97 protein-coding genes, 1 tRNA gene and 1 riboswitch (1 of these 99 running past the window's edge) are annotated in these 115343 nt (G+C 45.2%); of the genes, 22 read left to right on the forward strand and 76 right to left on the reverse strand.

What is annotated here, in order from left to right; all coding sequences use genetic code 11:
- From B3F51_RS11595 to B3F51_RS11670, 16 genes are all read right to left on the reverse strand, one after another.
- On the reverse strand, positions 1 to 979 hold a 979-nt coding region (locus tag B3F51_RS11595), incomplete at its 3' end, for a heavy metal translocating P-type ATPase (protein ID WP_286947216.1).
- Positions 980 to 1015: 36 nt separating this feature from the next.
- Positions 1016 to 1522 carry a hypothetical protein gene (locus B3F51_RS11600; RefSeq protein WP_286947217.1) on the reverse strand — a complete coding sequence of 169 codons (507 nt, stop codon included), beginning with the start codon at positions 1520 to 1522 and terminating at the stop codon, positions 1016 to 1018.
- A 232-nt stretch (positions 1523 to 1754) separates the two neighbouring features.
- A complete protein-coding gene (locus B3F51_RS11605) occupies positions 1755 to 3119 on the reverse strand; it encodes a sulfite exporter TauE/SafE family protein (protein WP_286947219.1) in 1365 nt (454 codons plus the stop codon).
- Between the two features lie 266 nt (positions 3120 to 3385).
- Positions 3386 to 4459 carry an XdhC family protein gene (locus tag B3F51_RS11610; RefSeq protein ID WP_286947222.1) on the reverse strand — a complete coding sequence of 358 codons (1074 nt, stop codon included), beginning with the start codon at positions 4457 to 4459 and terminating at the stop codon, positions 3386 to 3388.
- The gene (locus B3F51_RS11615; RefSeq protein ID WP_286947224.1) at positions 4452 to 6446 is read right to left on the reverse strand and encodes a sigma-54-dependent Fis family transcriptional regulator; all 1995 of its coding nucleotides are present in this window, start codon (positions 6444 to 6446) and stop codon (positions 4452 to 4454) included. Before B3F51_RS11615 ends, B3F51_RS11610 begins: the two co-directional genes overlap by 8 nt.
- A gap of 16 nt (positions 6447 to 6462) precedes the next feature.
- Positions 6463 to 7056 (reverse strand): histidine phosphatase family protein, encoded by a 594-nt coding sequence (locus tag B3F51_RS11620; RefSeq protein WP_286947226.1) that lies wholly within the window; start codon positions 7054 to 7056, stop codon positions 6463 to 6465.
- Positions 7057 to 7126: 70 nt separating this feature from the next.
- Positions 7127 to 8215: a DVU_1551 family NTP transferase gene (locus tag B3F51_RS11625; RefSeq protein ID WP_286947228.1), complete on the reverse strand. Its 1089-nt coding sequence runs from the start codon at positions 8213 to 8215 to the stop codon at positions 7127 to 7129.
- Complete coding sequence (locus tag B3F51_RS11630) at positions 8212 to 9258, reverse strand: XdhC family aldehyde oxidoreductase maturation factor (RefSeq protein ID WP_148636329.1); 1047 nt, start codon at positions 9256 to 9258, stop codon at positions 8212 to 8214. The genes B3F51_RS11625 and B3F51_RS11630 overlap by 4 nt, the downstream gene beginning before the upstream one ends.
- Positions 9251 to 10567, reverse strand: a complete 1317-nt coding sequence (locus B3F51_RS11635; RefSeq protein WP_286947230.1) for a DVU_1553 family AMP-dependent CoA ligase — start codon at positions 10565 to 10567, stop codon at positions 9251 to 9253. Before B3F51_RS11635 ends, B3F51_RS11630 begins: the two co-directional genes overlap by 8 nt.
- A 7-nt stretch (positions 10568 to 10574) precedes the next feature.
- Entirely contained in the window at positions 10575 to 11930 is a 1356-nt protein-coding gene (gene trsS / locus B3F51_RS11640) for a radical SAM (seleno)protein TrsS (protein WP_286808573.1), read from the reverse strand.
- 5 nt (positions 11931 to 11935) lie between these two features.
- On the reverse strand, positions 11936 to 12388 hold the full coding sequence (locus B3F51_RS11645; protein WP_070372326.1) for a DVU_1555 family C-GCAxxG-C-C protein: 453 nt from the start codon (positions 12386 to 12388) through the stop codon (positions 11936 to 11938).
- A 2-nt stretch (positions 12389 to 12390) separates the two neighbouring features.
- Complete coding sequence (trsM, locus tag B3F51_RS11650) at positions 12391 to 13107, reverse strand: DVU_1556 family methyltransferase (RefSeq protein ID WP_286947232.1); 717 nt, start codon at positions 13105 to 13107, stop codon at positions 12391 to 12393.
- Positions 13108 to 13314: a DVU_1557 family redox protein gene (locus B3F51_RS11655; protein WP_286947234.1), complete on the reverse strand. Its 207-nt coding sequence runs from the start codon at positions 13312 to 13314 to the stop codon at positions 13108 to 13110.
- A 1-nt stretch (position 13315) separates the two neighbouring features.
- Complete coding sequence (locus tag B3F51_RS11660; protein WP_286947236.1) at positions 13316 to 15664, reverse strand: pyridine nucleotide-disulfide oxidoreductase/dicluster-binding protein; 2349 nt, start codon at positions 15662 to 15664, stop codon at positions 13316 to 13318.
- Between the two features lie 431 nt (positions 15665 to 16095).
- On the reverse strand, positions 16096 to 18822 hold the full coding sequence (locus B3F51_RS11665; protein ID WP_286947239.1) for a molybdopterin-dependent aldehyde oxidoreductase: 2727 nt from the start codon (positions 18820 to 18822) through the stop codon (positions 16096 to 16098).
- Positions 18823 to 18873: 51 nt separating this feature from the next.
- The gene (locus B3F51_RS11670; RefSeq protein WP_286947241.1) at positions 18874 to 19896 is read right to left on the reverse strand and encodes a molybdopterin-binding protein; all 1023 of its coding nucleotides are present in this window, start codon (positions 19894 to 19896) and stop codon (positions 18874 to 18876) included.
- A gap of 427 nt (positions 19897 to 20323) precedes the next feature.
- Here B3F51_RS11670 and B3F51_RS11675 point away from each other — a divergent pair, with 427 nt between their 5' ends.
- Entirely contained in the window at positions 20324 to 22408 is a 2085-nt protein-coding gene (locus B3F51_RS11675; protein ID WP_286947244.1) for a carbohydrate-binding domain-containing protein, read from the forward strand.
- A 62-nt stretch (positions 22409 to 22470) separates the two neighbouring features.
- Here the strand turns inward: B3F51_RS11675 and B3F51_RS11680 are convergent, their stop codons facing one another.
- The 4 genes from B3F51_RS11680 to B3F51_RS11695 form a co-directional block, all read right to left on the reverse strand.
- Entirely contained in the window at positions 22471 to 22878 is a 408-nt protein-coding gene (locus B3F51_RS11680) for a zinc ribbon domain-containing protein (protein WP_175440960.1), read from the reverse strand.
- 12 nt (positions 22879 to 22890) lie between these two features.
- The gene (locus B3F51_RS11685) at positions 22891 to 23928 is read right to left on the reverse strand and encodes a DUF4349 domain-containing protein (RefSeq protein ID WP_070372332.1); all 1038 of its coding nucleotides are present in this window, start codon (positions 23926 to 23928) and stop codon (positions 22891 to 22893) included.
- 87 nt (positions 23929 to 24015) lie between these two features.
- On the reverse strand, positions 24016 to 24717 hold the full coding sequence (locus tag B3F51_RS11690) for a hypothetical protein (RefSeq protein WP_286947246.1): 702 nt from the start codon (positions 24715 to 24717) through the stop codon (positions 24016 to 24018).
- A complete protein-coding gene (locus B3F51_RS11695) occupies positions 24714 to 25265 on the reverse strand; it encodes a flavodoxin family protein (protein WP_084633746.1) in 552 nt (183 codons plus the stop codon). Before B3F51_RS11695 ends, B3F51_RS11690 begins: the two co-directional genes overlap by 4 nt.
- A gap of 247 nt (positions 25266 to 25512) precedes the next feature.
- On the opposite strand from B3F51_RS11695, the gene B3F51_RS11700 reads away from it, so the two are divergent.
- The 3 genes from B3F51_RS11700 to B3F51_RS11710 all read left to right on the forward strand — a co-directional run bounded on the left by B3F51_RS11700 (position 25513) and on the right by B3F51_RS11710 (position 29034).
- Positions 25513 to 26163 (forward strand): TetR/AcrR family transcriptional regulator, encoded by a 651-nt coding sequence (locus B3F51_RS11700; protein WP_070372335.1) that lies wholly within the window; start codon positions 25513 to 25515, stop codon positions 26161 to 26163.
- Positions 26164 to 26410: 247 nt separating this feature from the next.
- Positions 26411 to 26680, forward strand: coding sequence for a zinc ribbon domain-containing protein (locus B3F51_RS11705; protein WP_242871631.1), 270 nt, complete (start codon positions 26411 to 26413; stop codon positions 26678 to 26680).
- A 200-nt stretch (positions 26681 to 26880) separates the two neighbouring features.
- Positions 26881 to 29034 (forward strand): HD domain-containing phosphohydrolase, encoded by a 2154-nt coding sequence (locus tag B3F51_RS11710; RefSeq protein ID WP_286947255.1) that lies wholly within the window; start codon positions 26881 to 26883, stop codon positions 29032 to 29034.
- Positions 29035 to 29072: 38 nt separating this feature from the next.
- Here B3F51_RS11710 and B3F51_RS11715 read toward each other — a convergent pair whose 3' ends face one another.
- From B3F51_RS11715 to B3F51_RS11760, 10 genes are all read right to left on the reverse strand, one after another.
- Positions 29073 to 29594 carry a PadR family transcriptional regulator gene (locus B3F51_RS11715; RefSeq protein WP_070372336.1) on the reverse strand — a complete coding sequence of 174 codons (522 nt, stop codon included), beginning with the start codon at positions 29592 to 29594 and terminating at the stop codon, positions 29073 to 29075.
- 166 nt (positions 29595 to 29760) lie between these two features.
- Positions 29761 to 30597, reverse strand: a complete 837-nt coding sequence (locus B3F51_RS11720; RefSeq protein WP_228883067.1) for an HD-GYP domain-containing protein — start codon at positions 30595 to 30597, stop codon at positions 29761 to 29763.
- Positions 30598 to 30615: 18 nt separating this feature from the next.
- Positions 30616 to 31020: a response regulator gene (locus tag B3F51_RS11725; protein WP_070372338.1), complete on the reverse strand. Its 405-nt coding sequence runs from the start codon at positions 31018 to 31020 to the stop codon at positions 30616 to 30618.
- A gap of 57 nt (positions 31021 to 31077) precedes the next feature.
- Positions 31078 to 34134 (reverse strand): PAS domain-containing hybrid sensor histidine kinase/response regulator, encoded by a 3057-nt coding sequence (locus B3F51_RS11730; protein WP_250933052.1) that lies wholly within the window; start codon positions 34132 to 34134, stop codon positions 31078 to 31080.
- A 56-nt stretch (positions 34135 to 34190) separates the two neighbouring features.
- Complete coding sequence (locus B3F51_RS11735) at positions 34191 to 34661, reverse strand: chemotaxis protein CheD (RefSeq protein ID WP_286947256.1); 471 nt, start codon at positions 34659 to 34661, stop codon at positions 34191 to 34193.
- A 9-nt stretch (positions 34662 to 34670) separates the two neighbouring features.
- Complete coding sequence (locus B3F51_RS11740) at positions 34671 to 35711, reverse strand: protein-glutamate methylesterase/protein-glutamine glutaminase (RefSeq protein ID WP_228883063.1); 1041 nt, start codon at positions 35709 to 35711, stop codon at positions 34671 to 34673.
- Positions 35712 to 35876: 165 nt separating this feature from the next.
- A complete protein-coding gene (locus B3F51_RS11745) occupies positions 35877 to 37556 on the reverse strand; it encodes a methyl-accepting chemotaxis protein (protein WP_286947257.1) in 1680 nt (559 codons plus the stop codon).
- Positions 37557 to 37597: 41 nt separating this feature from the next.
- Positions 37598 to 38110, reverse strand: coding sequence for a chemotaxis protein CheW (locus B3F51_RS11750; protein ID WP_070372342.1), 513 nt, complete (start codon positions 38108 to 38110; stop codon positions 37598 to 37600).
- Positions 38111 to 38137: 27 nt separating this feature from the next.
- The gene (locus B3F51_RS11755) at positions 38138 to 40216 is read right to left on the reverse strand and encodes a chemotaxis protein CheA (RefSeq protein ID WP_286805199.1); all 2079 of its coding nucleotides are present in this window, start codon (positions 40214 to 40216) and stop codon (positions 38138 to 38140) included.
- A 12-nt stretch (positions 40217 to 40228) separates the two neighbouring features.
- On the reverse strand, positions 40229 to 40825 hold the full coding sequence (locus tag B3F51_RS11760; RefSeq protein WP_070372344.1) for a TetR/AcrR family transcriptional regulator: 597 nt from the start codon (positions 40823 to 40825) through the stop codon (positions 40229 to 40231).
- Positions 40826 to 41079: 254 nt separating this feature from the next.
- Between B3F51_RS11760 and B3F51_RS11765 the strand changes: the two genes are divergently transcribed.
- Complete coding sequence (locus B3F51_RS11765) at positions 41080 to 42702, forward strand: NAD(P)/FAD-dependent oxidoreductase (RefSeq protein WP_286947261.1); 1623 nt, start codon at positions 41080 to 41082, stop codon at positions 42700 to 42702.
- A 114-nt stretch (positions 42703 to 42816) separates the two neighbouring features.
- Here B3F51_RS11765 and B3F51_RS11770 read toward each other — a convergent pair whose 3' ends face one another.
- The 8 genes from B3F51_RS11770 to B3F51_RS11805 form a co-directional block, all read right to left on the reverse strand.
- A complete protein-coding gene (locus B3F51_RS11770) occupies positions 42817 to 43284 on the reverse strand; it encodes a flavodoxin family protein (protein WP_148636305.1) in 468 nt (155 codons plus the stop codon).
- Positions 43285 to 43544: 260 nt separating this feature from the next.
- Positions 43545 to 45683, reverse strand: coding sequence for a clostripain-related cysteine peptidase (locus B3F51_RS11775; RefSeq protein ID WP_286947263.1), 2139 nt, complete (start codon positions 45681 to 45683; stop codon positions 43545 to 43547).
- A gap of 315 nt (positions 45684 to 45998) precedes the next feature.
- Entirely contained in the window at positions 45999 to 47669 is a 1671-nt protein-coding gene (locus tag B3F51_RS11780) for a formate--tetrahydrofolate ligase (RefSeq protein WP_070372348.1), read from the reverse strand.
- A 558-nt stretch (positions 47670 to 48227) separates the two neighbouring features.
- Positions 48228 to 49622 (reverse strand): SLC13 family permease, encoded by a 1395-nt coding sequence (locus B3F51_RS11785; RefSeq protein WP_228883048.1) that lies wholly within the window; start codon positions 49620 to 49622, stop codon positions 48228 to 48230.
- Positions 49623 to 49758: 136 nt separating this feature from the next.
- Entirely contained in the window at positions 49759 to 50739 is a 981-nt protein-coding gene (locus B3F51_RS11790) for a uroporphyrinogen decarboxylase family protein (RefSeq protein WP_228883046.1), read from the reverse strand.
- 14 nt (positions 50740 to 50753) lie between these two features.
- On the reverse strand, positions 50754 to 51383 hold the full coding sequence (locus B3F51_RS11795; RefSeq protein ID WP_070372351.1) for a corrinoid protein: 630 nt from the start codon (positions 51381 to 51383) through the stop codon (positions 50754 to 50756).
- Positions 51384 to 51469: 86 nt separating this feature from the next.
- Positions 51470 to 52837 carry an MFS transporter gene (locus B3F51_RS11800; RefSeq protein WP_148636303.1) on the reverse strand — a complete coding sequence of 456 codons (1368 nt, stop codon included), beginning with the start codon at positions 52835 to 52837 and terminating at the stop codon, positions 51470 to 51472.
- 758 nt (positions 52838 to 53595) lie between these two features.
- The gene (locus B3F51_RS11805) at positions 53596 to 54099 is read right to left on the reverse strand and encodes a GNAT family N-acetyltransferase (RefSeq protein WP_070372353.1); all 504 of its coding nucleotides are present in this window, start codon (positions 54097 to 54099) and stop codon (positions 53596 to 53598) included.
- Positions 54100 to 54864: 765 nt separating this feature from the next.
- On the opposite strand from B3F51_RS11805, the gene B3F51_RS11810 reads away from it, so the two are divergent.
- Positions 54865 to 57237, forward strand: a complete 2373-nt coding sequence (locus B3F51_RS11810; RefSeq protein WP_286947268.1) for an ATP-dependent DNA helicase — start codon at positions 54865 to 54867, stop codon at positions 57235 to 57237.
- A gap of 22 nt (positions 57238 to 57259) precedes the next feature.
- Here B3F51_RS11810 and B3F51_RS11815 read toward each other — a convergent pair whose 3' ends face one another.
- The 9 genes from B3F51_RS11815 to B3F51_RS11855 all read right to left on the reverse strand — a co-directional run bounded on the left by B3F51_RS11815 (position 57260) and on the right by B3F51_RS11855 (position 65676).
- The gene (locus tag B3F51_RS11815) at positions 57260 to 57550 is read right to left on the reverse strand and encodes a nitrous oxide-stimulated promoter family protein (RefSeq protein WP_286947269.1); all 291 of its coding nucleotides are present in this window, start codon (positions 57548 to 57550) and stop codon (positions 57260 to 57262) included.
- Positions 57551 to 57563: 13 nt separating this feature from the next.
- Positions 57564 to 57806, reverse strand: coding sequence for a hypothetical protein (locus B3F51_RS11820; RefSeq protein WP_175440961.1), 243 nt, complete (start codon positions 57804 to 57806; stop codon positions 57564 to 57566).
- A gap of 15 nt (positions 57807 to 57821) precedes the next feature.
- The gene (dinB, locus tag B3F51_RS11825; protein ID WP_286947270.1) at positions 57822 to 59075 is read right to left on the reverse strand and encodes a DNA polymerase IV; all 1254 of its coding nucleotides are present in this window, start codon (positions 59073 to 59075) and stop codon (positions 57822 to 57824) included.
- 368 nt (positions 59076 to 59443) lie between these two features.
- Positions 59444 to 59947 (reverse strand): hypothetical protein, encoded by a 504-nt coding sequence (locus B3F51_RS11830; protein WP_286947273.1) that lies wholly within the window; start codon positions 59945 to 59947, stop codon positions 59444 to 59446.
- A gap of 43 nt (positions 59948 to 59990) precedes the next feature.
- A complete protein-coding gene (locus B3F51_RS11835; protein WP_148636301.1) occupies positions 59991 to 60695 on the reverse strand; it encodes a sulfite exporter TauE/SafE family protein in 705 nt (234 codons plus the stop codon).
- A 2-nt stretch (positions 60696 to 60697) separates the two neighbouring features.
- Positions 60698 to 61486, reverse strand: a complete 789-nt coding sequence (locus B3F51_RS11840; RefSeq protein ID WP_148636300.1) for an acyl-CoA dehydratase activase — start codon at positions 61484 to 61486, stop codon at positions 60698 to 60700.
- Between the two features lie 340 nt (positions 61487 to 61826).
- Positions 61827 to 63227: a 2-hydroxyacyl-CoA dehydratase subunit D gene (locus B3F51_RS11845; RefSeq protein WP_228883036.1), complete on the reverse strand. Its 1401-nt coding sequence runs from the start codon at positions 63225 to 63227 to the stop codon at positions 61827 to 61829.
- Positions 63224 to 64414: a 4Fe-4S binding protein gene (locus B3F51_RS11850; RefSeq protein WP_286947275.1), complete on the reverse strand. Its 1191-nt coding sequence runs from the start codon at positions 64412 to 64414 to the stop codon at positions 63224 to 63226. Before B3F51_RS11850 ends, B3F51_RS11845 begins: the two co-directional genes overlap by 4 nt.
- Positions 64411 to 65676, reverse strand: coding sequence for a 2-hydroxyacyl-CoA dehydratase subunit D (locus tag B3F51_RS11855; protein ID WP_148636297.1), 1266 nt, complete (start codon positions 65674 to 65676; stop codon positions 64411 to 64413). Before B3F51_RS11855 ends, B3F51_RS11850 begins: the two co-directional genes overlap by 4 nt.
- Positions 65677 to 65972: 296 nt before the next feature.
- On the opposite strand from B3F51_RS11855, the gene B3F51_RS11860 reads away from it, so the two are divergent.
- Complete coding sequence (locus tag B3F51_RS11860) at positions 65973 to 67292, forward strand: hypothetical protein (protein ID WP_070372362.1); 1320 nt, start codon at positions 65973 to 65975, stop codon at positions 67290 to 67292.
- A gap of 273 nt (positions 67293 to 67565) precedes the next feature.
- On the opposite strand, the gene B3F51_RS11865 is transcribed toward B3F51_RS11860, so the two are convergent.
- From B3F51_RS11865 to B3F51_RS11905, 9 genes are all read right to left on the reverse strand, one after another.
- Complete coding sequence (locus B3F51_RS11865; RefSeq protein ID WP_286947277.1) at positions 67566 to 68495, reverse strand: DUF1848 domain-containing protein; 930 nt, start codon at positions 68493 to 68495, stop codon at positions 67566 to 67568.
- A gap of 18 nt (positions 68496 to 68513) precedes the next feature.
- Positions 68514 to 69314 (reverse strand): epoxyqueuosine reductase, encoded by an 801-nt coding sequence (locus tag B3F51_RS11870; RefSeq protein WP_243134705.1) that lies wholly within the window; start codon positions 69312 to 69314, stop codon positions 68514 to 68516.
- A gap of 150 nt (positions 69315 to 69464) precedes the next feature.
- A complete protein-coding gene (locus tag B3F51_RS11875; RefSeq protein ID WP_070372364.1) occupies positions 69465 to 70472 on the reverse strand; it encodes a uroporphyrinogen decarboxylase family protein in 1008 nt (335 codons plus the stop codon).
- 279 nt (positions 70473 to 70751) lie between these two features.
- Entirely contained in the window at positions 70752 to 71372 is a 621-nt protein-coding gene (locus tag B3F51_RS11880) for an HD-GYP domain-containing protein (protein WP_286947279.1), read from the reverse strand.
- Positions 71373 to 71579: 207 nt separating this feature from the next.
- Entirely contained in the window at positions 71580 to 72386 is an 807-nt protein-coding gene (locus B3F51_RS11885) for an MBL fold metallo-hydrolase (protein WP_148636294.1), read from the reverse strand.
- Positions 72387 to 72528: 142 nt separating this feature from the next.
- The gene (locus B3F51_RS11890; protein WP_148636293.1) at positions 72529 to 73347 is read right to left on the reverse strand and encodes a hypothetical protein; all 819 of its coding nucleotides are present in this window, start codon (positions 73345 to 73347) and stop codon (positions 72529 to 72531) included.
- Positions 73348 to 73524: 177 nt separating this feature from the next.
- The gene (locus tag B3F51_RS11895; RefSeq protein ID WP_207707138.1) at positions 73525 to 73722 is read right to left on the reverse strand and encodes a hypothetical protein; all 198 of its coding nucleotides are present in this window, start codon (positions 73720 to 73722) and stop codon (positions 73525 to 73527) included.
- A gap of 633 nt (positions 73723 to 74355) precedes the next feature.
- A tRNA-Arg gene (locus B3F51_RS11900) sits at positions 74356 to 74432 on the reverse strand.
- Between the two features lie 99 nt (positions 74433 to 74531).
- The gene (locus B3F51_RS11905) at positions 74532 to 75398 is read right to left on the reverse strand and encodes a hypothetical protein (RefSeq protein WP_228883012.1); all 867 of its coding nucleotides are present in this window, start codon (positions 75396 to 75398) and stop codon (positions 74532 to 74534) included.
- 123 nt (positions 75399 to 75521) lie between these two features.
- Between B3F51_RS11905 and B3F51_RS11910 the strand changes: the two genes are divergently transcribed.
- The 6 genes from B3F51_RS11910 to B3F51_RS11935 are packed head-to-tail and all read left to right on the forward strand — an operon-like array spanning position 75522 to position 80092.
- Positions 75522 to 76274 carry a hypothetical protein gene (locus tag B3F51_RS11910; RefSeq protein ID WP_286806834.1) on the forward strand — a complete coding sequence of 251 codons (753 nt, stop codon included), beginning with the start codon at positions 75522 to 75524 and terminating at the stop codon, positions 76272 to 76274.
- Complete coding sequence (locus tag B3F51_RS11915; protein ID WP_148636290.1) at positions 76267 to 76458, forward strand: hypothetical protein; 192 nt, start codon at positions 76267 to 76269, stop codon at positions 76456 to 76458. The genes B3F51_RS11910 and B3F51_RS11915 overlap by 8 nt, the downstream gene beginning before the upstream one ends.
- Positions 76459 to 76467: 9 nt before the next feature.
- Positions 76468 to 77151 (forward strand): Ig-like domain-containing protein, encoded by a 684-nt coding sequence (locus B3F51_RS11920; protein WP_286947284.1) that lies wholly within the window; start codon positions 76468 to 76470, stop codon positions 77149 to 77151.
- On the forward strand, positions 77152 to 78165 hold the full coding sequence (locus tag B3F51_RS11925; protein WP_286947286.1) for a FecCD family ABC transporter permease: 1014 nt from the start codon (positions 77152 to 77154) through the stop codon (positions 78163 to 78165).
- 5 nt (positions 78166 to 78170) lie between these two features.
- Complete coding sequence (locus B3F51_RS11930) at positions 78171 to 78974, forward strand: ABC transporter ATP-binding protein (RefSeq protein WP_207648663.1); 804 nt, start codon at positions 78171 to 78173, stop codon at positions 78972 to 78974.
- A 35-nt stretch (positions 78975 to 79009) separates the two neighbouring features.
- Positions 79010 to 80092 carry an ABC transporter substrate-binding protein gene (locus B3F51_RS11935; RefSeq protein WP_286947288.1) on the forward strand — a complete coding sequence of 361 codons (1083 nt, stop codon included), beginning with the start codon at positions 79010 to 79012 and terminating at the stop codon, positions 80090 to 80092.
- A gap of 62 nt (positions 80093 to 80154) precedes the next feature.
- On the opposite strand, the gene B3F51_RS11940 is transcribed toward B3F51_RS11935, so the two are convergent.
- Positions 80155 to 80877, reverse strand: a complete 723-nt coding sequence (locus tag B3F51_RS11940; RefSeq protein WP_148636286.1) for a gamma-glutamyl-gamma-aminobutyrate hydrolase family protein — start codon at positions 80875 to 80877, stop codon at positions 80155 to 80157.
- Between the two features lie 214 nt (positions 80878 to 81091).
- Here B3F51_RS11940 and B3F51_RS11945 point away from each other — a divergent pair, with 214 nt between their 5' ends.
- On the forward strand, positions 81092 to 81805 hold the full coding sequence (locus B3F51_RS11945) for a hypothetical protein (protein WP_070372738.1): 714 nt from the start codon (positions 81092 to 81094) through the stop codon (positions 81803 to 81805).
- 51 nt (positions 81806 to 81856) lie between these two features.
- On the opposite strand, the gene B3F51_RS11950 is transcribed toward B3F51_RS11945, so the two are convergent.
- Complete coding sequence (locus B3F51_RS11950) at positions 81857 to 82474, reverse strand: NUDIX hydrolase (RefSeq protein WP_070372739.1); 618 nt, start codon at positions 82472 to 82474, stop codon at positions 81857 to 81859.
- Between the two features lie 165 nt (positions 82475 to 82639).
- Between B3F51_RS11950 and B3F51_RS11955 the strand changes: the two genes are divergently transcribed.
- On the forward strand, positions 82640 to 83026 hold the full coding sequence (locus B3F51_RS11955; protein WP_070372740.1) for a desulfoferrodoxin family protein: 387 nt from the start codon (positions 82640 to 82642) through the stop codon (positions 83024 to 83026).
- Between the two features lie 69 nt (positions 83027 to 83095).
- Here B3F51_RS11955 and B3F51_RS11960 read toward each other — a convergent pair whose 3' ends face one another.
- Positions 83096 to 83830, reverse strand: a complete 735-nt coding sequence (locus B3F51_RS11960) for a glycoside hydrolase family 25 protein (protein ID WP_070372741.1) — start codon at positions 83828 to 83830, stop codon at positions 83096 to 83098.
- Positions 83831 to 84063: 233 nt separating this feature from the next.
- Here B3F51_RS11960 and larE point away from each other — a divergent pair, with 233 nt between their 5' ends.
- The gene (gene larE, locus B3F51_RS11965; RefSeq protein WP_070372742.1) at positions 84064 to 84879 is read left to right on the forward strand and encodes an ATP-dependent sacrificial sulfur transferase LarE; all 816 of its coding nucleotides are present in this window, start codon (positions 84064 to 84066) and stop codon (positions 84877 to 84879) included.
- Here larE and B3F51_RS11970 read toward each other — a convergent pair.
- The 3 genes from B3F51_RS11970 to B3F51_RS11980 all read right to left on the reverse strand — a co-directional run bounded on the left by B3F51_RS11970 (position 84876) and on the right by B3F51_RS11980 (position 88157).
- A complete protein-coding gene (locus B3F51_RS11970; protein WP_070372822.1) occupies positions 84876 to 86639 on the reverse strand; it encodes an ABC transporter ATP-binding protein in 1764 nt (587 codons plus the stop codon). The genes larE and B3F51_RS11970 overlap by 4 nt on opposite strands.
- Positions 86640 to 86732: 93 nt before the next feature.
- Positions 86733 to 87686: an SPFH domain-containing protein gene (locus tag B3F51_RS11975; protein ID WP_286947293.1), complete on the reverse strand. Its 954-nt coding sequence runs from the start codon at positions 87684 to 87686 to the stop codon at positions 86733 to 86735.
- 15 nt (positions 87687 to 87701) lie between these two features.
- On the reverse strand, positions 87702 to 88157 hold the full coding sequence (locus B3F51_RS11980; RefSeq protein ID WP_286947296.1) for an NfeD family protein: 456 nt from the start codon (positions 88155 to 88157) through the stop codon (positions 87702 to 87704).
- A 133-nt stretch (positions 88158 to 88290) separates the two neighbouring features.
- Positions 88291 to 88470, forward strand: a riboswitch (cobalamin riboswitch).
- A 94-nt stretch (positions 88471 to 88564) separates the two neighbouring features.
- On the opposite strand from B3F51_RS11980, the gene thiC reads away from it, so the two are divergent.
- The 5 genes from thiC (at position 88565) to bzaD (ending at position 94849) form a co-directional block, all read left to right on the forward strand.
- Positions 88565 to 89872 (forward strand): phosphomethylpyrimidine synthase ThiC, encoded by a 1308-nt coding sequence (gene thiC / locus B3F51_RS11985; protein WP_286947299.1) that lies wholly within the window; start codon positions 88565 to 88567, stop codon positions 89870 to 89872.
- The gene (gene bzaB, locus B3F51_RS11990) at positions 89869 to 91152 is read left to right on the forward strand and encodes a B12 lower ligand biosynthesis ThiC-like protein BzaB (protein ID WP_286947301.1); all 1284 of its coding nucleotides are present in this window, start codon (positions 89869 to 89871) and stop codon (positions 91150 to 91152) included. Before thiC ends, bzaB begins: the two co-directional genes overlap by 4 nt.
- A gap of 209 nt (positions 91153 to 91361) precedes the next feature.
- Positions 91362 to 92450, forward strand: coding sequence for a nicotinate-nucleotide--dimethylbenzimidazole phosphoribosyltransferase (gene cobT / locus B3F51_RS11995; RefSeq protein WP_250933103.1), 1089 nt, complete (start codon positions 91362 to 91364; stop codon positions 92448 to 92450).
- Positions 92431 to 93495: a class I SAM-dependent methyltransferase gene (locus B3F51_RS12000; RefSeq protein ID WP_286947304.1), complete on the forward strand. Its 1065-nt coding sequence runs from the start codon at positions 92431 to 92433 to the stop codon at positions 93493 to 93495. The genes cobT and B3F51_RS12000 overlap by 20 nt, the downstream gene beginning before the upstream one ends.
- Positions 93496 to 93520: 25 nt before the next feature.
- A complete protein-coding gene (gene bzaD, locus B3F51_RS12005; RefSeq protein WP_286947305.1) occupies positions 93521 to 94849 on the forward strand; it encodes a B12 lower ligand biosynthesis radical SAM protein BzaD in 1329 nt (442 codons plus the stop codon).
- A 126-nt stretch (positions 94850 to 94975) separates the two neighbouring features.
- Here the strand turns inward: bzaD and ltrA are convergent, their stop codons facing one another.
- The gene (gene ltrA, locus B3F51_RS12010) at positions 94976 to 96241 is read right to left on the reverse strand and encodes a group II intron reverse transcriptase/maturase (protein ID WP_148636887.1); all 1266 of its coding nucleotides are present in this window, start codon (positions 96239 to 96241) and stop codon (positions 94976 to 94978) included.
- A gap of 503 nt (positions 96242 to 96744) precedes the next feature.
- Here ltrA and B3F51_RS12015 point away from each other — a divergent pair.
- Positions 96745 to 98229, forward strand: coding sequence for a B12-binding domain-containing radical SAM protein (locus tag B3F51_RS12015; RefSeq protein ID WP_286947306.1), 1485 nt, complete (start codon positions 96745 to 96747; stop codon positions 98227 to 98229).
- Between the two features lie 62 nt (positions 98230 to 98291).
- Here the strand turns inward: B3F51_RS12015 and B3F51_RS12020 are convergent, their stop codons facing one another.
- The 13 genes from B3F51_RS12020 to B3F51_RS12080 form a co-directional block, all read right to left on the reverse strand.
- A complete protein-coding gene (locus B3F51_RS12020; RefSeq protein ID WP_286947308.1) occupies positions 98292 to 99548 on the reverse strand; it encodes an HlyC/CorC family transporter in 1257 nt (418 codons plus the stop codon).
- A gap of 209 nt (positions 99549 to 99757) precedes the next feature.
- Complete coding sequence (locus B3F51_RS12025) at positions 99758 to 100939, reverse strand: CdaR family transcriptional regulator (protein ID WP_286947310.1); 1182 nt, start codon at positions 100937 to 100939, stop codon at positions 99758 to 99760.
- Positions 100940 to 102109 carry a glycerate kinase gene (locus B3F51_RS12030; RefSeq protein ID WP_286947311.1) on the reverse strand — a complete coding sequence of 390 codons (1170 nt, stop codon included), beginning with the start codon at positions 102107 to 102109 and terminating at the stop codon, positions 100940 to 100942.
- Positions 102110 to 102198: 89 nt separating this feature from the next.
- Positions 102199 to 103008 (reverse strand): alpha/beta fold hydrolase, encoded by an 810-nt coding sequence (locus B3F51_RS12035; protein WP_286947312.1) that lies wholly within the window; start codon positions 103006 to 103008, stop codon positions 102199 to 102201.
- A gap of 369 nt (positions 103009 to 103377) precedes the next feature.
- The gene (locus B3F51_RS12040; protein ID WP_148636275.1) at positions 103378 to 104529 is read right to left on the reverse strand and encodes a toxic anion resistance protein; all 1152 of its coding nucleotides are present in this window, start codon (positions 104527 to 104529) and stop codon (positions 103378 to 103380) included.
- Between the two features lie 82 nt (positions 104530 to 104611).
- Positions 104612 to 105892, reverse strand: a complete 1281-nt coding sequence (locus B3F51_RS12045) for a 5-bromo-4-chloroindolyl phosphate hydrolysis family protein (RefSeq protein ID WP_187389143.1) — start codon at positions 105890 to 105892, stop codon at positions 104612 to 104614.
- Positions 105893 to 106064: 172 nt separating this feature from the next.
- Positions 106065 to 106796 carry an energy-coupling factor ABC transporter ATP-binding protein gene (locus B3F51_RS12050; protein ID WP_070372756.1) on the reverse strand — a complete coding sequence of 244 codons (732 nt, stop codon included), beginning with the start codon at positions 106794 to 106796 and terminating at the stop codon, positions 106065 to 106067.
- A 12-nt stretch (positions 106797 to 106808) separates the two neighbouring features.
- A complete protein-coding gene (cbiQ, locus tag B3F51_RS12055) occupies positions 106809 to 107606 on the reverse strand; it encodes a cobalt ECF transporter T component CbiQ (protein WP_070372757.1) in 798 nt (265 codons plus the stop codon).
- Positions 107607 to 107722: 116 nt separating this feature from the next.
- Positions 107723 to 108736 carry an energy-coupling factor ABC transporter permease gene (locus tag B3F51_RS12060; protein WP_286947314.1) on the reverse strand — a complete coding sequence of 338 codons (1014 nt, stop codon included), beginning with the start codon at positions 108734 to 108736 and terminating at the stop codon, positions 107723 to 107725.
- A 231-nt stretch (positions 108737 to 108967) separates the two neighbouring features.
- Positions 108968 to 110383 (reverse strand): D-alanyl-D-alanine carboxypeptidase family protein, encoded by a 1416-nt coding sequence (locus B3F51_RS12065; RefSeq protein WP_286947316.1) that lies wholly within the window; start codon positions 110381 to 110383, stop codon positions 108968 to 108970.
- Between the two features lie 22 nt (positions 110384 to 110405).
- On the reverse strand, positions 110406 to 113360 hold the full coding sequence (locus B3F51_RS12070; RefSeq protein ID WP_286947318.1) for an insulinase family protein: 2955 nt from the start codon (positions 113358 to 113360) through the stop codon (positions 110406 to 110408).
- Between the two features lie 25 nt (positions 113361 to 113385).
- Positions 113386 to 114714, reverse strand: a complete 1329-nt coding sequence (locus tag B3F51_RS12075) for a replication-associated recombination protein A (protein ID WP_070372760.1) — start codon at positions 114712 to 114714, stop codon at positions 113386 to 113388.
- Positions 114715 to 114773: 59 nt separating this feature from the next.
- Positions 114774 to 115343: the 3' portion of an Eco57I restriction-modification methylase domain-containing protein gene (locus B3F51_RS12080; RefSeq protein WP_286947321.1), read on the reverse strand. It continues 1494 nt past the right edge of the window; the window shows 570 of its 2064 coding nt (coding positions 1495-2064); the start codon falls outside the window, past its right edge; it ends in the stop codon at positions 114774 to 114776.

Consider the following 115343-nt stretch of genomic DNA (forward strand, 5'->3'; position numbering starts at 1 on the left):
CATCAATGGGTGTTTCAATTTCGACACCATCCCGGATGACAAGCGCCGTTTTAGGTGCCAGACCCATCAGTTTTTTTATCGCTTCGGAAGTTTTCCCTTTGGATACCGCTTCCAGATATTTTCCTAACAGGATCAGGGTAATGATAACTCCAGCGGTTTCAAAGTACAAATCTTCAACTGCCCCGAAATTACCAATGCTGATCTGATAAACCGAATAGAGACTATAGAGAATCGCCGCCGAGGTTCCCATCGCAATCAATGAATCCATATTGGGACTGCGTTGGATGATGGCTTTGAAACCGACACTATAAAAACGGTGGCCAGCGATTATAATTGGAATCACCAGAATAATTTGCACGATGGCGTAGGTCAGCGGATATTGCATCGGCTCCAGAAAGCTGGGAATCGGTAGTCGCAGCCACCAGATCATCGCCCCCATGGCCAGATAAAGCAGCGGAATCCCGAAAGTTGCCGACACGATTAATTTAGTCTTGAGGGTTCGGATTTCTTTTTCCTTCCGCAGTTTGTCTTCATCAATGGCCGTTTTTTTCTCAATTTCCAGCGCCTGATACCCGGCTTTTTCAATGGCCTGGCGAATGGTAGAAAGTTTTATCTGCTGGGTGTCGTAGTGAACGGTGGCTTTTTCCGTTGCCAGATTAACAGTAGCACTGGTGATTCCTTCAAGCTTCCCTAAAACCTTTTCGACCCGAGCCGAACAAGAGGCACAGGTCATCCCGCCAATCGGGATTGTCACTTCACTGATTGTACTGATTTCGACCGTACCGTATCCGGCTTTTTCAATGACTTCATTGATTTTTTGCCGGGAAGCCACGCCCTCATCATATTCTACCGACAGGCTTTCGGTGGCAAAATTCACTGATGCACTGGTTATCCCTGCCATCTTACTGACAACTTTTTCAACTCTGGCGGCACAGGCCGCACAGGTCATGCCTGTTATTTTGATTGTTTCTTTTTTCATAAAATTGCCTCCTTGACTTTCATATATGACTCTTTTTTATTGGCTAATATCATCAACAACGGTAATGGTACTTCCTACCATTCCCATCCAGCAGGAATAATTGATGGTACCGGCCTTGGTCGGTGTAAATTCGACGACATTTTCTCCGGTAATCAGTTTTTGTTCAACACCATAGCTTCGGATCAGCATTTTATTATTGCAGCTATTTAAATCGCCGTCGTTGGCTGTGATGATCCATTTAACCGGTATCCCCGTTTGAACAACAATAGGTTTATAAATGCCCCGATCCAGGGTCGTTGCTACCGTTTGAACCCCATCACTCACTGTGGCTTTAGTTCCGGCATTTGATTTGGCAACGGAACTACTGACACTCTGCTGTTCTGTCGTTTTTTGAGACTCACTGCTTGATTGAGTTTGTGATGAATTAGAATTAACCGCTGTTTCGCCTGCGTTTCCTGAACTTCTGGTACAGCCAGAAAATATAACAATCCCCGTCAGGACGATGGCCAACACGATTCCCCATAAATAATATGATTTTTTCATTTAAATTCTCCTTTTTATACTACCCTTTTAGATAATTACGAAACTACCGTGAGCTTTGCGCCCAGTTTCGCACGAAACAATTTTTACACTGTACGGCGGACAGTTCTCTGAACTGTTCGCCTACACGTTACAAAATTGTTTGTGGAAAATGCACTCAAAGCAACCATTGTTCGGTGCTTTTTCATTTCGCAATTACCTAATACTACCCTTTTTTAGTCTTTACTACCTGTGCTTAATTGACAATTGTGATGGTGCTTTTTATCATCCCCATCCAACAACTATAGGGTACCGTCCCTGTATCCGCTGGCGTGAATTCAATGATATTATCACCGGCCACTAATTTCTTTTCAATATTGTATTTGGGGATCAGAACTTGATTGTTGCAGCCATTAATGTCATTTTCATCCGCCACGATGGTCCATTTGACGGGTACTCCCACTTGGACGGTAATCGGTTCATAACGGTTCGGCGAAAGCTTTGTTGTAATTGTCTGAACCCCCTGGTCGATGGATGTCGTATTACTTTGCTGCACTTCATTCAACGCTGTCACACTACTGGTTAAGGTAGGAAGTGCAATACCCGATAAACTCACGCCATTGCTAAACATAAATACGCCCAATATCAAAACGAGCACGGCGCTGGCCGTCATCATTTTGCTGGTGAATTTTTTACTGAGCAATGAACTGATCGTTCCCAGTCCAAACATCAGCGGCACCGTTCCTAAACTAAATGCCAGCATCGATAAGGCACCCTGGACCGGATCACCGGTGGAAAGTGCATAGAGTTGCATGGCCTGGAGTGGTCCGCAGGGCATTAAGCCGTTTAACAGTCCGACATAGAGCGGGCTGTTGCTTTTTTTCTGTTCATTGATCTTCCTGGCAAAAATCTTGGGCATTCTGGGATTAAACTTACGCAGCCAGGGAAAAAGATTCAGCATATTCAAGCCCATAATCACCATGAACACCCCTGCCATAACAGCGACAATTCCTTTAGCTGTACCGGAAAAGCTGACGACTGATCCCAATGCTCCGACGATCCCGCCCACGATGGTATAGGAAATCACCCGACCGGTATTGTATAAAATGCCGGGCCTGAGATTTGCCGTTTTCTTTTCACTTTTTATACTTACATTGGGAACACATTGAGATAGGTTGATCCCCCCACACATGGCAACGCAGTGAATGGAAGTGAGTAAACCGATTAATAATAGTGCGCCATAACCGACACCCTGTTTTGCCTCTGGAAATGAGTTAAAGATGTTAAAACCGCCAAAGTAATTGATAATCACAAATACAGCAATAATGATGATGCCGATTCCTAAAACTTCATTAATTTTATTTTTCTTTTCAACGGTTTTGTTTTTTTGTTTTTCACCTGCTCGTTTTACATAATAATCCATGCTTTCAATGGTCTGTACAATGGTTGACAGCTTCACACAATCCGGGTCGTATGTAAAACTGACCCGTGAGCGTGTATAACTGGCAGTGACATTTGTTACCCCATCAAGCTTTTTTAGTTTATTCTCAATTCGATTTTCACAATTAACACAGGTCATCCCGCTAACTGAAAATGTCTTTGTCATTGCTTTTTCTTCCATTGGTCATTCTCCTTGTCACTTCTTGTCTGATCCTATCATAACAACAACTTTTGTAGATCTTATGGAGAAGCGAAACGTTAGTCAATGCCTTTTAACCTCTAATTATGAATTAATTTTTAAATCAACTTTCCTTCTTCAAAGCAGAAATATACCAGAGGCTTCTGGAAACACAACCCTTACTGAAGCTTTTTGATTACGACAATCTGGACATAAAAAAAGGCTCTCGATGTTTTTCATCAAGAACCAATGATCAAAAATTATTATTTTTACGGATACACCTCAATCAGCACATCCATAATGCCACCGCAGGCCATCCCCTCGTCTTCGGCCACTTCCCCGGTCATATCAACATGCATGGTTAGAAAGCCGGCCTCTTCACGCAGAAGATCCCGGGCGGCGACGATCACTTCGCCTTCGCTGCAGCCGCCGCCAATGCTACCGAGGCTACGGCCATCGGGCCAGATAATCATTTTAGCCCCAGCCCCCCGGGGAACAGAACCTTTTTTTGAAATGACCGTCACAATCGCCCGTTTGTCAGAGTCATTTTCTGCTAAATTCTTAACCACTTCAAAATCGAAATCGGAATGATTGGTCTTATTGTTCCGATCCGCTTTTTCCGGTTGATGAGCCATTCGCTTCACCTGAATGATCTCAGCAATAATCGAAATGGCAATTTCTTCCGGGGTTACTGCCCCAATTCGTAGCCCGATCGGTGAATAAACCCGGGCGAGTTGTTCATCCGTAAAACCGTCTTCCCGAAACTGAGCCATCAAGCCCTTAACCCGGCGCTTGGACCCGATCATCCCCAGATACTCGGGATTTTTGGTAATCACCTGGCGCAGGCACACTGCATCATGGCGATGCCCCCGGGTGACTACAACGACGTAGTCGGTGTTTTTGACCTGCAGGCGGTCAAAACAGCTATCAAAGCTTTCGCATAATACCCGACTTGCTTCGGGAAAGCGTTGCGCATTGGCAAAAGACGGTCGATCATCGACAACGGTGACCTTAAAGCCGATATCCGCCCCATAACGGGCCAGCGGCTTGGCAATATGACCGCCTCCCAAAATAATCAGCCGACCTTCAGAATAAAAGGGTTCATATAAGACGAAAGCCCCCTCTTCGGTGGTATTAAATTTCGGCAATCCCTGATCAATAACGGCTGTGATCGTTTTTCTGGTTTTTTCATCAAATTGTTCTGTTTGTAAATCGCCATTTCGCAAAACTGATTTTGTAATCGTACGTTTCGTTGTTTCCGGATTTGTTACTCCCCTGGTGCACATAATCACCTGTTTTTCATTTTCCAATTCATTAAGTAGTTTTTGATACGGATTAACCACGTTCTTGTCCCTTTCTGAAACGATCGTCCAACCAGATCTCCCGGGGACGATGACCGATTTCAAGTTGAATTTCATATTTGCTGATTTTGCTGTACAAGGTATTTCTTTGAATACCCAGAGCTGAGGCCGTCTGGCTGATATTGCCCTTATAGAGTTTTAAGACCCGTTTGATATGCTCTTTTTCCATATAGGATAAATCGAGCTGTGCCGGATCAAGATCTTCGAGTCGCTCTTCCCGCAGTTCAATCGGCAGATTTCCGGCAATTGCCGCAAATTGCGCCATTGGACTGGGCTGATCGATATTTTCCGAAAAATACTTATGCGGAAAATCCTCGGTGTTAATGATCAGTTCCACCACATTTTCCAGTTCCCGCACATTACCCGGCCAACTATAGCTTTCCAATATGCGCATGTTTTCATCGGTGATTTCAAATTCTTTCTTTTCATATTTCGCTGACAGATTTTTCATGAAATATTGAAACAAAATGGCAATATCGTGGGTGCGATCGCGAAGTGGTGGCAGATACAGGGGGAGGACGTTGAGACGGTAAAACAGATCCTTCCGGAAACGACCCAGCTCAACTTCTTTTTTGAGATCCTTATTGGTCGCGGCAATAATGCGCACGTCAATGGGAATCGAACGCTGGCTACCAATCCGGGTAATGACGTTTTCCTGCAACACCCGCAGCAATCGGGTCTGCATATCAAGCGGCATCTCGCCGATTTCGTCAAGCATGATCGTACCATTATTGGCCTGTTCAAACTTACCAATGTTGCCGCCTTTCTTAGCCCCGGTATAGGCGCCTTCCTCATAACCAAACAGCTCCGATTCAATCAATTGATTGGGAATTGCCCCACAATTTATGGCCACAAAGGGCTCATCAACCCGTTTGCTGAAATTATGAATGGCCTGGGCAAAGACTTCTTTTCCACAGCCGCTCTCCCCCAAAATCAGAATGGTCGAACGATTGTTGGCGATTTTTTTGGCATACTCTATGGTGCTGACAAAATGGCTGTCAGCACCCATAATTTTGTCAAAAGTGTAATAGGGCTGTTCGGATTTGACGATTTTTTTTGTTTGATCTTCTTTTAAAACAAAGACAATCTCAATACTGTCATCCTGAGGGTTATAAATCGGACTGGCCGTCATCTGGCAATAGAAATGATTCCGCAAGGCTTTAATATTGATAATTCGGTTAACGTGTTTTTCCAAATGAATCGCTTCTTTGATGTTATCCCACTCTTCAATGATTTCGGCGACATTAGTCGCCGACAGTTGTTTGTATTTATTGCCGAATAAATCCATCGCCCGCTGATTATATATTTTAATCCGACCATCCAGATCTGAGGTCAGGATTGCAACCGGCATCGAATTGAAAATCGTTTTGATGTGTTTATTGGTCATATTCTGGAGTCGATTATACTCTTTGACCCGGAGCATTTCTTCGATGGCGTTGGAAGCCGCAATGACCATTCCCAGGGTATGGGGGTGAACCGAATCGGAGTAACCAGTCAGATCGAGGGCACCAATCAGATTGCCGTTGGCGTCTTTAATCGGAGCGCCTGAACAGGTCCAGCGGTGATAGGCCTTGATAAAATGGTCTTTGCCAGACAATTGCACCGGTTCACCCGATTTTATCACCAGCGACATGGCGTTGGTGCCAATACACTCCTCATTCATATAGGCACCGGCAACCATTTTCAGTTCAAAGGCTTCGGTCAGAATTTTTTCGTCACCGATGGCGTTCAAAATACAGCCTTCTTTATCAGTCAGCAAGACAAAAAAATTATTTCCCCTGACAATGCTCATCAGATGCTCCATATAGGGCGAAGCGGTCAGAATCAGATCCCTGTTTTCCGAAAACTTGGCCTGTAACTCTGAATGATCAATCATTTTTTTACTGAAGACCTGATCTTCGGTGATCCCATAGTCGGCACAGCGTTCCTTCGATTGCTTGATAAGGTTTTGATAAATATTCTTATTCATGGTTAATTGTCTCTTTTCATTGATTTTGGCAAATCCATTTTCCACTTTTCTGATTATAGCATAGTTTAAAGCTAGCAGCGTAAGGGATCTTCCATTTGAATACTTCTTTAATTGTTAACCCAAACAGGTTTGCCAGAATAACCCGGATGACTCCGGCATGGGCGAGGATCACGATCGACCTCGTATCGTTTTCTTTTACCATTTCGGCAAATGCCGGTAGCACCCGTTTCTGTAAAGCTACAAAACTTTCGCCAGCTGGCGGTGCAAAAACATCCAACTCCCGACCCCGCTGTTCATAACTCCCGGGATAATGCTCTTCAATCTCTGCGAAGGACTTTCCGTCCCAATCGCCCATATTGATCTCTTGTAACGCTTCGATTGTAAACCGGGGGATCGAGCGTTCGCCCAAGAGAATGTCCAAAGTTGCGACACAGCGGCAAAGCGGGCTGGTATAGGCGCAATCCAGGGAAATTTGCTTAAACTGTTCCTGAAGTGTTTGCGCCTGCTTCATACCTTCCGGTGATAGGGGCAGATCCAATTGGCCAATATAGGTTTTTTCGTTTTTTAGTTCAATCTGACCATGCCGAACTAAATATATCTGGGTTTCCATTTAACAGCCCTTTCTGAATGCTTTCATCTGACTTGCGTATTACCACGTTAGTTCTTTCGATTAGATTATTTTATCCGATCATCCTTTGGATTTTCTGCAAAATAATCTCGGCATTGTGATAGCGCCGAGTTATTTTTTCAAGCGCCTGCGGATTATCGTGATAAGCCTGAAAGACCATGTTTTTTCGTGTCGTCAGATCGATCAACTGATCATCTTTAACCAGCTTATCGGCCAGATAAAGGATTTCGCTTTCCGTAATGGCGGTATCCGCTTCGACTAAAATATCCATATGATCAGCAATGATTGCCCCCACTTTTGGATAACCCAAATCTCTTAAGATCTCGCCGCCTTTTACCGCGTGGTTTTTTTCGCTTTTGGCAAGATCATGAAGCAGGGCGGCAGCCTGAAGTACCGGTCGATTAAGGGTTTCCCCTTTATCAATTAATTGATCCACCAAATCAGTGGCTGTCTGTTTGACTTTTTGACAATGCCGACGAATATTCTCAGGCAATTTATGCTTCTCCCATATGGCATAGCATTCGCATAAATTAGGGGCTTTCAGGGCGTCGTAGATTAACAACGCCTCATAATCCGCCCGGGTATCCATATCCATTAAAATCGCTTCATCGATCAGAGGGAGTTCCGCTGCATCGGCTTCATATAAGGCCAGCAGCCTTTTAAGCCCACCGCCTTGTTTATTATCCAGAATCGCGCTCCGGTACTTTATATTAATCAGTGGCGGATGCCCCCGCTCACCTAAAAAGCTGGGATAGATAATGCCTTTGCCGAGCCGCGGTGATGCTGCCATCAGATCCTTGACCGATTCCCGCTTGATCAACGGAATGTCTACTGGATGAATAAAAAAGGCCTCAATTTCGTCGTTCAGTTGAGTGACGCCAGTAACAATGGAGGTATACATCCCCTCAGCAAAGTTCTCATTGACCACGACATCCAGTGGCTGATTGTCAAAATAGGGGCGGATTTCATCCGCCCGGTGGCCCAGAACCAGAATGATCTGATCGATACCGGCCTGCTGATAAAGGTCCACCACCCGTTCCACTGCCGTTTGCCGGCCGAATTTTAGCAGCGGCTTGAATCCGTCCATCCGTGAAGAATAGCCTGCCGCAATAATAATAACGCCATACTTTTGCTTTTTCAATTTGGGTACCGCCTGACTTGAATCATTTCCGCCACAATACTAACGGCAATCTCCTCCGGGGTATCGGCATAAATGTTCAAACCAATGGGATTGTGCACCCGTTCCAGATCGCTGTATGAAAAGCCCATCTCCAGCAGCCCCTGATAGATATGATTGCGTTTGTTTTTGCTGCCGAGCATCCCGATGTATTTAGCCTCGGTTTGCAACATCTGGGCTAACACATCTTTGTCATCCGAATGGCCTCTGGTTACAATTACCACATAGGAATATTGGTTGATGCTGATCTGGTTTTCGATATTTTCAAAACCCGGGATCACTAGTACCTCATCAACCGTGTTAAATCGCTGGCGATTGGCAAACTCTTCCCGGTCATCAAGCACCGTGACATAAAAACCAACAACTTTACATAATTCAGCCAGAACCTTACCAATGTGACCACCGCCGATAATGCAGACATTCTCATGGTTAAAATAAGGTTCGACATAAAAACCTGCGGCTTGTAAAAAAGCCTGCTGATATTTCAATTGATAAAAATTCAGGCGGATCTCTTTAACCAGGTTGTGGACTTCATCACTTTCCGATCCCCAAAAACCAGTTTCAGTGCAGACCCATTTTTCCAGTCGTCCATTTTCATGGCTCATCTGCGGTATCTTGATAATTGTCACAAAGTCTGTCTTGGTATCAATCAATTTGATCAGTTCATCATAAAATACCTGCGTTTGCGCATCCCACCAATCAATGTACTCCAGGAGGATTTTTAAATCACCACCGCAAACCAGTCCCGGTGAAGCTTTATCCTTACTGTTAAGCCGAAACGTTTCAATCTGATAATAGTTATCCTTGAGAACCCTGGCGGCGGTGCGAATCACCATTGCTTCCACCAGACCACCGCCGATTGAGCCTTCGGTTGACAGATCCTCTCTGATCATCATTTTTGCACCTTCATTACGGGGAGCTGATCCCGATTTTTCGAGAATGGTCGCCAGCACAAAATTCTCTTTCTGGTCTTTTGCTTCTTTTATTTGCCTGATCAGATTATTCACTGCTGCTCTCCTTTCGCCAGTCCCTGATTTTTCGCTTGACCATGCTGTTCACCAGTTGATCCGGTTTCTGCAACGGACTTCTTTCGACTTCAATACGTATCGCTGAATCGTAGTTTTTTAGAAGATGTGCTTGCACGCACTTTTGCAGTTGCGCTTCTTTTACTTTGGCGGTTTCGTTTTGATAAAACGAAACCTCAATCAGGAGGGTCTGATCGTCTTTAATGGTGACCTGATAATCAATCAGGTCTTCATCGGCCAAGAGTATTTCCTCCAGCTCTTTGAGATCAAAAGTGACATCGCCAGCCAATTGGATTCGATTCCTTAGCCGTCCGCTAACTTTTTTCATGGTTCTTAAAAAGCTGCCGCATTGACAGGCGTCGACTGAAAACGCCCCAATATCGCCAGTGCGATAGCGAATCAAGGGCATCGCCTGGCGATTAAAGGTCGTAAAGACAATCTCACCTTCGCTGCCATCGGCCACCGCCTTTCCGGAAACCGGATCGATAATTTCAAAATATAAATCGCCCTCCCGGAGATGATAGCCATTTAGCGCCTGACACTCGACCCCACCGCCGTAACCCATTTCAGTCATCCCATAATGGTTAAAAACCTGGCAGCCAAACTTCCGGTTAAGCTCAATAACCAGTGCCTGCGGGACGTAGTCAGTACTGAGCAGAACTTTTTCGATGTGCTTAAAGCTCGCCGCTTTGCTGCGACTGAGATATAAAACCTGAATCGGAATGCCGACGATGCAATTAATCTCATTTTCGATCATCGTCTTTTCGACCGCCTCCAGATCGTTGAGTAGTCCATAAACAACACAGTATGTCCCGGTGCGATCAAGGGCTTTTTTTAACAAATCACCAATGGTCCCGTAGGCTTGTCCCGGCAGTAAAACCATTACCCGATCGGTGTTGTCTATTAACGAACGCATCCCGTAATCGAAAAAATCCACCGTTTTTTGGAGATCGGCCTCTGTAAAAAAAATCCGCTTCTTCGGGCCACTGGTTCCCGAGGTATTTAAAGTAACTATCCGGGCAATTTGCGATTGGGGCACACATAAAAAATCAAAGGGATTATTTTTGATATCCTCGGCTCTTGTTAACGGAAGTTGCTCAAACTGCTCCCAGGATTTAATTTTCCGGGGATCGATGCTTTCCAGCTGCTTTTGATAAAACCGGCTGTTATCCTTGGCATAGCTAAGCGTTTCAAGCACTTTTTCCAGCTGATAGCTCTTGAGCGCATCAGGATTTTCCGGGGAGATGCCGGTTCGTTTGATGATCCAGTTTTCCAATGGTGTCTTTTTCATAAAATCCTCACTGTTGGCGATAGATGGCATGCCCGTTTTTATCGGTCAGGTTATACATGCAAAAAGGGATCAGCTGGCCCTGCGGGTTAACAACATGAATGCAGCAGTCCTTAACCCGATTAAGATCGAGATTCCAGACATCCTGAAAAGCCATCGCTGACAGGCTGAACGAATGGCGGTTAATCTGCTCGAGAATCGCATCCCAGCCATCTTTTGCTGGTACTGCAATGCTTTTTTTAATGCCATCGTCCTGTGGTTCTGACCCGGCGCCGGACCACTTCCGAACCACATGGGCTTTTGCCTTTCGGGCACCCTCTTCGGCTTTTTCTCCCCCACAGCATTTTGCGCCACCGCCCTGGGCGATCAGCTCCCCGTTTTCCGAAACCGTATAATTCCCATGAAACGAACACCGGGCATTTTCGCAGCCGGGCGGACTGAAACTGTCTTTACGGATCCGCCGCTGGGTTTGGACTTCGATTTTATCGATCAAGTCGCCTAGAGTCAATCTTTTCTGTTCATCCGGCAGGTTTGGAATCCGACCAAAATAACTGGCGGGCTGCATATGCACGCCTTTAACCGTTGGCGCCCATTCCAATCCAAAATTGATAATGTTCCCGAGATCGGAATCGTTGACTTCCCTAACCAGGGTCGGCACCAACACGACTCCAATATTATATCGCTGACAATTTTTTATTGCCTTGATCTTGGTTGCCAATAATGGTTTGCCTCGGAGTTTTTTATAAATCTCATCATTGGTGCCATCAAATTGCAGAAACACCGAGTTGAGTCCGGCATTTTTTAAGGCACTGACATACGCTTCATCCTCACCCATGCGGATGCCATTGGTATTGATTTGAATAAAGGAAAAGCCGATCTCATGCCCAATTCTGATAATTTCTGGTAGATCATCCCTTAAAGTGGGCTCGCCGCCGGAGAGCTGGATATTGCAATTGCCCGAGGTGTCCATCGCACTCTGATACATCCGTCTGATCGTTTCAAGATCAAGATCCACCTCGGTATTGCCATTGGCGTTGGCAAAACAAAAGGAACAATTGAGATTACAGCGCTGGGTGACCTCAATCAGTGCCGTGCAGGTATGCTGGCGATGGTCGGCACAAAGGCCGCAATCGAAGGGACAGCCATTTTCGACCACTGTATTCGGTTTTTTGATGGTGGCCGGGATTTTATTGCGCACCCACTTTTCAATCGGAATACTGCCCCGCCACAGCAGCGCTTTGAAGCGACCATGTTCCGGACAGGATTTCTCCATCCAGGTTTCATTATTTTCAGACCAGATGAGCGCATTTATTTTCTTAAGGCAAACCGGGCAAAGGCTTTCAGTCATCGAAATGATTCGCTTCATTTTTTCTACATCTCTCGATTCCCAAATGTATAGCCATTCTCCTGAAGGATCTCGACCACCTTTTCAAAGCTTTCCAGCAGCGTATCGCCACATTTCACCGGATAAGCCTGGTTGTTTTCATCGGTAAAGCGATAAACACCGATCAGATCGAGACATTCGGTGCTTTCAAAGCGCTCTTCAAACCAGTCCATGTAGGCTTTAACCATTGTGCCAAAATTATCCTGGGTATATTCCCGGGCTTTGCCCTTACCGGCATACAAGCCAATCACACCAATGCCGCCGGTTAAAACGCCACAGGTTTTCTGATTGCCGCCAATACCATTACACAAACCATTCATCACCCGGATCAGGTCGTCATTTTCGATCTCTTCCATATCCAGTGCCAGCTTCATCATAATCTGACTGCAACAATAACCTTCCGTCCCCAGTCGATACAGTTCAAATTTCAGTTCATCCATTTTTACTCCACCTTTCTTGCGATCATCATAAAGTAACCCGGTTTGCACATTTTTAGGGCGTCCTGGAAGCCAGCCGCACAGGCCCCTCCGGTTTTTAACCAGAATGCCTGCATCGAACCGAATTCAAAGATCGTTTTGACCAGCAACTGCCTGAGCAATTCACTGTGATCTTCCAGCAAGACAGTCTCAAAACCGGCGTCAGTGAGATCCATCTGCAATTGTTTTAAATCGTATAATCCCCGCATGCAGCTCGTAAACTGATGGGTCTTGATCCCTTCAAGCGCTTCCGGATTTCTAGCATAAACATCGGTAATAAAAAACACTCCTTGGGGTTTCATCACCCGATAGACCTCCTTCAGTACTACCGGAAGATCGGTCATCAACGACAGCGTACATTCGGATAACACCCCTTGGAAGCTCTCGTCCGGGCAGGGAATCGCTTCCCCGCTGCCGAGGAGAAATTCTTTATCCGGATTATTTTTCCGGGCTGTTGCCAGCAGTTTTTGGGAGGGATCAAGCCCCACCACTGTCAGCCCATATTTCTGTTCCAGATAACTGACGGTCGCACCCGTTCCACAGCCGAGATCCAGCAATAAATCAGCGGCACTCCAGCGACAACCGGCCACACCCCTGTCGGTTAAAGCAAAGCCCCCCGGCCGCAGCGTTCCACCCAAAAGTTCCGACATTTCCGGACTTTCATAGGCACAGTTCCCTGACACCTATTTATCCTCCAGTCCTTCTTCGACTTCCTTCATTTTGCCCAGCGCCAGCGCTTCATCAATGAATACCTGGTGACAGCTGGGACATTTGGGCAGATCCACTTCAAAGTTTCCTTCCATATACCTTACCTTGACCTTGGTTAATTCCAGTTCCTGCTGGCATTTATCACAACGCCATGCTGTTTGGTCAGTACTCTCATGTTTCATCTTATTCCTCCACTATTTCCATGCGATGACTGTAGACGCTTTTTAAGATATAGTCATTTTCTTCTTTTTCGTATTTCACCCAAAAGGTAACGTTGTCACGTCGCAGCCTGGCCAGATATTCTCCGGTTTCGGGATTGCAGAAACGTTCGTTATTTTCTTCGGCATTTTTAAGCACCGCCTGGATATCTTCTGATAAGATATAACGGTCTTCGATTTTCTGTTTAACATCATCGGGGATAATCAGTTTAAATTGGTCTTCCATCATGGTTTCCTCAGGTTCCTCTCGCCAGATTTCTTTTAATAAGATTTGCTTAACCCGACTGCGGTTGTCATGGCGTTCTGACAGGGTTGGCATCTTGCGAGTAGCCGCTTCGCCATCAGCTTTGGGATAGATCAGATCCAGCAAATGGTAGGTGCGTTTGCCGCCGGATACAAACAGATCCTTGCACATGGCACAGTAAACCAGCAGATCATTCTCGCTTTCGCCGATGCGTTCAGAAACAAAGGCGTTGGATTGTTCACGGTTGGCGTAATAAACCAGTCCGCCGTAGCCGCAGCATTTTGTTTTTTCTTTGGTGTATTCCAATTCCTCAATGCCATAACCGAGTTTGGCAACAATTTTTCGGACACTCTCATGGAGGTCACTGTTTTCCCGGGTTCCACAGGCATCATGAATACTGAGTGTCTGGGGGGTTTTAATGTGATCTTTGTTCGGCAAACCTTCTCTGACATAAATATCCCAGAGTGATTCCACTTTAATTTCCGGCAAATATTTTTCAAAAATCCGCATACAGCTGGAACAGGCCAGAATAAAGGTGGGGTGTTCCATTTCTGCCCAAACCTTTTTGATGGCTTGGATATTTTCGTTCATCAGGTCTTTTTGTCCGCCCCAATCAGCCGGTGCCCCGCAACAGCCCAGATAAATACCGACATCGCCCTGCACATGGCCAACCAGGTATTCATAGATACTCTTAATATCATCCGGATAGGAGGCTGGTAACTGACAGCCGGGATAGAAGAGATATGCGGTTTTTCCGGTTCCCTTGTATAAGCCTTTGACATAATCTGAAAAAGAAATCAGCGGATAATAAAACAGATCTTTGGATTCCTCTTTGCTGGGTTGTTTGCGCACCAGCGAAAACCGGGAACTGTTGGAAAAAGCCATATCTTTCAAGGCAAAGTCGTGGGCCGAGGCTGGCATTTTACCACGTTCCACCATACTTTCACGGGTTTCATGGATAACATCACTCATGCTGATATCGAGAAAACATTCTTCCTTACAGAGGCCGCATTCAGCGCAGGAATTAATCATCTTATTGGCATAGTGCGTGCCTAAAATAATCCGTTCGCTGTGATTGATCTGACGGATATAGGCATCTGGGGACATTTCGAATTTCCGCAGGTGGACACAGCCCTCAATGCATTTGCGACACTGACATTTGACGCAGCGTTTGGCCTCGGCCATGGCTTCATCCTGGCTATAAATGGCGGCTGATTTTAAAATCGGAGCTAACGGTTCTTTGCCGCAGATATCAAAGTGCAACGGTGTTTCAAAAGCCCCTTCTCGTTCCCGGGAATCCGTCAGGGATACCTTTGACAAAAAGCGTTCGATGGAAATAGCCGCCCGTCGTCCCGAGCTGGCTGAGAAAATCACCGATTCGCTTTGATTAACGAGACTCCCGCCAACAAACAGAGCCGACTCATCCGCCTGGAAGGTGAGCGGATTCCATTTAATTTCTTCTTCCCAGGCCGCGGTTCCCAGATAAACCGCATCATAGGTAGCCAGCAATTCACTTAATTTATTTTTATCGACGATTGTTTCAAAATGAATGGGTATTTTTTTATCAGCAATCGTCTTTAATTCTTGTTGCAGTACTTCTTCGGTCAGGGAGTCGCCCACAAAATCCCACAGCCGTCCCCCTAATCGATTGGTTTTTTCATAGATTGTTACGACATAACCCTTTTTGTCCAGATCCACAGCGGCGGTTAAACCACTTAATCCCCCACCAACGACGGCCACCTTGCCTTTATTCTTTGGTAGCGGCCAGACTTTCTTCGGCTTGTAGGTACCATACTCCAGTACCGCTTTTTCAAGATCAGAGATCCGGATCGAACCGCCAGCTTTACTCCGTTCACAGGGCGCTTCACAGGGATGATCGCAGATTCGCCCAAGAATTTTGTGAAAGGGCATTTTCTTTTCCATCAGTTTATAGGCATTCTGGAAATTTCCTTGTTCTATTTCTGCTAAAAAATCAATAATTTCCAGATGAACCGGACAATTTGCCGTACAGGTTGGGGGTTCCTTGTGAATACACCGATCTCCGGTTGCTAATAATTTATCCAAATTCATAGTTGCTCTCCTAACTCTCTTCAATACAATCGCTCATCCACAGACAAATAAACATCAGTCACTTTGATGTCTGTTCCTATGAATAATTGGTGACACAATTCATTCATAGAAACAAACACCGAAGTCCATTTTAACATATTTTTAAATATAAAATAGGAATTGAAAGCTTAGAAGCTTTCAATTCCTGAGATTGTCGATAACTACCGTACCGATCAATTGTTAATCTGTTGTTCGCTGCGCCATGCGAAATTCGCTTTGCTCCTTTCGCATTGGTCGTGGGCAGTCGCCAACTACAAGCAAGCTTGTGATTGGCTCGTTGCCTGCGCGAAAATCGGACAGGCTACGCCGTGTCCGCTCCGATGCGTACAACATGATGTAACAATTGTCGGTCCTAGTTTATCTTTTTTGACAGTCCGATAGACTTGGCTTGCTTATTTTAAGGCTTCTAAACCTTCAAGTACTTTTTCTGGATAAGCTGGTAAATGTTTGATACGAACGCCACAGGCATTGAAAATCGCATTAGCGATGGAAGCATGTGGTGCTGACAATGGCATTTCACCAGAACCTGCAGCGCCATATGGTCCTAATGGTCGTGGTGTTTCCTGATGAATCAGAACGATTTCGTCGGGAACATCCTTGACTTGCGGAATACCACAACCGGTTAAGGTTGTGTGTTTTTTCAGATCTTCAAAGTCTTCGCTTAAAGCTAAACCGATCCCCTGGGTTAAACCGCCCCATAACTGTCCTTCAAGAACTGTTTTATTAGTAATGGTTCCACAGTCAGATACCAGCGTTAATTTATCCACATGGGTTTTACCGGTGGTGGTATCAACCGATACTTCTGACAATAATACCCCATACATATAAACTGGGAATGGATTTCCCTGGCTGGTTTCAACTGATGGTGCTGTACATGGTGCGGTCCAAACGCCTTCATAACGTAATGGCAAGCCTTCGGCGACCATTTCATCATAGGTTCTATAAGTACCATCGGCCTTTTTCATAGCGGCCAGTAAGTTTTCACAACCGACTTTGATGGCATTACCAGTCATAACATTGGAACGACTTCCGCCAGCTGGTCCACTGTTTGGTGTCAGCTTCATGTTATTCATAACCAGTTTGATTTGTTCTGGTTTGATTCCTAACGGTCTTAATGTTTCGTGAGCAAAGGTCAATGTACCCATATCAGCACCCTGGCCATGGTCTTCCCATGAATCGCCGACAATAACACCGTCTTTGGTTAATTCAATCCACATTTCTGAGGAGTCTGGGCCGTCAAGACCACAACCGTAAATATTTAATGAGATCCCAACACCATGTTTAATGTCTCCGCCTTCAGCATTTAATGCTTCTGCTTTGGCTTTGGCTGCCTGATAAATTGGTCGAATGGTGTCAATTGCCTGTGGTAAAGCAATAACATCTGGCTCACAACCATTTGGTGTTGTGTCGCCTTCTCGGTAGACATTCTTATAACGGAGTTCCAGTGGATCTTCGCCCATTTGATATGCCAGCATATCAATCAGAGTTTCAGAAGCAAATAAACTCTGTGGTGAGCCGTAGCCTCTAAAAGCGGAACCCCAGGCATGGTTGGTGGCAACAGTTCGGCCTTCACCACGGATATTAGGAATATTGTAACCAGCACCAATAAACTGCGAACCACGGGTGGTTACCAGATCGCCAAATTCACAGTAGGGACCATGATCAACTGACCAATCAGTTTCCATTGCTTTTAAGATACCATTTTCATCAGCTCCCATTTTTACATTCATAAAGAATGGTGAACGTTTTCCGGTGTAGGTGATTTGTTGGTACATATTAAATTCCAGGTATACCGGTCGTTTGGTAACCAGAGCGGCTACACCCAATAAACCTTCGATGGTGGGGCTGAATTTATAACCAAATGTTCCCCCTGTCGGGTTCTGAACGATGAAGTATTTAGTCGGATCAACGCCAATGGCTTCAGCAGTCATTAACTGGTGAAAGTGGAGAGCGATACTCTTAGAATGAACCATCAGGTTATCTTCTTCATCAAAGTAGGCAAATCCGACGTCTGGCTCGAGTGGTAAATGGGGTTGACGGCCAACATAGAAGTCATCTTCAATAACATTTGGTAGTTTTTCCATTAATGGAGCTGTTTCATCACCCTTGACAACATTAGTTGTAAAATAAATGTTTGGTGTACCCGGATGAATTTCAATGGCATCTTCAGCCATAGCAGCTGGTGCACTCATGTAAGGTAGCAATTCTTCAATTTCGACCACTACTTTGGCGGCTGCTGCTTCAGCCTGTTCGGGTGTATCGGCCAATACCATTGCAATGGCATCGCCAAACTGGAAGATTTTCTTGTCATTTAAGATTGGTCGTTCCAGCCCATCGCCTAAGTTCTGTGGGAAGGCCAAACCGTTAATGCGGTTGGTTCCGGGCACATCTTTAGCGGTGATAACTTTGAAGACACCTTCCATTTTTTCTGCTTCTGAGGTATCAACAGAAATAATGTTAGCATGGGAAACCTGAGCCTGAACCAATTTGATGTGTAAGGTGTTTTCAGGCAGTTTTAAGCCTAAATCGGCACCAAAGTCCCAGGTACCGGTAACTTTTGCCAGTGCTGAAGGACGAGCCATGGTTGAACCCATGATGGAAGCACCTTCTTTTAACTGGAACCACAGATCTTCTTTGGTGATTTCACCACGCATCAATTTAGCAGCATCCATAACCGCATCAACGATGGGGATATAGCCGGTACAACGACAAACATTTCGATGTTTCTGGAACCACGCTCTGACTTCTTCTCGGGTTGGGCTGGCGTTTTCTTCTAATAACGCTTTAGCTGACACGATAAAGCCAGGTGTACAGAAACCACACTGAGCCGCGCCATTAACCATCCATGCCAACTGCAATGGATGCAGGTTATCGTGGGTTCCAACGCCTTCGATGGTGATGATTTCAGACTCATCGTCAACTTTTTTCATCTTGGTTACGCAAGACCTTACCACCTTGCCATTTAAAATAACTGAACAGGCACCGCATTCCGCTTTGCCGCAGCCAACCTTTGCTCCGGTTAAGCCCTGTTGTTTTCTGATTAAATTTGCTAGGGTTGTTTCCGGATCAACAATGACCGTCCTTTGAATCCCGTTAATGAACAATGTCTTTTTTTCCACGTGAAATCCTCCTTAAATTATAAAAACTAAACCTATATATGGATGCTAAAATCAGCCCTTACCAAATCCACAATTGGGATAATGACAGTCCGGACAAGCGGAACATAATCCGCCGTGTCCCAATTTTGATATGTCTTTGGGGGTTAATTTTTCGCCGACCATCAACTTTGGTACCACCAAATCAAAAACCGTACGGTGGCTGTACATAATGCAACCGGGTAAACCTAAAACCGGAATCTCTCCCAGATATGAAAGTAAGAACATCGCACCCGGTAAGGTCGGGGCCCCATAGGAGACAAATTCGGCTCCGGTTTTTCTAATTCCATCCGGGGTGACGTCATCCGGGTCCACCGACATACCGCCCGTTACGGTAACAATATCAGCTCCTTCTTCGATTAATCCCAGAATACACTGGGCAATCATGTCCGAATCGTCCCTAGAAAAAACCTGTTTAAAAACTTCCGAATCAAGTTCTGCAAATTTTTCTCTGATCACATCACCAAACTTGTCTTCAATCCGGCCATAAAAAATCTCATTGCCGGTGGTAACCACCCCGACCTTGAATTTTTTTAGTGGCAGCACTTCGACAATCGGTTTACTTTTTGCACACAATTCTTCCATTTTGATCAATTTTTCATTTTCAATCGATAGCGGGATGATCCGGGTCGATCCGACCAGCGTCCCTTTGGTTACCATGGTATCGGTATGCAGGGTGGCCATCATCATTTCACCCAATTCGTTGATTTCCTGAAGAACAGGTACATTAATTTTAAGCAAACCGGATTGCGTCGCCGTCATTGTTACTTTTCCTTCAGAAGTCCCGACATATTCAACGCCGATTCCTGCTGCCGCTTTCCCAAGTCGCAATGCCGCATCATCTTCGTGGATGGTTCCATCATTGAATTCAATAATGGCAATGTGTTCTTTTCCCATGTTCAACAATCGGGGAATGTCTTCTTCATGCACAATATGCCCCTTCTTGAATGCTGCTCCTTTAAACTCCCCAGGGATGATCTGGGTCATATCATGTGCCAGGAACATACCCACTGATTCACGAACAGGTACTACCTTCATATTGTTTCCTCCATTAGCTTGGTCTGTATCATTTTCACTGAGCTACTTATGATGGTTGTAATATATAGCAATAAACGTGCCAAAATAAAAAAAGCCTGTTTTAAGGGCTTTTTAGAACACGATCTCAATGAATAGTATTTTTTTGAGCATTAATCATTTTATTAACGTTCATTTTTTATACATATGTTCGCATTTTAATCATTCTATATCAAATTTTCATCGTTTTACCTAACATTGTCAGGCTATTCTCATTTATAAGTGTTCAATTTTTAACGAATGCTTATTCCTGCCAATCAGATCTTAACTTATTTCATCCATTTCTCACGGTATGTTCACTTAAAAAACACCTAAGGCAATTATCCTTAATGAAATAAGTATGATTTGGCAGGGTCTATCCGATTCTAGCTATTGATAATGGAGGAATATTATGAAAAATACAACAATCAGGGTACTATCGGCACTCACCGTGATGTCAATGGCCTTTTCAGGTAGCGTTTTTGCGGCATCCGACCAAACAACTGATACCAATATCTCAACGCTGACAACGGTCGCTTCAAATATGGGCGTGGCCTATCGTGGCCATATTCAAAATACCGGTGACTATCCCCTGGACAACGCCTGGATTCAGGGCCCTACCGAATTGGGAACCGAAGGCCAAGGGCTGCGTCTGGAGGGCTTCTGGATTGAATTAACCGGAACTGTTCCAGAAAATGCCCACATTCAATATCAGGTCCATGTTCAAAACGAAGGCTGGATGGACTGGGTATCTGACGGTGAGTTTGCCGGAACCAGAGATAAAAGCCAACGCATCGAAGCGATCCGAATTCGCCTGGTGGATGATGACGGCAATGCCTTGTCCGGATATTCGGTTCAGTACTGCGGTCATATTCAGGATCAGGGCGACACCGAATGGGTTGCTGACGGTGCCGAATTGGGAACGACCGGTTTGAGTCGACGGCTGGAAGCGCTGGAAGTACAGATTATCCAAACTAATGCAGACAACAGTGATTCGAACAACGCTGATTCTGATGACGAAAGCAGCAATGACAATGCGACTGTCAAACCGACCAGCCCCGGATCGGCCATTGTCTCCCCAACTTCAACCATTGTCATCGATAAAGAATTCTCAAATCGTGAGCAAAACGCCAGTTATGACGAAAGTTTGGCTACCCACGCAGTTTTTAACGGCACTGACATCGAGCTAACTGGTGCCGGTGCCACGGCTGAAAATGGGATTCTCACAATCACCGCCGAAGGCACCTATGTCGTGAGCGGAAATCTTACCGAAGGCCAGATTCGGGTCGAAACGACCGATACCGAAAAGGTTCAACTGGTCTTAAACGGCGTCACCATCCACAACAGCAACAGTGCCCCGATTTATTTAAAGAGTGCCGACAAGGTCTTTATCACCCTGGCTGAGGGTACCACCAATACCCTGACAGATGGCAGCGACTATATCCAGACCGATGACAACACCGTTGATGCGGTTATATTCAGCAAAGCCGATTTAGCAATTAATGGAACCGGTACCTTGAACATTACTGCCAATTATAAACATGGGATTGTCTCCAAGGATGATCTGATCATAACCGGCGGTACCTTTAATATTTCCTCGGTAAAAGCTGCATTAAACGGTAAGGATGCCTTAAAAATAAAAGATGGCGTCTTTAACATCTCATCCTCAGATGGCAAAGGCCTCACCTCAAAACACGACAGTGACACCACCAAAGGTTATGTCTATATTGCCGGTGGTACCTTTAAGATCAGCAACTGCACCGAAGGGATCGAAGGCACTGCCATTGTCATTGAGGGCGGCGACATCGACGTTACCGCCACTGACGACGGTTTAAACGCTGCTAGCGAAACAACCACCGATAATGCAACGACCGAAACAACCGAAACCGCACAGATACCCGGTGGTGGTCAAACACCTGGCGGCGGTGGAATGATGGCCGCAGATACCAATGCCTATATCGCCATTGCTGGCGGCACCATCAAACTCAATACGACGGGTGATGGCATTGACTCCAACGGAAACCTTTACGTGTCCGGCGGCACCATCTTTGTCAGCGGCCCCACCAGCGACGGTGAAGGCGCTTTGGATTACGACGGCACAGCTGATGTCAGCGGCGGCACCATCGTGATTGCCGGTAGCTCGGGGATGGCCCAGAGCTTTTCGAACACCTCTACCCAAGCTTCAATTCTTTATAATCTCACCGCAAAAGCCGCAGCCGGTACAGAGGTCAGTTTAAAAGATTCCAGTGGCAAGGTGCTGGTTTCTTACACTCCCGAAAAAGCCTATCAGTCGGCAGTGATCAGCACCCCTGAGATGAGTGTCGGATCAACCTACACTTTGACTGCCGGTGGCCAAACCGTTTCGATCGAGCAAACCGCCATGGTTACCAGTAACGGCAATACCCAAGGTGGCCCCGGCGGTACACGACCAGACGGCGGAAACAGACCCGATCCGGGAACCACACCGATGACACCGCCAACAGAGACAGCCGTTTAAACTTTCTGCTTAATTTATCCCTAAAAAGATGCCAGTTTCCTGGTATCTTTTTTTATTCTAATCTAATAATAATACATGGTACTCACAACAAACGCCATAATCGCTCCCATTACAATGCTGATAAGAATTGCTGCACCAACTGCAATGGCCATCATCACCAGATACGCCCGGGCAAAATTCTTTTTGTTGGGGCCCGTTTCACTGCCAAACCCCCAAATAAAAAGCATCACAATCCCGGCAATGGGAATCGCCGTAATCAAAAACATGATTAAATACTGCCCCATTGTAATCAGATCTGTTGCCTCATTTTTCTGTACTGATGGTGTCGGTGCACTGGCTCTGGTCGGTTGCGGCGATTGCGTACTACTGACACTTTGGGATGAAGCCGATTTTCCTAACTGCTTTGCCCCGCAATGGGTACAAAACGCCGCATCATCAGGAATTTGTTTGCCACAGTTTTCGCAAAACATTGTCATACCTCCTTAGTTTTTGGTTTCCGTTTTATCGTCTTCAGCTTTAGCCTGAGCTGGCTGTGAAGCTTTTTTACCTTTAATTTTCTTTCTGATTCTCCAGAATATAAAGAACCCTAATCCGGCAATGGCAGCAAATGGTATCAGTCTAAATATTAATACGATTAGAAACGCCACAATGTAGAGAATCAAATTGATTGACGTCACAAACCCTTCGCCAATTTTTGTAAATATTTCTGAAAATGGCGAATTAACCGAAGTAGCGGACAACCTTTTTTCATACAACGAAATATATATCGTGGAATAGGCCATTTCGGTATCCCAGTTTTTAATGGTCGTCGTCAGACTGTCAATTTCTGTTCGAACCCGGTTTAATTCACTTTCGATAGCCAGCATATCAGTGACATTTGTTGCCTGTTTTAAATATTCCAACAACCGGCCCTCTTCAATTTTCAGGTTGTTCAGCTGCGCCTGGACATCTGCATACTGCTGCGAGATATTGGTGCTGCTGACATTGGCACTGATGGGACTGCCCCAGGTCTGGATCTGGGTCATGGCTTCGGAAAATTTCGACGATGGTACCCGGATGGTCAAAAAGCCTGAGTTATTCTGGACACCAGCCTGTTCTGAAGCGTAATTTGATCCGGAATCCTGGACGAATCCGCCAAGTTCCACAGCATAACTGCTGATTTTTTCAAAGGTATCTTGATAATTATCCGTATTCAGACTGATGTTTCCGGAATAAATAATTTTGGATGTATCAAAAGGGGTACTGGCATTAGCGGTTGCCTCCGGAAGTGGCACCGCATCAGCTGTTTCACCAGTCACCTGATCCGAAACCATGGATTCATCAGACCCGGCTTTACTATTGTCCTGATTTGCTCCACTAAAACATCCCCCGGCGACAACCATTACCAGACAGGATAAAATAACAACCATACCCCAAAACCAGTTTTTCTTTGCTTTTAATAACCTGGGGATTACTCCCCTAAAATCAGCTGATGATTCTTTTTTAGCCGCCAGCCGTTGAGTCGTTTTTTTCTGATCCATGAACCCACCTCCTAAATATTTTTTTAGATCAATATCCTTTTTTATTTTTTACCCTTGTTTTTATTGAAAATGCATCAAAATATTTTTTTATCTTTTACAGTCAATTGTCCGATCTTTTCCGTTATGCCGCGAATCGAGTCCAGGATTTTCATAAGGACTTTTTTTCTGATCGCCCTGCTTTTCCCTTCGCTCTTTTTCAATTTTGCGATTCATGATTTTTGCCATTATACAGTAAATCAATCCCGGCATTTTTAACTGGGCTTCGTGATAGAGTGCCGCTGGCGACTTCTCCTGCCTTGCCACATTTTCCAGAAAACGGCCAAACATTTTTTCAGCCTTTTTTCCATTCAAGAGCTTGCTTAAAGGCTGGCCATTAAGCATCGCCCCCATTCCAACTACAAATCCACCCTTATAACAGAGACCATTCTCCCCAGCAAACAGTTCCAACATTTTTAACCCCGATTCATGCGTATGAACATAAGGCATCCCACCCTGAATAACTGCATAGAGACATTGTCCATGAAGGTTATTCTGGTTTTTTTCAAGTTCTTCCAATAAGTACACCGTATCGGCTGGATAAGTATTGATGTAGCAGGGGCCGATCATAATGATTGACTCGGCCTCATTAATGGCCGCGTGTACCGGACTAAGATCCTTTAAGTTGGGATATAAATGAGTGATTTTAACCAGATAATCCCGGGATAACAAGAATTCCCTGCAATGATTGGCCAGCATCATGCTAGTCCCAACTTTTCGGGGGCTTAAATTTATTATTACTGCTTTTTTCATTTACTTAACCCCTCCGCAACCGTTTCAAGGCAATCACTGAGATTACTGTCATCCGCCAAATACGCTCTGCCCCGGATATTCATAATCTTGATATTTTCCTCAACCAGATTTTTAAAGGCTCTTTTTTCCTCGTCGTCCCATTGCGCCTTCACACCAATGGCGACAAAGGTATGAACCCGCCCTATTTTTCCTTTGACCAGTTCGCCGTTTTTACAGTAGTAGTGACGATCACCAATGACAGCACATTTATCAAAAATTCGTTTCATTTTAAATGAATAGCTCCCCCATTTAACCGGAGTGACCATTACAAGCACATCAGTTCTCATCAATTTGGGTAAAATAATGTCGACATCATCCCGATGGATGCACTGCCCATAGGTTTTGTTGGTACAGCCACCACAACTATAACACGGATCAACGTATAAATCCGCTATGGCAATCAATTCCGTTTCAATTTTTCGCTCCCGCAACTTTTGCTCAAGCCTTTCCCCAGCTTCCTGTCTGGTGTAGTCTGATAGTATGGTAATCATATTTTCCTCTCTTCTCATTAATATCTAGCCTCTCTCTAGCTCGCTTAACATAAATAAAGCCTCTTATAAAAGGTAATATATTACATATTATTCATCTTGTCAACAGGTCCAATTGAAACCTCGCAACAAACATCAACTATTTCGACATCTTTTTCAAAAGAAAAAATCATAAAATTAATATCCATTATAATTTTTATGATTTAAATCTTAGTTGAAATATGATAGGATAGGAATAGTATCAATTATAAAAGTCAAGGAGTAAATAATGTACGAAAAAGGCATCCAGACAAGAAACCATCTTTATGAAATTTCAAAAAAATGCTTTTATGAATATGGTTATGAAAACACCAAAATTAAAGACATCGTAACGGCAGCTGATACGCCCATTGGTCTTTTTACTTATTACTTTAAAACAAAAGATAATATTGTTCACGAAATATATTCGGATTTTTATCAGCAAATTGATCAGTGTCTGGGTGCACTGTCCATTGATGGGCTGGAAAATTCAATTCTTCATCACGCTACATTGAGTTATATCTATTTTGATCTGATCCTCAACAATGAAAATAATCGTCGTTTTTACTTTGAAATTCTGAAAAAAGCATCCAACTATCGAATTGCCGGAGATTTTATCCGCAATACTTATCGCGGCTATATCCAGGAATACAATTTGGTCGTCAGCGAACGCGAATTTGATAACTTCTTATTCATCGATTTTGGCGGACGCCGGGAGTATTTTCTGAATTATTTTCAAAAACCACTTAATGATTCCATCGATGAGCTGGTCTTTTTACTAAATGGCATCCTTCCCCGATTACTGGGCATTGATCAACATGCTGTTACCACCCTTCTTTATAAAGGAATTCATATTGCCAAAACCATTGATTGCCGCCAAATTCAGTTTCTTTCCAAATAAATCGTTAGTATTTAAAAGAATGTCTCACTATCCTTAAAATCAGGGTGAAACATTCTTTTTTATTCGTTCTAAGCCGTATCTCGCAGAGGGTGAGAGCCTTTTGATGGCCGTGGCATTTGCTTGTTTTGATCCTGAAACTGCGGGTATAATAGCATCATAAGTACATCGGCCAATCGCCATGCGAGTCTCTTTTAATAACTATTATTGATTGCGTTGTTAAAAATTTAAAAAAGAACAGGAGATTAAAATGATGAATGAAAAACTGTGTCAAAGCTGCGGAAAGCCCATGGGCCAAACGAATGAACTCTATGGAACTGAAAAAAACGGCACTAAAAGCTGTGACTATTGCGATGATTGTTATAAAAACGGCGAATTTACAACGAATATTTCCAAGGAACGCATGATCGAAGTGAGTATACCCTATCTTCTCAAAGAAAAGCCCGGAATTGATGAGGCTCAGGCCCGAAAAGAAATGGAAGACTTTTTCCCGACCTTAAAAAGATGGAAGACTCACTAAGTCATTTTAAACAATTTGCCAAAGGATATGATTGAATTAATTTTTTGTTGGCAATTGCGCTTGTTTTATTAATAAATTATTGTATTCTCTATTAAAATTATGCATAATAGTGATATCAATCCGTTTTTATTTTTTGACTCGGACATCGTCTCAAATCGTCAAATTTCAAAATTCATATTTTTAAAAGGAGGTCAGGGATTATGACAAATGATTTTTATCATGGAATTATCAAAAATCTGCATGTTGGTTATGCATATCATCGAATTATTTGTGATACCCAAGGAACTCCTGTGGATTACGAGTTTATCGAAGTCAATCGAGCCTTTGAAGCAGCAACCGGACTGATCGGTGCAGAAATTATCGGCAAAACCGTGACTGCTGTTATCCCTGAAATCAGGGATTCCGGGTTTGACTGGATTCGTTTTTATGGTGAGATTGCACTTAATCATACAACGGCCGAAATCGAGCAATACTCTTCGCCACTTAACCGCTGGTACCGGGTGCAAGTCTATTCTCCCGAAACGAATTACTTTATAACGTTGTTTAATGACATCACCCGAGAAAAACGGGATTTAGCTGAACGAAACCTGCTACTGACGACGCTTCATGATATTGTTTTTGAAATCAGCACGGACTACCATTTTACCAATGTGATCGTACAAGATGAAACAACCCTTTTTGTTCCCAAAAAAAATATCATCGGTAGCCATATTACCAGCATTTTTTCCAAAGATTTAAGCGAAGAGATAATTGTGGTTTTTAAAGCCGCCCACACTACTGGCCAAAAACAGGAATTTGAATATAAATCTCCGGTACCTACTGATAAACGGTGGTTTTTAGCCGAAATTTTTTATATCAACGATAACGAGTCCCCCCGATTTGTGGTCAGCATTCATGATATCAGCCGACGCAAGCGGATGGAAAAATCGCTGTTTATCGAAAAAGAGCGTTTACAAACCACCCTGTTATCCATCGGTGATGGTGTTATTTCAACCGATTTCCGGGGCTGTGTCACGCTCCTCAATAAGGTCGCCGAAAATCTGACCGGATGGAATCAACAGGAGGCCTATGGCCTCCCTTTAGACCAAGTCCTCAAGCTGGTCAACGAATATACCCGGGAAAGCTGCGAAAATCCGGCCCGTAGAGTGCTGGAAGAAGGGCTAATCATCGAACTGAACAATCACACCTTATTGCTTTCAAAGGATGGCCGGGAAATCCCCATCGAAGACAGTGCTGCGCCAATTAAAGATCAGGACGGACAAATTACTGGTGTTGTCATTGTTTTTCGAGATTTTACCGACAAAAAAGAAAAACAGGAAAAAATTGAATACCTGAGTTTTCACGACCACCTCACTGGCTTATACAATCGTCGTTATTTTGATGAAGAACTGAAACGATTAAACACCCCCAGAAACCTGCCTTTATCCCTGCTTATTTTTGACGTTAATGGGTTAAAGCTCACAAATAATGCCTTCGGACACATGGCCGGTGACCGGTTATTAAAAAAGGTTGCTCAGACCATGCAGACAATCAGCCGAAGCGATGATATCATCGCCCGGATCGGCGGCGATGAGTTTGTAATCCTGCTCCCCCAGACCGAAATCCAGGAAGCCAAGGAGCTGGCCAAGCGGATCAATACCGCACTCAGCCATGAACACCTGGAAGCAGGACAGATCTCAATTTCCAGCGGCTGGGCTGTAAAAACCACGGCAGACGAAGAAATCACCGAAGTTTTTAAGGCGGCCGAAAATAAAATGTATCAGTACAAAATTTCCGAACGCAACAGCACTCGAAACGAAGCCATTCAGTTTATCATGAAAACCCTTTATGAAAAACTGCCCCGTGAACAGCAACACTCCGAACGCGTCAGTAATATCAGTGGTCTCATCGGCGCAGCCATGGGCATGAACAAAGAAGAAATCAATGAATTAAAAACCGCCGGAGCCTTGCACGATATCGGAAAAATTGCCATTGGCAATGAAATTCTCGATAAAACAGGTGAGCTCAGTGATTTTGAGTGGCTGGAAATCCGCCGCCACCCGGAAATCAGTTTCAGTATTTTAAGCTCTCTCAACGACTATGCTCCATTAGCTAATATCATTCTTGTTCACCACGAACGGTATGATGGTACCGGCTATCCCAAAGGCTTAAGCGCAGAACAGATACCTTTGCCAGCACGTATTATTGCCATTGCTGACGCCTTTGACGCCATGACCTATGGCCGACCTTACAAGGAACCCCTAACGACGGAAGCTGCAATTCGAGAAATAGTTGCCGGTAAATCCACCCAGTTCGATCCCGCGATAGCCGATATTTTTTTAAGCGTCTTGGCTGAAAATAATTATTGCCTATAAAAAACCGGCCATCCATAAAAGATGCCCGGTTTTTTTACTTATTCCAGTGCCGTAAATTTCAAATCATCAATGAGTTTTTCATGCCAGTTTAAAACCATCTCATAATAGCTTCGACCAAACTGAAGACTGGCATATTCAAAAGGATCCATCCCATCACTGATCGTCCGTTCAATTTCTGACAACTTTTCGATAGCATCCTGTACCGTCCCTCTAAAAAGTTCGATATTGAGGATTGCATCATTTTTTTTCAAATGCTTATAAAAAAATAATTTTGCCAGAAACTCAAGGTTAAAGGGAGAAAACGTACATGGGGTTTGCAACCATTCCAAAAACCTTTTCTGACCTCCTGGTGTAATCCGATATAATTTTTTAAACCGGTTACCTTCAACAATTTCAGTAAACGTAATCAATCCCAGCTTTTCCAGCCTTTTTAACATTGGATAGATACTGCCAAAACTGGCATCGATAAAATTTGAGGTACGTAGTACCATCATTTGTTTAATATCATACCCGGTCATATCCCGATCCAATAAAAACCCCAGAATTGCAAATTCTAACATGACGACCTTCTTTCAGCACTGTTTTTCTTTTCCAACTTTATTCACCCAATCATGATCCCGATTCAAACAACAATTTACAATTTGTTATGTCATTTGTTTCCATCATAAACTATCGCAATTAGCCTGTCAAGTTTAGGTTCTTATTGCTGATTAAGGTTATTATTCCTTATTGTGACATTTTGAAGTCGTAAACGGGGATATTGTTGAGGAAATAATACAATACCTGATTATCAAGTTGACTTCGCCCCTGATGACTGAGATAATCGATGGCTTCCCGGGCGCTTTTCGCTTTTTTATAAATCCGATTCGTAGTCATCGCATCATAAACATCAGCTACAGCAACTATTTTGGGCAATAGACCCACGTAATCATCCGTTGCACAAAGCGGATAACCTTTCGCATCAATCCGTTCATGATGAAAAAGAACTGCCCGTTTAACCTCGAGATTAAACGCACTAAACTCATTGAGAAGTGAATATCCGTAAAGGGGGTGAAGCTGAATAATTTCATATTCCTCTCGGGTTAAAACTCCAGATTTATTTAAAATTTCCTCCGGAATATAGATCTTCCCAATATCGTGTAGGAAACCCGCCTGGGTTGCATTGATGATATCCTGCTCATCCAGATCCATCCACATGGCGATAAACATGGAGTAAAAAGCTGTATTAACACTATGGGTAAAGGTATATTCATCCATTTTTTTGATCTGATCCAGGGCTTTCAGAATAATCGGGTTACCTTCGATACTTTCGTACATATGCGCCAGAAACTGAGTGACGTGAGTGTAGGTGTATTCTTCTTGAAACAAGACATTACTCAGGTTATTTTTTAATTCCACCAGCATATCCCGGTTGAGTTGCTCCGTCATGTTTTCGTCAAGATCACACAGATAATGAGACAATGAATTACCAATTTTTTCCCGCTTATGATTGCGATGTGTGCTTTGAACAGCGGGCTGTTCAAACCGTGTATAATTATTAATGTGATCTTCTAAAATTCCCATTTTTCAACCCATCTTGGCTTATTGATCGACTTTGATCACACCCAGCTTATTCATCACTTCAACCAACTTATCCGTATCAACCGGTTTAGCTGCATATGCTTCACAGCCCAGATCAAAGGCGGTGTTGACAAACTCCGTATCAGCCAGAGCCGTAATAATAATGATCTTCACCCTGTTTTCTGCCGGGATTCCCCGCTGCACCTCAAAATCCCGAATGGCTTTTAGCACTTTCACCCCGTCGACCTTCGGCATCATTATATCCAGACAAATCAGATCATAAGGATCTTCTTCTTTTATGGCAATGAGGTAGGCATCAAGGGCTTCCATTCCATCCACCACAATATCACATTCTCCATATTGGGCTAAAAATTTACCTAAAAAGCGTCGGCTTACCATGTCATCTTCCACAATTAATATCTTCATCTTCATTCCTACCTTTCACTTGCTGTGCTTTTTTTCTGGCCAATATCGTTTTAATAATTATACTGTTTTTTTATATACTGAGTAAATATGATTAATCTGATTAACCCGTTTAGCGGCAGCTTCAAAATTTCCCCGCCGGATATCCAATTCAATTTTAAAAGCAACCACTTTTAAATCTTCAATATCCAAAGAAATTGAAAGTTTCTTGATCTGGTTTGCCAATTTTTCTAAATCTTCCAGTTTTCCAGCTGCCACCAGATTGTTTATTTCGCTGATTAATTCAGTCAACCGCCCTTCTTTTTCCGCATCATGCACCCTTTCATTTGCACCATCCGTTGGATTTTTTTCCTCGATAATAATTTCCCCATTCGCATCGATATGCATTTTAAAATCTCCAGAATGGCGAATGACCTCTTTGCGATTGATACAGGTCTCTATCTCTTCGATCAGTTTTTCCACTTTTATCGGTTTAGAAATATAACCATCCATCCCCTGAGACAAGAATTTTTCCCGATCACCATGGAGTGCATAGGCTGTAATTGCCAAAACCGGTATCTCCTGATTGAATTCCCGAATCCTTCTGGTCGCTTCGATCCCATCCATTTCCGGCATTTGAATATCCATCAAAATAATATCGTAACTATTTTTATGAACCATTTCTACCGCTTCATAGCCATTTTCTGCAACATCCACCCCATAACCACACTCATTGAGCATTCGGGAAATAACCAGTTGATTGACCTTGTCATCTTCAGTTAAGAGAATTTTATATTGCTCACTGATTTTAAAATAATCCGGTTGTTTCTCCTGCATACTACTTTCTGCCAAACCCGGTTCAAAATTGAGTTGAAAATAGAAACGGCTACCCTGGCCCTCGGTACTTTCCACCCATATTTTTCCGCCCATCAATTCCACTAATTGTCTGGTAATGGCAAGACCTAACCCGGTGCCGCCAAAGCGGCGAGTGAATGAGCCGTCCACCTGACTAAAGCTTTCAAAAATTTGCTGCCGATTTTCTTCAGCAATCCCGATGCCCGTATCTTCGACCACAAAAAGCAGTTGAATTGGCTGTTTCCCGACCGACAGGTTTTTTACCTTAACCCACACCTCACCGATATCGGTAAATTTGATGGCGTTACTGATCAGGTTGTTAAGAACCTGCTGAATCCGATGGAAATCCGCCATAACATACTGGGGCACAACAGCAGAAAAAGCGTAGTTCAGCTCAAGTCCCTTGGCTGCTGCTACCGGAGCCTGGGCTTTAATGGTATGTTCCACCAGCGCTTTGATATCACAATTTTGCTTCTTGATTTCCAGTTTTCCCGCTTCCATTTTTGAAAAATCGAGAATATCATTAATTACATTAAGCAGGGCGTTGACACAGGTTTTGATAATTTTGATGTTTTCCTGCTGTTCCTGATTGAGGTTTGACAAACGCATCAGATTAACCATGCCAACAATCCCGTTTAGCGGAGTTCTGATTTCATGACTCATATTAGCCAAGAATTCACTTTTGGCCTGATTCGCTGTTTCTGCTTCTTCTTTGGCCAATTTTAAGGCTTCCTCCACCGCTAATCGTTCGGTAATATCCCGGACAATATTAATTGCCATTTTTTTTTCATTTAAATAACAGTGACTGCAGATCACCTCAACCGGCAGGATCGACCCATCTTTGCGTCTGGCCTTTGTCTGCAGGGTAATATAATCTTTTTCATTCAACTCATTCAAGTTCCGCTCAGTATCACCTGGTGCTTGAATGATTTTGAAAATCGGATCATCCAACTCGAAAAATTCCTCATATGTGTACTGAAACATATCACCAGCAGTCTGGTTAACCTCAATCAACCGACCGTTAGCACCATCCTCGTTTATTTCCTGAACAAAGATAGCATCTGAGGAATTGTGAAAAACCTGACGGAACTTTTCTTCGCTATCAATCAGGGCATTTTCTGAATTTTTTCGCTCCGAAATATCCCGGATAATGCAAATAATCACCCGTTTTTCATTAATTTTGGTGGTTTTAGCGCTGACCTCCACCGGAAAATGCCTACCGTCCTGACGCTTATGGATGGTTTCGAAGAAAACGCCGTCTTTTTCGCCATTTTTCATCTCTTCAATGGCTACCGACCGACCCCCTTCAATTAAATCAAAAACCGAAAGTTCAAGCAATTCCCGCCGTTTATATCCGTAAAGCTCCACTGCTGCGTTATTGGCATCAATTATTTTACCGTTGGTTTCCACAAAAAGAATAGTGTCCCGAACCTTTTCCGCCAGCATTTTATAGCGGATCAGTCCTTCCTCCAGGTTTTTACGATCGGTAATATCAATACCAATGCCGATATAGCCGCCATAGCTGCCATCGACCTCAAAGGAGGGGCTATAAATCCCTTCAATCCAGCGGTAATTGCCCGTAGCATGACGAATCCGATACTGAATGCTAAAGGATTTTTGGCTACGAAAGGCTTTCTTTTTCAATTCCATATAGAATTTACGATCCTCGGGATGAATCAGATCCAACCACTTGATTCCCAAGTAGGCTTCATTGTCCTTACCAGTAAACAATGACCAACTGCGGTTAAAGTAAACTACATTGCCCTCCAGATCAGTCTTCCAGATTAGCGTCGGGAAGTTTTCAAACATCCGGTAATAATAATCCCGGGACTGCTCCAGGAACAGCTCCCGATTTTTACGCTCGGTAATATCGACAAAAGTTACCACTGCATGTCGCTTTTGGCCACGGAGCAACGGGGCGATACTGACCCGGAACCAGTAATCATTTTCTTCATCATCCACAAAAATACTTTTCTTAAATTCTATTTTTATCGGAACATCTTCTGATTCCAGCACCTTTGAAAAAGCATTTCTCAATTCGCAGAACTCACAGGACGGATCAAAACCGCAGCCCAATTTATTTAAGCGACTGCTCCGGCATTGAACCGCATCCCCAAACTGTTTGCCAATAAAATCTTCGCTGTTCCGATTGAAGTAGTTCAGCAATGGCTCATTGACTCGACTGACCCGGCCATTTTCATCGATGACCACCACCCCCACCGATATGGCATTAAACTCCTGAATAAAATCACTTTCAGTATTTAGGCGCTTCTCCTTTGACATGTAGCTCTCCCTTTGTACGTATTCCGATCATGGTCACCACCGTATTGATCTGATTCTTAAATAATCATATTCTGGTGCCAGATGTTGATGTCGCCGCTGGCCACCTCCAGCTCGATGGTACGGCTGACCCGAGCCCCGGTTTCGGCATATTGAATCCCCAGATTCATTTCTTTTAGAATCGCTTTGGTTATTTCCAGATTATGTTGCCCCACGTTGAAGGTATCATTCTGGCGCAGGGATTCTGCTCCACCAAAAATGCGGATCACCAATTCTTTTTTCAGACACCCATATTGACTGGAAAACTGCGAAATAAAATATGGTAATCCGGTGCTGGCATAATAACAATGGCGATCAATGGCATCCTCCATCCGGGCTGGTTGGGGCAGCGCAATGTGGATAATTCCCCCGACTTTGCGAATCGGCGAATACGCAGTAATCCCCAGACATGAACCCAGCGCAAATGTTTTAATTGTGTCACTACAGTTATTGGAAATGGCCATTTCGCCGATTCCGATTATTTTTGTCATCACTTCACCTTATTCCTTTAACGCTGTGAGAATGCAGTGGTGGATATTTTCCAGAGCTGACTGAACCGCTACAGCACCGATATTATAGGCTACCTTATTCATCCCATAAACCACCGAGGATGCTTCATCCTGACCGATGGTGAAGCCACCACGACAGCGGATATCCAGCAATCCCTTTGCCCCGTCATTTCCCATTCCGGTCAACAGCACCCCAATTGCCCGATTGCCTGCTTCTTGCGCCACTGAATCAAAAAGCATATCCACCGAGGGACAATGCCCATTTACTTTTTCCCCGGCAAAAACTTCAACCCGGTATTTTTTACCGATCCGTTTTATCCGCATGTGCTGATCACCGGGGGCAACATAGACCCTTCCGGGCTGCAGATAATCTCCGGTTTGGGCTTCTTTGCAACGCAGTGGCGTCTGACTATCCAGTCGTTCGGCAAACATTTTTGAAAACACCGGGGGAATGTGCTGAACAATCAAAATTCCCGGGCAATCCCCCGGTAACTTTTTAAGAATTTCAAAAATTGCTTCAGTGCCGCCGGTAGACGCACCAATAGCAATGAGCCGCTCATATGACTGGCTCTGGTCTAATGCTGCCAGAGTCTCAGTGGTCAGATCAGAGGCAGAATTTCTTTTCGGTGCGATGTTTCTGGCTCCAGCAGCCAAGCAGATCTTTTGAATCAGTTCCATCATAAAGTTCTCGACAGTTTTCATTGATCTGGGAGTGGGTTTTTCCACACAATCCCAGGCTCCGACTTTTCTGGCTTCAATACTAACCTGAACATCGCTGATCATCACTACCGGCAAGGGATATTGGGGCAATAGGCGCTTAATAAATTCAATGCCACTCATTCTTGGCATTTCCACATCACAAACCAAAACGTCCAAATCATATTTGAGAATTTTATCCCGAGCCTCAAAGGCATCACCAGCGGTGGCAATGACTTGAATCTGAGGATCAGCAGACAGGTTTCTGACCACCATTTCCCGGAAAGACTTGCTGTCATCAACGATGAGAACTCTGATCTTATTTTTCCGCTGCATTATTCTCATCCTTTCTACCTGGTGCGAGAAAAGGCACACCCACCAACACGCTCGCTGATGGGCACACATTTCTCGTCAAATTGATCATTTTTATTTGGGGACCATCCTTTAAAGACAACTCACCCGAAGATATTGTTTATGTATACCCATTTTCAGGCTGTTAATTTAATACTTGCCAAATTCATTATCTGTTAAGGCGATCCGGGTCGGTTTTGACACCGGGTTGTTGACTGTTTCTCTGCGGGTACTGTGATTTTCTGACAGTGATTCTTCAGCACCCCGGTAACCAAAACGGCGGGATTTTTTTAAAGTAAAGCGGGCGGCCTGTTCTCTTAGCAGTTCGGCCTGGCTGGATAATTCTTCGCTGGCCGCCGCACTTTCTTCAGAGGTGGCCGAATTCATTTGAACGACTTCCGATACCTGCATAATACCCTGATTGATCTGCGAAATACCGATGGCCTGTTCGTTGGAGGCGATGGCAATGTTCTCGACAATTCCGGAAACTTTGGCCACATCATCAACAATCTGATTGAGAGCAGCGGCGGTGGTTGTTGCAATTTTTGTGCCGTCGTCCACCTTTTTTATCGAGCCTTCAATCATTCGCGTCGTTTCTTTGGCTGCATCAGCTGATCGGGCCGCCAGATTTCTGACTTCTTCGGCAACTACTGCAAAACCTTTACCATGCTGGCGAGCCCGGGCAGCTTCCACCGCAGCGTTTAGGGCCAGAATATTTGTCTGAAAGGCAATCTCATCAATAACCTTAATAATTTTAGAAATATTGGTTGAGGATTCATTAATTTCTTCCATGGATTTAAGCATCCGTTTCATTTCATTATTACCCTCCACCGCATTGGTTCGCGTCAATTCCGCCAGTGCATTGGCTTCGCCAGCACTGTCAGCATTTAGCCGGGTCTGCGCTGAGATTTCTTCAATAGAGGCGGTGAGCTCTTCGATGGAGCTGGCCTGTTCGGTGGCTCCCTGGGACAGACCCATGCTGGAATCGGCAATCTGTTTGGAGCCAGCTGCTACCTGTTCGGCAGCAGAATCAATATTCGTCATGATTTCATTAATGTGATCGGTCATTTTCACAAAGGCTGACCCTAACTCTCCAACCTCATCCCGGCTGTCGATTTTGACATCCACGTCCAAATTGCCACCTGCTATTTCTTCAGCAGCATCAACCATTCGGCGTAAGGGGGTGCTGATCATATTGGCCACCAGCAACCCGAGTCCCACCGCCAAGCCAATACCAACGACGATAAAAATGATCATTATGGTACTTTGGGTTCTGAATTCAGCGGTATTCTGGGCCAAAACTGCCTCAGCCTGGGTGGTATTATAGGTGATGAGCGCTTCTAATTCAGCACTTACCGTCTGTTCTGCTTGACTAACCTTGTCAAGTCCAATCTGGGCCTCATCATATTTTTGTGCTTTGACAAGCTCCAGATTGTTATCACGTAATTCTCGGTAGGCCGCCAGACTTTCGGTTAAACTCGTGTACAGGGTTCTGTTTTCTTCATCCGAAATGGTGGCTTCATACTCTTTCAGTAACGCATTATCGCTTTCCACCGCTGCGTCAATGGTATCCAAGCGAGTCTGAAGAGTGGCTGGATTTCGTTCATAAACGGCCAGTAACTGGTTTGCCCAAATATGTTCCAGTTCAGCGTGAATACTGGATAATTTCTGAGACGGCACCAGGTTGTTATAATACATGCTTTCGGACTGGATATTAATGTTATTCATGGTATAGATACCAAATATCCCGACAATCCCAGTAACTGCTGCCAATAGGATAAAACAGGTAACCAGCTTTTGTTTTATTTTCAAATTTCTAAATAATTCCATTTCGTATATCCTCCATCAACGTTTTTTTGTATTCATTTAAATTAATATCCGATTTCCCGATCGGGGTTTTCCCCTTCATCATCAGTCAGCAGTTTGTGGCAGTCAAGAATCAGCTTAACTGAGGTTCCTACCTTACCAATCCCTTTTACAAATTGTCGGCTGTCGCTTTCATCCAGATCGGGATGGGGAACAATTTCCTCGGCTGGAATCGCCACCACTTCAGTCACTCCATCGACAATCAATCCGACCGTAATATCTGCAATCTCAACCACAATCACGCAGGTACGCTCATCGTAGCTACGAGCCGGTTTGCCAAACCGGAGTCGGACATCCACTACCGGAATGATCTGCCCCCGGAGACTCATAATTCCTTTTACGTATTCAGGCAGTTCCGGCACCTCGGTTATTTTTTGAATTCCGATTATTTCCGTAACATAAGTAATTTCAAGTCCATAGGCCTCAGTATCCAAGTTAAAGGTTAAATACTTCCCTTCTTCGGTTTCATCATCCTCTGCCATTTCAAGATCATCAAATTCATCATACACTTCCGCCATCGTTTCGCCTCCTTTGTGCTGCAGCTGTTAATTGTTAAGCCGTTTTTGATCGACCAGGCCATTGACATCCAAAATCAGACTGATGTTGCCGTCCCCCAGTAGCGTGCAACCGGCCAGCCCCTCAATTTTTTTCATCCGTTGAATATACTTTGGCAGCGTTTTTACTACCACCTGCTGTTCACCCAATAATTCATCCACAAAAAGACAGGTGGTCTTGTTTTCCCCCTCCAGCATAATTAAAATGCCCTCATCAATTTGAGTTGCCCCTTTTTTTACCTTATAGCGGTCTTTGAGCCGTAAAATCGGATAACACTGACCCCGGATCATAATCATCTCATTATCATCGGTATCCCGAAAAACCGCCTGGGACTTGGGGATAAAGGATTCTTTTATCGCCATAATCGGCAACGTGTAACAGGTTTCCCCCACCCGGATGTTCATTCCTTCAATGATAGCCAGGGTCAGCGGAATTTTTAACGTGATGGTCGTTCCCCGACCTTCCACACTTTCCACCAGAATAGTGCCACCAACTGATTCAATGTTTTTAGCCACCACATCCATACCGACTCCCCGACCGGAAAACTCGGTTACCGCTTCCTTGGTGGAAAATCCCGGCAAAAAAATCAGATTGAAAACTTCGGTGTCAGTCATCGTAGCAGCTTCCTCGCCAACTAAACCATTTTCAAACGCTTTTTTAAGAATCCCTTCCCGACTTAAGCCCTTCCCGTCATCCCGGATAATGATCAGCACCTCACCGCCAGCGTTTTTTGCTTCCAAAGTGATGGTGCCAGCCCGGGGTTTACCCTGGCTGATGCGGGTCTCTGCCACTTCAATCCCATGATCGGCAGAATTTCTAACTATATGCATCAGCGGATCGCCGATCTGTTCAATGATATTCTTATCCACCTCGGTTTCTTCACCCATAATATTTAGGGTAATATCTTTGCCCAGCTTTTTGCTGATATCCCGAACAATCCGATTCATCTTAAAAAAAGTAGGTCCCAGTGGTACCATTCGGATGGACATAACCATATCCTGGAGTTCGTTCGTGATCTTCCTTAACTGTCGGGCGGATTTATTAAAATTGTCGAGAACCAATCCCTTGAGATCCGGATTTTGGGTGACCATGGCTTCAGAAATAACCATCTCACCCACCAGATTCATCAGTTTATCCAGTTTTTCCACACTTACCGAAATCATACTTTGACCATAGCCACCATTGGAAATTGGGGTTTCTTTAGTCGGGGGCTGTTCCGCCGCCATTTTTTTTAGCTGGGGAACGATAATTGCTTCATCCGAGACCAGATTACTTATCTCTTCCCGGATTTCCTGAAATTCATTGAGTTCGGTGATCTCAATTTCCTCAATGAAGGCCATGGTATGAAAAAAAGCCTCCAGTTTATCTCGGGATTCCGGAGTTTTAATCTCCAAGACAAAACCATCCCGCTTAATGATCTCGACACAATCCGGATCGTTGATGACGTCCTCCGGGATGCACTTAAAGTTTTCTGTGATTTCTTTTAAATTATGAACCACTGTGAAAGCCCTGATATTTTCCATCCCACAATTTTCGACAAACCAAAGCATCACCTGATAGGTTTTCGGGACACTGATTTTTGCCGCTTTATTGGAGCTGATATAATATTTTTCCTTTACCGGTTCGTTATTGACGACTTTAGAATCCGTCAGGTTGTTATTTTCTTTAAGCAAGACCAGATGTGCTTTAATCTTCTCTATCAAAATTTCCGGATTTCCATCAGCTTCAGCCCCATTTTTTATTTTTTCCAACTCCTGTTTCATAAAGTCAATACCTTCAAAGACCAAGTCTGACAGGGTTGAAACATCGATATACTGAGGCTTTTCTTCCCGAATAAAGTAAAACATATCTTCGGTGGTATGCGCCAGCACAGACATATTGTTAATCAGCATCATCGCCGCCGAGCTTTTTATCGTATGCATAATCCGGAATATTTCATTAATGGTATCACTGGGGTAACTGCCCAGGGCCTCGGTTTTTATCACCGACTGTTCCATTTGTTCCAATTGCTGGGAGGTTTCAAAAATAAAAACTTCCTGCATTGGGTCATTGATATATTGCTCTGCCAATCGGTTCCCTCCTTAGATTTTGTTTTCGATAAAGCCGCTTATAATTGTGTCGACCATTTCGGCAGTTTTTTCTTTAATTGAAAAACAATACCTTTCCATTCGCCATTTCAGACAAATTTCCTTGCTGCCGCCGGTGAGAATATTTTCCAGTAGAACTGGATCCATATGTGCGCCAATGAGATTCTGATCTTTGGCCGCTTGAATTGTTTTGATGATAAAATCTGCCCGTTTATAAATGATTGCACTAACCTTTTCCGCCAACTCCTCATCGCACATCAGGCTATCATAAGCTTGAATCACCACCGTAATTTCCGGATAGTTCTGATAATATTCGGCATAGGCATTATAGAAATAGCGAATCGCTTCCAGTGGCGAGAAGTTTTTTTTAACACAGGTTTCAATGATGGCATCATCATACTGAGAAAAATGATCCACTACCGCCAGCATAATATCGGTTTTGGTCTTAAAATGCCGAAACAGCGTTCCTTCCGAGACACCTTCCTGATTAGCTATCATTTTTGTCGACAAATTCTGAAGCCCCACCTCATTTAGCGTTTGAATCGTTGAAACGATAATACTTTCACGCCTTTTAATCAGTGATTTTTGCATGGCGTTCCTCCTAACGGAGTGATTACTTACTCCTATTTGAATTATACCCTTTTCCTCTTAATTGTCAACTTCTTCTGTGAAGTTCTTAAGGCTCTTTTGTGAATTTTAATCGAATTCTTTCACCCATCCCTATCTCCCTTCACCGTTGACAATCTCGTTTTCGATTGATCACCACTTAGCCACTTTTTATGTTTTTGACTTTGACAAAAGCCATGTTATAATATTTTTTATCTATTACACAACAGGAGGATCGGATGATTCGAATTCCCAATCTCAAACTCGAGATTCAGCAAGCTAAAAACAATGGGGCCGAAAAAGAGGCCTTAAGAGGCGCTATTCTGTCTAAACTAAAAATTAATCCCAAAGATTTAATCACTTTTAAAATATTTAAAAAATCCATTGATGCCCGCAAGAAAAGTGCTATCGTGTATATCTATACAGTTGATGCCCGCCTAAAAAATGAGGTGGCTGTTCTAAAAAAGGGTAGTAAATCCGGTATTATTCCCAGTCCCGATTTATCCTATCAACCAGTCTCACCGGGAAATGTTTTACTAAACCACCGACCGGTCATTATCGGCATGGGTCCTGCCGGTCTTTTTGCCGGTCTGATTCTGTCCCGCTCCGGTTACGCCCCCATTATTCTTGAACGGGGTGACGATGTCGATCACCGAAGCATCAAAATTGACACCTTCTGGCAAACAGGTGCGCTTGATCCAGAGAGTAATGTTCAGTTCGGTGAAGGCGGGGCCGGAACCTTTTCTGATGGCAAACTGACTACCCTGATTAACGATCCCCGTTGTCGCAGCATCCTTGAAGCGTTTATTGCCGCTGGTGCTCCTGAAGAAATCCTTTATCTCAGTAAACCCCATATCGGCACCGATCTGCTGCGAGAAACGGTGAAAACCCTGCGTCAGACAATTATCGATAATGGCGGCGAAGTCCGGTTCCGCTCCCAGGTCACCGACTTCCTGATCGAAAACGGTCGTCTGACCGGATTGATTATCAATGATCACAATCAACTCGACTGCCAGGTAGCGTTGCTGGGAATCGGACATAGCGCCCGGGATACCTTTGAAACGCTTTATAAGCGGGGTATCACGATGACTCCCAAAGCCTTTTCCATCGGAGTGCGGATTGAACACCCCCAAAGGCTAATCGACACTGCTCAATACGGAGCTGCTGCCGGATCTGCTGGCCTAGGAGCAGCCGACTACAAGCTTTCCTATCATTCCCCTAACGGACGATCGGCCTACACCTTTTGCATGTGTCCCGGGGGGTATGTGGTGGCCGCTGCATCAGAACCCAACAGCGTCGTCACCAATGGCATGAGCGAACATCGACGTGATGGTCAAAATGCCAATGCTGCCCTCCTGGTCGGGGTACAGCCTGAAGATTTCGGTGATGACCACCCCCTGGCTGGGGTTGCCTTTCAACGCCACTGGGAGGGTCGGGCTTTTGCGCTGGGCGGCCAGAACTATCACGCCCCAGCTCAACTGGTGGGCGATTTTCTGGCCGATCGACCCAGTAGCCAATGGGGTCAAGTTAAACCAACTTATACCCCGGGTCTCAAATTGACTCAGTTAAAAGACTGTCTGCCGGATTATGTGGTAGCCACCTTAAAAGAGGCACTAATTCACTTTGACAAAAAGATCACTGGCTTTGCCATGGCCGACAGCATTATGACTGGAGTTGAAACCCGAAGCTCTTCACCGGTTCGAATCAACCGCAACGAAAACCATCTGTCTAACATCTCCGGACTCTACCCGATGGGTGAAGGTGCCGGTTACGCTGGTGGAATCATGTCTTCAGCGGTGGATGGCGTTAAAACTGCTGAACAAATTATTCAGGTCTATGCCCAACTTACCCCTAAAAAATAGTTTAACCACCTTTCGCTTTTCTAATAACACCGCAAAAGAGCTCCTGAAGATTTTCTTCAGGAGCTCTTTTGCGACAAGTTACTTTCGTATTTTCAGATCGAATCCGGGTTGTGCTTAAACTGCTTTGCAAATTTCAGCGATTAAGTTGGCAATCTCTTCATCGCGTTTTTTATTCTTCCAGCTGACAATAAATGATTTTTCCACCCTGCCACCTTTTAATTCCACCACTGACTTAATCTGCCGATTTGCCTTGGTTCCGCCAGTAAATTTGGATGCCAGCTGTTTCGTCACAAAACTGAATACTCTTTTCCCCTCCAGGGATGAAACCTGTTCCAAGTATTCTTTCATCACCCCTGCCAATGAAAAGGCCCAAACCGGACTGGCAAAGATTACCACGTCGTAAGGGGTTACATCCGGTTTGCTGGTAAATACAATGGGTGGTTTAACGCCAGGATCATCATTTTCCGGAACGATTCGCTGAATTTCAGCATCCAGACCTTTTTTTACCAGAGCCGATTTCAACTCGTCGGCGACTGAAAAGGTGTTGTTTGTTTTAGAAAAGACAATAATACCAATCTTCATTTCACGCTCTCCATTTTCTTTAAAATGTGGTTATGTTTAGAATACAAACAAAGCTCATGCATTTTTGGTCATTTATAATTCTCTTGTTGACACTAAGGTACCTCATTTTATCATTTTTTTCAAGTCTTTTCGTAAATTTTACCACAAATTTTTCTAAATTATGGCAACTTTTTCGTTAACTGCTCTAAAAAAGCAGCCTGAGACCAGATGCTTTTCTCAGACTGCTTTGATTAATTACACAACTTCGTCATCGATTATTTTCATTGATTAAAATAGATCTCGCCATTGGCATCCACCGTAAAAATTTCAAAATCAGTATAGAGCGAGCTGCCAAAAATGTCATCAATCTGGAAAGAATAATAGTAGTCGCCCACGGCCAATGGTTCTTCATAGATCACCGGATCATTGTTAAACGTATATGCCTCGCCTTCGTAAACACCCTCTTCATCGGTTTTCATACTATAAGAATAATACACCGGCGTGATCAGATCACCTTTTTTTAGCTTGGTAATTTCTTTCGCCGACTGACCCGTGACCGCATCGATGCCATCCCAGGCTCCGATAATTGTGATGGTATAATTGCCATCGCTGGCAAAGTCAATTTTTATTCGTAAGTTGGTTTCCACCCCATTTAACATCACCGGCGAAGTATAGATATTGTAGGTATCACCCTGCTCAACAATATAGGTGGCCAAGGGTTGTCCATCCGGCAGTGAAACCCAGTAACCGTTGAAATTATCTTCAAACTTACCGGTATTCCAATCGGCGGTGATGTTGTCATCCAGACCCAGTTCGATCAAGGTCTCCCCATCTCCGGCATCCATAAACACATCACAATATACAGCATCTACATAATCCAGGGTATCGGCTGAAATGGTAAAGCCGTACATGCCATTGGCATTAATGGCGGGCTGTGATGAAAAGGAAACCGCACTTTCGTCTTCACTAAAATTATAAGCCTCGGTGTCCGTCTGATCCAGGTCAGACCAATACTCAGATCCGGCTGCTTCATTATAGCCACTGCTCCAGTAGAGCGAGTTTTCCCCAAACCAGTCGGTATCGCTATACCCTCCGAAATCACCATTGGTGTTACTACCATAGGCCATTTTATCAACAAAGGACATATAATAGGGACTGACACAGATATCTTTAAAAATTGACAATTCCTCAGAACCCTGAATCGCCAGCGGATAATAAATCGCCAAGCCGTGAGAATCAGCCTTATCACTGCCGTTTTTCATGTAAACCACGCAGTCCTGAAGGGCCGCCAACGCCTGATCAGCACCTGCGACATTTCCGGTAAGGTTTTTTAATACCGAACCCAGGTCAACCATATTGGTATAGCCTTCAGACTTGTTGTTACCACCATAGTTTTGGGCTGTCGTGATCCCTTTGATCATTTTGGAAAGAACATCGGTATTCGTGGTGGCGTTATACATTTCTTTTGCCACATCATTAAAGGCATACACCAGTTCATCGATTTTGGACAGGTCAATACAAGACAGGGTCGCCTCATTCTGACTGTCAATGGCAACACATGCTGCATAAAACGAATCCACGATCACCTTGCCCAGCTCAGCACCACTGGCAGCCGGATTGCTGCTGATAAAACTGCCCATGGCAGTATAATCCCAACCATAGCCGGGTTCCAGTTCTTCTGATGCCACCATATAGCGGGCATGAGGTGCCAGCATATTGCCCGTTTCCACCGTTCCCATTAAACAGGCATCAAAGCCGATGAATTCAAAGCTATCCGTCATATTCGAATAAACCGAAGTCAGTGCGTTTTCCACTTCCAGCAGGGAAAGACTGTCGCTTTCATTCTGCTCATCAAAGCACACCCCAGTGATGCTGCCGCCCCCGTGATTCCAAAAAATCAGCCCCATTTTTTCAGCCGGATAAGCCGATACCCCCCAGTTCAGAAATTCTGCCAGAGTTTGGGCGCTACCCATATTGGCACCATCCTCCTCTTGTATCTGCTCCATATTCTGGTTTTCAATTACAAATCGCTGGGTCAATGAATCATCCACCAGATCATTATCCCAGGCATTGGCCCCGCCGGTCTGAACCACAAATTTTATCTGATCCGACTGGGTAGCATCTATCATTTCCTGGAGATCCATCGTAGCCAGACCACTTTCGCTTTCCAAATCTGAACCACACATATAAACAAAAATAGTCCAGGTTCCGCTCGCACCCATTTTTTTTGTCTCACTTCGGGTCAACCGTTGAATTGTCAGATCCCCACTGGAACTGACCTGCATATCCGTACTTCGGTTCAGTGATGTATCCAGGCCACTGTTTTTGTGGGTACCAACGCTTCCGCCATCATCTGAGCAAGCTGTTAATGACAGCACCATGGCAAAAACGATCAGAAATGCCATCAATCTTTTTTTCATGTTCAACCTCCAGGTTAAATGATTTTACTGGTAATTTCATGTCTTAACCATCAACGGTTAAACCCACAGCCGACAATCATTGCTGCAAAGGCTTTAACCACAATGGATTTTTACATAATACTGACTCATATTATACGCTTCCCGGATTGAATCGCAAAGAAATTTCGCACCTAAAATCACTTTTTCACGATAACTTTATAAAAAAACACAGACGCACATTGAAGTGGTCTGTGTTTTAAATGGTTTAGGGAACAAACGGTCACCCGCTCCAATCAGAAAGACATTTAATGAACGGAATCCGGAATTTCAAAATGATCAGGATAAACCGATGATTTCCCCATCTTCGGTAATATCCATGCCATTGGCAGCGGGTACCTTGGGCAAACCCGGCATCGTCATAATGGCACCGGTGATCACCACCACAAATCCAGCTCCTGCTGACAGACGCACTTCTTTTACATGGATATTGAAATCCTGGGGAGCGCCCAACAGGGTTTGATCATCAGAGAAAGAATATTGGGTTTTAGCCATACAAACTGGCAGGTGGTCAAATCCCAAAGCAACAATTTCATCCAATTGTTTTTTTGCTTCCGGCTCGAATTCTACCCCATCAGCCCGGTAGATTTCTTTGGCAATGGTTTCAATTTTCTGCTCAATTGGCAGTTCCAGTGAGTAAAGTGGTTGATATTGAGACTCACCCTGATCACAAAGCTTAACCACTTCATGGGCCAGTTCTTCGCCGCCTTTGCCACCCTGAGAAAATACATCCGAGAGGATTACCTTGACATTTTTATTTTCACATGCTTTTTTAACTGCCTCAAATTCAGCTTCGGTATCCGTCGGGAATTTATTCAAGGCAACCACAACCGGCACTTTAAACTTTTGCAAATTTTCCAGATGTTGAATCAGGTTAGCGCTGCCAGATTCCACCGCTGCCACGTTTTCGGTTGAAAGCTCTGTCTTGACCACGCCACCATTCATTTTAAGTGCCCGGACAGTAGCAACGATCACTACGGCATTGGGTTTTAAATCAGCATAACGGCATTTTATGTCAAAGAATTTTTCGGCCCCCAGGTCAGCACCAAATCCGGCTTCGGTTACTACATAATCGGCCAATTTCAAGGCTGTTCGGGTAGCCAGCACCGAGTTGCAGCCATGGGCAATATTGGCAAAGGGACCACCATGAATGAAAGCCGGGGTGTTTTCCAGAGTCTGAACCAGATTCGGTTTGATGGCGTCTTTGAGTAACAAAGCCATCGCCCCGGTAGCTTCCAGGTCATCAGCAGTCACAGCTTTGCCTTCGATGTTGTAAGCCACAATCATCCGACCCAGCCGCTCTTTAAGATCGGTAAGACTGGAGGCCAGACAGAGAATTGCCATTATTTCTGACGCAACGGTAATGTCATAACCAGTTTCCCGTTCCACCCCATTGGCACGGCTACCTTGACCAACAGTGATCATTCGCAACGCCCGATCATTCATATCTACAACTCGACGCCAGACAATCCGGTCGAGATCGATATTTAACAGATTTCCCTGATGAAGATGATTGTCCAGTAGCGCCGCCAATAAACTATGGGCTGCGGTAATCGCATGGAAGTCGCCGGTGAAATGGAGGTTGATATCATCCATCGGTACAACCTGGGCATAGCCGCCGCCAGCAGCGCCACCTTTGACCCCAAAGCATGGTCCCAGCGAAGGTTCTCTCAAAGTGGTGATGGTTTTTTTACCAATATAATTCAGGGCCATGGAAAGACCGACGTTGGTGGTGGTTTTTCCTTCACCAGCCGGGGTGGGGTTAATGGCGGTGACCAGAATCAGTTTACCATCTGGTTTGTCCTGATTGTCTTTCAACACTGACAAGGATACCTTGGCTTTGTGATTACCATAAAGTTCCAAGTCATCTCCGGTGATCCCCAATTTTTCAGCCACCTGTGCAATCGGTTGCAATTTAGCTTCCTGTGCGATCTGTACATCTGTTTTCATCTTGTCTTTCTCCTTTTAAAATAATTTTGTTATTCTCAGAGTCTCTTTTTTAAATCTGACCCACACGCCAGAATTATTTTTTGCAAACATCCTGTGCACATGTATATACAGATTTTCCATAGATTACCATCTTTTATTCTAGATGTCAATATTTTTCTATGTTGAGGCAATTTATTATCTTTACTTGTTTGTTATTTCTCAAACAAGTATTTTTAGTTGAATATTTTTGTTATTTTTGTAACGATCGACCACCACACATCCGAATATACACTGCAAATTTTTACCTTTTTGCTTATTTACTATTATTTTTCCATCCCACTTGTAAACGTATAAAAGAATGCCCTGAACAACTTAATTGTTCAGGGCATTCGAAATCAAATTCGTAAAATATATTATTTTTTTATTCTTTTGTTGTCACTTTTTTAACCAGTACATTGCTTAATTATAATATACCCGTTAAGCTAACTGATTTTTTTTTGCATTCAATGAAATTTTTCGCTTTTTTACCTGGAAATTTTTTTCTTCTTTTTTTAATCTGATCCTGACGAATACAGTTTTCTATGCCAAACCAACAATCGTTCCTCCAATCGGTATCCATAAAGCACAAAGCGCAATAAAAGCCAATTGCAACCAAACCGTCGCTTTAGGCATATCGGTCATCTTGTAATAACCAGCTGTGTAGGTAATTAATGGAATTGTATCAATCGGAAACAGATAGCAATTTCCAGCACAAAGTCCCAATGTGATGATTAACAAGGCCGGATGGATGCCCGTGGTTGCTGCCAGGCTAACGATTACCGGAGTCAATACGCCAATCAGTGCTGGCGCTACCGGAACAACCAGCATGATGATAAAACTCATTGCTGCCACAAAGAATACCCCTTCCATTGTTGAAATGGACAGGCTGGTCGGCAGAACATGGGTTACAAACCACTCACTGACTCCATTGACCACAATCGTATTGGCTATACATAAAACCGTCCCAATCAGAATAAACGATGTCCAGCTTACCGCTTTGATATAGCGATCCCAAGTTAGAATCTCAATGCCCGGCAAAAAGAATAAGGAGCAACCCAGCAATGCGACAACAGTAACCTCAATTCCTGGAACGAACGAACTGAGAATCCAGAAAAACAACATCCCTGACGCGATGGTAATAACCTTCCATTCAGTTTTAGAAATTTTTTCTTTAACTTCGATGGTTGCCAGATAGTTTTGGATTTCTTCCTGATCAATTTCCGCTGGCGGATAGATTTTCATCAACACAAACCAGGATAGAGGTAGCATTAATACTACAATGGGAATAGCACAAACCATCCATTGAATAAAAGTGATTTGAACACCTGCCAAATTTTGCAGCAGACCAATTGTTAGTATATTGATCCCACTACCAGCCGGAGTCATGACACCACCCAGCATTATTGCAACAGGAATACCAATCATCAGGGGCCGAGCTGTTTTCTGACGATCCGCCTCATTTTTATACAGTTTTAAAAAGCTTGCCCCAATGCCCATAAAAACGACCACAGTAGGAACATCCGTGACAATCGATGAAACCAATCCCCCGGTAACCATTATTGCCAGAATGCATGTCTTTACGTTCTTGCCAAACTTTTCCAGCAGAAGATGCAGCACCCGCTGAACAATTGGCGTGGATATCACTGCTTCTGCCAAACCAAATGATGCCAGTACAAAAAACAACATTGTATTACTGAATCCGACCAAACCCGTAGCCAAATTTTTAGTAATTCCCAAAACTGGCAACAAAGCCAGGCAGAGAAAGCAAATCACCCCTACTGGCAGGGCTTCGGTAATCAGCATAATCAAAAAGAAAATTAAAAGTCCAATGGTAACAAGACCTATATCTGTCAAACCCGCAGGAATTGGCAACAGAAAACTGGCAACCAGCACCCCAATACCCATGATCATTCCGAACAACTGCTTTTTGTTCATAACACACCTCAAGTTTTTCAATCACACAATAATACAAACAGGAAGCCAATTCAGTTACGAACAGACTTCCTGTCTTTAGAACTAAATCTTGATTTTACCTGAAATCAATACAGATCTCATCATGATTTATCGTATTTTAGAACATTTCCTTTGACATTTTGTCAATTTCTTGATTGATGGTTTCATAAACCCCTGGGAACGAATCAATCGGTAGTCCTGAGGTCTGAGAGGGAATAAAATACAGTTTGCCATTTTCTTCACAGGTTTTTTTCACATATTCTGCTACAATTTCTGGGGTCCAATCAGGGAAATCAACCAAACCACTGTGAATACCACCCATAAAGGTAATTTTGTCGCCGTATTCTTTAATCAGTTCAGGAATGTTATTGGTGTTCATTACACCCTGCCAGATATCGATACCCATTTCGATCATCGATGGCACCAGGTTTGCGGCATAGCTGTCACTGTGGTGAACAATCAGTTCAACGCCATTCTCTTTATAATAGCCATAGATTTTTTTGTAGGCCGGTTCAAAGAATTCTTTAAACATCGCTGGTGAAATAAAAGAATTGATCTGGCTGCCCCAGTCATCATGATGGAATACCGCATCAGGATGAAGATGATCGATAAATTCTTTAGCCAGTCGCAGTTCAAAATCAACCAGGAAATCAATCAACGCATGCATTTCTTCTGGTTCTTCGTAGTAAGCCATTAAGGCCTCTTCCATACTCATCAGGTAATGGATATGTTCAAACAGACCGGGCGCCACAAAAACAGTGACATACTGATCATTCCGATCAACCGCATTAGCCTCAGCAATCGCCGTCGCCCAAGCTTCTTCGGGATAATCAAGCTTCGGCGCTTTAACATAATCCCGCCATTTGGTGATATCCTTAACAACGATGTGCTCCTCATCATGAACCGGAAATGAGCCCAATTGGCCTTCCGGCCAGCTCAAGGTAACGCCCCATTCATTAACTATCGTACCACCGACCGGTGGTTTTAAACGACTGATCGGGGTTTTCATCATCAGGGCAAAGGGTTCATATTGTTTGACAAAGCGATCCGGATTTCCACCCTTCATTACTTCAACTAAATTTTGTCTTTTTGTTAACATTTTTCTCTCCTCTCCTATGCTGTTGCCAGTTCTTTGGCTTTTACCGCAGCACTACCGGCATCAGGAGCATATCCGTCAGCACCAACTTCAACGGCATATTCCGGCGTGACCGGAGCACCGCCAACAATCACTTTCATCTCCGGATAAGCAGCTTTAATGGTCTGTACTGCTTCTTTTAAGGCTGGCATGGTGGTGGTTAACAAACCGGAACAGGCCACCAGTTTGACATTGGCATTGTCTTTAACTGCTTGAACAAAGGTATCAGCAGGGACATCAACGCCCAGATCAACCATATCAAAACCAGCACTTTCGATCATCATCGAAACCAGATTTTTACCGATATCGTGAAGGTCACCGGCAACCGTACCGATGATGCAGGTACCCAGCGAGGCGGAACCATCACCAGCCATCAGTGGTTTTAATACTTCCACGCCTTTTGACATGGCTTTAGCAGCAATTAGCATTTCCGGGACAAAGATTTCGCCGGATGAGAATTTATCCCCAACGACGCCCATGGAATCAACCATGGCCTGGAGAATCTCACTTGGGGTGCTGCCTTCATCCAGTGCTTCCTGTACCAGTCCGGGAACCAGTTTCGATTTTCCAGCTTCGACTTTTGCTTTGACTTCTGCTATTTTTGACATGATTTATCTCCTTAAATTAAATTGTATATTCTAAACCGGAGCAATGTGTGAATCGCTCCGGTTTCATTGAACTTTGTTTTTTATACTTAAGCCAATTTACGTTCTGCTAATTCTTTATTGATTTCTTCCATTCGTTTTGGTGTTAACGTATAAAGCCCAAACATCATCACCATTCCAATAATCATAATGATTGCCGGATAAAGGGCGAAACCATTTTTAATTCCCTGAATCAGTTCTGGAGTCACGGCCATATCAGCAACATAACCAACTGAAGCCAGCACCGCTGAAATGATAACCGATCGGACAAAAATAGATACTTTGATTGGCATACTGATCAGTGACATGATAAAACCACGGGCATTTTTGCCGGTTTTCCAGTCGCCATAATCAACGGTTGCAGAGTACATTGCCACACCCAGAGAATCTGGCAAACCATAACCAATATAGGCAGCAAACATGATGATTTTAAAAGCAGTTGCTTCAAGCGGCATAAACCAGACAATTAGCAAACCGATAATCAAAAGCGACAGGGCGATCATATAGGTGTTTTTTTCGCCAAGTCGTTTAGCAATCGGTGATGCAATCATGGCTGCAAAGAAGTTGACAATGGTTAATCCGGTCATGAACAATGCCAGTCCAGGCAAATCGTTAATGACATATTTAAAGTAGTAGAAGGCCATTCCAAAAATAACGAAACGTCCCAGGTATCGTCCCAGTTCCACCAGCATCAGCCCCATCAATGGTGGGTTGACAACAATTTGTTTGAGCATTTCGCCAACCGACATCTTTTCAGCCGGTTTTCCAGCCTGAGCTTCACTCCCATTTTGAGCATAATCTTTGGTGATCACATAGTAGATAATATTACAGGCAATCATAATCAAACCAGTGATGGCTGCCATGTAAGTGTAACCTAAAACCGGATTGCCAACACCAGTACCAATGGCTGTGATGGCTTGCACACCAAAGTAGGAAAATACCAGAGCACCCGCTGCATTGAACATCCCCCGGTTGCTGGCCATCGAGATACGCTCTTCCCGAACCGTGGTCAGCGCATTATTCATAGAAATATGGGCAGCATAGAAGGTATTCCAAACCAGATGGCTGATGGCGAATCCTAAAAAGATGATAATAGCATTAATTTCCGAGGTTCCGCCAATCTGCGAAAACTGCAAAATGTAAAAGAGCGCCGCAATGGGTGGTCCGACCAATAACCAGGAACGGTATTTCCCCCATTTCATATTACTTTTTTCCAGGATAACCCCTGATGTTGGTACGGCCACAATATCAACAATACTGGTGGCCAATAAGATGGTACTTACCAGAGCCAATGGTATTTTCGCAAAATCGGTAAGAAAGGCTGCGAAAAACATAACTTCGATGTTGACCATAGTCTGAAATCCAAATGACGGCAAACCGTAAAGATTAATAGCCGACTTTTTTAATGGTTTGTTCATAATTCTTTCTCCTTTTTAGTTTCAACTTTAATAACAATTTCTACTAAAATAACTGTCGACACTATTTGTCTGATCAGCCAATCTCCCTATAACAACAAGCAAACAGCAACACTTCTATCCAGTCGTTCCGCAACCAGAAATTATTTTGCACCATAACGATCATCCTGAAATAGTGCAATCCTTTTCATAATGCCTTTCTTCATTAAAATAGAGTTTCGAAGAAGCGGTACTAAAGATATCATGACATTTTTACAAACCGTAAATAAAATTGTAATTACTAATTCATTTACAACATCATTGTACTCGTATTCAATGAAGCTGTCAATGTTTTTTTTAGTAAAATATTTCAGTTAATCTATTTTTTAAACTTTGTACTCGTTTTCTTCATTGATTTTTTATATGATTATTCGTTTTTTTTTGGCAACTTGTCTGTTTTTACTGTTATTTTTGACATTATGTCCATCATCACATTATTATTTTTTAATTTGAATTTACAAAATACCGTTTAATACCTTTCAAATTTCAGAAGAAATTCCAAAGCACGTTCCTGCATTAACATTCGTTTGCTTATATAATGTATTCCCCGCCACAAAAAACTTAACCTGATATATTTTCCTTTTTTGACTGAGCAGCTTCACCATCAAAAAAAGAACTTCGTACGAAGTTCTTTTTTCAAGCTCTATAATTTTTTGAAGATATCATTTATTTTAAATATGTTTAATCAATAATTCTATGAAATTACTATAGCCCGCACCGTTTTATCTTGTCAAAGCATACATACAGGAGTCCTGAAGTTTACCATTCTTATAAATACTTTTCTGAAAAACACCTTCCAAATGAAAACCAGCTTTTTCAATGGTTCTGCGCGCCTTCTGGTTATCAGCAAAGGGCCGAGCGTAAATTCTGACCAAATCCGACTCATCAAAAGCTTTTTCACAGATCTGCTTAATGGAACCAGTCATGATTCCCTGTCCCCAATAGGGTTCGCCAAGCCAAAAACCCAACTCGCCACTTTTGCAACTGACATCTTCCTGCATCAGCAGACTGATCGCTCCAATCGGCGCATCATCGATTGTGATCGCCTTGTTTAGATGCCTTCTTTTATTCTGATGAATACTTTTAGTAATAAACAGATGGGCATCATCCAGAGTGTATGGATAGGGAAAGGTGTTTCGTAAATTTCCTGCTATCTTTTCATTATTGGCCAGAGGCACAATATTTTCAGCATCACTTAGCTTCCATTCTCTTAGTCCAAATTCCATTTTTTGACCTCCTTTGATCATCGCCATTGATTTCTAGTTTTTTCTAAAAAACTAATTTGTACTCGTTTACTTTTTAATTTTCATCAGCTTAACATCTTTGGAATTTTATGTCAATATTTTTTCTTTTTGCAACCATTTATTACCTTTACTTGTTTGATATTTCTCAAACAAGAGGTAGTGCTGAAACTATATTGTTCGTTAATTAACAAATCATTTTTAATCAAGATGTTGTTTTTCGATAGATTTTATTCGGGTAACTTTAATACAGATACATCAAATTCAATTTATGGATAACATACTTTTTATCCATTGTCTGATAGCTATTGAACAACTTTTTATTTCTTTATCAATTCCACATAAACAAATCAGCTATTTAAATGATCTTGATAGTTAATCTACTGCTATATCTATCAAATTGACACCATATCACTGCTAATACTATGAAAAATATTTCTCCCTAAAAAACCGATAATAACGTTGCGATTAAATGCATTTAAATGAAAAAAATCACTGTCTTGAGGCTTTGTTCCACCATAATAATTTTACTTTTCAATTTTTTTTGCCCTAATTTTTTTATTATTTTGAACTCTAGCAAAGAGAAAATTAAGTATTTTTTAAGATTCATCGTTTTGATTGTTACTCTGACAATCGTTGTCGTTTCCTGCTTTGATTCCTAGATCAGCAAGCAAATCTGCTATACTTTCTTCACCATTTAGCATAAAATTAGAGCATCAAAGCGTCATCATAATAATCATAGGTGAAAAAATGAACAATCAACCCGAAATAAAACTATCCGTCCGCAATCTGGTGGAGTTTATCCTCCGCTCCGGAAATATCGATTCTCAGTTTATCAGCAACGCCAGTGCACTGGAAGGAACCCGGGCCCACCAGAGGGTTCAGAAAGATAATCGAGACAAAGGCTATGCCCCTGAAGTATCGCTAAAACATCGTTTCGAATATGAAGGCTTCTGTTTCCGAATCGATGGCCGGGCCGATGGCATCATCACCAGCGAGTCCGAGATTATTGTAGACGAAATCAAGTCAACCAGCCGGCCGTTGGAACAGATTGACGAAGACTACAGCCAAACCCATTGGGCCCAGGCTAAATGCTATGCCTATATTTACGCCATCCAGAATGAACTACCAGTAATCAGCGTACAGCTGACCTATTTTCAGCTGGATACCGATGAAATCAAAAAGTATCTAAAAATCTTTACCCAAACTGAACTGACTGTTTTCTTTTACGATTTAATCAATCAGTACCTGGTCTGGGCTGCTCTGACCAGCAACTGGGTGACTCGCCGCAATACCGCCATTCGGGCTCTTGCTTTTCCCTTTGAGCGTTATCGCCCGGGCCAGCGGGAACTGGCAGTAGCGGTTTATAAAACCATTGTCGAACAGAAAAAACTTTTTGTCCAGGCTCCCACCGGAATTGGCAAAACAATGTCAACTCTGTTTCCCGCCATCAAATCGATGGCTGAAGGGCATACTGCCAAAATTTTTTATCTAACCGCCAAAACCATTGTCCGGGAGGTTGCCGAGGAAGCCTTTGCTAAAATGGCAAATCAGGGATTGGCTTTCAAAAGTGTCACTCTGACTGCCAAGGACAAAATCTGTTTTCAGGAAGAAACCATCTGTGATCCCGATCACTGCTCTTATGCCCGGGGTCATTTTGACCGTGTTAATGCCGCACTGCTGGATATCCTTAAGCAGGAAGACCGCCTGACCCGACCCGTCATTGAAAACTATGCACACAAACATCAGGTCTGCCCTTTTGAGTTTTCTCTCGATTTAACCCTCTTTAGTGACTGCGTGATCTGTGATTACAACTATGTTTTTGATCCCCGGGTTTATCTCAAACGTTTTTTTTCCGATAACGGCAGCGACTACAGCTTTTTGATTGACGAAGCCCATAATCTGGTCGATCGGGCCCGCTCAATGTTTTCGGCCGAACTTTATAAAAAACCATTGCTGGAGCTAAAGCGATTGTTTAAAGATAACGACCCCAGTCTTGCCAAAGCGCTGGGAAAACTCAACACTCACATGATCGGGCTGCGAAAATTGGCTACAACCAACTCACCTCACCGCCAAAAAGAGGCCCCCAAAGATTTCTTGCTGCTGGTGATGAAGTTGATTGCTCTGGCCGAAGTATGGCTAGTCAGCAATGAAGGCCGCCCGGGTCACGAGAAACTACTGGAACTGTATTTTAACGCCCTGACCTTTATGCGCACCGCCGAGTTTTACGATGACCACTTTCTAACCTACGTCGAAAACGCCAACGGCGATACCCGTATCAAACTTTTTTGTCTGGATCCTTCCCACTTGCTGGGAGAAGCCCTCAAACGAGGCCGGGCGGCGATCTTCTTTTCGGCCACCCTGTCACCACTCGACTATTTTTCAGAAATTCTCGGTGGTGACCCCGACAGCTATAAAATTAGTCTGCCATCGCCCTTCGATGTTAAAAACCGAGAACTACTGATTGCCGATACCATCTCAACCACCTTCCGCAATCGCGAAAAAACCTACTCCACCATTGTCCGTTGCATCAAAACGGTACGGGATCAGCAGCCAGGCAACTACATCGTCTATTTTCCATCTTATAAATATATGAATGCGGTGTTTGAAATTTTTAGCGCCAGCTACCCGGAGGTCGTCACCATCCGGCAGGCTCCGGAAATGAACGAGGAAGACCGGGAGCTGTTCCTGGGTCAGTTCCGACCGGCACCCGGGGCTGCCCCGACCGGGATGTTGGGCTTTGCGGTGCTGGGCGGGATCTTTTCCGAAGGCGTGGACTTAAAGCACGAGGGCCTGATCGGCGCCATTATTGTCGGAGTCGGTCTGCCCCAGATCTGTTTTGAACGTGATATCATCCGGGATTATTTCAATAAAAAAAAACACACCGGCTATCAATATTCCTACCTCTATCCTGGCATGAACAAGGTTCTCCAGGCTGCCGGACGGGTGATTCGAACCGAAACCGACCGAGGCGTGATCGTTCTGATTGATCAGCGCTTCAGTAGCCCTAGCTATCGTCAGTTATTTCCACAGGAGTGGTTTCCCCATCGCCAGATCCGGAATGAGCCCGAGCTTAAAAAAGCCCTCCAGGATTTCTGGGCCATGACTATACCGCAAAACTGACGTAAAAAAATCTGCTGTCGCACTACGACAGCAGATGTCTGATAACCATAATGGGGTGATGAAAAATCAGCCGCGGGCCGCTAAAACCCATTACCTTGCGAATTTTTAGCTGATTCGCTTTATTATAGCAGGGGCTTGGACAGTGATTGCAAAAACCCTTGTTTTCGCCATAGCGGCAATGATCCAATCGGTTCAAGGCATAACTTAACAGGGTCTGGCACTCCGCACAGAGATCGTGTGATCGATGTTTTTTGCGGCAATAGATTTTGAGCATCACGGCAAGGATCCGTTTTTCCTGGTCTATTTTTGGCACTCGGCTTTTTTCCTTATCTTTCTTTACTTTCGACAAACCATTTGGGTTCTTCATAATAGAGACAGACTTCCTTATTCTGGATCCGGCAGGTGTAGCGAATACCCTGCCCGCCCACCTTCAGGGAGACCCCCGGGCGCATATCCAGAACCCGGTCAATAGAAAAAACCCGACCGTCCTCCCACAAAACCTGGAGGGGGATGATTCTGCCATCTTCTTCAAACTTTGCAATCACCTGGACAAATTTTTTTATTGCCATTTTCTTAATTCTCCTTTAAAAGTATCCAATTGGATGGATAACATGATCTTTTTTGGGATCCAGGCCGCTCATCGAATCACCAATGGTAACCGCCCGACGCAGAACCAGATTGCCAAAGCGCTTGCGTAAATCATCAACGGTATCATCGAGCTGGGCCTGACGCATCCGCAACGCTTCATTGCCAAAAACATCCAACTGAATCGGGGTTGAATCCGGTACCAGATCAGTGACCCGCACCCCCAGGGAGCGAATATCCGAACTGAAATCATAATTCTTTTCAAACAAGGCAATGGCGGCTTCAGCTATTTCCCGGGTCAGATCCGAGGGTTTTGCTAGCTTTGTTTGCCGGGTGAAGCTGTGAAGTTCTTTGTTACGGACATGAATCGCTACTGTTAAACAATAGCAGCCGGTTTCCCGCAACCGCATCGCCACACTTTCAGTCAGCATATAGAGGATCAGCTTGACATCCTTCAGGTCTTTTAAATCCCGGGGGGTAGTGATGCTGTTGCCAATGCTTTTGAGAATCCGTTCGTTACCGTTATAATGCTCGTCAAAGGTTTTGACCGGGCTGTCATCAAGGCCATTGGCAAAGCGCCACAACACCATCCCCATCTTACCAAACTGGAGCACCAGAAAATCTGGGGATGTTTGCGCCAATTGTCCAATGGTATAGATACCATATTTCATCAGTTTCTTTTTCGTGGCTGACCCCACATAGAGCAGATCCCCAATTTCCTGGGACCAGACAATTTTTTTGAAATTATCCCGGGTGATCACCGTGATGGCATCGGGTTTCCGATAATCCGAACCAAATTTGGCAAAGATTTTGTTCCAGGAAACGCCAATCGAAACGGTGATACCCAGTTCCTCCTGAATGGCCTGGCTGATTTTTTCGGCAATGGTTCGGCCACTGCCGTGAATCCGGGAACTGGCCGTGACATCAAGCCAAGCTTCATCGAGACCAAAAGGCTCCACCTGATCGGAATAACGGTTATAGATTTTTCGGGCCAGCCGGGAAAAACGCAAATACAATTGATAATTTGGGGGCATCACCAAAAGCCCAGGACATTTCTCCCGGGCCTGCCACAGGGCCTCGCCGGTTTTAACCCCAGCAACCTTTGCTTTCTGGTTCTTCGCCAGAATAATCCCATGACGTTTTTCCGGATTGCCACCGACCGCCACCGGAAAGTCCCTAATCTCCGGATGATAGAGACATTCCACATTGGCATAAAAGCTGTTGATATCAGAGTGTAAAATAATCCGTTCCATGACCCACCCATTTAATCCGTTTTAATTAAATTAGCACATATGTTCTGTTGTTATTTTATACCCATCCACACTCTTTGTCAATGGCCAAATTATACCTTACTGCGATTCGGGCTTGTTTGCAGGGCTGATCCGGTCTATTTGACGAATCAGTAAAAACCCCCGAAACGACTGTTATAACTGCGTTTCCGGGGTTTTAAGCTTAACCAGGCAATCGACTCTACCGTCCTTTTTCATACGAAACAATTGTTCTTATAAGCATTGTCGGCCTGACTCATTCGTCGCAAAAACTGTCATCAACTCAAATAGTGTTCACAATTATGAATTTCACAATAAACCGGATTCCATCTATTCTTGTGCGACCTGCTTTTTTAATTGTAGGTTGCAACATATTCGGCTTCGGCCTGTTGGGCTTTCTGGTTGCCGACACCACAGCGGGGATTCAGCAGTGAGCAGTTTTTTCCGCAGCCACCACAGCGCAGTTGGGATAAAAATTCGCTCAGGCTGGGAACATCGGGTTGTGGTTCGGTGACTACCGGTTCCTCCGCAGCCGGGGTAGCGGCGACAATCGCCGGAGTTTCTACCGGTGCTGCAGCGGATGCAGTAACGGTTTCAGTCACCGTGGTGGCCGGTTCAGAAATAGCGGTGCTGGGTGTTTCGGTGGTAGTCGCAGTGGCTGTGTCGGTCGTCACCGCCGCAGCAATACTCTCACTTTCACCAGTGGCAGCATCATTCTTGGCGGCAATCGCCGGAGGAATTTCGGCCTGAGCAGCCTTCACTTGCTCATAGCTGTGAAAAGTATTGACCCCCACCCCATAGACAATCAGCAAAGCAGCGACGGCCGCCGTGCATTGGCGGATAATTTTATTTTTCATACTTAATACACCTCATTTTAATTCTTTAATTTTACAACCTTCTTCACACTAAATTGAATAAGGCCCCGGCCGAAAACAGGGTCAGCAGCACGTAGCTGGCTAAACGAAACCACTGCAGCTGCCGGGGAATTTCGGTGGCAATTTTCCCCGACAGCACGCCTGATAGCAGTACCATCAGCAATACCGGGGTCAGGGTACTTGCGGCGGCAAAGACCCCGCCAACTAGAGCAGCCGTCGCCAGCGGCAGGGTGGTGGCCACTCCCATCATCATCAGTAGCGGCCCACAGGGTGAGGCTCCATAGGCCAGACCGGCGGAGAATAGCGGCAACAGCCCTTTTACACCATAGCGGTTGATAGTATCAGCCTTTTTTTCACCGCCGCAACCGGAACAGAGACTGGCCCGGTTGGCTTTGTTTTTGTAATCGAGCAGCCATTTTCCGATCAGCACCAGGCCCAGGGCTATCATCGCCAGCTCCATCATCTGACCCAGGTTGATCCCACCGACATAACCGGCGGCATCAATAAACTGACTGCCAATCAACGCCGCCAATCCGCATAACACCACCACGGCGATGACCTTGCCGATAAAAAAGCTAAAAAATCCCAGCAGCGATTTTTTTAGCCCCTCGGCATGGGTGATGATATAGCTGGACAAAAAGACGCTGACCGCCGGACTGCAGCAGGTGCCGCAGCCCAGCCCCACCGACAGGGCCGTGGCCAAAACCGGAAGCAGTAATGTCAGCCCCATGGTCAGGCCCGCTCACTGGCAATCAGGGCGGCACCGATGGCCCCGTTAAACTGGGGGTATCGGGCCACATAGACATCCCGCATCATTTCTTCTTCAAAGGCTTTATGGACTCCGATATTCAGGGCACCGCCGCCGGTCATCAGGATATCTCCGCCTTTTTCGGCCTTTTTCATCATTTTAATGATCCGTTTGGCCATCGATAAATGCATCCCGGCCAGAATATCCCGGCGGTCATACTTCCGGGCCACCAGCGACACCACTTCTGACTGAGCAAAGACCACACAGGTGCTGTTGATATCACAGGGGGCCTTGCTTTCCAGCGACAGCGGGCCGACCTGATCGATGGTGGTCTCTAGAATCTGGGCGATGACTTCCATAAATTTGCCGGTGCCAGCGGCGCATTTATCGTTCATGGTAAAGTTCTTAACGGCGTAATGCGAGTCCAGATAAATGATTTTGCTGTCCTGACCGCCGATATCAATAATCATCCCCGGTCGGTAATCCGGCGGTGCGGTTAAGCGCACCCCATAGGCATGGGCGGTAATTTCGGAAATATCGTCATCGGCAATATCAAAGACCTTGCGGCTGTAACCGGTGGCCATGGTATAGCGCACCTGAGCACGGTTAATCCCCCGGCGGACACACATTTTTTCAATCAAGGCACTGGCTGCAGCATTGTTATCAATTCCAGTATTGGTGACCATCGCATCCACCACCTGATTCTGGCAGATCAGCGCCGCCTTGGTATAGGTTGAGCCGCCGTCAAGTCCGGCATAATAATTTCTGTTCATGTTATTCTCCTGTTTTCTAGTCTTAGCGGTAATTGTTAAATTAATAGCATCGAACAATGATTGCTTTGGGTGCAGTTTCCACAACAAGAAGAAATCGCTATGCGAATTTCTTCTTGTTCGCGGGCAGTCGCCAACTACAAGTAAGCTTGTGATTGGCTCATTGCCTTCACGAAAACAATTTCGTAACGTGTAGGCGAACAGTTCATCGAACTGTCCGCCGTACAGTGTAGAAATTGTTTCGTGCGAAACTGGGACCAAAGCTCACGGCACTTTCGCAAATGCTTACTTTGATCATAAGATAAACCCCGTACCGACAATTTGTCGGTACTGCAGTTAAGTGTCACCCTGCTATTTCTGATTTTTTCAGTTTGCTAATTCGGGTTTCCAGATCTTTCAATTTGATCAGCTCAATAAAGGCTTCAATCCGGATCCGCAGTTGTTCAATATCTTCTTCGTTGTAATCACTTTCTACCCGGATCACCGGGATGCCCAGTTTACCCAGCTCATCTTCCAGCGTCTGGTATTCAAAATCATAGACCAGACAGCCCCGGAGGACGTGATAAACCACCCCCTGAACCTGGTGGTCGGCAATCATCTGTTTGATCCGGTAAATCCGCTGGCTGTTGTCAACAAAGGTCGGACAGGTACAGGGTCTCGTGTAGCGATTGGCCAGCGACCGCATCAAGCCATCAAAGCTCTGATCCACCACGACGGTGGGGTCATAAAGCGAACGCTCACCCATACAGGTCTCGTCGCCGACCAGAATGCCCCCGGTTTCTTCAATCAGCAAGGGGATTTTAATATTGGGGAAAATAACCGGTGATCCGGTGATCATAATCCGGGGTTGTTTATCTTTGCTGACGTAGTGCTTATCTTTTTTACGCCGGGCCAACTCCTGATTAAGGCGATACAGCTGCTGACTCCACTGCGCCACCGGCAGATACGAAAAGGCATTCATCAGCGCCATGGCGTGGGTTCCTTTGATTAAGGCCGGGACATGTTTTTTAAACTCATTAAACTTTGACATCTGATACTGGGCAAAACCCATGGCATCAATGCTCTCTGCCAGGCTTTGGTAGCTAATCGTCTGGCCGGTGACCGCTTCCAGTTCGGGAATCAGCTGATAGAGTTCCTGAACGTACTGCTCCATATCGCGATCCTCACTTTTGGCGGTGGGCACATGGAGGGCGTAGGTCGGCACCCGCTGCTTTAACATGCCAGCCATTTTCTTTTTGCAGTCGCAGGTAATCGGCACCACCATCAGAGCACAATCATCATAAATGGGCATCACTTCCATGGCCTGAAAACCCATCACCGCTTTGATCAGCGGACAGGCGTCCCGGGGCACCAGGTCATCGCCGATGGCAAAGGCGGTATAGCTACCACTGCATAGTTTCACCGGCTGGGCCCCGACAGCGTAGATCAGCTCATTGGGAACCATCACACAATAAGTGCCGACGATTTTGGTATCGGCCGGTTTTGCGACGTTTTTCAGATCCACATAGATGTCTTGCAGAACCTTGAAAAATGGCTCCATGGCGTCCGGGGCACCGGGTAATTCGGCCAGCCGCCGCAGGTATTTGGCGGACACCTTGGTGGCTTTGTCGACAAAGCGCTGGCGTTGCCGTTCGGCCATGGTGGTCGGCGGGTTTCGGTGATGGTCGTCGCACTTGTTTTCAATGACGTTTTTGATGACGTGATTCATTTCGGGCTTATTTCTTTTATTATCAATTAGACTCATTTTTTTTCTCTTTTCCTGATCAAGCGCTTTAAACGCTTTTCGTTTTTTTTATGACCTGACATAAAGGTCTTGCGGGAGGCTTTATAAAATCTCAGCCCGCCGAAGCTCATCGCCAAGGCCTTGTTTTCCGGACATTTGTCAATACATTCGCCGCACATAATACAGTCGGCGGTGGTGACATCACGCTTTTCCCGTTCGGTATAAATGGTTTTAATCCCCATCGGACAGGCTTCGTAACAGGCTCCACATTCGGTACAGGCCTGACAGTCTTTTTTGATGCGAAACAACGAGATCCGATGACCGAGACCGATCAGGTAGCCCAACGGACAGATGTTGCAGAAGAAGCGGCGCTTGAAAAAGCTGCCAATGATCACCACAATCATCGCGAAGCCGCTTAAAAACAGTGACACCTTAAATCCCGCCAGGGCCGGTGAAACGGTGATGGCCGGGCAGATATTACAGAAGTTGCCGCCGACAAAACTGAGCCCCAGAAATAACAGCAGCAGCGTCCATTTGATCGGTTTTAAGCGGCTATAGAGTTTTTCATTGAAGGACAGGCCTTCAATTTTCAGACCCTGCCGGGTTTCATGGGTGAGATCCTGAATCAGCCCCATCGGGCACAGAAAACCGCAGATAAAGCGGCCCAGCACCACGATCGAGAGCAGCAGCGAGCCCAAAAAGATGCCGATTTCCGACCAGCTCATGCCCACCAGGGAGTTTAAGTGGGCCAGGGTATAACAGCTGCTGTCGATCAGCTGATCCTGATTGATGGGACAGGCAAAAATCGGCAGTTCAATATTGCCAAATCCCTGCCCCAGCCATTTGACCCCGTAGATCAGGGCGAAAAAGCTGATCAGCATGATCATCCAGCGTATCGTCATAAAGCCGAATTTGCGCTGACCCTTAACGGTACCCCCGGGCTTCAGGCTGATCCGCTCAGCGGCAAAACGGCCCATCACCGGATCATTGCGGACAATCCGGCGCCGCAGCCACAGGCACAGCACAATGCCGATGATGGCAAGCAGCAAAATGATTAACACCGGAGTGATGGCATAGCCACTGTCGTCAGATCCAAATGCGTAAAAGACCAGGTTTCCGGCAAACAATGACAACAGCATCAACACTCCGCAAATGACAATCACCGTCGGCGTGAAAATTTTTCTTAGTTTAAGATAGATTTTTTTCATACGGCTCTTTTTTCCTCACGATAACGATGATGCGTCAGCATTTCCATAAAGGCTTCCATCCGAATTCTTAATTGCTCCACATCCTGGTACTGGTAGTCTGTTTCCAGCCGGAAAACGGGGATCGTGGCGGTTCCAAACAGCTGTTCAAAGCGTTCCAGTTCAAAATCATATTCAATCTGACCTTTCAACACATGAAAAACTACCCCGTCAATCCCACCTTGTTCCAGATGCCAGCGGGCACTCTGAAAGAGTATCTCATTCTGAGCGTAGGCGGCTGAGCAGTCATAACGGTAATGGGTCTCGATGATGGCGGTAAAGGGATCCCGCTTATCGGCTTTGTGCCGGGTGCTACTGGCGTATATTTTTTGGATACTGCTGTCTAAGGTGGCTCCGATTGAAAGGCCAATGTCGCCAATCAGAAAGGGAATCTTATAATTGGGCAAGACCACCGGTGAGCCTATCAGTAAAACTTTGGGCTTGCTTTTGGCGGCCGCCGAGATCACCTGGCGGTTGGCCAGCAGTTCCAGATTCAGTTTGCGCAACTGGCCGCACCAGCCTCTGAGATCGGTGGTGTAATAATAAGAATTAAGCACCGCCATCCGCAGGGCGCCAGAGATCAGACCGTCCTTTTGACGACAGACCTGGATAAAATCGCGCATCAGTTTCCGGGCCGTTTCGACCAGCTGGGTGGCCTGGACGAGATTCTTTTTCGACAGCCGCCGACCGGTATGGTCCGCCAGTTTTTCGGCCAGTTGCTCCATCTGATCCCGCCATTTAAGCCCGGCCAGAGGGTCGCTTTTATCCGGGGGAATATCCACGGTGACCACTTTTTTCCCGGCCGCCCGCAGCAGATAGGCCATTTTGCGGCTGCTGTCACAGGTGATCGGGACGATGATCAGGGCGGCTGCGCCCAGATCAAAGTGATCATTAAGCAGAAATCCCAGCATCGAGCGACTGACCGGATCGGTGTCCCGGGGGACTAAATCATCAGACCAGGCCACCGTCCCCAGACTGCCGCCGAGGATCCAAAAGGGTTTGGCCCCGGCGGCATAAATCAATTCTTCGGGAATACTGCTGCCCAGCACAATCACCTGGGGCTGACGCTTTTTTATATTGTCCGCTTTAAAATAGCGATAGATCGTATTTAAAAAATAGCGCAGTTCCTCAATCTGGCTATTTTCATTGAACAAGGTTCTCAGAGTATCCATGTATTCACTTTCATAGCTGTTAAACGGTTGGTTTTTTTCGTAATTAACTGTCATTGTCTGACCTCCAAAGGCATTTGTATTTCAATGTTCATTTCATGTTGCTATTGTAATATAACCGTTTGTGGATGGTTTGAAGCTTATCTGAAGATTAGGTGAAGACCCTTAGTAATTCACCGATATTTTCTTACCAAAACCACTGTTTTCGATCCATATTCCTACGTCTCTAACCTTTTCTTTGCCACAATCAATTAAATGAATATAATATTGATTCTTGTTTAAAGTTAATGTAAAATAACATCAGTGACAAGATCGTTAATTTTGAGATCAATTTATGTCAACACGAGGCCGTTATGAAATCCACCAAAAAGATTTTTCTGCAATTGTTTTTGCTCCTCATTGTCGTTTCCTTGCTGGTATTTGTTCTCCATACCCTTTCTGGCAAAACATTAAAGACCATTGAGGCGCGAGCGGCCTACGATGTCAGCGCTGCCAACCGTGGCGACCTCCTGTTTAATGAATTTTATCAGACCTTTTCCACCGAGCAATCAACCGCTTTTCTGGAAAAATTAGGAAAAAGCACCACTCCCGAATCAGCCCAATGGTCGATGGAACAGCTTGGCTCCCCGGACTACCCGGTAAGTGCTTATATTATTGAATATGTGACAATTAATCATGCCGGTGAAAAGATCCCCTGCTCCGGGGTTGTTCTGATTCCCGAAAAAAACGCGTCATCACCGATGCCGCTGCTTATTTATCAGCATGCCACGATCATGACCAATGGTACCGCCCCCAGTATCAGTATTCAAAAAGCTTCCGGAGAATCCAATACGCTGGCCGGAGCCTTTGCCAGTGACGGCTATGTGGTAGCCATTTCTGATTATGTCGGGACCGGCCAACCCAATTGCCTGAGCTATCCCAGCGAATATTTATACGCCGACAGTGAAGCCGCCAACGGCGTGGACATCCTGATTGCCACCGGTCATTTACTGGATCAGCTGCAATTGTCCACCAACGGTCAACTCTTTTTGTCGGGCTATTCAGAAGGCGGTCAGGCCGTATCAGCCCTGGCTAAGTTAATTCAAAACGATTATCCACAGTATCCAGTTACTGCGGCCGTATTTATGGAAGGGCCTTATAATATGAATGCCGCCATGAATAATTTTCTGGACACCCCCGGGGGTGTCGTTATGGACGGCCGACCGGGTGGTAGCCTGGTTTGTGCCAAAGCAGTTTATGCCTATCAGCAAATTTATGACTGGGGCGCTATGGATACTATTTTTAATAAACCCTATGATACCCGGGTGGAAAAAAACTTTTCCAACCCCACCACCCCGCTGATTGTCCTAGCTGCCAATTATCCCAAAGCGACTGACAACATGTTTACCGCATCTTTCCTGGCCAGTGCCAAAGACGGTACAGTCGCTGCAGACATTGCCGCAAATAATACCGATGACTGGGTACCACAAATGCCGGTTACCTTTCTGACCTCATCCGAGGATGGTTTAATCCCGGCTTCAGTAACCGAAAACGCCTATCAAAAAATGCTGGCTGCCGGGGGGAATGTAAAAATGAGCTATACCCAGTATCCCCTCAATCATTTACAAAACTATATGCAGGCCATTGCTCAGTCAAAAACGATCTTTGACAGTTATGTGAACGCCGCCAATTAAAGCAAAAACAGGACGGCTGAAATAAGGCCGATCCACCAACCATTAAAATGCACAAAGGAAGGGACTATTAAATAGCACCTTCCTTTGTTTAATTATTTTATTACCAACACCGTTAAACTATAAATCATTTCCGTTCAGAACAAAAGTAATCACTAATCTATTAGCAAGTTACCTTTTGGTAATCAACGATCGAACTTACTTCCAGGTTATTCTTAAACAAAAAAATCCCAGGTATCCGTTGCGATTGACCAATTACCTGAGATTCTTATTTTTCTATAAAAACGACAGCTGCCCATCTACATAAGACACCTGTTTGGCTGCTTTAATCATATCCCCAGCCATGGCATTACCGATTAAAAAAGGGGATTGGGGATCGTGGTTGGCCATGTTGTGTTTGACGGTTTGGTCATCGTGATTGGCGTAGCAGTAGCGGCAGCCATGACCGCAGCTATTGTAAACGCCAATATCGCTGCCCAGCAGACAATCACAACCTTCCCGGCTGGTGTAGCGGTTTTTGGGCACCTTCAGGTTGATGCCAATGGCTCGTTCCAGAACGGTCCGGGTCATGCAACCCGAGCAGTCCACCCCGTAGGGTGCCAGATCGGCTCCTTCACAGCAAGTACGCAGGATCATCCCGTTTTGACTGGCAATGGTCGCAAAGTCCTGACCGATTGCAGCCCGTTCAACGGTCGTTACCGCCCTAACACCCCTAAAATTACGCCGGGTCTTTTGGTAGAGATCGATAAAGCTGATAACACAATGATCGGTATAGCTTTTAAGACTACTGGCCATCCGCTCAAAACTATCCCGATGGAAATCCAGCGAATATTTTTCCGAGATAAAAATCGGATCATAGCGCCAGCCCACCGCCTCGATTCCCACCGCCTCGGACAACCGCTTAAAGGCCTCAATGACCTGCGCCTTGTCTGGTACATGAGGTTCGGTGTCCCGGCCATAGGGGGTGATGGTGACAAACCAGAACTGTTTGAAGTCAGAGATTTCTGACCATCGGTTTAGCATCGGGGCAGGATTTTTGGTGCAGAAGGCCAGGCAGTCCACCACCTCCGGTGTCAACCGATACTGGATCACCTGCTGGGGATAGTAGGGATTGCGGACCAGCACAAAACCGGCCCGGATGCGGTTATAAAACCATTCACTGTAGAATGCCGGGATGTCAGTACGGTTACCGGTGTTTAGAATCATCAGAACTCCTTTCTTAAATTATGAGTCGCTTTTAGATTTTTTAGCTTTACCAGGAATCCCCAATGAACAGGGCACCCCACACATGCATTTGCCACAGGCATCACCGCTGCCGATGGGATACTCCGGCACGATTTTATCATAGATCTGTTCATTGCAGCGATAACGGTCAAAAGCCACCTTCCCCTCGGCCAGCGTAAAGGCCTGGTTGACGCATTTTTTCAGACATTTTTGGCATGACACATTGATCTTATAAAGGCATAATTCTTCTGCTGTTCGCAGCGTCGACGTCAGTTCCAGATCGGTGATGACGCTGCCCAGCCGGCCGCAGCAGCCCCGCTCTGTAATCAGCATGTTGTGGAGACCGAATTTTCCGATCCCGGCAATATAGGCGACACTGCGATGGGACCAGTCACTGATTAATTTTTCGCCATCATAATTGTAGGTTGACGGCAATAATGAGGCGTGATAGCCCATTGACACAATGGTATCGTGTAAAAACCGGTTTAAATCATTGATCAGTTGATTGGTTTCAATGCAGGCGTAATCCCATTCTTGCGAGCTTTCCTCGCCAGCAATGTTGCTCGCCACAACGCTTTTGGAAAAAGGCAGAAAGAATACCAACACTGCTCTGGCCCCGGGTAGAAGCTCACCGGGCAGAGCGTGGTTGGGACCGATGATCTCCTTTAGTCTGGGAAATAAGGGATCAGCGGCAGCGGCCACACCAATCACCGGCTCCCGCCAGGTGGTACGGGTCTGTTTCTTTTCCTGATAGTTCTTAACGTAGTCGGTAATCAAAGCCACAAATTTTTTATTCATCATCTCAAAGTCCTCAATTTCTCCCCATTTTCGCTTGTGTCCTGATCTGCTTAATCTACCCCTTATTTCACCACAAAAAATTATCTTTGTAAACTGACAAAAAATAAAACAACCGGAGAAAATTCTCCAGCTGTTTTATTTTATCAGCGGTTATTATTTACCGGCGTTGATCCGATCAATTTCTGCAGTAATAGCTTCATAAACACCGGGATAGACGCTGCCCGGCCCCCCCTGTGTGATGCAGGGAATGTAATAGTGTTTGCCGCAACGGGCGACAGCCTTGCGGACTTCGGCGCCAACGCTTTCCTGGGTCCAGTTTTCATCATCAATCAGGGAGTTATCAATATCGCCCATGAAGGAGATCTGGCCACCGTATTGTTTAATCAGTTCCGGAACATTGTTGTTAGAAATACAGCCTTGCCAGATATCAATGCCCATTTCAATCATGTGGGGCACTAGATTGGCGGCATAGGAATCGCTATGATGAACCACCAGTTCGACGCCGTTGGCTTTATAAAAACCGTAGATTTTTTTGTAAGCTGGAACAATAAACTCCGCAAACATATCAGGAGCCATAAACGAATTCAGCGAGCTACCCCAGTCGTCGTGATGGAAAAGACAATCCGGTTTGTAATATTTGATCAGTTCAGCGGCATAGCGCAGTTCGTAATCGACGATGTAGTCGATCAGGGCATGCATTTCTTCCGGTTCTTCATAGAAGCCCATCAAACAATCTTCCATCCCCATTAAATGATGGCATTGTTCAAAGACGCCGGGAGCGACAAAGACCGTGGCAAACACTTCGTTGCGATCAATCGCTTCGACGGCTGGTAAAAAGGGTGCCCAAGCTTCGGCTGGCAGATCGGTTTTCGGCGCTTTAACGACATCCCGCCATTTTGTGATATCCTGGAGAACCTTGTGCTCCTTATCGTGTAAAGGAAAGGCTCCGGGAGTGCCAGCTGGCCAAGCGAAGGTGATACCCCAGGCATTTTTGACCGGTTCGCCGCCAGGCATCGGAAAACCGCCTTGAGCCGTAATCGGATCCCCCATGATCATTCCATAAATGGCATCAGTACAGACAAAGGCCTCGTATTGATTGACAAAGCGGTCAGGATTTCCACCTTTAATCGTTTCCAGTAGGTTCTGTCGTTTCGTTAGCATAAAATCATTTCCTCCTAAAAATTAGTAACGATACACAAGTTAAATGCGTGTATATTTGTAAAATCAATTATATCACCAGTTTCTTCCGAATACAAGCATTACTTAACCGGTTAAATTTTTATTTTTGACGACGTTATCATCGGCAATTTGAAGGTATTCTAAAAATCCTCATATCATCAGCGGTTTCCTGATGATATGAGGCCTTATCTTCGCATTCTGTTATTTTAAATATAATTAAGAAAATCTTCAATCTTTCTTGAATAACCTAAGCTGGCTTTTTTAAGCATCGGCGCTACTTTCCACAATGTTGCTATTTTTTTCGATGACCTCGTGGATGAATACCGTCACCAGGTCCGGATCGAACTGGCTGCCGGCATGGCGTTGCAGCTCGGCAATGGCTTCCCGCTCCGCCATTGCCGGACGGTAGGAGCGGTTCTGGGTCATCGCATCGTAGGCATCGACAATCGCCAGAATCCGTGCCAGCAAGGGGATTTCCACGCCTTTGAGGCCCTGGGGATAGCCGTTGCCATCCCAGCGCTCATGATGACAGAGAATATATTCGGCAATCTTGCGCAGTTCCGGCACGGTCTGGGCGATCCGATAGCCGACCTCGGGATGTTTTTTGATTTCGGCCCATTCTGCCTCAGTCAGCGGGGTATTTTTTTTAAGTAGCTTGCTGTCGATGCTAATTTTACCGATATCGTGAAGGGTGGCCACCAGTTCCAGCGCCACTAACTCCTCCTGATCCAGCCCCAGCACCCGGCCCAGTTGCTTGGCCAGATCGGCCATCCGCTCGGCGTGGGCTTCGGTTTCGTTGCTTTTTTCAAACAACGTGGTTTTAATTGACGCCATCACTGCGGAATGAAAGCTCTTATATTCCAGCAGTTTTTTGCGGTACATCGACTCCTCAGCTAGTTTAAATACTTTTTCCTTTGATCGTTTTATCTACAGCTTTTATTAACCTGGCTGATCATACCATGTATGCGCCAGGAAAGTGGGCCGAAACCAGGTTCATCGAATTTGATATAAGTCATACCCGCTTTTTGCAGTTGTCAGATTTGCGCCTGATTGGGCTGCTGACACAGCCCGCCGCAGGCAAGTGCAAGTTTAGAGTTCAAATTCCTCAAGATCATCCGGCACCAGCAGGTTACCGCCGAAAAATGGCACCCCCTCAGCCGTGTACAAGGCTTTGCGCCGGACCAGATTGCGGTCTTCAGTATGATAGAGCAGCAGGTTGGCCACGGCCAACCGAGCTCCGATTTCGCAGGCATCCTTAACCGTAGTATGGGCCTTTTCATAAGGTTTGAAGCGCTCCCGTTCGGCATAGAGACAGAAGGCCTCATGGAGCAACCAGTCAGTCCCAAAGGCGTACGGGTACTCGTGTTCATGATAGGGTTCGTCACCCAGAAAGGTCAGCCGTCGCCCCGACGACAGCGTCATCGCAAAACCGAATTGCTTGGCTTTGTCGGACTGGATATCAAAAAAAGTTACCGTGTTGCCGAGAATTTTCTTCGTCTGTTTGTCCTTGACCACTTTAAATACGACCCGATCACCAATCAGCTTGACAAATTTCTCCGGCAGCGTCAGTCTGACGATCGTCAGCGCCGTTTTCTTCAACTCGGCATGACAGTAAATCGTCATCTGGCCCTGATAGCGACCACTGCGGATCTCAGCAATGATCATCCGGATCAGCCAGATCAGCCCTAATAGATGATCAGTGTGGCCATGACTGATAAAGACCTCATGGATCTGGGTCAGGCTGATATTGGCCCGCTCCAGTTGGGTCAATATGCCGTTACCGCCACCAGCATCGACCAAAAAATAGTCCTCGCCCTTTTCGATTGCAAAGCAGGTATTATAGCACCGGGTCACCGCCGCATTGCCGGTCCCGAGAATAATTAAGCGTTCGTTCACGTTGTTCCTCCCTTTTTGACAGTGTTCATTAGCCACTACGCCACAGGATTCACTATACCACGATCAACTGCAAAGATCAATCAAGGGTGCAACTCATGGCCGAATAAAAAAGGCGCAAACTTCTCAGTTCTTAATCGTTACGTTAAATCTCTTTCACATCGACTTCTTCAAATGTTAGGATCTCTTTATTCAATTCTAACTTATCCGTTTCAACTGATAATTGGAGATCTCTGCCAAACTTGTCACTGACCTCATCTACGATTCCCTTGTAGATAGATGAATCCAGTTCCGCTTCACCACTTAATTTTACTTTTAATTGCGACAATTTGATTAGTGGTTTAAGTCCGGACTTCGCAATAATTTTTGTTGTTATTTTAGAACTGAATGATTCACTGATGTCGAGCTTTCCATCGAGAAAATCCATTTTAAGCTGTGGGATTGGTATATTAGCACCAATTGGTACGGCAACTCCAAAATCGATCTCTGCTTCACTGCTATCAGCTAAAATAACAGTGGATCGATCTGCTTCTATTAACTCAGTAATGACATAATAATCTTTTTTCCAGATATCTTTATTATAGAGTTCAATGATTTTGTTTTTCAATTCTTGATAATTATCGGTTAATGTAGTCCGACAATTGTTAAATGAAAAAAATACTTTAGACGAATCACCAAACGCAATTTTCAAACTTGCTTCAAACATATCTGGTACCGTGACGCTGGGAGCTAATGACACATTGAAATCAACACCTTTGCTAAAATCAATTTTATTATCAGATGTTTCTCCCTTTAATTTCTTTGCTGTGATGCCAAAATCTTTTACATTACCTTTTCGAGTGAATATCCCATCATCAACCGATCCAAAATCACCCAGTGCTAGTGGATATCCCGGAGGAAATACCGGATAATAACCCCACTCATTTTTAACAACATTGGCATAACTTTCAAATACAGAATTCATTTGTAGTTCACCTCTCAAATTCTTGTTTTATCATCCTAAACCCGATTCGTGACTATATCCAAATGTCGAAACATATCATTTTCATCACTTTTCTTACTGATATACCTCCTTTGTGACTGTTATTCTTACTAATAACCCCTTTTTGACACGTCTAAACACAGCGATTCATTTTTCTTATCAATAACCTCCTTGATTGTTTTCTGTTTCCCGAGGAAACAGATTTACCATATCTACCCATGTTGAAAAGTTTGTGATTGCGATCAAAACACTTTTATTTTCTTTTTCAATTACTAAAATCCTGAATGCAAAAAGCATAAAGCTTGTCATTTCTACATCATTTATTAAAAAAGTCTGCTGGATAGGTTGTTTTTTCATGACCACTGGATTCTCATCATCCTTCGTCCAAACTACAAAGGTGATAAACACCTTAACGAATCCAAAATCTCTCCCGAAGTTTTCCCCGAACCGTGATTATTTTACTTGGGTTTACATTCTCATCCCCAATGACGACATTTTAATGCAGCAGCACATTAAAAAGCCGAATAGATTTATTATTTAGGCTCTACCACACCACGCTTTTGTTTTCGGTGGTCTAACGTTGTCCCCACCCTCATTATTTAGCTGTCTGATCCTTCTTAAATCAAATTTTAAGCACAACAAAAAGGGTGTGCAGCAATCAAGTGACTACTACACACCCCTTTGTTATTGAAAAGAAATATTCAGCTTGCGAAAAATTTCAATGATTCAACGCTCTTTAATACCGCCCTAGATACTGGAATGCGACAGGGCGAATTATTTGCTTTAACCTGGGCTTAACCATCCGGATCAATAAAAATCACAGCTGTGTAAAAGATATTATTTCTAAGAAAAACAAAAACCGCATCTCTCATTGACTCACTCTATGAAATGGAGGAAAGAACAAGTGTCATCTCTATTGGTTAATTTTTGGTTAATTATGAAAAAATCCCATCCACAAGAAACTTGCGAATGGGATTATACTGCGATTTATGGCGTGCCCTGAGGGATTCGAACCCCCGACCTTCCGGTTCGTAGCCGAACGCTCTATCCAGCTGAGCCAAGGGCACGCATATCGTGACCTAGGATACTTCCGTTGGCCACGAAAGTTATTATAGCACATTCAAATCAAGAATAAAAGTCTTTTTTTATAAAATTGTATATTTTTTTCACGAATCGTGGTGATGCTTATTTTCGTAGTGTTCCCGTTCTTCTAAAATCTCCGCTTCAGTTTTTCGGCGAGGCATAAACCGCTTGGCAAACTTCCCTTTGCTGCGGTTTTTAATATAAAAATACCCGATGATTGAAAAGGTCATCGCTCCGATAAAATTGACAAACAAGTCGTTCATGGTATCATACAAGCCAATATCGATATAGCCTCCATAATGCCAAGGTATCCCATTGACAACCATGCTCTCGATCGGCATCACCACTGCCACATTCTTTCCTTCAGGATTAAAAAACACTGAACTGATCACCGTCAAGACCTTATCCTTCTGCATGTCAGTTTGAAAAAACAGATCCATTCCAAATTCAAAAAACTCCCAGACTACACCCACTGTCATCGAAAAACAAAAGGCTACTAGGGCCACAAAAGCCGGTGATAGCGAAAAAGTTACTTTTTCGTTACGGTTAAGGATGTCAATCATTGAAAAACCGATGGCTGCACAAAGAAAGCCGTTGATTGTGTGAAGCATATCGTCCCAGCGATCAAAGATCAAATAATACTCATTGATTTCCCCAAGAATCTCGGCCCCAAAAATAAATAACAGTACAATAATCTCTAAGGTTCCGGGCAGCACAATATTGAGTCGCTTGTTGAGAAAGTTGGGAATCATAAAGAGAATCAGCGTCAGTACACAAAGAAAGACATTGTTATAATTGCGATTGAAAATCTCAGCGATTAAGACCATCACCACCAAAATCCGCAGCGAAATATAAACAAAAGCCTTGATTTTATTTTCTCTGGCTTCTTCCCAAAAATCCTGGAGATGCTCAAGTAACCACGTTATTTTATCAATTTTCGTTTTTGTCATCGCATTTTCTTCCAGTTTCATAATGATTGTATTATTATACCATCATTATCAGGCGGTTTACAATTATAATCACTTCACTTATAATGACTATATTCAGCAAATTAAACTAAGGAGTTTTCCGCCATGAAATTTTACCTTTGTATTGACGACACCGACAACCTCGATTCCATCGGTACCGGAACCATCGCCGAGCAGATTCAGGAAAAAATTATCCGCCAGGGCTATGGGCCCTGTTCCCTGGTGACCCGACACCAGCTTTATATACATGAGGATATACCCTACACCTCCCATAACAGCTCGATGTGTTTTTACGGCGAAGCCCCAGATGACGCTCTAGCCACCATCATCGATCTGGCTGCCAAACATCTCGATACCGTTGCTGCAGTGGGTTCCGACCCTGGTCTATGCGTGCTAGCTTATGACGACAGCTGTCATTATGACGAATTGATGGAGTTTGGTATCCAGGCCAAGCAGACAATTCTGACTAAAGATGACGCAATGGCCTGTGCCCGTAACCACCAGCTCCATCTGTCCGAACACGGCGGTACCGGCCAGGGTATTATCGGCGCCCTGGCCGGAGTTGGATTGCGATTATTCGGCTGTGACGGAGAAATCAAAGGAGCTCTCAAAAATGCCGTAATCAACCAAAGCTACACAGTTGCGGATCTCAAAAACCTCCCCGAAGTCGAACAGGTTCTCGATCTGACCAGTAAGGAACCACTGGCCGATACGACCCTAATCCGCCTGGGCAATCGCTCCAAAACAGTACTTTACCGCCACCATTATGTACTTTTTGTCCGTCAGGACAAAAATAATCAGTACGTTACAATACCCAAAGCCGAAATCCGCCAACTGGGAGAGCACTTCTATGTCTGATCAACATCAACTTCCGATGGAAGCCTGGAAACAGGCACAAACCTTGGCAATAAACTGCCCTGAATTTAAGCCCGATGTGGAAGAAGAATGGTTGGCCGAGGAAACCATTTCCTGTTATAATTGCCGCTATCGGCGCTTTGTCGGAGCGGGAATCCGTTGTATGAAATCTTTATTTTATTTTTAGGAGGAAAACATGAAACCAAAAAACTTTACAAAAACAGTCCTATCCTTATTGTTAATCGGCCTGTTGGCCTTTGGATGCTGCGGCAGCGTTATGGCAGCTGGCGGTAATGGCTCCGGTGGTGGCAGTGGCGATGGTTCCGGTGGTGGCAGCGGGTCTGCAAGTGAAACCACCACGGCACCAGGCAGCGGCGACGGCACTGGCGGTGGTAGTACCGAACCGCTGACTATCGTCACTGTCACCCCGGCTGACAAATCCACCGAAATTGCTATTGATACACCGATCAAACTGGAATTCAGTAAAAACGTCGCCTATGCCACCGTCCGGGATGCCAACCTCAAAGCTGTCAGCCTCTGGGCCGGAGATCAGCCGGTGGCAGCCGAAATCACCATGGCCGATGACCAATTGGAACCGGATCTTAGAAACTTCATCAACATCGTTCCCAGCGAACCGCTTAAAGAGGGCACCGTTTATACTATCAAGGTTGACACCACCCTAAGTTCCAAAAGCGGCGATGTTCTGACAGCTCCCATCACTTTAACCTTTACCACCGCCGGAACAAACGAAGCTGCCAACCAAGCTACTTCTGAAACAGCAAATAGCGGTTCCGGTCTAAATACCACCGGGATCATCATTGGTCTGATGGCGATTGCAATTGTCGTGGGAATCGTCATCGTCCGACGTAAAAAAGCCTAAATGTCACCGCAAAAAAAAACACTTGTCACCATCATCCTGATTCTCCTACCACTGTTCTTTTTCTTTGGCACCCTTTGCATCGGCCGTTACTATGTATCTTTAAACGATGTCCTGACAACCCTGTGGCAGGGGCTCACCGGCACCCGTCGTGGTGTCAGCGCTGAAACTGCTACGGTGATTCTACAGATTCGTTTGCCTCGGGCCTTTCAGGGTGCCATGGTGGGGGCGGCTCTGGGCGCCAGCGGGGCCGCCTTTCAGAGCCTCTTTCGCAATCCTCTGGTTTCCAGTGGTATTCTCGGGGTTTCGGCCGGGGCTGGCTTCGGAGCTGCTTTGGCGATTGTGCTGTTCAACTCGATTTTTTTAACACCCTTGTTTGCCTTCGGCTTTGGAATTCTGGCGGTAATTCTCAGCTACTTTGCCGGGAAAATCGACAACACTTCCACTACCATCACCCTAGTACTGGGTGGCACCATTATTCAATCGATTTTTTCGGCGCTGATCTCACTGCTCAAATACCTGGCCGATACCGCTACCCAACTGCCAGCGATCACCTTCTGGTTGATGGGCAGTCTGGCCTCCACTAAAACTGTCGATGTCTTCCTGGCCCTCTTCCCAATGGCTCTGGGGATGGCTGGCATGCTGATCTTACGCTACCGCCTCAATGTCCTGTCAATGGGTGATCGTGAAGCTCGTACCCTGGGGATCAATGTGCCAGCCAATAAAGCTGCTATTATCGCCTTTGCCACCCTGGCCACCGCCGGAGCCGTCTGCGTCAGCGGCATCGTCGGCTGGATCGGGCTAATTATTCCCCATGTAGGTCGGATGCTGGTGGGCAATGACAACAAGTGGCTTGTACCGGCTAGCATGTCGCTGGGAGCCTGTTTTGTTATTTTCTGCGACACTCTCTGCCGCAGCTTAACCGGCGGCGAAATCCCGCTGGGAATTGTCACTGCTCTGATTGGCGGTCCCTTTTTTATTTATCTGCTAAAAAAAACCAAAGGAAGGAGCTGGTAAGAATCGTGTTGCGTTTAAACAACCTGAGTTTTGGCTACACCCCCAAACGGCTGATTTTTGAGAATATCAGCTTTGTGGTTCAGCCCGGAGAAGTCTTCTGTGTGATCGGCCCTAATGGTTGTGGCAAAACCACTCTGATTGACAGTATCCTAGGGATCAATCAGCCGCAACAAGGAACCATTGAAGTCGGTGGCACCCGTCTTACCCAGTTGAAACCTCGGGAATTTGCCCAGAATATTGCTTATGTCCCCCAGAGTCACACCAAAACCTTTCCTTATACAGTGCTGGACATTGTGGTAATGGGCCGCACCGCCGCCACCCGAGGCTTTGGTGCACCGGACAGTAACCAGCGGCAACGAGCTCGAGAAAGCCTTGACCAAGTGGGTCTCAAAGGTTTTGAGGAACGGCTTTACACCGAACTCAGCGGCGGCGAACTGCAGCTGGTGCTGATTGCCCGGGCCCTGACCCAGGACGCCCGCATCATGGTGCTGGACGAACCCACTGCTCACCTCGATTTTCGTCATGAGCTGATGGTAATGGAAATCATTACCTGGCTGGTCAAGGAACGGGGTCTAACCATTATCATGGCTACCCACTTTCTCAACCAGGCCTTTTATCTGGAAAATGCATCGGTCCCCACCCGGGTGGCGTTGATGAACGAGGGTAGAATCGAAGCCATTGGCCCCCCATCGACTGTGATTACCAGCGATAATCTCAAAGACGTCTTTAAAATCATTGCCACCACTGGTACCACCGATGAGGCCGGAATTCATCGGAAATTTATTGTGCCACTAAAAAACATCCGCTGACTGACTTAACTGATTTATCTAGAAAGGATCATTCCATGCTCAAAAGAAATTACTTTCTGTTTGGCACCCTGCTACTCGTCGGATTACTGCTAAACACCCTGACCGGCTGCCAGATCCAGAACCAAGCCACAACGGTACCAACCAAAACAATTGTCGATTGTCTAAATCGGGAAGTAGAAATTCCGGCAGATCCCCAGCGGGTTGCCTGTCTCTACGCCTCCACCGCTCACATCATGACGATGCTGGGCCAGGAAGCTAAGATCGTCGGCATTCCCAACGGCATCAAGCGGGATGTACTGATGTCCTATAAACGGCCGGATATTGGTTCGGTATCGGTTCCCTTTAACGACGGTGCCATCAATATTGAAGAACTCCTGGCCACCAACACCGATCTGGTACTGCTGCGCAAAAGCACCGCCGAAAATGCCGGGGAAATCGAAAAACTCGATAAGGCCGGAATTCCCTGGGTTGTCATTGACTATGCCAGCCTGGATGATCTCCAAAAGGCCATCGCCGTAACCGGCACCGTTTTTAATCAGGAACAGCGGGCCACCGATTACAATGCCGCCCTCCAGCAAACTCTGACGCTGATTTCCGAGCGGGTCAGCAGTCTGCCGGAATCTGCCCGCCCCCGGGTTTACCATGCTGTCAACGAGGCCGCCCGAACCGACCTGGCTGGCGATCTCTGTAGCCAGATCACTGATGCCGCCGGGATTATCAATGTTTCAACTCAGGGCGGTAGTCTGATCACTGATGCCGAAAAAACGATGACTACTCTGGAACAGATCTACAGTTGGGATCCCGATGCTATCATTGCCAATGACATCATTGCCAGCAACTATATGCTAAGCGATCCCAAATGGTCGGGCTTAAGAGCCGTGGCCGAGCAACGAGTCACCACCCTGCCGGTCGGTGTCACCCGCTGGGGCCACCCTGGTTCGATGGAACCCCATATGGCTGCGTTATTTATCGCTATGACCTTTTATCCGGAGCTGTTTGCCGATGTCGATCTGACCCAGACCGTCAAAGACCACTATCAGCAATGGTTTGAACTTACGCTGACTGATGCCGATGTGGCCACGATCTTATCCGGTGAAGGGATGCGACTGGCAAAATAGCTAAGTCATGCCAATATCAAAAAAGGAATCCTGGCTGCATCAAAGCAGCTGGGATTCCTTTTTTAGTTTCGGCAGGCAGCAACAAAAGCCTGCAGTATTCTCAACGTATTTTCATCATCCCGCCATAAAAACTCAGGGTGCCATTGTACTGCCAGACCGAAAGCGAGACCCTCGATTTCCACCGCCTCCACCAGGCCATCCCTGCTAAACGCCGCGGCGGTCAGTTGGGGTGCTAAGCGGGCAATCGCCTGATGATGCATACTATTGACCCGGATCATTTCCATCCCTATGATTTCATACAGCCGGGATTTTTTATTGACCATAACCTCATGAACTGGAAATTCATAATTGTTTTGTTGAAAATGCTGAATCGGCAATTCCCGGTTGACCTGCTTATTGATATCCTGGTAGAGTGTTCCTCCTAATGCAACGTTAAATAATTGAAGTCCCCGACAGACCCCGAAAACCGGCTTATCCCGATCCATCACTGCCCGTAACAGTCGTAATTCCAAATGATCACGGGGTGGATAGATTTCATTGCAGTATTTTAGCAAAACTTCGCCATAGTGCTGCGGATCCACATCCTGGCCTCCGCTGAAAACAAAGCCATCCAATCGCTCGGCAATCGCTTCAATGTCCTCGTCGTGATTCAAAATTGACAAAATCACCGGGATTCCACCGGCGGCAATTATCCCCTCGGGATATCCCGGGTACATCCAGATGCTCTTTTTATTGCTGTCATATAAAGGTAAAATCCCAATTAAAGGTTTTTTTTGTGCACACATTTTCGTTTCCTCGCTTCTTACGCCTGGTTAAAGCTAGGGTAAAATGAAAATTATAACCCGTACCGATAACCTCAACCATTGATATTATTTTAAACGAAAAGCATCATAATCACAAGGAAAGTTTGATTCTTAGACATAATTGTGACCAAAGTGTGATTGCTATTGTACCAAAAGTGTTATAAAATATACTTAACTTTGAAACAGGAGCGACGGCATGTCAAAAAAAAGATTCTTATTTATCATACTAATTTCCCTGATTGTTTTACTCTTTGCCGGTTGTGACAAAGATGACGGTACCACCGCCTATCTCACCTTGATGACGGTTCCCACATCAGCAACCATCCCCAATGGACTGCATCTTGACTCGATTTTAAGCATCACTAATCCCATCCCGGATGATCCCAATGGCGCTACGACCACTGTTCAATTTGGTGTTTTTGGTTATACCAATACCGCCGGAGAACCGGTTTACTATGTTTACGGCAAAAAAGAATCTATCTCTGACGACCAGTCTCATTTGCTGGAGCAAGGTTTTTATCAAATGGATTATCGGGTCGACGAACAAAACGTTTATCTGGCCTTGAAAAACGGCAGTTCTCCCCTGACCAAGGTTGACAAGGGTAACGGAATTCCCACCGTTTACGATGGTGAACTCCCCTTTGGATTCTATACCCCAGTGGAAGACAAGGATGGGTTTTACACCTTTGTCGATGCCAACGGAGTAACCCAATACCGGGTATATGCCACCTTCCTGAACAAGAACGGAAATTTTTTCCCGGCCTCGGAAGACGGCCAAATGATTGCTGGTGCCTTGCCCATTAACAAGTCAGTGGAAGAAACCTTGCAATCTCAGGGACAAAGTGCTGTTTCCAAAATGATTACGACTCCAATTACCTGTACCAACATACCAACCACATATGTTGTATGAGCTAACCCACAAAAACAGCCACTCAGCAGTTTTTGTGGGTTTTATTGAGCTTTAGTCATACACCGGATGATATTCTGGATTTTGGTGGGCTTTAAAAAATAGGGTCAACTGTGCTTCGGTGGTTCGCCCCAGTGACAACGGTGGCAGCTGATCCATGGCAAAGAAACCACTCTCGATGGTTTCAGCGTTACATTTAAAGTCCCCCTCCAGTAATTCACACAGCATCAGGATCTTATAAATAGTATACGGACAGGTATCCTGGACCCATTTACTGCGATCCAGCAGCCCGACCAGTCGGGTTGGCTTAACCAGCACTCCAGCTTCTTCAAAGGCTTCTTTAATGACATTTTCCTGGGGTGTCCGGTTGACATCAGCCCACCCCCCCGGCAGCGACCAACGACCATCAATCTTTTCCCGAACCAGCAGGATCTTATTGTCGACAATCACACCACCCCGAACATCGACCTTGGGCGTTAAATAGCCTTCTTCCCTGATATAGTAATCTTTTATCACCTCATGGGAAATCTCTGTATGTTTTTCGATGATTTCTCGGGACAGCTTTTCAATTTCACGATAGCGAACCAGATCATAGTCGTTTTTGCAGTAGGTCAACCCCGACTGTGAGATTGATTGTAATTCTCTTGCCCATAAAAGCCATTGTTTTTCCATCTTTCTTCTCGAAGCAACGCTTCGCTCCTTTCAAAATTAACAATTTGTGTCTTCACTTTCTTAAATCTTATGTTATAATGTAGATAAGAATTAATCTAATTTGTTTATTTCTTTATTTTTGGGGAATATAACAAAAGAGATTAACATTGACTTAGGAGGTCTATTATGTGTAAAGAACCAAAATTTTTCGTCTGTAAACATTGTGGGAATTTCGTAGGAATGATTCACGAATCAGGTGCTCAAATGATCTGCTGTGGCGATCCCATGACAGAAGTTGTTCCCAATACGACTGATGCCGCTCAGGAAAAACACGTTCCTGTCATCACCGTAAATGGCAATACCGTCACCGTTGATATTGGTAGTGTTCCCCATCCAATGACGCCTGAACACCATATCGCCTGGGTCTATCTTGAAACCACCGAAGGTGGCCAACGAAAATGTCTGGCCGAAACCGGGGCACCGAAAGCCGAATTTGCTCTAACCCCTGGGGATAAAGTCATTGCAGCCTATGAATATTGTAACCTTCATGGTTTATGGAAAGCAAGTTTATAATTAAACACATGCTGTGAAAAATAATCCAGTAACTATAAAAGCTGCCGTCTTGGCAGCTTTTTCAGATTGTCAGAAGAATTCTTCAATAAATTCAGCGTAAGTGCCGTTGTAAAGGTTCATATCAATAAACGTTTCATCACCATCATAGCCGTCCATCATACCCCGGTGACTATATTGCCAGAAGGTAAAGGTTTCGCCGTTTGGCAACGTTTCAGGCCAGGCATTATCCAGATCGACGATCCAGATTTGATAATCTTTATAGTCGGTTCCAATATACATTTTAAAAATGCGCTGGGTGGTATAAATTATTGGTTTTACCCCATAATGATTTTCCAGTTCCTTTAGAAATTCATCAAGGATAACCTTAACCTGTTCCTTGGGTAAGGCATTGTCTTCATAAATTCCATACAATTCCAGATCAACTACCGGTGGCAGGTTCTGATCAGAAACCGGTACATTGGCAATAAAGTTCTGCGCTTGCGCTTTACCCGTCGTGTCATAATTTAAAAAGTGATATGCGCCGACCTTAAGGGCTGTTTTCTGACTCGCTTCCCAGTTCGTTTTAAATTTCGTGTCCACATAATCATTACCCTCTGTGGCTTTGATGAAGGCGAAATCAATATTCTGATCAGCCAGTAGTTCCCAATCAATATCGCCCTGGTAAGCAGACAGATCCACCCCTTTGACCAGATGATCCTCCCTTTTGGTCTGATTAAATGTATGGGTTACCCCATATATAATTAGCACAATGATAAACAAAACTCCAATTCCCACTCCCAGTGAGATAGCTTTTTTTACGGACATTCCATATTCCCCCTACTTTTTAATGTAAACCTGGTAATAGCAATTTGCTTCGCGGACGGTTTGCGAAAGCCGACATCAAAGTAAATCTTTTTCAATGTTTATAAATTACGCAATTACTTACTTAATGTAAACATTATAACAAAATATTTACTGGCGGGGAACCCTCTTAAGGAGTTATAATATAGCCATTATCCGAATCAAAGAATTCAAATTGATACATACAAGGAGATGCCATGGAAATAAATACCATCCTAACCCCGGTTCTTGCCGAAAAACTGGTTGTTTTGAAAGATAATATCAAACGTTTCCCCAAAGTCAGTATTGCCTTTTCCGGCGGTGTCGACAGTACCCTCTTGCTGCAGGTAGCAGTTTCTGTACTGGGAGATGCTGTATTGCCCATTACCGTTAACGGTGCGATGCTGCCCAGATCGGAATTTGCCGAAGCCCAAGCGCTGGCCAAAGCCATCGGAGCAATCCCCTTAGTGCTTGAAGCCGATGTCTTTGCATTGGAAAATTTTGTCAAAAACCCAACTGATCGCTGTTATCATTGCAAAAAATTTATTTTTACCCAGATCAAAGATGCTGCTCTGGCCAATGGCTACGAGGTAATTCTGGACGGCTCCAATCTTGATGATATGAAGGACTATCGACCCGGGATTAAAGCCTTGGGTGAGTTGGGGGTTTTTAGCCCATTAAAAGAGTCTGGACTGACCAAGCAGGATATCCGGGATCTCTCGGCCTATTACGGCTTACCAACAGCCACCAAACCGGCGATGGCCTGCCTGGCCACCCGGATTCCTACCAACACGCCGATTACTCCGGCCGCTCTGGCGGCTATAGAAGCCGGGGAGGATTTTCTCAAATCCCTGGGCTTAAGCCAATACCGGCTGCGACTGCTGGGCGATACCGCTAAAATCGAATGCGACCCTGACGATTTTACCGTTATCATCGACAACCGCCTGGCCCTGATCGACACCCTGAAAAACCTCGGCATCAAATCCATCACCCTGGACCTGGCTGGCTACAACTGCGGCAATATGAACGGCTAAAACTCTTCGTTTAATTCATCCAGCTCCCGGTACATCTGGTAGAGATCGTAGTAGACCCCTTCTTCCCGGAGCAGTTCCTCATGAGAGCCTTTTTCGACAATCCCATCTTCGGTAAGAACCAAGATCGAGTCGGCATTTTTGATGGTGGTCAGCCGATGAGCAATGGTAAAGGTCGTTCGACCCCGAGTCAGCTCTTTTAGGGATTCCTGAACAATCCGTTCGCTTTCATTATCCAAAGCCGAGGTGGCTTCATCAAGAATCAGAATCGGTGGATTTTTTAAGAATACCCGGGCAATACTGATTCGCTGCTTCTGACCGCCTGAAAGTTTGATCCCCCGTTCGCCGATATAGGTATCATAACCCTGGGGCAGCTTCTCAATAAACGAATGGGCCCCGGCGTGTTTGGCTGCCTGAATTACGCTGTCCCGGTCGGCATCATTCCGACCATAGCTGATGTTCTCATAGACCGTCCCCGAAAAAAGATAAACATCCTGCTGAACAACCCCCACCTGAGTTCGCAGCGAATGGAGAGTCAGACCCTGAATATCCTGACCATCAATCAAAATCCGGCCGGAGCTCACAGTGTAGAAGCGCGGAATCAGATGACACATGGTCGTTTTTCCGCTGCCGGACGGTCCGACAATGGCAATATTCTGCCCTGCCTTCACCTCAACATCGATATGAGACAGCACCGCATCACCACCATCGTTGTATTGAAAGCTGACATCTTCAAAACGGACATCACCCACTACGTCAGTCAGTTCCACCTCATTGGCCTGATTTTCATATTCGGTCGGTTGATCGAGAATTTCGATAAAGCGTTCAAACCCGGTCATGCCTCGTTGAAACTGTTCGGCAAACTCGACAATCCGGCGGATCGATGTGAGCAAGGTGGTCACATACAGCAGATATGCCACATAGTCTCCAGGATTGATAGCACCATTGATCATAAAGATCCCGCCGCAGACCATTACCAGCAGGTACATCAGTCCGTCAAAAAGCCGGGTGGTGGTCTGGAAACCTGCAAAATAACGATACGTTTTTCGTTTAACTTCCAGAAACTGACTGTTCCCCGCCTCAAACTTCAGCTCTTCAATGCTTTCATTGGCAAAGGACTTCACCACCCGAATTCCCAGTAAATTGTCTTCCACCTGGGCGTTGATGTCCCCGGTCTTAACCCGCGACCGCATCATTTCCCGGCGCATTCGCTTACGAAAATAGGTGGTGGTCAAAAGCATCACCGGTAATGCGGCAAAAATAATCAGCGTCAGCCAGATATTAACGCTGGCCAATATCCCAAAGGATACTCCAATTTTCAGACCGGCAATAAAAAATTCCTCGGGACAATGATGCGCAAACTCAGTGACATCGAAAAGATCCGAGGTCATTCGGGACATCAGCTGACCGATTTTTGTATCGCTGTAAAACGAAAAAGACAGCTTCTGAAGATGCGAAAAAAGATCCCGGCGCATATCGGTTTCGATCTGAGCCCCCATCACATGACCGACATCGGCCATAAAATAATTAGCCACTGCGTCGATCAGTCGCAGCATCAGATATAACAGTCCCAGTTTAAGAATTGTTTCCACTGTCAGACTGGCCAAATCATTAATTGCGGCATTGGTAATAAACCGCACGATCAGCGGCAACACCAGATCGCAGGCCGTGGTCAGGGTCGCACAAAAGAGATCCAATAACAAAATCCATTTATATTTTTGATAATAGGGTATAAAACGTTTGATAAGTTGCGTATTCGTAATTTCCAAAATATGCCCTCTTTCTTAATTGTTCGTTAAAAAATTTGGGCAATCGAAAAACGGCTTGCCGTTTCCCAATTGCCCATTCATGGTCGTTTATAAATTACTCTGCTGACTGACTTTAGTCTGATCCTTCATAATTTCACTGAGGGATGTGGCCAGACCGGCCAAACTCTGAATTTCAGATGGTATAATGATCTTGGTGGCTTTGCCATCGGCTACCTTTTCAAAGGTTGATAGGCTTTTTAGCGCAATCACCGACTGGATTGGATCAGCAGCGTTTAACATTTTAACCCCATTGGCAACGGCTTCCTGAACCGTGATAATCGCTTCGGCTTCCCCTTCCGCCCGTCTGATCTGGGCTTCCCGGTCTGCTTCAGCGCTTAAAATAGCGGCCGCTTTCAACCCTTCTGCCTGCAAAATTGCCGCCGATTTTTCACCTTCTGCCACCAGAATAGCGCTGGCTTTTTCCCCTTCGGCCTGAAGAATTTTTTCACGTCGTTCCCGCTCGGCCTTCATCTGCCGTTCCATCGCATTTTGGATCGCTTCTGGTGGCATAATATTTTTAAGCTCGACCCGATTAATTTTAATCCCCCAGGGATCGGTGGCTTCATCGAGAATCACCCGCATCTTGGTATTAATGACATCTCGGGAGGTGAGCGTTGCATCAAGCTCCATATCTCCGATGATATTACGAAGGGTCGTAGCCGTTAAGTTTTCAATTGCCTTCATGGGATTATCCACCCCATACATATAAAATTTGGGATCGGTTACCTGCAAATATATAACCGTGTCAATTTGCATTGTGACGTTATCTTTGGTGATAACCGGTTGTGGTGGAAAATCGGCTACCCGCTCTTTTAAACTGATTCGCTTGGAGATCCGGTCTAGAATTGGTATCGCAATATGAAAACCGGTTTCCCAGGTAGAATGATAAGCTCCCAGCCGTTCGACTACATAGGCATTGGCCTGAGGAACAATCTTGGCATTGACAATAATCACAACAATAAAAATGATAAAGATGACACCTAAAATAATGAGTCCATACATGTTTTTTTCCTCCTTTTATTTTGAAATAGTTTCTTTCTCAGCTGCCCGAACCATGGCCTTAACGCCTTCGATTCCCACAACAGTCACTTCAGCACCAATCGGAATAACAACCTCACCATCGACATTTCGGGCTGACCAGGACTTCCCGTCTATTTTGACCGCCCCCTGACCTTTGAGGTTATTGATTTCTTCTTCAACAATGCCCCGGTTTTTAAGTATCCGATCGGCATTGGTCGCCATTTTTTTGGGATCCAGATGTTTCTTTAAAAACGGCTTTGTACCCAATAATAAACCAATGGAAACGACAAAAAAAACGATCATCTGCACCCAGAAAGCCGCGCCAAAATAGGCAGCAACTAAAGCCACCAAAGAGCCCACACAAAACCAGATTGAAACCAACGCCCCAGCTGTAACCAGTTCAGCTACCAGAAAAACGATAAACAAAATCAACCAGATAAAAACAAGATTCATCCTCTCACCTCCCTCATTCATTTGATTTATTATAACATAGTTTGATTCTTTTTTTATCTCAACTGTCCAAATCATTTTTTTAATTTTTTTCTTGCACATTTATTTTTTAGGTTGTATAATCAAAAACAAGTAAATCGAAAAGCGAGCATATGGTGCCTTAGCAATAAGGAGAATAGGGAATCAGGTGAGAGTCCTGAACGAACCCATCACTGTAAGGGCGGAGCAAACCACAAAGACCACTGTTTTTTAATGGGAAGGTGTGGCGTAGCGCTAAAACCCCAAGTCAGGAGACCTGCCTATGATCGATCCTGAATGAACGAAGGTAAAGTTCATGGCGGTTATTTTTATAATAACTGCTGTGGACTTTTTTATTTGCTAAAATACCAACAATCATTCAGGAGGAAACAATGACAATTCTGGAAAAAGCACGGGCGGGTGAAATCACCGCCGAAATGATTTATGTGGCCGAAAAAGAAGGACTCGATCCCGAGCTGATTCGCCAGGGAGTGGCCGCTGGCGAAATCGTTATTCTTAAAAGCGCCCGCCCCAATATCAACCCGGTGGCAGTCGGTAAAGGACTGTTTACCAAGGTCTCAGCCAGCGTCGGGATGTATGAAGTTGACGACACCATCGCCGGTGAAATGGCTAAAATTGACCAGGCCATTAAGGCCAAGGCCGATACCCTGATGGACTTAAGTGTCCGGGGCCCAATCGATGCAATGCGTGAAAAAGTCTTAGCTACAGTGGATCGGCCAGTCGGTACCCTGCCCCTGTATCAAACCCTGGCCATGGCTCAGGAAAAATACGGTACCGCTTTAGATATGACCGCCGACGACATGTTTGCGATGATGGAAAAACAGGCTGCTGATGGTGTCAGCTTTTTAGCCCTGCACTGCGGCACCACCATGGACGTGATCAACCGCGCCAAAGAAGAAGGCCGGATTGATCCCCTGGTAAGTTATGGAGGCTCCCATCTGATCGGCTGGATGATTCACAACCACTGTGAAAATCCTTTCTTTACCCAATATGACCGGGTCCTGGAAATCTGTAAAAAATATGATGTCGTCCTGAGTTTTGCCGACGGCATGCGTCCCGGCTGTATCGCTGATTCACTGGATGGCGCTCAGGTTCATGAATTGGTGATCCTCGGCGGCCTGGTTAAAAAGGCCCGGGCGGCTGGCGTTCAGGTGATGGTTAAAGGTCCTGGCCACGTGCCGCTGGATCAGATTCAAACGACTGTCCAATTACAAAAACAATTATGCGGTGGTGCACCCTACTTTGTCTTTGGTTGTCTGCCCACTGATTCCGGGGCCGGGATGGATCATGTCACTGGTGCCATTGGCGGAGCGATTGCCGCCTATTATGGCGCGGACTTTCTCTGCTATGTGACCCCGGCCGAACACATCGGTATGCCCAGTGCCGAAGATGTCTATCTGGGCGTGATGGCCAGCCGCATTGCCGCCCATGCCGGTGATGTCGGCAAAGGTCATCCGGCGGCGATTGCCTGGGATCTGGAAATGTCCCACGCCCGGCGGGAACTCAACTGGGGCCGACAGATGGAACTGGCCATCGATACCGAAACTGCCACAAAAGTCTGGAAAGATCGCAGCACCAACTTCGCCTCCGAGTGCAGCATGTGCGGCGACTTCTGTGCCATGAAAATTGTCGGCAAGTATTTACGAGACGAAAACCAGGAAGTGAGGAACGAACGATGACCCAAATGTTAAAAGCGCGGGCGGGTAAAATTACCGAAGAAATGGAAATGGTGGCGATTAGCGAAGGCTTCACCCCGGAATTTATCCGGGCGGGAGTAGCCGCTGGCCGGATTGTCATTCCTAAAAATAAATTGCGCAACCGTTCTAAAATCTGCGGCATCGGCGGCGGACTGGACGTCAAAGTTAACGGTCTGATGGGCACCTCCGGTGACCGCGATGACATGGAAATGGAAGTCAAAAAGCTCAAAATCATTGAAGCCGCCGGTGCCCATGGCTTTATGGATTTAAGTATGGGTGCCGATATCGATACGATGCGGACCTTGAGTTTAAGTAATTCCAATATCGCCGCTGGCTGTGTGCCGGTGTATCAGGCGGCCAAAGAAGCGGCTGATAAACGGGGCTTGATGGTCAATATGACCGCCGACGACTTGTTTGAAGTGGTGGAAAAACAGTGCCAGGCCGGGATGGATTTTATGGCTGTGCACTCGGCCTTAAATATGGATCTTCTCAAAATATTGAAAAAAACCGGTCGGGTAGCCGATATCTGCAGTCGGGGCGGCTCGCTGCTGACCGGCTGGATGTTCCATAATGATAAAGAAAACCCCCTCTATGAACAGTTTGACCGGTTGCTGGAAATTCTTAAAGCCACCGATACAGTTTTAAGCATCGGCGATGCCATCCGACCCGGCGCCAACGCCGACTCCCTCGATCAAGCCCACCTACGTGGCTTGATGGTTGCTGGCGAACTAACCAAACGGGCCCTGGCAGCTGGCGTTCAGGTGATGGTGGAAGGTCCCGGCCATGTGCCCCTAAACCATATACCCTCAGCCATGTTGCTGCAAAAACGACTTTGCTTTGAGGTGCCCTATTATATTTTGGGCTTCCTGGCAACTGATGTTGCTCCCGGTTATGATAATATATCCGGTGCCATCGGTGGAGCCTTTGCTGGTATGCATGGGGCCGACTTCCTTTGTTATCTGACTCCAGCCGAACATCTGGGTCTGCCCAATGAAGACGATGTCCGTATCGGTGTCGAAACCACCCGGATCGCTGCTAATGCCGCTAATGTCTTAAAACGTGGTAAAGCCGCCTGGAACCGCGATCTGGCGATGTCCCGGGCCCGGGTTGCCCGCAATCAGGAGGAACAGGTTAAAAACGCCATTAACCAGGCCAATCTGATTGCTGCCCTGGCGGCCCAGACGCCATCCCACGGCTGTGCCGTCTGTACCGACAGCAAATGTCCAGCCGATGTGGCCGCTGAGTTTTTTGGACTGGCATAAATGATAGCTTAAGTGATGCGGGCGAACACGGTTCGCCCCGAACTGACCAATCACTACCTTGCTAAAATAGATGTCTCGTTATTGTTTATCGGATTGTTTGTGCACCAAAAAAACAGCACCCGATCTAAATCATCAGACCGTAGGGGAGGTCCGTGACCTCCCGAAACGCTGTGCATTATAATTAATACCATATAGAAGGGATAAGTACCATGATCGAAACCAAATATACCTTAAAACACGTCATCGATAACACCGAACCAGCTGATCCCAAGTGGCGGCAGGCGGCCCGGGATCATATTGAACAATTGGCCATTCCACCCTGGAGTCTCGGTCAGCTACTGGTCGTAGCTGAACAACTGGCCGGGATTCAGCGCACCATCCGCCCCAACGTTGATAAAAAAATGGTCATCACCATGGCCGGAGATCACGGCGTTGTGGCTGAAGGCGTTTCCGCCTTTCCCCAGGAGGTTACCCCACAGATGGTACAAAACTTTGTCAAAGGCGGTGCTGGCATTAACATTCTGGCGAAGGCCTCCGGGGCTGAAGTGATTGTTGTCGACATGGGCGTCGCCGTGGATATGCCCGAGCTGGTTAAGCAAGGTGCGATTATCGACTGCAAAATCGCTCGTGGCACCAAGAATTTTTACTACGAACCGGCAATGACCCGGGAGCAAGCCATTGCTGCTCTGGAAGCCGGAATCAACGTGGCTGCTCAGGTCATTGAAGAGCAGGGGATTAACCTTTTGGCCACCGGCGATATGGGTATCGGCAACACCACACCCAGCGCTGCAATCCTGGCCGTCATGGCCGAGTATCCGGTTTCATCCGTCACTGGCCGAGGCACCGGGATTGATAACGCCGCTCTGATTAATAAGATCAAAGTGATCCGGGAATCGATTAACCGCCATCAGCCCGACAAAACCGACCCCATCGATGTCCTCGCCAAAGTCGGCGGCTTCGAGATCGCCGGGATTGCCGGAGTGATTCTGGGTGCCGCCTTCAAACAGGTACCAGTCCTGGTGGACGGCTTTATTTCCACCGCCGGTGCGCTGATTGCCAAGGCGCTTTGCCCCCAGGCGCTGGATTACATGATCCCCTCCCATCAGAGTGAAGAACCGGGTCATCAGCTGATGTGGCAGGCCCTGGGGCTCAGACCGCTGCTTAACCTTAATTTCCGCCTGGGTGAAGGCACCGGAGCGGCGGTAGCCATGCACCTAGTCGAATCCTCGGCCCGGGTCATCTGTGACGTCTTAACCTTTGCCGATGCCGGAGTAACCAATGGTCATGAAGGGATATGATCCTAAGACCAACGGCGGTCAGTATCTGGAAGACCTGGCCACGGCCTACTGGGTTTCCGATGCCCTGTTTACGGCGCTGGAGATGGATCTTTTTCAGACCATCGATGATTTCGGAATCCGGGGTGCCAGTCTCGCTGAGCTCGCCCCCAAACTTGGCGCCAACGAAAGCGCCCTTAAACGATACCTGGCACTTTTAAAAAGCCTTGGCTTGCTGGGACAACACCAGAACATTTACTATAACCAATTGATTACCAAAGAATATCTACTGAAAGATAGCCCTCTTTATCAGGGTGACTCAATTCTGTGGCGAAAAAACCTGCGCGATGACTGGAATACCCTCAAAGCCTCGCTGTCTGCTGGCGGTCGGGTTAATTTTTTACCGGAAGATATCAGCGAGGCTGAACTGAACCGGCGCCGGGCCAACTATATCCGGGCTATGGACAATGTCGCCAAACTTAAAGCCCAGGATTGTACCGCCTTTTTTACGGAACTAAGCGGTGCTATTCTGGATGTGGGAACCGGCTCCGGGGCTATGGCGCTGGCCTTTTTGGAGGCTTTCCCGGACACCAAAGCAACCCTTTTAGATATCAAACAGATGCTGCCCCAGACCCAAAAAATTGTTGAGGTCACCACTTTTTCTGATCGGGTTTACTATCATCCCGCCAATATTCTTGAGCCAGAATGGGAGCTAACTCAAAAATATCAGCTGATTATTCTTTCTAATATTGTTCATGCCTACGCCGAAGCGGAAAATGAACAGGTCTTAAAAACTGCGGCCAGCCATTTGAGCGATGACGGCATCATCCTGATTCATGATTTTTTTAATGAACATCACCCCGTCAAAGCGCATCTGAGCGATATCAACATGTTTTTAAACACCTACAACGGCAAGGTTTTTTCCGGAGCCTGGGTGATCGCTGAACTGGAAAAGCACGATTTGGTCACCTCACCATTGCTACCGCTAACTACTGACACGGCCCTGATCTTTGCCGCCCGATCCCAGTCGGCACTGGATCACCTTTGTTTTAAACAAGATACCAATTAACTGCTAATCAAACCAAGGAGAAACCATGAAAATTCTTTTCATCCAGGCCCTTTCAATGGAGGGCATCGATATCGAGCGGGTTTATCCGATTGGAATCGTCGTTTTAGCCTCCCAGGTTGAACGCTGCACCGATCACAGGCTAGCGCTTTTTGACATGAATATGGCCCTCGATCCCTATGGGGATCTGCGGCAGCAGCTGGATAGCGATAAGCCGGATGTGGTCTGTCTCTCGCTGCGTAACATTGATCCTCTGGGCAATAAAACCTCATCGCTGATTCCCGGCTTTGCCGTAACCCTGGCGGTGATTAAACGCTACGCACCAGAGACCAGAATCTTAGCTGGCGGTACTGGCTTTTCGTTGTTCCCGGAGCGACTGATGCAGGACTACCCGGAAATTGATTTCGGAGTCACTGGTGAGGCCGAGAACATCATCGTCCCGTTACTTAATAACCTTAACAATCCGCCCCGGCTACCCGGGCTTTGCTATCGAGAAAAGGAAGCGGTGATCATTGTCCCACCAGTTGGCGATTATGACATGCGGGACTATGTGATGCCCAACCGCGATCTGCTGGACCCCCGCCCCTACCTCACGGTCAACAAATATGTCGAAAGTATCGGCGTGGAAACCAAACGGGGCTGCTGTTTTTGCTGCGGCTATTGTTCCTACCCGCTGCTGCAGGGCACGAAAATGCGCTGCCGCACGCCCGTAGCGGTGGTTGACGAAATTCAGTTTCTTTATGAAACTTACGGTGTCACCCGAATTCACTTCACCGATTCGGTGGTTAATATTCCTGTTGATCATCTCGATTCGATCTGTGCCGAAATTATCCGGCGGGGTCTCCCGATCAACTGGAGCGGCTTTTTCCGGGAGAACCTGTTAACCGAGGAAAACGTTGCGCTCTATACCCAATCCGGCTGTGAATGTTTTTCACTGTCCCCCGATGGCCTCAGCCAGACTGCACTGGATGCGCTGGATAAAAATATGAAGGTCCAGGATATCCTCGACACCGCTCAGGTTCTGGCGGCCAGCGGCGCGGTTACCGTTTATCACTTTCTGGTCAATACGCCCGGGGATACCGCCGCCACCCAGCAAGAAGCCAAGGAACTTATTGATGCGATTTATAAAATCCATCACGCTTCCAAAACCCTGGGCACGATCGTCCTTAATAATATCCGGATTTTACCGGGCACCAGGGTCGAACAACAGGCGCTGGAGCATGGCGTGATCACCCCTGAAACCGATCTGCTCTACCCGACTTACTATAACCCGGCGCCCTACGACCGGGCTCGGTATGAACTGGAAATCTATCACACTAAAAAAAATATCTTTATGTGGCAGGAGGTCGTCGAGTAGACTCTATCTCGACTCCCTCCTTTTCAAAGGTTATTTTCTTTGTAGTGAAAGGATTGAGTCTCAAAAGCCCCTCACAGAACCGCACGTGCCCAATTAAGGCATACGGCTCTTCAGTAAGCCATTCGCCTAATAAGCACTTTTTAAAAATATCTTCGGATACTCAAGTGGATATATCTTTAGGATTGCCTTGTATTTCTCCCAGGTTAGCCATCCTGATTGGTCTCGTCTCCGTTTGATCTTTCTCAGCATTTCTTTTATATACCAGTAGAACTTCTTGAGACCTATGAAATTTCCATAAATTCCATAGTATCTGTAATGACCATTCAGTTTGACATTCAGCTTCTTTATTGTATCTGGAATACTTTCATGCATGTGTTCCTTAAGCCACTTTTTCGCCGCTTGTTTCTTTTCCTTTAGCTTCTTTTTACTTGTTCGATGAAGAACACAGTATTTGCCCCAGTGAGTTGTTGCATTATAATGGGTAAAACCCAGAAAATCAAAAGATTCTTTCGTCCCTGCATATCTCCCGTATGGCATTATTCTGCTTTTATCATCGGCAACCTCCAGATTAAATTTCTTTAATCTTTCTTTCAGAAGTTTATAGAATTTCTGTGCTTCATTTTCGTATTGAAACATGCATACAAAGTCATCTGCATATCTCACCATGTACATTTCGCCTTTAAAATCCCGGCGCTTGATATGGTCAAACCAAATATCCAGTACATAATGAAGGTAGACATTTGCCATCACTGGCGATATTAGCCCGCCTTGGGCAGTTCCTTTGTCTGTTTCCAGCCGCTTTCCGTCTTCCATTACTCCGCCGATCAGAAATCTTTTGATATATCTCAGAAAATTCTTATCTGCTATGTCATGTGCCAGAAATTTCATCATCCATTCATGGTCGATATTGTCAAAGAACCCTTTAATGTCTGCATCAACCACGTAGTTTACCTTATCCGCCATGATATGCTTGTTTACCTTTTGGATTGCATCATGACAGCTTTTATTTGGTCTGAAACCATATGAAAAATCTTTGAATTTCGGTTCATAAATCGCTTCCAGTATTTCTTTGAATACACCCTGTACCAGTTTGTCCTCAAATGATGGGATCCCTAATCCTCTGAGTTTCCCATTACCTTTTGGTATGTAAGCTCGTCTAACGGGCAATGGTTTGTATGAAAATTTCTTCATTCTTGTCAGCAGATCATCCAGATTGTCTTTGAAGTTTACTCCATACATTTCCTTGGTCATCTGATCGACTCCCACCGCCTTTTTGTTCGGCTGTTTTTGGTACATTTCTGTTAGCGTTTCCTGATTGACATATCTCATCAACGACTGTACTTTCCCATATTTCTTAACGAAATGGGCTATTTCCGCTTTCTCTTTTTCCATAGACCTTTTGCCTCCTGGTGCCTTCTATGTTTTGTCCGCAGAAGCTTCTTACTGTTAGTCCCTTCCCTCCCGTGTCATTACTACTTTCATCGGTACTATGAACTAATCCGACTCCCCAGTGGTCTTCGTTTATACTCACCATTGCTTTGGCCGATACTCCCTACTGCTCTCTGGCAGAACCACCCGGGCCTCCCAGGTATCTCAGATATCACATTGTCAGGTATGCCGTGCTCTCGGATTCCGGTATGTTTTCATAATCTCGCTTTAACGATTATTCCTTCTTGATGACCCTCGAAGGTAAAAGGCCATCCCATACAATCGATTCTATGACGGAACTCTATCACTTCACGCTTTCGCATTACGGCTTTCCTGCTCCCTGTCCTACGCTTAAACCTTATTGTTGGCCTTTAAGGCTCCAAGGACTCGGTACTGGCGGTTTGCTAAACCTTACCAGACTGGATTTCCACCAGCTAAATATCTGACACCGAACTGGCGCACACCTCATGAACGTCATTCTACTCGAGCATCCCCGTTCCATCAGCGCTGATCGCTGTAACGATATCGCCAATGCCCCCCTGTCCGCCTGTCTTAACACCGGCTACATCGGTGGCATGCTGGCTGCCAACAACATTCCAGTAACCATTGTGGACGCTTATCTGGAACAGCTGGATTATCCGGCCATTGAAGCACAAATTGCGGCCCAGCCGCCGACAATTTTAGGGATTCATCTGGTGTATCACTGGAAGGACAATCAGACCCTGTATCAATTTATCGAACACGTCAAACAAAGCTACGGGATTGCCTATGTCTGTGTTTATGGATTTTACCCCACCTTTGCCTATGAGGAAATCTTGAACCGCTGCCCCGCCATTGATGCCGCTCTGTTGGGCGAGACCGAGCTGACTTTTTTAAAACTTGTTGAAGAATTTCCGACCGTCCCTGATGCGGGAATTGCCAAGCGCACTGATAACAGCATTGTCGCCACCCGAGGCGAGGTGGTTATCGATATCGATGCCTTACCCTTTCCCCTGCGCAGCAAGGGTTCCTATTCGTTTGGTGAGGTCAATATCTCCGGTAGTCGCGGCTGTTACGGCGGCTGTACATTCTGTTACATCAACCCCTACTATGGTGATATTAAAAGGAAATGGCGGGGACGAAGCCCGGAAAATATCATTGCCGAAATTGATGCAGTGATGAAAGAAACGGATATCCGCTACTTTTACTTTATGGATCCCAACTTTTACGGCCCCGGTCATGCCGGTAAAGAGCGGGTCCTGAAACTGGCCCGTCTCTTAAAAGAACGCCAGATCCACTTTGGCATTGAAGCCCGAGCCGACGATATCGAAGAGGAAACCATCGAATCTTTGGTGGACGCCGGTCTTAAGCACATCCTCATCGGATTAGAAAGTGGTCGGGATGAAGCTCTTAAACGACTTAATAAGCTGACCACAGTGGCCGATAATGAAAACGCCCTGCGGATTCTCAGGAAATACGGGATCGAACCCAGCGTCGGTTTTATTATGTTTGAGCCTGATTCGACCCTGGAAGATCTGAAAGTCAATTACGACTTTTTAAAACGCAATGCCCTTTTAGATAAACTGGAGATCAGTGTCAATGTGCTCTATCATCATATGATTATCCTGCAGGGCAGCTCTTCCTATCAAACCCTGCAAAAACAAGGTCGACTGAACATTTCCAAACATTCCACCTATGAGGCAGATACCGATTATCAAAACCCCCAGGTCGCAATGCTGGCCGGGATGATGCGGGACATGACCAATCATATCTTTTCTTATATGAAGGATACCTGGGAATTGAGCGTTAAGAAAGACCCGGTGATCCTCGAAAAATACCGACTGGTCAATCAACTGCTGATCCAAACCTTTGACGATTATCTTTGCCTGCTGAAGCATCAACAAATCAGCACTGATCAGCGCAACACCTATGTGGACACCTTTATTGGTACGGTTGACGGTATTATGGCCTGACATGAAAATACGCCTGACAGCTTTTAGTCTGTCAGACGTATTTTTCTTATTTTTGTACAAGGTTATTTTTCTTCAGCATCAACAATCTCATGTTTGACTGCAACAATTTCGATCACATGCCGTTCGTCCGCCTGGGTGATGGTAAAGCCCAAATTTTCAAACTCAAAACTTTCACCAACCTCCGGAACCCGATCGAGAAATTCAACAATCCAACCCCCAACGGTAATCACATCAAAATCGTCATCCATATCAAACAGATCGAACATTTTTCCCAGATTGGCTTTACCTAGAATCCGGTACTCATGATCTGAAATTTTTACAAATTCATCAATGACCTCATCGTGTTCGTCCCAGATTTCCCCCACCAGTTCCTCAATGACATCTTCCAGGGTAACAATCCCAGCGGTTCCGCCGTATTCATCGGACACCACTGCAATATGGCATTTTTTCTGTTGAAGCAGGGTTAATAGCTTGGAAATCTTCATGTTTGGGGTAATAAAAACCACCGGATTGATAATTTCCTCCAAACTGCTTTTGCCATTGGCTACGTAATGGGTAAAGTCTTTATAACTGATAAAACCGATTATCTGATCAATGGTGCCCTGATAAACCGGCAACCGGGAGAAGCCGGTATCAAAAAAGATTTTGGCAATATCTTCCTTGGGGTTATCCATATCAATCGCTACGACATCGACCCGATGGGTCAGGATGTCATCCACATCCAGGTCATTAAATTCGATGGCACTACGGATCAGTTCCCCATCCTGGAGATCGATGCCACCATCATTTTCAGCTTCCTCGACAATTGTCAGCAGTTCTTCTTCAGTCATACTGCGTTCACTGCTGACCTTAAACAATCGATCCAGCATCCTCTTCCACTGTGAAAAAAGAAAATTGACCGGTGTTAAAAGAAACATCAGCAATCGGATAAAGGGGACTGAAAACATTGCAAATTTTTCCGGTGAATCTTTGGCCAGACTTTTGGGCGAAATTTCGCCGAAAATCAGCACCAGCACCGTCATCACTGCAGTAGAAATGGTTACGCCAGCATTGCCAAAATACTGAACAAACACCACTGTGGCAATCGAAGCCGAGGCGATATTAACGATGTTATTACCAATCAGAATCGTTGACAATAACGCATCATAGCGATCAGAAAGCGCCAGTACTTGTGCTGCGCGCTTATTACCATCCTTTGCCAGATTCTTAATGCGAATACGATTAAGGGATGTAAATGCCGTTTCTGTCGCCGAAAAATATGCCGACATCAGCAACATCACCCCCAGAACAATTATAAATCCTATCATACTACTATCCATTGACTAAGATTCCTCCCAGTAAACAGATCCATCAGCCATCACTATCAATGGTCTGGTCAATTGAGTTGTTGTTTTCGTTTTTGTTTTCGTTTTTGTTTTCGTTTTTGTCTCATATAACGGTACGTCGTCCAATTCTATTCCTCTTTCAAATATTATTTGTCACTATAATATCATATTTTTAGTTACAATTCCATAATATCTGCAAAATTTTACCTGATTGGCTGATCTTTAATTTTTTTTAATTTTTCATAATGATTAAGAATTATCATAAATAAAAGATTGTCATCACTGCCACATTTGATCGGAAATCCCAGACACTCCTCCATTTTCTTTTTTCTAAAAATAACCGTATTTTTATGGATAAACAAATCCTCAGCCACTAAATCAAAATGAAAGTGATGTTCAATTATTTTGCGCATGGTCAACATCGCTTCATCCGTACCTTTTCCGAAATATTTCTGTATTTTTTTTATATATGGTTCCACCGCCAACGCATACGTTTCCTTGTCCAATTGATTATAGAGCCGCCAGAAATAGTGCTGATGTGAAAAATAAACATGTTGATCTCTTTTATAAACACCACTGCGATACATTCCATAGGCATCGGCATACGATTTCACGTAACCCTCAATCCCCAGGTAGTAGCTACCTACAAAACACTGCATATTTTTGACATCTTCACTATTGATTGAATCATCCAAATATCTTTTGATCGTTTTTTCGATTTCCCATGGTTCGGTTTTTTTAAGGCATTTAAACACTAAAATAAAACCACCGGACATCACTGATGAGATGTCATTTTTTAAATGGCTGTCTGACTGCTTGATCTGGTTAAGGATATTTTCAAGCATACTTTCTTCCGAATTTTGATAATCCGCAGTAAAACTCAGAATGACCGCCACCCGATTGCTTTCCATATTATAACCGATGCGCTCGCCCCAATCCGTTATTTCTTCTTCACTGATGGTTCGCTGCTCGCTGATTAAGGTATTTAAAAATATTTCCTTGTCGTTACGGTGAGTATAGAAGCGGTTCATCGTTTCCTGCTGTTCAATGATCAGTTCGGCGGTCATTTTCACCAGTTTGCCAATGTTGCGTACCTCATCCGGATCGCCGGTTATTCCCACTACCCCGATGACATCACCAGCTTTATCCACAATCGGCATATTGATCCCTGGCTTTACACCCTGAAGTTTTTTGGCCTCCTCTTCGGTGACTTCACAAGTAACGGAATGACGGATGGCAAACATCGCAGTTTCGTGAAAGGTGCCCAGTCGCTCCGGTAAACCGCTCCCAATAATAATGGCATTCTTATTCATAACATTGCTGTTATAACCCAAGGTGTTCATCACCTCATCGGCTATTTTTTGCGCTATTTTTTTATCCAGCATCTATCCACTCCTTTTTTTCTGACTTGAATTTTGTGGGATCATACAGATAATCGCCAGAAAACGAAAAAGGTCGCAAATGCGTTGCTCCAATAATTCAGCCGCATTTTCCATGTGCCATGCCAGCCCCCGATCATTGCTAAAGAGAGCAAAAGCCGCCACCACGCCACACTGATAGATGGTTTCATAGCCCACATCCAAGGCGCCGGAGATCACCACAACTGGGATATTCTGGATTTTTCCGTGTTTTCCGACCCCAGAAATTACCTTGCCCATCACACTCTGCGCATCGGTTTTCCCTTCACCGGTAATAATCATATCTGCCCCGCAAATTGCAGAATCAAAACCAATTTCATCCAATACAATCTCGAGACCAGATTTTAGCTGCGCATTGAAGAAAGCCACCAAAGGTAAGGCCATCCCACCGGCCGCACCGATCCCTTTTAATTGGATCAGCTTCATCCCCGTTTTCATCTCCAGCAACTGACCAAAAGCTTCGAGTCCCCGATCCAGAAAAGTCACCATATCCGGGTTGGCACCTTTTTGGGGTCCATAAACTGCTGCTGCTCCCAGATGGCCGCAAAGGACATTTTCTACATCGCAGGCAACGGTAATCTCCACTCCCTTTAATAAGATCTCGGCCTTACTGGTATCGACTGTTTTCACCCGACATAAATTTTCACCAATTGGTTCTAGCCGTTCCATCTCCTGATCATAAAAACATACCCCCAGAGCATTGGCAACGCCCAATCCGCCGTCGTTAGTGGCACTGCCCCCTAAACCCAGAATGATCTTGCGACAGCCCCGCTTAATGGCATCGGCAATCATTTCTCCGGTGCCATAGGTACTTGTTTTCAACGGATTACGCTCGTCATCAGTAAGTAGTGGCAAACCAGAAGCGGCCGACATTTCAATTACTGCCACCCCGCCGCGGAGAATTCCGTAGGCCGCGGTTATTTCTCTGGCTAAGGGGTCTTTTGCTTTTATTGTGATCCTTTCACCGGATTGGTGCCTGACCAGTACCTCCACCAGCCCCTCTCCCCCATCAGAAATGGGTATCTTCACAATCTCAGCGGTTGGCATAATTTTTAGAATCGCACCTTCGACAATGTCACAAACTGCAGTAGCTGATAAAGATCCTTTGAAGGAGTCCGGAGCAATCACGATTTTCATTTGGGTTCTCCTTTCAATTCGTTTTCTTGAGTCTTAAAAATAATAGCATGGGTAAAGCAACAACCCATGCTATTGTTGACACTATTTTTTTAGGCTTTGATAAAATTGGCAACGACTTGATTGAATTTTTCGGCTTCTTCCCAGAAAAGCATATGACCGGAATCTTCAAAAAACACCAGTTGTGCTTCGGGAATCTGCTCAGCAACATAGCCACTGCCCTGCCAGTCAAAGACTGCACTGTGTCGGGCTACACACACCAGAGTGGGGAGATTGATCAATGGCAACAAATCCCGCCAGTCTAAGTTGGTATGATCCCGCATAATCTCAATTCGCACCTTCGGTGGGCATTTTGATATTTCGTCGGCTATAAATTTTACTTCTTCTGGTGTCGGTTGATGGTAGAGACAGCCAAAAGCCAAGCCTTCTGCACTTTCGCGCGGTGCATATTCGATGGCACAGCAGGTTCGGATAAACATTTCTACATCATAACAACCATTCTGTCCCCAAAGCCAATCTGGCCCGGTATACTGAAGTGGTGCCTGGTCAACACAAATCAGTTTGCTCACCCGATGGTTACCAAATAATTCCAGATAGCTCCACAGAACAGCAACCCCCATGGACCACCCCAACACGGTGACATCCTTTACATCGAGTTGATCCAGCAATTCCTTGACATCCATGGCATAGCGGGAGATCCGGTGACTGTGTAAGACCTTTTCCGATTCGCCATGTCCCCGGAAATCCAGTAAAATAACCTGAAAATCTTTGGCCAGAACATCGCTGTTCTTTTTAAAAAACTGGGTTGTACACGTCCATCCGGGAATCATCAGTAAGGGGCTTCCTGTACCCTTTACCTCATAATACAATTCAACATGATCATTGGTAAAAAAAGTTGCCATAGCTTTCCTCCTATAATTGATAAATACCTTGCCCGCTACGCCAGTTTGTTAAACCTTGTTGATTTACGCCATTTCAGAAAATATCGGCTCAACCAAGATCGAGCTACGAAGATTCCCGCTTGATGCGCTTAGCAAAATACTATTGATTATAATTATACCCAATCTCTAACAGTTATCAATGGTATTAAAGCCAACTAATTACCTATCCATTGGACAATTATACAATTATTAATTTTTTAATCGAATATAGTGTCATCTTCTTAAGCCTCTGGCCGATTAGCAATCAGTAAGCAATGATCAGCTGAATGATGCTTACTAAAAAAAACAACCAGTCTTTAGCACTGATTGTCTTTTTAATATATTTCTTATTTATTTTCTAATTTCCAGCATTTTAACTTTTAAATCATTTTCCAGTTTTTCCAGCTCAGCTTCCACTTCTTTTCGTTTCTGGCGTCCCTCAGTCTGGATACGTAACACCTCGTCAAAGGTTGAAATCAACGACTCGTTGGAAATACGCAGGGTTTCGATATCAACAATGCCCCGTTCCGATTCTTTGGCAGTGGCAATGGATTCCATCTTTAAAGTTTCCGCATTCTTTCTCAATAATTCATTGGTCATATTGGTGACTTCCCGCTGGGCTTTAGCTGCCTGGCCGGAATGGACCACCCCCAGGGCCAGCACCATCTGGCTTTTCCAGAGTGGAATGGTGTTCACAATGGACGATTGAATTTTTTCAGCCATCAGGGTATCATTATGCTGTACCAGTCGGATCTGCGGAGCCATTTGAATCGAGATCATCCGCGTCAGTTCCAGATCATGAATTTTTTTCTCAAAGCGGTTGCACATCGCTGACAAATCATTCACCGCCTGTGCATCTTCCGGCAGTCCGCTGATCTGAGACCGCTTAATCAGCTCCGGTAATTCTTTGGTTTCGACTTCCTGAAGTTTCTTTTTCCCGGCCAAAATATACATTGATAACTCTTTGAAATAGGTTTTGTTGACATCATAAAGCTTATCCAGCATCGCCACGTCTTTTAACAGTTGCACCTGATGTTTTTCGAGGGCTTCACAGATCCGGTTAACGTTACTTTCAGCGGAGGCATACCGGGTCTGCATGGAGCTGAGCTTATTGCTGCTTTTTTTGAAAAAGCCTAAAAAGCCTTTGTCTTCCTCCTCGATATCAAAGTTTCGTAATTCCATGACCATATCGCCGAGCATTTTGCCCACTTCACCCATGTCTTTGGTGCGGACATTATTCAGGGCCGTTTCGGAGAAATCAGCGATTTTTTTCTGGGCCCCAACCCCAAACTGCATCACTAGACTGGAATTGGTGAGGTCGATTTTACTGGCAAAATCGTCGACCATTTTTCGCTCTTCCGGGGTCAGTCGGCTTTCGTCAAATACTTCCCGTTCCCCCTTTAGTTCCTGATCGATATTGGTCGTTACGGCTTTTTCTTCCTCAAATGGGTCAAAGGTCAGGGTCGGGGTTACCTGGGAATAATCGTTCATACTATCTTCCATTGCAATACTCCTCGTTATAATTTTGGGTTAGTCATCTTTAATAGTTACTTTATCGAAACTCATCATTTCTTAACTGATGCGATTATTTTTTGAATTCTCTGTTTGTCAGCCCTTCCTGGGCCAGCATGGTGTTGAGTACCGAGATATCAGTAGAGACATCCATGGCGGTATCCTCATAAAAACTGTCGAGCAGGTTTTCAAAGGCATGACTGATGGTATCCAGGGTATCTTCGATTTCTTTTTTGGTGGCCTGAATATTGGCCCCTTGAATCGGTTCCGCATCCAGATCTCGATAAACCGAAACCAGCTTTAGGGTAGTTGGCAGATAATAGCCCATAAACTTGCGAATTTCCGGCAAACCATCGGGGTTTTCTTCTATAAATTCAAAAATCTTGGTGATCACTTTTTCCAACCGATCCAGTTTCTGAGAAATGATTTCGCCTTCAATGGCTATATTTGCCTCATTGATCTGCCGGATGGTATCCTGCCCCTCGGCAATTACCTCGTGAACCGCCTTCATTTCCGGATTTTCCGTTTCCAGTTTTCTTTTCTGATCCAGCGCTACCTGTTCCATGCGCGCTTTTTCTTCCTGAAGTTTTTTTCCTTCTTTAAGCTTTAAATGGTTCTGATAGGCTTCATCGCTGATCAGCAGATATTCTTCATTTTCATCAAATCGTCCCTGGGGAAACATTCCCAGACTGATCATTTTGCGCAGATCCTTGACCACATATTTCTTACTGCGACCAATCGGATCAGACAAATCACTGATCTTACAGAATTCGCGACCTCTGAGGCGGCTGGCATACTGGCGAAAGCGCTTCACCCGCCCCCGCAGGTTTGAGCCCTTGGCCGACATCAGCGCACTGACCGTAAAAATTGGCAACAAAATACCAGCACTGATTCCCAGAAGCGGCATACTGGTAAAGGTAAAGCCAAATACTGATGAAAATATCAGTAGCAATAACAGTGACACCCCAATGCCGATATTTCCAAAGACCATCAGTAACATGCCGGAAACCCGACCGTGCGGTGATTTTGAAATCAAATTATTGGGCTGTTTTTTAACCGGACTGTAGGCATTCTGAACAGCGTTTCTGGCAACCATTTCCGGTGGCTGCGGCTTGTTTATTTTTTCCCGGGTTCTTCTGCCATTAGCTGCCTGCCGTTTGGCTTTCTGATTATTTTCCCGCTGCTGACGTTGCTGCTCCTGCCAATACTCACCACTGCGTTTGACCTCATCCATGGCCCGGGCGACAGTTGCAGTAATGTTTTTATTCAGTTCTTTGAACTCCTCTGAATTCAAGGCATCCTGAACAATATCTTTAATATCATTACCAATATTCGAATAATCTTTTTTTGCCATCCTTGACCTCCCAAACATTGCATTAATTATATCGTATAAAATTTAAAAATTCAATTAAGAAACCATTTCCCGGTGCTATTCTTTAGTAAATTCGTAATCTTTTTGGTCCCTTGCTCTGAAATCTAAAAAAAGCCTGACGACATCAAGCTTTTACTTTCCCGGAATCATCCATTTATCGAATCCGGGGTTTTTGCATACACAGGGGCAGCTCCAGATGACATTGGGATAAGAGCGCCTCATCCAGCAAGATGTCTTTGACACGGCCATCGGCAAACACACTGCCATGGTGTAAGATAATCACCCGGTCACAAATATCCAGGGCCATATCCAGATCATGGGTGGCAATAATTTTTGTCATCTTCAGAGAGTCCAGGGTATTAATAACGTTTCGTCTGGCCTGGGGATCGAGAAACGAGGTCGGTTCGTCAAATAAAATCACCCGGGGATCCATAGCCAGCACAGAGGCAATGGCAATGACCCGTTTTTCACCGCCAGATAAGCGATGAGGCATCCGATCCCGGAGGTGGATGATGCCCAGTTGTTCCATGGCATTGACCACCCGCTCTTCGACCACATGCTCATCCAGTAATTCATTGCGTGGGCCAAAGGCAATGTCATCATAAACCTTGGTCATAAACAGTTGATCATCAGGATTTTGAAAAACCATCCCAACCCGGCGACGAATATCCTTCAGGGTCTTTTTTCCAACGGCGAGTTCATCAACCATTATTGATCCCTCTTTAATCTCGGAAACACCGACAATCAGTTTGAACAAGCTGGATTTACCAGCACCGTTGGCTCCCACCAAGGCGATGCTCTCACCCTCTTCAATTGTAAGATTAATATCCCGGATCGCCTGATGACCATCGGGATAGGCATAGTTTAATTTATCAATTTTCAGCATTGGAACTCCTCATTATAAAAAACTGCCGATAAACAGGCTCAAATCAAAAAATCGCATTAAACACAAAATCCCCGAAGCTAAAACCAGAAACAGCCAATCGCCCTTTTGAATCGGGCTGGGTTTGGCATACAGATAATTGCCATCGTAGCCTCGACATTTCATGGCAACATAGATGCTCTCGGCCCGATCAAAACTCTTTAGCAACAATTGCCCGACAAAGACACCCATGTCCTTCATTTTAATCCCCTTGGCAGCCGGAGCTCGTAAAATATAGGCCGTATACATGTTGGAAACTTGTTCCAGCAACACCGATATATAACGGTAGGTCAGCATGATCTGCTCCACAATAATTTTGGGCACCTTAATGGATAAGAGTTGATAGGATATTTTAGGTAGTGAGGTCGTGGCAATCAGGATCATCACCGCCATGACCGTAAAAATCGTTTTAACCATAATCGAAATAAAGGAGAGGACCCCGTAACTGATTGGCATCGGCCCAATCATCAGAGCCAGTTGCTGATTAAAAATGATGTTGGATAAACCTGCAAAAAAAGAAAAGGGCAGTGCTACTAAAAGCCGTTTCAGCAAGGGTTTATAGGGAATTTCAGCCAGTGCCATTAAAATCACCGGATAGAATGCAAAAACCATCAGTCCAGTAATATTATAGGGGTTAAATGAAATCACCAGCACCAGATAAAGCATCGTAGTGATCAGTTTGACCATTGGATGGAGGCGATGAATGATGGTGTTGCCATCGGCCATTTCTTCAAGGGAACTGATTGTATTCATGGAATCGGTAATTGTTGACATTGGGACTACCTTTCACTTAAATATTAAATAACCTCTGTTACTAAACAGAGGTTATTAAGCAAACTATTGTTAATATTACCATATAAAGATTTTCATTTCAATTAGTATTAAAACAACTATACTGTTTTTTCTTTTCGGCGTTTGACAGCGTAAATCAGATAACCCGTTCCACCTGCCAAGATCAGGGTAATCCCAGCGCCAATTATGCCAGAAACACTGGTACCAGCGGCTGAGCCTTCACCATCCGTTGATTTAAATCCATAATCCGGCAAGAAAGCCGTGCTTTCCTGAATCCCAGCAGCACTGTCATAGGCATTGCCCGAGGCTTCCAGCTCGGCGGTACCCGCTACATTTTCCATTGACCATTCCAAACCATCCGGATTGGATGATGCCAACAGCGACAAACCGCCACCAACAACAACGGCAAACACCAGCAAAACGCCCAGTACTTTTTGAATTGACAAATTTTTGGGCAATTTTTTATTATCCATGGACGATTCCAGCAGTTCTGGTCTCATCTTGTAGATGAAGACTAAAATTCCGCCGGTAACAATCCCTTCAACCAGACCAATCGCCAGATGAATTGGAATCATCATCCCCATGAAGGTTGCCATCGGCAATTCAGTAATGCCAGAAGCCAGAGTCTGGATCACCACCGAAATAGCTCCCAGGGTTAAGGCTAAAATAACCGATACCACCGATGCCACCGATATCCGAGTTGGTGTCAGCCCTTTTTTTACGATCGGTTTAAAGACAAAGGGGTAAACCAGTAAACAGGCATAGAAACCAAGATTCCAGATATTTGCCCCCAAGGCCAACAGTCCTCCATCAGCAAAGAATAAAGCCTGAATAAGTAATACTGCCGTCAGGGTCAAAAAGGCCGGAAAAGGCCCCAATAAGGCTGCCAGCAAAATCCCCCCACCAATGTGTCCACTGGAACCAGTTCCCGGAATGGTGAAATTAATCATCTGTCCGGCAAAAATTACGGCCCCCATAACCCCCATTAACGGGATCTTCTTTTCATCTAAATCGTCTTTACATTTATACGCCGAATAGGCGATTGCTCCGGCGCTCGCCGCAAGCATGATTCCTCCGACTGCCGGAGAAACTAAAGCATCTGCCATGTGCATAATAAAACCTCCTCAAAATTTAACTTAACACAAAAAACACGAAGAACATCTCCCAAGTTTCAACTCTGGAAATACCTTCATGGCATCATTTTCGTATCTTAAAATTGATTCGTATTCTGCACTTCAATGCTTTAAATACTATCTAAATTATAAACCACTTGTCTATACATGTCAAGTAAAAATAGCTGGAGTCTGTTGTTTTACTGACAGACTCCATTATTTATTCAGAGACTACCGTCTTCGCTTCGGTGACTGACCAGAAGATCTGCTCCCGGAAGAATTTTGTTTTCCCTTGATTTTGATTTTTTTATATTTAATATTGTTTTTGCGCATAAACTGAACAAACATAATTCGCATTATCGCCAGCAGCATCAAGATCACAATGATGGTTACATACCAGTAAAGGATCGGATAATCAGTCCAGTTACGGGCCTTCATATCATTCACCGCATATACCGGGGTAGCCTCTACAAAGGTTTCGCCATTATAAACCTGTAATTCCCCAATCTGTTCTCCCGCTTTCACATCGGCTTCGAGGTTTGCCAGGGTTTCGTCACCAATGACTTTGGTTTCATCCCATTTCACCTTGGACGTGTAGCTATCCTGATTGGCCTGAGGAACCGCCGTAATCAGCGGGTCGTTGGTCTTGTACTTTAGCTTATTGCCATCAAAGACATGATAATTAACCACCTGAACGACCCGTTCTTCATCTTCCGGATCGGACCATTCCAACAACTCATATTCTTTGACTACAGCATTAATGGTATCGCTGGCTTCTTTAAAAAGCACCGTCTCATCCGCATATAAAATAATGCCGATCATATTCTTATCATTGCCTTCACCCTCAAAAACCAGGCATTTATTTGCTTCTTCGGTGAAACCCGTTTTTCCGCTGGTGGCATAGCCATTAAAGACCGGATTCGTTCCCGAGAGATTATTAGCCACCCGATATTCCTCGGACAGTTCATTGAAGTTGGAATATAATAAAAGGTTGGAGTTATTCCACTTGTGCTTCGTCTTATTGGTCTGAACCTCATGAACCTTGGCCCGGGTGATCGCTTTGATGGTGGTCTCATCAAAGGCCGCTTTAGCAAGGATCAGCATATCTGCCGGGGTGGTATAGTGATTGCTGCTATGGAGTCCATGGGGGTTAGTGAAATTGCTGCCGGTCATCCCCATATCCTTAGCTTTTTTATTCATCGCTGCCACAAAAGTTTCATAGGCTTTATCCGAACTGATCGAGCTGTCGCCAGCAATTTTTCGGCCAATGTTCACCGCAATAGTTTCCGCTGCATCGTTTCCTGACGGCAACAACAGGGCATAGAGCAATTCGTTGAGTGATAACACCTCTTCGGCTTCAAGACCAGCCGTGCTGCTGTCGGCATCCAGACTTGCAATTTCATCGCCCACCGTAAAATTCTCATTGAGATCACCGTGTTCGATGGCTACCAGTGCCGTCATCAATTTGGTGGTACTGGCCGGATAGAATTTTTCATTCTGCTTTTGGGCAAAAAGAACATCACCGCTATTCACTTCATAAATGATCACACCTTCATCAGCACCATAGGCTGGCAAGCTCGCCGCCAACACTCCAGACGTGCCAAAGACCAGGCTAAGTATCAACAATAGTCCTATTTTTCTTTTCATTTCCCCTCTCCCCTCAGAGCAGCTATTTGATATAGCGGGTTACTTTGAACAATTCTTTTTCTTCATTGATGGCTTCTTCACTGCCTAAAACACAAATGGCATTTTTCGCAAGCACCGCTGCAATCATGTCACCATGACTTTTTAGTTGTGCCACGGTGGTTTCTAAAATTTCATCCCGTTCTTTTTGCAGATCTGCGGCAGTAACGCCACTAAAATAAAAATTATCCGCAATCTCGCCTTTCACCGAAGCGCTGAGCGGAACATCTTTGCTGCTGATCGTGCCAATGATGTACTTTTCCAGTTCACGCTGGGATAGTTCCAGATTATTAATATAATCAACCACCCCTTGATACGCTTCAAAGGTCTTCTTGAGTTTGGGATCACGGTAAGAACCAAAGTACAGGTCGCCACCACGACCAATACTCATAAAAGCACCATAGGCGCCACCCTGAACCCGAACCCGGTTCCAGAGATAGTCCATTGACAGTAACCCCTTTAAAACCAGTTGGGAACCGGCGTACTCGTAGCCTAAAGCACGAATATTATAACCCTGGGAAACGTATTGAATCTTTGCCGCCGTTAAGAAACCTTCATTTGCAATATCAGTTTCAAAAGCAAAGGCATTTTTAGCCGCTTTATTTGGCGCCAACCCCATGATGTAAGGACTCAAGGCAGTCACAGTCCGATCCCGGATTTCTTCGGTACCGGTAATACTGATAATTGGTTTTCTGTTGGTAAACACCAAGCTGGCGATGCTGGTGAGCTTTTCGGTTAAGACTTCAAACTGCTCATCAAAGTTGGCTTCCAGATCGGCAATAAAGCGATAAAACTCAATTCCACCAAATTCTTCGAACAGCCGGGCTGACTGAGAATAATAAGACTGCAGCCGTTGTACCCCGACGACATGGCCAGCGGTTAAAAACTGGGTCTCCTTATGGGTCTTAATTTCCCGGATCATATCGTGAATCAGGTTCTTTTCCGTAAAAAGTGTCTTAGTAATTACGTCGGTCATGATTTTGACTAAAGTCGGGATATTCTCCATCACCGCTTTTCCCTTAACGTAACAGTGGGAGGTGAAATCCCCAAAATGGTGGACGTCGTCATAGGACTCAATCCCAAAGGACAGGCCACCGGTGTGAATTTCAATTTCCTGACTCAATCGTCTAAAATCCATGCTTTCGGTACTGAGACTACCCAGCAGCTTGCACATCAACGATAAATATTTCAAATCTTGTTGCGGCAGATCACTGTAATCAAAATAGAGTTTTAAATAAGAAATTCCGCCAGTAAAACCAGGATGGAACAGCAGCCTGGTTTCCAGCGCCTCCTGAACTTCCAGGGGATAACTCCGACCCGTACGATTGATATCGGCCAGCGACAGCTTGGGAATTTTTTCCAGATCCTCCGGCTTATCCTCTTCATTTTGCTTTTCGATGAGAGTCTGGGTTTCATCAATCAGATCCTGGAGTTCTTCCGGGGTCAAAGCCGCTTTAAAAGATGCCAGTTTTTCCGCTAATGCCTGGTCGGCTTTTTCCTGCAAGGTATTGTCCGGCACAATCGTCACCAGGGTTTGATGGCTATTGTCGATCAACATCCGTTTAAGAAGTTTTTCAAAGTAGCCGTCTTTCCAACAGTCCTTGAATTTTTTAAAGGCGGCTTTGTATTTAAGGTAGGCAATCGGATCGTCACCATAGAGCCAGTCATCCATCATCTCAATCCCATAAATCAGACCTTTGGGATAAGAACCGTACTCGCCTTCGATATGGGAAAATTCATGGATATTAATGCCCGCTTCAACGCTACGGGGATCGAGGCCATCAGCAGCCAGCTTGTTGAGCACTGATTCCACCGTATTAACAAACAGATCCTTATGTTTCTCCTCTGTGTTTTTGAGGACAATTGAAAAATAGGGCTGTCTTAAGGAACTGCTGTAATGATAGCTGACATCTTCAGCAATTTTAAGATCCAGCAGAGCCTCTTTGAGCGGTGATGAATTATTATTTAATAAGATATGGGCAAGAATATCAAAAGCCAGGGCCTCCTCATAGGATAATTTATCACCCAGCACCACAGAAAGAGCCAGATAGTCTTTATTTTCCAGCGTTTCTTCCTTGGACACCCCGTAGGACGCCCGCATTTCCGTCCGCTGCGTGAGCATCGGCTGGGCCTCTATTTCACTGTCAACTGGCTGTTTATCAAAGGCACTGAGATATTCGTCATTTAAATATTTCAAGTGCGCCCGGACATCCCCATCGCCATAAAGATAAATATAGCTGTTGGAGGGATGATAGTATTTTTTATGGAAGCCCAGAAAATCCGCATAGGTCAGTTCCGGGATCACATCCGGATCCCCGCCGGATTCAAACCGGTAGCAGGACTGGGGATAAAGGGATTCAAAAATTTTATTTTGCAGCAATTCCTCGGGATTGGAGAAGGCACCCTTCATTTCATTATAGACCACCCCATTGTAGATGATCGGATCATCAGCATTTTCAATATGATAATGCCAGCCCTCCTGCAAGAAGGTGTAGGGATTTTCATAAATATTGGGATAAAAAACCGCATCCAGATATACATCCATCAGATTCATAAAATCTTTGGCATTGGTGCTGGCAATCGGGTACATTGTTTTATCCGGATAGGTCATCGCATTGAGGAAGGTGTTTAGCGATCCTTTGGCCAATTCCACAAAGGGTTCCTTGACCGGGTATTTTTTTGAACCGCATAATACCGAATGCTCAAGAATGTGGGGCACCCCGGTGCTGTTGGTGGATGGGGTGCGGAAGCTGATTGAAAAAACCTTATTGTCATCATCAGCCGATATATACACTAACTGGGCCCCGGTTTTTTGATGTACAAAGGTTCGGGCAAAGCCATCTATTTCATCCACAAATTCTTCTTTTTTCAAGATAAACCCATGAATATTTTCTTCCAGTTTAAACATTTTTTCTTGTTGTTCTTGCAATTCTTTTTTCAAATGTCTCTCCTTTTCTGTTCGTAATTTATTCGATTATTCCCTTTTTCTGAAGATATTCTTTCATTTTTTGTTCATGACCCATTTCAGTCGGTTGATAAAAATGCGTGCCGATCAAATCATCCGGTAAGTATTGCTGTTTAACATAGTGGCCGGGATAATTGTGAGGATACTGATACGTCATGCCTCGACCCAGATTTTTACTACCAGAATAATGGGTATCCTGCAAGTGCGCCGGAACATTGCTGTTTGAAACATGCTTGACCGCCTCTATGGCAGCATCCACCGCCAGATAGGAGGCATTGCTTTTGGGTGCACAGGCCAGAAAAACCACTGCCTGGGCCAGATTAATTCGGGCTTCCGGCATCCCGATAAACTGGACCGCATCGGCGGCGGCCATCGCTACCGGTAAGGCCAGCGGTTCGGCATTGCCAATATCTTCAGACGCCGAAATGACAATCCGCCGGGCAATAAACTTGGGGTCTTCCCCGGCGGTAATCATTTTAGCCATCCAGTAAAGCGCCGCATCGGGATCGGAACCCCGGATACTCTTGATAAAGGCTGAAATGGTGTCATAATGGTTATCGCCATTTTTATCATATTGAACCGCCCGCTTTTGGATACACTCCTGGGCCGTTTCCAGATCGATATGAATAATCCCGTCGGCATTTTTATCCACCGTCAGAATCCCCAGCTCCAGGGCATTCAAGGCCCGACGGACATCACCGTTAGCGACCTCGGCAAAATGATCGAGGGCCTGCTGATCACAGTTTATTTTCATTACACCATAGCCCCGATCCCGATCAGTAATGGCCCGTTTGATCACCTGACGAATGTCGTCTGGGGTCAGGTTGTAAAACTCAAAAATAGTCGAGCGGGACAGCAGTGGCGAGTTGATTTCAAAATAGGGGTTTTCGGTGGTGGCGCCAATCAGGGTTACTAACCCTTTTTCGACACTGGGTAACAGAGCATCCTGTTGCGCCTTATTAAAACGATGGATCTCGTCAATAAAGAGGATGGATTTTTTATTATAAACCCCCAGGTTATTCTTAGCCTTCTCCAGCACCTCAGTAATTTCTTTTTTTCCCGAGGTCACTGCATTGAGCTCGTAAAACGCCGCATTGGTGCGGTTGGCAATAATTTTTGCCAATGAGGTCTTGCCGGTACCCGGTGGCCCATAAAACACCACTGATGACAGTTTATCCGCTTCAATCAGCCGATACAAAAGCTTCCCCCGACCAATGATATGCTGCTGGCCAACAAATTCTGCCAGAGTTTGGGGCCGCATTCTTACCGCAAGGGGAGCATTATCGGCAATTTGGCCTTCATAATTCTGGTTAAAAAAACTTTCCTGCATAATGTCCTTTCACGATAGCACTCTATTCGGATTCTGCAAAGCCAATGATCGCTTCACAATCACCGGTTTGTTTCAATTGCTGCTATTTCGATCTGATTCAACTCAAAAAAAACATAAAACCACTGGTCTATTTCAGCAAGAATCTTGCCCAATCCCACATTGTCGCCACTTTTCTTTAATTCTACGATTCTATCATAAGAATCTTTAAATACCTTAATGGTTTCATCTTTAATGTCCGGTATTCCCAGCCGCAACAGGGTGTTGGGATAGTACTCATAAAGCTTATCACCCAGTTTTTTCCCGTAGGACTTAAAGTAGTAATTATAGAGCTTGCTGTTTAGCAGCAACACCAGAAATTCCTCGGTGATCTGATGATAAAGCCGTGGTTTGAGAATCAAACCATAAACATCAGCGCTGAAATAAGCGTGCGCTTCATCAATGGCAAAGCGGTTTTGAGTTGCCTTATAGGGAAAAACGATCTTTCGCCTCTCAAAATGATCCGGATCCCGTCCCCATTGCAGTTTATACCAGGCCAGTTTGCCGTTTTTGCATTCCCGGCGGTTTTTGAGTTTCTCCCGGTATGCTTCAAGATGTGCAACTAGCTCAGGGTGCTCGTCAATCGCACTGAT

The sequence above is a fragment of the Acetobacterium sp. UBA5834 genome (assembly GCF_002435675.1).
GTDB lineage: Bacteria > Bacillota > Clostridia > Eubacteriales > Eubacteriaceae > Acetobacterium > Acetobacterium wieringae.

Excerpts from the sequence above, each read along its gene's own strand:
- B3F51_RS11830 (WP_286947273.1), bottom strand. The coding sequence starts at position 59,947 with ATGAAAAATAAAATTATCCGCCAATGCACGGCGGCCGTCGCTGCTTTG.
- B3F51_RS11820 (WP_175440961.1), bottom strand. The coding sequence starts at position 57,806 with ATGGCAATAAAAAAATTTGTCCAGGTGATTGCAAAGTTTGAAGAAGAT.
- B3F51_RS11715 (WP_070372336.1), bottom strand. The coding sequence starts at position 29,594 with ATGTTAGAATTTGCAATTCTGGGGTTTTTATTGGATCGGGATATGACC.
- B3F51_RS11685 (WP_070372332.1), bottom strand. The coding sequence starts at position 23,928 with ATGGATCAGAAAAAAACGACTCAACGGCTGGCGGCTAAAAAAGAATCA.
- B3F51_RS11605 (WP_286947219.1), bottom strand. The coding sequence starts at position 3,119 with ATGGAAGAAAAAGCAATGACAAAGACATTTTCAGTTAGCGGGATGACC.
- B3F51_RS12060 (WP_286947314.1), bottom strand. The coding sequence starts at position 108,736 with ATGCACATGGCAGATGCTTTAGTTTCTCCGGCAGTCGGAGGAATCATG.
- B3F51_RS11800 (WP_148636303.1), bottom strand. The coding sequence starts at position 52,837 with ATGAACAAACCATTAAAAAAGTCGGCTATTAATCTTTACGGTTTGCCG.
- B3F51_RS11730 (WP_250933052.1), bottom strand. The coding sequence starts at position 34,134 with ATGTCAAAGGAGAAGCGCCTAAATACTGAAAGTGATTTTATTCAGGAG.
- B3F51_RS12030 (WP_286947311.1), bottom strand. The coding sequence starts at position 102,109 with ATGAAAATCGTGATTGCTCCGGACTCCTTCAAAGGATCTTTATCAGCT.
- B3F51_RS11675 (WP_286947244.1), top strand. The coding sequence starts at position 20,324 with ATGAAAAATACAACAATCAGGGTACTATCGGCACTCACCGTGATGTCA.
- B3F51_RS11775 (WP_286947263.1), bottom strand. The coding sequence starts at position 45,683 with ATGAAAAAAAGATTGATGGCATTTCTGATCGTTTTTGCCATGGTGCTG.
- B3F51_RS12025 (WP_286947310.1), bottom strand. The coding sequence starts at position 100,939 with ATGCTGGATAAAAAAATAGCGCAAAAAATAGCCGATGAGGTGATGAAC.
- B3F51_RS11670 (WP_286947241.1), bottom strand. The coding sequence starts at position 19,896 with ATGAAGGTAGTACCTGTTCGTGAATCAGTGGGTATGTTCCTGGCACAT.
- B3F51_RS11760 (WP_070372344.1), bottom strand. The coding sequence starts at position 40,825 with ATGCAAAAATCACTGATTAAAAGGCGTGAAAGTATTATCGTTTCAACG.
- B3F51_RS11915 (WP_148636290.1), top strand. The coding sequence starts at position 76,267 with ATGTCTGATCAACATCAACTTCCGATGGAAGCCTGGAAACAGGCACAA.
- B3F51_RS11705 (WP_242871631.1), top strand. The coding sequence starts at position 26,411 with ATGATGAATGAAAAACTGTGTCAAAGCTGCGGAAAGCCCATGGGCCAA.
- thiC (WP_286947299.1), top strand. The coding sequence starts at position 88,565 with ATGACAATTCTGGAAAAAGCACGGGCGGGTGAAATCACCGCCGAAATG.
- B3F51_RS11720 (WP_228883067.1), bottom strand. The coding sequence starts at position 30,597 with ATGGGAATTTTAGAAGATCACATTAATAATTATACACGGTTTGAACAG.
- cobT (WP_250933103.1), top strand. The coding sequence starts at position 91,362 with ATGATCGAAACCAAATATACCTTAAAACACGTCATCGATAACACCGAA.
- B3F51_RS11660 (WP_286947236.1), bottom strand. The coding sequence starts at position 15,664 with ATGAATTTGGATAAATTATTAGCAACCGGAGATCGGTGTATTCACAAG.
- B3F51_RS11860 (WP_070372362.1), top strand. The coding sequence starts at position 65,973 with ATGAAATCCACCAAAAAGATTTTTCTGCAATTGTTTTTGCTCCTCATT.
- B3F51_RS11620 (WP_286947226.1), bottom strand. The coding sequence starts at position 7,056 with ATGGAAACCCAGATATATTTAGTTCGGCATGGTCAGATTGAACTAAAA.
- B3F51_RS11950 (WP_070372739.1), bottom strand. The coding sequence starts at position 82,474 with ATGGAAAAACAATGGCTTTTATGGGCAAGAGAATTACAATCAATCTCA.
- B3F51_RS11870 (WP_243134705.1), bottom strand. The coding sequence starts at position 69,314 with ATGATGAATAAAAAATTTGTGGCTTTGATTACCGACTACGTTAAGAAC.
- B3F51_RS11695 (WP_084633746.1), bottom strand. The coding sequence starts at position 25,265 with ATGAGAAGAGAGGAAAATATGATTACCATACTATCAGACTACACCAGA.
- B3F51_RS11600 (WP_286947217.1), bottom strand. The coding sequence starts at position 1,522 with ATGAAAAAATCATATTATTTATGGGGAATCGTGTTGGCCATCGTCCTG.
- B3F51_RS11855 (WP_148636297.1), bottom strand. The coding sequence starts at position 65,676 with ATGACAGTTAATTACGAAAAAAACCAACCGTTTAACAGCTATGAAAGT.
- B3F51_RS12045 (WP_187389143.1), bottom strand. The coding sequence starts at position 105,892 with ATGGCAAAAAAAGATTATTCGAATATTGGTAATGATATTAAAGATATT.
- B3F51_RS11770 (WP_148636305.1), bottom strand. The coding sequence starts at position 43,284 with ATGAAGATTGGTATTATTGTCTTTTCTAAAACAAACAACACCTTTTCA.
- larE (WP_070372742.1), top strand. The coding sequence starts at position 84,064 with ATGGAAATAAATACCATCCTAACCCCGGTTCTTGCCGAAAAACTGGTT.
- B3F51_RS11880 (WP_286947279.1), bottom strand. The coding sequence starts at position 71,372 with ATGTACCGCAAAAAACTGCTGGAATATAAGAGCTTTCATTCCGCAGTG.
- B3F51_RS11960 (WP_070372741.1), bottom strand. The coding sequence starts at position 83,830 with ATGTCCGTAAAAAAAGCTATCTCACTGGGAGTGGGAATTGGAGTTTTG.
- B3F51_RS11955 (WP_070372740.1), top strand. The coding sequence starts at position 82,640 with ATGTGTAAAGAACCAAAATTTTTCGTCTGTAAACATTGTGGGAATTTC.
- B3F51_RS12075 (WP_070372760.1), bottom strand. The coding sequence starts at position 114,714 with ATGCAGGAAAGTTTTTTTAACCAGAATTATGAAGGCCAAATTGCCGAT.
- B3F51_RS11850 (WP_286947275.1), bottom strand. The coding sequence starts at position 64,414 with ATGAAAAAAATCTATCTTAAACTAAGAAAAATTTTCACGCCGACGGTG.
- B3F51_RS11785 (WP_228883048.1), bottom strand. The coding sequence starts at position 49,622 with ATGAACAAAAAGCAGTTGTTCGGAATGATCATGGGTATTGGGGTGCTG.
- B3F51_RS11635 (WP_286947230.1), bottom strand. The coding sequence starts at position 10,567 with ATGAAAAAGACACCATTGGAAAACTGGATCATCAAACGAACCGGCATC.
- B3F51_RS11615 (WP_286947224.1), bottom strand. The coding sequence starts at position 6,446 with ATGAATAAGAATATTTATCAAAACCTTATCAAGCAATCGAAGGAACGC.
- B3F51_RS11945 (WP_070372738.1), top strand. The coding sequence starts at position 81,092 with ATGTCAAAAAAAAGATTCTTATTTATCATACTAATTTCCCTGATTGTT.
- B3F51_RS11725 (WP_070372338.1), bottom strand. The coding sequence starts at position 31,020 with ATGAAGATATTAATTGTGGAAGATGACATGGTAAGCCGACGCTTTTTA.
- B3F51_RS11690 (WP_286947246.1), bottom strand. The coding sequence starts at position 24,717 with ATGAAAAAAGCAGTAATAATAAATTTAAGCCCCCGAAAAGTTGGGACT.
- trsS (WP_286808573.1), bottom strand. The coding sequence starts at position 11,930 with ATGAAGCGAATCATTTCGATGACTGAAAGCCTTTGCCCGGTTTGCCTT.
- B3F51_RS11700 (WP_070372335.1), top strand. The coding sequence starts at position 25,513 with ATGTACGAAAAAGGCATCCAGACAAGAAACCATCTTTATGAAATTTCA.
- B3F51_RS11980 (WP_286947296.1), bottom strand. The coding sequence starts at position 88,157 with ATGAATCTTGTTTTTATCTGGTTGATTTTGTTTATCGTTTTTCTGGTA.
- B3F51_RS11890 (WP_148636293.1), bottom strand. The coding sequence starts at position 73,347 with ATGAATTCTGTATTTGAAAGTTATGCCAATGTTGTTAAAAATGAGTGG.
- B3F51_RS11790 (WP_228883046.1), bottom strand. The coding sequence starts at position 50,739 with ATGTTAACAAAAAGACAAAATTTAGTTGAAGTAATGAAGGGTGGAAAT.
- B3F51_RS11805 (WP_070372353.1), bottom strand. The coding sequence starts at position 54,099 with ATGGAATTTGGACTAAGAGAATGGAAGCTAAGTGATGCTGAAAATATT.
- B3F51_RS11655 (WP_286947234.1), bottom strand. The coding sequence starts at position 13,314 with ATGAAACATGAGAGTACTGACCAAACAGCATGGCGTTGTGATAAATGC.
- B3F51_RS11795 (WP_070372351.1), bottom strand. The coding sequence starts at position 51,383 with ATGTCAAAAATAGCAGAAGTCAAAGCAAAAGTCGAAGCTGGAAAATCG.
- B3F51_RS11875 (WP_070372364.1), bottom strand. The coding sequence starts at position 70,472 with ATGCTAACGAAACGACAGAACCTACTGGAAACGATTAAAGGTGGAAAT.
- B3F51_RS12015 (WP_286947306.1), top strand. The coding sequence starts at position 96,745 with ATGAACGTCATTCTACTCGAGCATCCCCGTTCCATCAGCGCTGATCGC.
- B3F51_RS11840 (WP_148636300.1), bottom strand. The coding sequence starts at position 61,486 with ATGAACAGAAATTATTATGCCGGACTTGACGGCGGCTCAACCTATACC.
- B3F51_RS11765 (WP_286947261.1), top strand. The coding sequence starts at position 41,080 with ATGATTCGAATTCCCAATCTCAAACTCGAGATTCAGCAAGCTAAAAAC.
- B3F51_RS12065 (WP_286947316.1), bottom strand. The coding sequence starts at position 110,383 with ATGAAAAGAAAAATAGGACTATTGTTGATACTTAGCCTGGTCTTTGGC.
- B3F51_RS11940 (WP_148636286.1), bottom strand. The coding sequence starts at position 80,877 with ATGTGTGCACAAAAAAAACCTTTAATTGGGATTTTACCTTTATATGAC.
- B3F51_RS11810 (WP_286947268.1), top strand. The coding sequence starts at position 54,865 with ATGAACAATCAACCCGAAATAAAACTATCCGTCCGCAATCTGGTGGAG.
- B3F51_RS12020 (WP_286947308.1), bottom strand. The coding sequence starts at position 99,548 with ATGGATAGTAGTATGATAGGATTTATAATTGTTCTGGGGGTGATGTTG.
- ltrA (WP_148636887.1), bottom strand. The coding sequence starts at position 96,241 with ATGGAAAAAGAGAAAGCGGAAATAGCCCATTTCGTTAAGAAATATGGG.
- B3F51_RS11745 (WP_286947257.1), bottom strand. The coding sequence starts at position 37,556 with ATGGAATTATTTAGAAATTTGAAAATAAAACAAAAGCTGGTTACCTGT.
- B3F51_RS11910 (WP_286806834.1), top strand. The coding sequence starts at position 75,522 with ATGAAATTTTACCTTTGTATTGACGACACCGACAACCTCGATTCCATC.
- cbiQ (WP_070372757.1), bottom strand. The coding sequence starts at position 107,606 with ATGTCAACAATTACCGATTCCATGAATACAATCAGTTCCCTTGAAGAA.
- B3F51_RS12040 (WP_148636275.1), bottom strand. The coding sequence starts at position 104,529 with ATGGAAGATAGTATGAACGATTATTCCCAGGTAACCCCGACCCTGACC.
- B3F51_RS11645 (WP_070372326.1), bottom strand. The coding sequence starts at position 12,388 with ATGGATGAACTGAAATTTGAACTGTATCGACTGGGGACGGAAGGTTAT.
- B3F51_RS11780 (WP_070372348.1), bottom strand. The coding sequence starts at position 47,669 with ATGAAAACAGATGTACAGATCGCACAGGAAGCTAAATTGCAACCGATT.
- B3F51_RS11935 (WP_286947288.1), top strand. The coding sequence starts at position 79,010 with ATGCTCAAAAGAAATTACTTTCTGTTTGGCACCCTGCTACTCGTCGGA.
- B3F51_RS11750 (WP_070372342.1), bottom strand. The coding sequence starts at position 38,110 with ATGGCGGAAGTGTATGATGAATTTGATGATCTTGAAATGGCAGAGGAT.
- B3F51_RS11735 (WP_286947256.1), bottom strand. The coding sequence starts at position 34,661 with ATGACAAAAATAATCGGAATCGGCGAAATGGCCATTTCCAATAACTGT.
- B3F51_RS12050 (WP_070372756.1), bottom strand. The coding sequence starts at position 106,796 with ATGCTGAAAATTGATAAATTAAACTATGCCTATCCCGATGGTCATCAG.
- dinB (WP_286947270.1), bottom strand. The coding sequence starts at position 59,075 with ATGGAACGGATTATTTTACACTCTGATATCAACAGCTTTTATGCCAAT.
- B3F51_RS11740 (WP_228883063.1), bottom strand. The coding sequence starts at position 35,711 with ATGCAGCGGAAAAATAAGATCAGAGTTCTCATCGTTGATGACAGCAAG.
- B3F51_RS11865 (WP_286947277.1), bottom strand. The coding sequence starts at position 68,495 with ATGATTCTAAACACCGGTAACCGTACTGACATCCCGGCATTCTACAGT.
- B3F51_RS11835 (WP_148636301.1), bottom strand. The coding sequence starts at position 60,695 with ATGGGGCTGACATTACTGCTTCCGGTTTTGGCCACGGCCCTGTCGGTG.
- B3F51_RS11680 (WP_175440960.1), bottom strand. The coding sequence starts at position 22,878 with ATGTTTTGCGAAAACTGTGGCAAACAAATTCCTGATGATGCGGCGTTT.
- B3F51_RS12000 (WP_286947304.1), top strand. The coding sequence starts at position 92,431 with ATGGTCATGAAGGGATATGATCCTAAGACCAACGGCGGTCAGTATCTG.
- bzaB (WP_286947301.1), top strand. The coding sequence starts at position 89,869 with ATGACCCAAATGTTAAAAGCGCGGGCGGGTAAAATTACCGAAGAAATG.
- B3F51_RS11905 (WP_228883012.1), bottom strand. The coding sequence starts at position 75,398 with ATGACAAAAACGAAAATTGATAAAATAACGTGGTTACTTGAGCATCTC.
- B3F51_RS11920 (WP_286947284.1), top strand. The coding sequence starts at position 76,468 with ATGAAACCAAAAAACTTTACAAAAACAGTCCTATCCTTATTGTTAATC.
- B3F51_RS11895 (WP_207707138.1), bottom strand. The coding sequence starts at position 73,722 with ATGAAAAAACAACCTATCCAGCAGACTTTTTTAATAAATGATGTAGAA.
- B3F51_RS11975 (WP_286947293.1), bottom strand. The coding sequence starts at position 87,686 with ATGTATGGACTCATTATTTTAGGTGTCATCTTTATCATTTTTATTGTT.
- B3F51_RS11710 (WP_286947255.1), top strand. The coding sequence starts at position 26,881 with ATGACAAATGATTTTTATCATGGAATTATCAAAAATCTGCATGTTGGT.
- B3F51_RS11845 (WP_228883036.1), bottom strand. The coding sequence starts at position 63,227 with ATGAGTCTAATTGATAATAAAAGAAATAAGCCCGAAATGAATCACGTC.
- bzaD (WP_286947305.1), top strand. The coding sequence starts at position 93,521 with ATGAAAATTCTTTTCATCCAGGCCCTTTCAATGGAGGGCATCGATATC.
- B3F51_RS11925 (WP_286947286.1), top strand. The coding sequence starts at position 77,152 with ATGTCACCGCAAAAAAAAACACTTGTCACCATCATCCTGATTCTCCTA.
- B3F51_RS12035 (WP_286947312.1), bottom strand. The coding sequence starts at position 103,008 with ATGGCAACTTTTTTTACCAATGATCATGTTGAATTGTATTATGAGGTA.